Origin of the sequence: Rickettsia endosymbiont of Cardiosporidium cionae, from assembly GCF_015476335.1 — a bacterium.
Classification (GTDB): Bacteria; Pseudomonadota; Alphaproteobacteria; order Rickettsiales; family Rickettsiaceae; genus JADHZC01.
The window spans coordinates 57,672-173,014 of record NZ_JADAQY010000001.1; the positions used below are offsets into that span (position 1 = coordinate 57,672).

The window sequence follows — 115,343 nt, forward strand, 5'->3', positions numbered from 1 at the left end:
ACCATGTTGCAAATCTATATCATAATCTCTAGGTAAAGATATTTTTAATTTATTTATTAACTTATTGCCATAATATTTTTTATGACTTATTAATACATCATTTAATAGTAGAAAATAGTTATTCTCTGTCATCATTATTTCTGAAATATTCCCAATAATATTGCTAATAATTGTTCTATTGATTGGTTTTACGTTGGTTATTTTTGTTTTAATTTTAGCTGTAATATTTCCTAGTACAAATCCTAATAAGCACCCATTAATAAATACTATAAAAATACTTTCTTTATTTATCGTATAATATAAAGTCAATAATAATATTATTACTAGTATGCAAGAAGCTACTGTTATAGCTATCAACAATTTCTGTTGAATTGAAAAATGATATATTATACCAAAAAAGAAGGCTACGAAATACCAAATTGCTATTTGTTGATATTCTTCTGATAAAATCCTTTTAGAATTAAATATTAGTTGAGTCATCTAGAATGATTTTTGCAGCTTTTGCAGATGCGGTATTATTAGATTTAAATCCTAATTTTTTGAGTATTGCTTGAGAATGTGATATTTGTAACTTTGACTTCTGCTTATCACTTATTAATTCAATTATTGATTTTGATAAATTATTTGCAGTAAATTCATATTGAATATATTCTTTTATAATTTCTTTATTTGCAATTATATTAATTATAGTAATAAACTTGATTTTAATTAGGAATTTTATTATCAAGTAGGATATGAAATTGACTTTATATCCTACAACCATCGGTGTAAGCGATGCTGCTATTTCTAAAGTATTGCTACCAGATTTTGCTATAACAGCATCACTCATTGCAAAAATTTGTAATCTATTTAATGAAAATGAGTAGTCAAGATTTATATTTTTTAGAAATTTACCAATTAAACTAAAATATTTATCGTTGGGTTGTAGTATAAATATTTTGATTTTATACATATGTGATATTTCTTGTAAAGAATCAATTATTATTGGCATGTGTCGTATAATTTCACTTTTTCTTGCTCCAGGTGTTATTGTAATAATTTTAGTATCATCACAGATATTATATTTTTTCCTCAATATTGGTTTTGAAGATTTATCATAAAATTTTTGTTCAAATATAGGATGCCCTATACAGTAAGTTTTTAAGCCAAATTTCCTAAAATATTTTGGTTCAAAGTCAAACAAAGTTAAAAGTTGATCATAAATTTTTGAGTATTTAATAGCCCTATTTGGGTTATATGCCCAAACAGTAGGTGCTACAACATGTATCAGCCTAGTATTTGGTATTTTTTGTTTTATTTTTTGTGCTATTTTAAAAGAAAATCCTGGAGCATCTATAGTAATTAAAACATCTGGTTGGTATTGTATTATATCTTCTATTGTTTTATAGAATAGTTTTATTAATCTAAATATATTAGGTATTATTTCTGCAAAACCCATAATGTTAATTTGCTCAATATCAAATAATACATCTACCCCTGTTTGTTTTATCAGATTCCCTCCTATTGCTCTAATCGATAAGTTATTTTTTCTATTATGAAGTGCATTAATAATCTTAGCTCCTATAAAATCTCCTGAATTTTCTCCTGCTATAAGATATATTTTCATTATGAAATTATGTATTATATAATATTACATTCCTGCTATATACAGATAAATCACGTGTAGGCCCTGTAATGGAAATGAGTAGAGTAAAAAATTAAATTTAGGTAAAATGATATTGCTAATTACCCAAAACATGCATAAGGCAGAAAGTATTTTATTCATAAAAAATTGAGTATTTTTAATATGAAAGTGGTACAATCCATATACGCATACCGATACACTACATATTATCCACAAATATAATTGCGGATCCTTTAGCCAAGTATGATTTTCTAACTTACCAGAGATTATAGACGCTATGTTTTCAGTAGAAATATATTTATTAAAGCAGAATAAATAATAACTAGCAACAGCTCCTAAATAAAATAAAAATATTGAACTTAAAAAAAATATTAACCTATTTATAGTAAGTGCAAGAAATACAATAAATAGAACCACGTATATTAACAATATTTCTTTTGCTATATTAGTAGTTTTTAAAAAAAATGTATATTTTTGGTAATATTCAAATTTATTGATAATAACTGGAATATTAAACAATATAAAATATAATGCAGAGAATATATATGAGATTTTTATTAATTTTGTATCAAGATATTTATAGAGAAAATTTATCATGGTAAAAAGATGAATTTTATTTCTTTATTCAGATTTCTTATCTTATATCTAAGATAAGAGATCTATCTGAGAATTATTCGTTGAGATATTGCAGCATATTTTAAAAAAATTCAATTGAATTTTTTATTTCTTGAAATTTACTAAGTACATTTTTAGTTGTTTACTATTCATAAATTAATGAAATATTATTACAATGATCTCGGTAGATTTTACCGGCTAACTCTAATTCTAAGCAAATAGTAGCTACTTGTTGTATAGAAAGGTTTGTATATTCTGGTATTGATGAATATTTGATAGGTGTTGCTGATAATGAATCTATAACTATCTTTCTATCTTTATCAGTGATATTAATCATTTTCATATTATTAGCTCTATATTGAGTGCTGAGTATATTGTCATCAAATATTTGGTTTGATGATAATAGATTAATCACTGGTGATAAGTTATTTATTATATCTTGGCTAGATTCTATTAACATTCCTTCTCCATTTTTTATTAACTTATTACTGCCTGAATATCTTGGATCTAATGGGAACCCAGGTACTACAAACACTTCTCTATTTTGTTCTAATGCAAAATTAGCTGTTGATAGTGACCCAGAATTAGTTTTAGCTTCTATTACTAATGTTCCAAGGGAAATTCCTGATATTATTCTATTGCGTTGATGAAAATTTTTACTTAACGCTTTAGTTCCTATTGGTGATTCTGATATAATGAGTGAATTTTTTGATAATGTATGGAATAGTTCTGCATTTTTACTTGGATATATATTATCAATACCCCCAGCAATAATTGCTATAGTATTTTCTATACTTGATTGATGTACTTCGGTATCTATACCTATTGCTAATCCAGAAACAGTAACAAAACCTTCAGATACTAATTCACTAATTATCTTTCTAGTTAATATTCTGCCATTCATGGAACAATTTCTTGCTCCAACTACTGAAATAATTTTTTTTCTATTGGCTAATTGAATATTTCCATTATATGTTAATAGAGGAGGGTAACTATGTGTTTCTAATAATAATTTGGGATAATCAGGGTTTGTATATGTAATGAATTTGCTGTTATTATCATCGAGTTTTTTTATTTCTTTGAAAGCATCTTTTTCAGAATAAACCTTTATAGGGTTTGATCTCCCGCCTCTGAGAGAAAATTCTGCTATATTTTCTAATGCTATTTCAGCAGAATTAAACATTCTGATTAGGAGCGCGAATGTTCTAGGGCCAACATTTTCGCTCCTAATCAGTCTTAGGATGCTTATATCTTCTTTTGAGTAATATTTTTGTGTGCTATTTTGAAATAGATTTTTGAACATTAAACTTTATAAATTTGGATCAATTTATTTAATTGTATTTATCATAATTTTTTAGCGTTTGCATTAAGGTACTCGGCGATACCTTCTTGTGTAGGGTTAATGGCTTCTGTACCTTTTATCCAACCGGCAGGACAAACTTCTCCATAATCCAGATAATAATTTAAAGCATCCACCATCCGTAAGGATTCATTTATATTTCTACCAAGAGGAAAATCATTAACTACATAATGCCTGATAATAAACTCATCATCTATTAAAAAACTACCCCTGAGTGACATACCATCTTCATGTAACACATTATAGGCGGTAGATATCTCTTTTGTTAAGTCAGATACTAATGGAAATTGTACATTACCGATACCTCCTTTGTCATAAGCAGTATTTTTCCAGGCATAATGCGAATAATGTGAATCTATACTAACTGCAACTATTTTTGTGTATACTGCAGTAAACTCACTGAGTTTATTATTTAAAGCGATAATTTCTGAAGGACATACGAAGGTAAAATTAAGAGGATAAAAAAATACAATGCCTTTATGTCCATTTAAATATTCTTTCAAGTTAAAACTATGTTCTGTAGAATTATCTGGCATAATAGCTTTTGCAGTAAAATCAGGTGCTTTTTTTCCTATAAAATTTGTCATAGTATAATACCTATTAAATATTAATTAAATTATTAGTAAATACAGTTTAATATTTATTTTTGCAATTAAAAATTATCTCATTTAACAATATGAATAGATAATTTAATACCTATATATAACTTTTTTAGTCAAATATCAAATTAAATAATTATTCTGATAATTATAATTAGGTATTATTAAATAGACTAAAAATTGTACAAATAATCTATCATTTTTCTAATTAATAATAAATTAAGTATGAAACATCATTTTATCAATTCAATTTATCTATATTGTATTTCATTAATTATGATTTATTAAGTAATATGCTAATATTAGCAGTCAAGCATTTTAGTTGACATTTGGTATTCATGCTAATAATATTCTGTTCATGACGTTACTAGCAGTTTATAAAATTGCTTGATGCATGGATTTGTTTATTAATTTTTGGTATAATTAACTCTCATTGAATTGCTAATTTAAGCTTATTGATAAATTTTTTTGAGTTTAATTAGTGAACATTGATTTATAAAGATCATAATTAATAATCGGTCTATTCTAGTGTATATTTTAAGTGTATTTTTTGGATCAGTAACATATAATTTAGTCTTAGCGTTTCTGTGTATAATTTAGATAATCAACTAAAACTAGATCAAGTTGTTATGAATTTTTATTATAATTATATATATTGAATCATGACAAAGATCGGTATTACTAGCCGTTTTATACAAGCGTGTATTTTACAGTGTACAGTTATTTTGTTAGTTATATGCCAGAGTATTTTGGTGTTTGCTGAAAACAGTTTTGATACCAGAATCGATAAGATAGTGATTACTGGTAATCATAGTATAGAAACTTCTACAGTTCAAGAGTATCTAGGGATTAATGTTGGTAGTAATTACAGTTCACACGTTAAAGAGGATGCTATACAAAATCTTTATAAAACCGGTTTTTTTCAGAAGATTAAAATTGATTTTGTACAGAGCATTTTGACAGTAAGCTTATTAGAGAATCAATTTATTTCCAGTATCAGTATTGTAGGTAATCATAAGATACAATCTGCAGCAATCAATAAATATCTCAAGTTGGTGACAGGTGAGTATTTAAATGATTATAAATTGCGTAAAGATATTATGACAATTAAGTCTTTGTATATAAAGCGTGGGTTCTTAGATGTTAAAGTCGAAGCACAAATTGTAAATAAAAATTCTCAGTCTGGTATCGCATCTATAGTATTTAAAATTACTGAAGGCAATAAAGTAGGTTTATTTAATATCATTTTTATAGGAAATAAACATTATAAAGACATAGAACTAAAATCTTTAATTCGTTCTAGGGTGTATAATCCTATTAGAATATGGGAAGTTCATGATTTGTATGACTTGAGCAATATAGAACATGATAAAATGCTTTTAGAAGAATTTTATAATTCTGTAGGCTTTGCAGATTTTAAAATTAATTCTGTTACATCAATATTAGATCCTAAAAAAGGAATTACTGTTATATATTCTATTGATGAAGGAAGTAAGTATAATTTTGGCTCCACAAAATTGGTAAATGAGTTATCCAAAATTGATGATCAAGAGATTTTAAAACATTTTGATATCAAATATGGTACAGTATTCAATATATATTCTATTAAATATGCTATTCAAAAAGTTAAAGATTCCCTAGAAGAAATGGGATATAATGGGCTGGATATTGATTATGATATGGTGTTTGATCATTTTCATAAATTGGTAGATATTAATATTACAGTTAAGTATATGCCAAAAATCTTTATTGATAACATAATTATACGAGGTAATGTTAGAACTAAGGATCAAGTAATACGTAATAAGTTTGATTTTCATGAGGGTGATATATTAAATGGCGATAGTTTATTTCAAGCTAAGTATCGCCTAGAACAGTTGAATTATTTTAAATATGTTATGATCAAAACTTCTCCTACAAATTTTATAGATAAAAAAAATTTATTAGTTGAAGTAGATGAGAAAAGTACTGCTACTCTTGGGCTAAATGTTGCTTATAGTAGTCAAAACAAAGGGTTTTCAGGTGGTGTTAATTTATCAGAAAGTAATTTTGGAGGAAATGAGCAATTGCTAAATATTGCCGCTAATTTTGCTGGTAAAAATAATAATGCATTGGATATAGATTTTGTAACCCCAGGCATTTTCAATAAAAGATTTTCTTTTGGGATGGGTTTTTTTTTGCATGCTTCTGGACATGTAAAAGATAAGTTATTTGGAGCTACTGATTTACAGAATTTTGATAATAAAGCTGTTGGAGGCTCTTTGTCATTTTACTATCAAGTTAATAACTATATTTCCCAAGCATTGCATTACAACTTTAGCAGATTAAAAATGAATACCAATAGTCAATCAAGATTCGTTACTGATGATTCTGGTAAATTTACTGAATCGTCATTACATTATAATATAACACTCGATAAATTAGATAGTCCTATGTTGCCTAAAAATGGGTATATATTAAATGCTTCTGAAAGAATTGCTGGTCTTGGAGGTAATATAAAATATTTTAGACATGAAGTATCTTTGAAATTACTTAAATCATTTTTTGATAACAGGTGGACATTTAAGAATGCTTTAAATGCCGGTAAAATACATGCTTTTGGTTCGGATAAAAGGGTTTATGTTTTTAACAGATTTAATTTAGGAGATGAGTCATTAAAAGGTTTCGAATTTGGTGGTATAGGACCCAAAGAAAAATCTGATACACCTGAATCTTTAGGAGGTAACAACTATTACAGTTTTGCTACAGAGCTAGAGGTACCGTTACCGATATCTAGGTCTGTAGAACTTAGTGGAAGAGTGTTTATGAATTTAGGTTCAGTTTGGGGAGTTGATACTAAAGCTGATAATAATATAGATTTTTATAATGATAAATCTATTAGGATTGCAGCTGGCTTTGGATTTACTTTATTAACTCCATTGGCTCCAATACAAGTATCTTGGGCGTGGCCTATAAAAAAGAAAAAATATGACGTGCCTAAAAATTTTCATATAACATTCTCAACGAATTTTTAGTTAATTTAATAGTATTATAATCAATGTTAAGGTCTAAATTTTCAATTAAACAATTTTTATTAGAAAGTCTGATAGTGGTAATTTCTGTATTATCGATTAAGATATTTTTAATAGAATTATTTTTTGTTCCTACTGGCTCTATGAATAATACAATATTAAATAACGAATATATATTAGGTAGTAAATATTCATATGGATTTAGTAAATATTCTATTCCATTTTTTCCAAATATTTTTGAGGGTAGATTATTTAGTACTGAACCTGGTAGAGGTGATATTGTTATAATGAAAAATCCAAATTCTGACGTGAGATTTATTAAAAGATTAATTGGTATGCCAGGAGAAAAAGTAGAAATTATTAATGATGTGATTTATATAAATGATATACCTATTAAAAGGAGTTTTGTCTCATTAGTAAATAATGAAAATGGAAAACAATATATGAAATATCAGGAAACTTTATTTAATAATGTTTCTTATTTTTCCTATAAATTTATAAAAGCAGATAATAATTTATTAGACAGATACAATTTTGCTAATTTTGGTCCTTATGTTATACCACAAGGCCATTATTTTTTTCTAGGAGATAATAGGGATGAATCCAGTGATAGTAGATTTTCATTAGGTTTTGTTTCTTTTGAACATTTCATAGCTAAAGCACAATACATAGTATTTTCTACTAAATATCTATTAAAAGATGAAAATACAAGTTTTATAGAAGCTTTATCTAGAATTTGGTTATGGGTGAATTCTATTAGGTCAAATAGGTTATTTACTAATTTATATAGTTTATAATATGATAATTAATTGTCATTAAGCATTATGACACTTGATATTTGTGACTTCACTATTTTAGAAAATAAAATTGGCTATAGTTTTCTGGATAAGAAGCTTTTAGCAGAAGCTTTGTTCCATCCTTCTATTAAGCAAATCAGGAATTCTAATTCAGTAAAAAATTATGAGAGATTTGAGTTATTAGGAGATGCCATCCTTTCTTTTGTTATTTTAGAGTTGTTATTAGAAAAATTTCCTGATTATACTGAAGGGAATATTTCTAAAATTAAATCTTATTTAGTATCAAAAGATGTATTATATCAAGTGGGTGCAGAAATTGATATTAAGTCACATATTGTAATGAGTCCTGGAGAAGAAAATTCAGGTGGTAGGTACAATATTAATAATATAGCAAATGTAGTAGAGGCCTTAATAGCCGCTATCTACATGGATAATCATAGCATTTTGGATGTTTCATTATTTATAAAAAAATTATGGTATGAATTTTTAAACAATATTGATTTTAAAAAACTTGATCCTAAAACTAAACTTCAAGAATGGTCACAAGATAATAGATATGGATTACCGCATTATAATGTTATCAGAAAAGTAGGTCTAATGCACTCTCCAATTTTTACCATTGAAGTTACTGTAGGGCCTCATAAACAGACTGCATCTGGTCACTCCACAAAAATTGCTGAAAAAAATGCTGCTGATTTGTTGCTTATCAAATTAAACAATTTAGGCAGTTAAATTTAGAACATATATTTATTAGCGATATAATTTTAATTATGATTCAACAACAAAAAAGTAAGTTATTGTCTGTATCTATTGTTGGGGCTCCTAATGCTGGTAAATCTAGTTTATTTAATAAAATTCTTAAAACTAAATTATCTATCATCACTCCAAAGGTACAGACTACAAGATCTATTATTACTGGTGTATTCAATATAGATAATACTCAATTAATTTTATTTGATACTCCTGGTATTTTTGTTCCAAAGAAGCGATTAGAAAAATCTATGGTACGTTTTGCTTGGGCTAGTCTTGTATCAGCAGACTTAGTAGCAATTCTTATTGATAGCAAGTATGCTATTGATGATACTACTAAAGATATAATTAAAAAAATCTCTTTGATTGGAATAAATTTTGTTTTTTTATTGAATAAAATTGATGTTGCATCAAGTTATTTTGTGAATGAAAATGAAAAATTTTTGTCCATGAATTATTTAAATAGTAAAATTTTTAAGATTTCTGCTAAAACTAGTAAAAATATTGAGCATTTTATTAGTTTTTTACTATCTAAGGCTAAATTAGAACATTGGTTATTTGATAAAGATGATATTACCAATATGCCGCAAAAATTTTTCGCCTCTGAAATTACGAGAGAGCAGTTATTTTTGCAATTAGATCAAGAATTGCCTTATAATCTTTCTGTTAGAACTGAATCATGGAAAGAATTTAATAATTCAGTTGTTATACACCAATCCATTATTGTTGCTAAGGATTCTATAAAAAAGATTATCATTGGCACAGGAGGTAGTAAAATAAAATCTATAGGTATTAAATCAAGAATCAATATAGAAAAATTTCTTAATTGTAAAATAGAATTATTCTTATTTGTAAAAGTCAATTCTCAATATTGGGATTTGCAATCAGACTATCTTACCTAATAACATATACTAATAATAAATGTTATTATATACTAATTTAACTTAATAACATGGAGCAAAGAATTGCAAAATATATATCATCATCTGGGGTATGTTCTAGAAGAATGGCGGAGAAATTGATTCAGCAGGGTAGAGTTAAGCTGGATGAAGCTATAGTTACTACTCCAGCAATTAATGTGAATCCAGATCATAAGATATATGTTGATGATAAATTAGTTATACCAACTCTAAAAACTAGGGTTTGGATTTATTATAAACCTGTAGGTTTGATTACAACTCACCGTGATCCATTAAATAGACCTACAGTATTTTCATCATTAAAGTCACTTTTACCGAGAGTTATTTCAGTAGGGAGACTCGATATGTATAGCGAAGGTTTATTATTATTAACTAATAATGGAAGTTTTGCAAGAAATATGGAATTACCTAAAAATAAAGTAAAAAGGATATATAAAGTTAGAGCTTATGGTGACACTAATTTATTACTAAATGCTACTAGGAAAGAAATTTTTGAAAGTTTACATTATGATATTTCCTCGTTATATTTATTATCACCACAGCATGATTCGATAAATTGGTTTAAGATTACTTTAACTGAAGGTAAAAATAGAGAAATAAGAAATATTTTTCAATATTTCAGATTAACTGTTACTAAATTAATTAGAATTCAATATGGAAAATATCAACTATCTAATCTTTGTCCTACAGAATTTAAGGAAGTATCCATATAGCTTTAATATTAATTGCTTTTATTCTACACTATATATCGACTACTTTGAGTAATAATTTCTTTTTTGTATTTTTTATCTTGTTTATGAGATAAAATAAGATGAATTCAATAAATAGAAATTATAAAGTTTATCAATATTAAGCAATATGTGAGGTTTAAAAGTGGTATCAAATCAAAGTACTAGTGTAAATGATGCAGAGTCTGAATTAAATTCAGTTAAATATCCAAATATTGAGGTCATTTCTCAGTATATAAAAGATTTATCTTTTGAGGTATCCACTGCTCCATGGAAATTTTCTCCAAATTCAGATACACCAGAAGTCAAAAGTAATGTAGGATTACATTATGAACCTACAGATAGTGAAGATGTACTAGAAGTGTGTTTAGATATTAAAACAGAAGTTTCATGTGGTGATAAAACTTTATTTTTAATCGATATAGAATATAATTCAGTTTTTAAATTAATGGATGTATCTGAAGAAGATCGTGTACCTATTTTGATGATTTATTGTCCTAATTTGATATTTCCATTTGTTAGACAAATAATATGCAATGTTACACAAAATGGAGGGTTTCAGCCCTTGATTTTAAAACCTATTAATTTTCATGAAATGTATTACAATACTGCTAAGGATCTACAGTAATAGAGCTATACTAAAAATTACTGAAGATTACTTTTTTTGATATTTTAGTTTATAACATAATTCTAATAACTCATTTTTAAAATATTTAATCATTTTAACTTTACTTATACTAAGTTTTTTTATTTGGGTATCAGTTGTTGGTAAGTGTTTGTAGATGGTTAGTATATCTTGGTTTGTAGCACAGAATTTTCTAGGAATATTTAGTTTTTTTGCAGATTCTTCACGAAACATTAGTAGTTCTACAAGAAGTTTTTTTTTAAGAGTGATTTTACTGTTACATGAGAATTTTTGTAGGATATTATCCTTTGATGTACAATAACTTTCTTTATTAAATGACTCATTTAACTTATCATTATAAAGTTTTAGCAAGTTATTTTTTTTTAGTTTTTGGTGTAATCTTTGATAAAGTAATGGTAAATATTTTATATCATTTATAGCATACTCAATTAACTGTGGTTTCAATGGCCTTATTATCCAATCAGCGGTTTGGTATTTTTTATCAATTTCTACATCTAATAATTCTTTACATAAATTTGCGTATCCGACATATTGTGTAGTATTACCAATATTACACATTTTTGCTGCAATTTGTGTATCAAAAATGTTGATAGGTATAATATTAAATATATGTAAAAATATTTCAAAATCTTGTTTTGGATCATGTAGTACTTTTAAAATATTTTGGTTTAATAATATAGACTTAATTTTTATTAAATCTATATCTGATAACGCATCCACTATTAAAAATTCATCATTTTGCGTTGCAATTTGTATGAGGCTTAGTTTAGGGTAGTATGTTTTTTTTCTATCAAATTCTGTATCTATATATATGGTATTAGATCTCAATAATTTATAGTAATTTATATTAAAGGATTTTTGATCCTTAATTAGTACAATTTCTACCACATCTACACAGTTCAATAAATGTAAGATATAACCTTAGTTTCATTAAGTGTTGAGATATACTTAACGACTATAAATAATGTGAACATAATATCATATTAACCATATTACTACAATCGTAGTAATATTAATTTATTAGTTCAATATTGCACTCAATTTAGTATTGTTGTACAATTCATATCCCGTGTTCAAATAAAAACCATTGATTCCTTTAAAATTATGAAGTTTTTAAAAAAAATTTTATTGTTTTGTATAGTTTTAATAGCAAATTTTGTATTGATTAATGCTTTTGCTGAAGATCGTTTATGTTTTGAATTATTTATTAAAGATCATAAATTTACTCCTAAAATTTTAGAAGTGCCTGCTGGTAAAAAGTTAAAAATTACAGTATATAATCAGGATCCTACAGTTGAGGAATTTGAGAGTTTTGATTTAAAGAGGGAAAAAATTGTTCCGGCTTATGCTAAGATTAATATAATATTAGCACCTTTAAAAGTGGGTGATTACAGATTTTTTGGAGAATTTCATGAAGATACTGCTCAAGGAATATTAAGAGTTGTTAATTTGAGTGATTTTAGTCCTAGCTAAATGGGCTTCATTATTATGTAATAAACTTCTCATTTTTTTTATTTTTCATAGATATATTTTTTAATATATCATTTTATTTTCATTAATATTTAATATATATGTTTAAAATATTTATAATATTATTTCGTGAATCCTTAGAAATTGCAATTTTATTAGGGATTTTTTTTGCTATTGCTAGAAATATTAAAAATTTAAAATTTTATGTAATATTAGGGGTATCAATAGGCAGTATTTTATCTATTATTTTATCATTTATAATATATGGTATTCAGTTTGTTATAGATGATGAATATCTAAATTTGTTGGATGCAGTAATAATATTATGTACTTCTGGTTTTATTACTTGGACAGTAGTCTGGATTCAGGACTATTCAAAATTTATTCAAAATAATCTTATTTTATTATCTAGTAAAGCACATTTAAATTTTATTAATATGTTTATTTTTGTATTTATAGTAGCTTTCACTATATTTCGAGAAGGTGCTGAGATAGTGTTATTTGTTTATGGTACGATGACATCAGTACAAATAGCTTTGTATGATTGTATTTTAGGTATTATTTTAGGAGCGTTAGCGGGGGGAGTATTAGGAATTGCTATACAATATGGTTTACTTAAGATTTCTGTTAAATATGTATTTAGGGTGTCATCAACAATGTTGGTACTTATTGCTTCAGGTCTTTCTGCGGAAGCCGCTGGTATACTTACTTCATCAGGGATTGTTAATATTTTCACAAGTGAATTATGGAATTCTTCTTGGTTAATTGATCATAATAGTGTATTTGGTAAGATCTTTGCTGCAGTAACTGGATATGATGCAAAACCTAATGCCTTACAGTTAATTTTTTATTTTTGTAATATGATTATTACTATATTTATGATAAATATACGTAGTAGAAAAATATTAAAATAATCAAAATTATGTCTGTATTCCTAATTGATTTTTGTCCTTTTTTAGCATTTTTTATTGGTTACTATATTCATGCTAATTTGCTTTTTGCTGGTATATATGCATCTTGTATATCAATTCTTGCTGTTGCTGTATGTTACATTTATAAAAAATCTGTTACAAGAATTCAATTTTTTTCTTTATTTGTGCTATTATTTTCTACTTTTCTTACTCTGATGACTGGGAATACATTATTCATTAAAATTAAGCCTACAATAATCTATTGTACGATATCCAGTATCTTATTTATTAGCTTATTTTATGAAATCACAGCTTTAGAATATTTAATGGGAAAAAAGTTAGTATTCAAAGATAGGATATATTGGAAATATTTGACTATTAGATTTGCAATATTCTTCTTTTTGATGGCAATTTTAAATGAATTTGTTTGGAGATTTTTTGGTAATGATATCTGGGTAAAATTTAAAGTAGTATTTACTTTACCATTAGTTTTTGTATTTATAATTTTTCAGGTACCATTTATTATTAGGAATAAATTATGATAATTTTCAGTTTTCTATATTGCTAATCATTTAGATAGCGATTGTATGAATTCTACTGTAGTTTTATTACTGGTATAAAGCTATTCAAATTAACCCCCTACTTGTTTAATAATGTCTTCCAGTGAAGAAAGTAACGAACATTCTAAGACAGAAGAACCTTCTAAAAAAAAATTAGAAGAAGCCTTAAAAAAGGGTAATGTTCTAAATTCTAAAGAGTTAACAAATTTTTTTCTATTTTTATTTATAACCTTGTCTATTGTATTGTTTGCAGGATATGGGTTACACTCCATATTTAATAATTTAAAAATTTTTGTTGTCCATTCTGGGGAAATGATACTAGATCAATTATTACTACAAAATTTTTTAACTAATACTATAAAGATAGTTTTTCTTTATAGTATTCCATTTTTATCAATAGGTTATTTTGCTTCTTTAATTTCTTTTTATGTACAAAATGGCTGTTTTATATTGTCTGTAGATACAATTCATCCAAAATTATCAAGATTATCTATTATCAAGGGATTTAACAAGATATTTTCTCGTAAAAATTTTATTAATTTATTACAAAATATTTTAAAATTAATTTTATTATCTTCATTGATAATACTTATTCTTTTCATGAATATTAAACAAATCACTCAATATCAAGAGTTAAGTATATCTTCAATATTGTCTCAATTTCAATCTATTATAGATAAGATATTAATCTTTATAACAATATTTACATTATTTCTTGCAATTTTAGATTTTTCATTACAAAAATATTTCCGTCATAATGATTTAAAAATGAGTAAACAAGAGCTAAAAGAGGAATATAAACAGACCGAAGGTGATATAGGAATGAAAAATAAGCTTAAGTTCTTAAGAAGGTCACAAATTCAACAAAATTTACAAAAACTTATTCAGGAGGCGACCGTAGTTATAACTAATCCTGAGCACTATGCTGTAGTTCTTAAATATGATATCAAATTATTACAAGCTCCGGTCTGTATTGCTAAAGGAGTCGATTTTATCGCGCAATATATCAAAGATCTTGCTATAGAACACAAAGTAGTAATTGTAAGGAACCCTACATTAGCTAGATCACTGTATCAAGATTTAGTAATTAATCAAGAAATTCCAGAAAAATATTTTAAAGATATAGCAAAAATTATTTCATATGTTATGAATGTTAATCAACAACGCAAGGCTAATCAGTAGAATTTTAAATAATAAGAATTTCAATTATAAATATACATAATTAAATATGCCACCAAACTAACTAATTATTAATTAATTAGTTTTTAATTAATATTTTGTATTGACATATCATCTTCATGAACATTATACTTATTATTGAATTAGTAAAAAAATAAGAGGCATAATGTTATGAGGTGTTTTGATATAGGTTATAATTTAATTTTTCGTTTTATAGTATTTTTATTCCTGACTAATGCTATAATGTTTTCGTATTATGATGTTGTGTTTGCAGTTGGAACTGATGTAATAGGTGACACATTGTGTAATCTTATTTCAAATTTACAAGGTACCATAGGCAAGGCTATCGCGACTTTAGCTATCTTCGCTGTGGGTATAGGTTTATTTTTAGGAAAAGCAAGTTGGACTATTGCTGCTACTACAGCGGTAGGTGTAGGTATAGTGTTTGGTGCTGGTCAGATTGTAGATTGGTTAAATATAGGAACGGTGGCATCATGTACCACTACCACTACTCCATAACAGACCAAAAGCCCTGCTATACTAGCTGCAAGTGGCAGGGTTTTGATCTGTAGTAGCTGGATTATTTTTATCTAGATATTTACTTAGCATGACTTCTGCTTCTTTATCTGAGGTTGCAACTATTATTAATAATGTAGTTAACATTTCTGAGTATAAAGAGATCTTTACATTATGTATTCCTACATTTTTAATAGCCTTATCTAGTAATATATTTTTTGAGAATGATTTGTCTAATTCTAAACTTTCTGACAATTTCTTTGTGATATTCACAGAAGAGATAGATCCAAATAATTTCCCATCTGAGGAAGCTTTAACAATAAATTTTAGATGTATTTTTGATATTTTATCAAATAATTTTTTAGCATTATTTTCTATTTTAAATTGTTCCTGTTCAAGAGATTCTTTTTCTTCTAGAAATATTTTTTTGTTTTTCTCTGTTGAAAGAATAGCAAAATTTTGTGGTATTAAATAATTTATTGCGTATCCACGTTTTACGTTAACTACTGAACCCAATTGCCCTAATTTACGTAGATTCTTTTTTAAAATGATTTCCATATTCTTGATTCAATATTAGTTTAAATTAGTAGAACTAAATGATAAATTTATAAATTATAGATTTACCTATTATGCCTATAAATAATAGGTAATATCCTAAAATGATGTATTAAATGTATGTTTAGTTAAATCATTTAATATGACTTACATAATACTAACTACATTAATAATAAAAGAAACACCTTAGAAATAGTTGATTTATATAAAATTCACTTATTAATCACAAGATTCTATTCCTTTATTGCCCCAATATATAACATATAAATTGTGTTTATGCAAAAATTCTTTATCAGAATAATTATGTAATGGATTTATTTGTATACATAATATTTTGAATTTGATACAATCCGGTGCCTGATGCTTTAGTTAAAGATTTGTCCATAAAGATTCTAGGAATTTGTTAAAAGGTAATTTTTATAATAGTAGTTTCGGTAATTTCAGGATTTAGTTATGATATATTTGGATTATAATGCTACAGCTCTTGTTCATGATTCAGTGAAGTCAGTTGTAATTGAGTTATTGGGTCAACCTATTAACCCTTCTGCTATACACAGTTTTGGCAGAATAGGGGAAAATATTATGGATGATGCTAGACAAAATATATTTTCGATGCTCGGATTAGAGCAAAATTCAATGGATTATGAAATAACTTTTACCTCTTCTGGTACTGAATCAAATAATTTAATTATTTCTAATTATTTAGATGGTGAGGTGTTCATTTCCAATATAGAACATGAATCAATCTTTTTGTATAAGAATGTTAGTCCTAATGTTAAAGTGATTGCTGTAGATCGACATGGCATGCTAGATTTAGATGATTTAAGGCTCAAGTTATCCAATAGTTTTAGCAAAAAGATACTAGTTTCTGTCATGATGGCTAATAATGAAATTGGAGTAATACAGGATATTAAAGCGATATCCTCTATTGCACATAAATTTGGAGCTGCATTTCATAGTGATATGGCACAAGTTCCTGGCAAAATTGCCGTAGAGTTAAAAGATTTAGATGTAGATTTTATTTCTTTATCATCTCATAAATTCAGTGGTTTTTTAGGTAGTGGAGCATTAGTTAGTAAAAAAAAATATAAATTAACTCCTATGATGTTAGGCGGAGGACAGGAACAAAACTTGCGTTCTGGCACAGAAAATATTGTGTCGATTGCAGCTTTTGGTGAAGCTTCGAAATTAGTACTAAAAAACCAAAAAAAATGGTACAATCAGATGCTGATGCTTAGAGATAGATTAGAACAGAAATTATCTGAGATTTCTTCTTCTATTAGAGTTATATCACAGAATGTATTGAGGTTACCTAATACGAGTTTAATAATTAACCCTAATACTACATCTGATGCTCAGGTGATTTTTTTAGATTTAAATAATATAGCAGTAAGTGCAGGTTCTGCTTGTAAATCAAGAAAAAAAAATTCTATATCTCATGTCTTAGATGCAATTGGGTTATCAAAAGAGGATATATCTTCTGCTGTTAGGGTATCTTTTGGCCCAAATAATACTGAAGATGAAGTAGATCAGTTTATAAACATTTATTCCAATATTAAGTATTGATATATTAAATCAAATGTAATTTTAGTTATATGTTAGAGAATTTAAGAGCAAAGTTAGTTGAGCAAAAATGTGAATTTCCTATTTACTTGGATAATCAATCAACTACAGCAGTAGATCCAAGAGTGTTTGAGGCTATGATACCTTATTTTACTCAAAATTATGGAAATCCTCATTCTCGCAGCCATTCTTTTGGTTGGATAGCAGAAGAAGCTTGTGAAGATGCTAGAAGAAAAATTGCAACACTTATTGGAGCAGATTCTAGAGAAATTATTTTTACATCTGGAGCTACTGAATCTAATAATATGGCTATTAAAGGTACCGCTAATTTTTATAAGAATAAAAAAAGGCATATTATCACTGTAGTTACAGAACATAAATGTGTTCTAGATAGTTGTAGACATCTAGAACAGGATGGTTTTAATGTGACATATTTACCAGTGGAAAAAAATGGCATTATAAACCTAGATAATTTAAGGAATGTTATTACTAAAGATACTTTACTCGTTTCTGTAATGTGTGTTAATAACGAGATAGGTGTGGTACAGCCTATGAAGGATATAGGTAAAATTTGTAGAGATAGTGGGGTTCTTTTTCATTCTGATATAGCTCAAGCTTTCGGTAAAATACCTGTTGATGTTAATGAGATGAATATAGATTTAGCTAGTATTTCAGGCCATAAAATATATGCTCCTAAAGGTATAGGTGCATTGTATGTTAGGCGTAAACCTAGAGTAAGGCTTGCTCCGTTGATCAACGGAGGAGGGCAAGAAAGAGGGTTTAGATCTGGAACTTTGCCCACAGCTTTAGTAGTAGGGCTAGGTAAGGCATCAGAGATAGCTCTACTTGAAATGGATCAAGAATTAGCTAGAGTAAAAAAATTATTTAATAAATTTGTTAATACTATACAGAGTAGAGCGGCAGATGTATATCTTAATGGAGATAAAGAAAATCGTTATTATGGTAATATTAATTTGAGTTTTTCTTATATAGAAGGTGAATCTATGATACTATCTATAAAGGATTTAGCAGTATCTTCTGGTTCTGCTTGTACTTCTAATTCTTTGGAGCCTTCTTATGTATTAAGGGCACTTGCTATAGATGATACTATGGCTCATACTTCGATACGTTTTGGGGTAGGTAGATTCACCACTGAAGAACAATTAGATTACGCAGCGGAACTTGTTTTATCTAAGATAGAGGCATTGAGGGCCTTAAGCCCTCTTTGGGAAATGGTACAAGAAGGTATTGATATTACTAAAATTCAGTGGTCAACGCATTAATATAGTTAGAATTAAATATAATTTATAGGTAATATTATGGCATATAGTAAAGAAGTAATAGATCATTACCAAAATCCGCGAAATGTAGGATCATTCAGTAATGATCAAGAAAATATAGGCACAGGGTTAGTAGGCGCTCCAGCATGTGGAGATGTAATGAAGCTGCAAATAAAGGTTGATAATAATGTGATTACAGATGCAAAGTTCAAAACTTTTGGTTGTGGTTCTGCTATAGCTTCTAGTTCTTTAGCAACTGAATGGATAAAAGGACAAAATATTGATGATGCTTTTACAATTAAAAATACTGATATTGCAAAACATTTGTCATTACCACCTGTAAAGTTACATTGTTCACTTTTAGCAGAAGATGCTATAAAATCCGCAATCAAGGATTACAAAAACAAAAATGCAGCTAAAAACTTGGATTGAATATAATATAAAATTATTTGTTACTAAATGATATTCATATTATGACTAATAACCAGGTACTATTTGTTACAAAAGAGGCGGAGTTGCGTGTTCAATATTTGCTCAAACAGCGTAAATCTCCTCCTGCTGTTGGTATTAGAATTGGAGTTAAATCCGGTGGATGTTCTGGATTTAAGTATTTTATAGAATATGCAGATAAAATAGATAAATTTGATGAGGTAGTAAAAGGAGGAGATGTTACTATATTAATTGATCAAAAAGCTTTGTTTTTTTTGCTGGGTAGTAAGATGGATTATATTGAAGAGCAATTTAAATCTGGATTTGTGTTTATAAATCCAAATGAAAAATCTAAATGCGGATGTGGTAATTCCTTTTCTTTATAAGATAAATTGCACTATTATTCGATATCTAAATATATAATTGTTATTAATTAATTATTGTTGTGGTTTTATGTTTATGTTAAGAAGTTTATTCATAATTTTGTTAGCTTGTTGTTTTATATCTTGTGCTTTTGAAGGGGGTAGATCTAAATCTTCTAGTATTCAATATTCTAATATGATTCAAATAATTGAATCTGGAAATAGAGATTCTTTTGAATCCTCAGCTATTTTATTCGATAAAAAAAATATTTCTAAAACTCAACTAGCTGAACTTCTAATCCACGCTGTGAAGTATGATCGTACAGACATTGCAAAATTTCTTATAAGTCTTGGAGCAAATGTTAATCATTTCATTTCCCAAGAAAATATTACATATATTCCTACTTCAAAAGATGTTAAAACTAATAATTTATTATGGTTTGCTCCACAAGGTATTGCTTACAATCTTTTGTCCAAGGTTAACCATAATAGTAATGTAAGGGGGATGCCAAGTTATCTAGAACATAAAACTCCATTGAGTTATGCTGTAGAAAATAATAATTTTGAACTAGTTGAAATATTAATTAAAAATGGTGCAAAATTGGATAATAGTCAATGTGGTAAGAAAGCAAATAATTTTAAAAAACATGTTCACTTACCAATTGATGATACTACTCCATTGATGAAATCTTTAGAAACGCCTAATAGTATAAATATTAGTAGATTATTAATATCAAAAGGGGCTAAAATTAATAAAGCCAATGTTTTTAAAGAAACTGCTGTTATGTTTGCAGCAAAATCCAATAATATTGATATGTTAAAAGAGTTATTAGTTTTACATAAAGCAAAAATCGGAACTGTAACTAATGCAAACTGGAATGCATTATCATATGCGATTAGTAGTAATAGTTTTGATACAGCCAAATATCTTATAGAAAATCATTTTACTTTGAATAAGAATTCTAAGATCACTTCCCCGTTAGTATTGGCTAGTTTTTCCGGCAATGAAGAAATAGTAAAATTACTATTATCTAAATCTAATAAAGATATCAATACAAAAGCTACCATATATTCTATAGATAATTATGTTATGAAGCAAAGAGTTGCTCCGTTAATTAACTCTTATGGTTTATATGATTTATATTTATATGTTGAAAAACTATCTGAAAATAATACACTAGATAGTATATATACTTATTCTAATATGTCAGCACTTACTGCTTCTATAATTTCTGGCAATGTAAACATCACAAAGTTACTATTATCTAAGGACATCAAAGTAAATGATTATGATGATAGAGGATTTACCGCATTAATGTTTGCAATATCATTGAATAGGATAGATGCTATAGAATACTTAATAAAAAATTCTGCAGATATTAATTTCCAAAAAGTGAAATTTAATAAAAAAAATTCACAAACTGGTATAAATTATTTAACTCCACTTATGATGGCAATTCGTAATAATAATATTGAGGCATTTGACTTATTGCTAGAAGCAAAAGCAGACTTAAATTTACAAGATAATCTTGGTTATACCGCGCTAATGCACGCTGTTATTTCAGATAATATTGATTTTGTAAAATTATTAATAGATACTGGAGCAGATATTAATATAAAAGCTCGTGATGGAGCAAAAGTTTTAGATATTGCAACAACTCGAGGCAGTGATGATATAGTACAATTATTAAAAAATACTAATAATAATTAATCATATATTTAAAACAGCCTTTGTTGGATGACTTTTCAGGATCAATTAAATAAAATTTTGTATAAATATGAGCATTTATCAAAGTTATTGTCAGATGAAAATTTTAATCAAAATATTGTAAGGCATTCTAAGGAATATTCTGAGCTTCAACCTGTAGTAAAGAAAATTACTGAATATAGGGGGTTCATATCAGATATATCTGATATGAAGGAATTTTTGGCCGATAGTAAGCAAGATTTAGGTGATATAGATGAGTTGGGTTTAGAATTAAATAAATTATCTAATAAGGCTACTTCGCTTGAAAAAGAAATTAAAATATTATTATTGCCAAAAGATGAAGATGACGATAAAAACGCTATATTAGAAATCAGGTCTGGTACAGGAGGATTAGAGGCTGGTATATTTGCTGCTGATTTATTTACAATGTATGCAAAATATGCAGAAAAAAGAAATTGGAAATTTGAAATTTTATCTATATCTCATCTTGATATAGGGGGGTATAAGGAGGCTTCAGCATTAATTAAAGGTAAAGATGTATTTGCTAAGCTAAAATTTGAATCTGGAGTTCACAGAGTACAAAGGATACCTAAAACTGAAACTAGCGGGAGATTACATACTTCTGCTGCTACCGTAGCTGTCTTACCAGAGGTAGAGGATTTAGAAATTACGATTCAAGAAAAGGATTTGAAGATTGAAACATATAGAGCTTCAGGAGCCGGAGGGCAGCATGTAAATACCACCGATTCTGCAGTAAGAATTACACATATACCTACTGGTACCGTTGTGTGTCAACAAGATGAAAAATCTCAACATCAGAATAAAGCGAAAGCTTTTAAAATTCTAAAATCTAGGATATATGAATCAGAAAAGCATAAAAAAAATTTAGAAAGATCTAATATAAGAAGATCCCAAATAGGTTCTGGAGATAGATCAGAAAGAATTAGAACATATAATTTTCCTCAAGGGAGAGTAAGTGATCACAGAATAAATTTAACCCTATATAAAATTGATGAAATAGTAAAAAATGGCAATTTAGATGAAATAATAGACTGTTTAGCAACAGAAGATCAAATAAAGAAAATTTCCAGCTTAGATTTTTAAATAGTAATATATATTCATGTACCAGATAAACTAATAAATCATCAGCTGACGCTAGGTATGTTTTAAAATGGTAATTTTGATTAAATATATAAAATACATTTTAATTATTTTGATATCACTAGCTTCTTGTTCTTCTATGGATTTTTCTTATATAAAATTACCAAGTGCTAATTGGTTATCATTATCTCGTTCTATCAAATCTGGTAAGATTGACGAAGTATCTTCAGCTTTAGTTTCTATAGATTCAAAAGAAAAATTTTCTAAACATCTTGGTGAATTTTTAACAGAGGCAATTGAATTAGGTCATGATGATATAGCTGAACTACTTATAAAAAATGGCGCTGATGTTAATGTTCATTATGCTGATTATAATTCTCCTATTTTTAATGCTGTGCTACTTAGCAGCAAATTTTATTGTAAATCTCCTGCTCTGATGGCAGTAAGGCTAGGTAATACCAAAATTCTTAATATACTTTATAGTAATGGGCTACTCATAGAAGATCTTTATCTTATGCTTCATATGGCATCTAGAGGTATATACCGGAATTTGAGTTTAACATGTATACCTTGTTCATATTGTTTACATCTTTCAATGATTGGAGAGGCTATGAAATTTAAAAGATATGATATAATGGATTTTTTGCTATCTAAAGGATTAGGTTATCCCTACGGTATAGATGTATTTGGAAATACTCTGTTAATGCTCGCTATAGAAGAAGGAGATCAAAAAATAATACAAAAGTTATTACCATTTTATTACCCTTTGTATAATATAAATTTTATTAATAATACTGGATGGACCGCGTTATCAACTGCTATATATAAAGGTAATATTGAATTAGCAAAAACTATGCTCAACAATGTTGGTAGCTTAAAAGATCAGGATAAAGAGGTATTCCAGTTAGACTCAGATTCAGGACGTGTCTATCCTGTACAACCATTGATATTAGCTTCATTTTATGATAACACAGACTTGATTAATATGCTGATCAATAAAGATTTTGATCCCGATATTAAAGGTGATTTATCTCTAAATTTTGCTCTTGATACTGTGGTAAAAACTTTTACAAGCTTTAGGTTTTATAAAGTTGATTGGGTTGATTCTACAATAACATCTTATTATTCTGAGAAAAAACCTGAAATTGAAGATAGTGTAGTAGTTTTAAAGTCTATTACCCCATTAATTGCTGCATCAATTGCTGGTAATATAAATTCTATAAAATTATTGATTAAAGAAGGGGTTGATATTAATAGTTATGATTCTGAAGGGTATAATTCTTTGATGTTTGCAATAATGCAAAATAAAATTGATATAGTAAAATATTTGATTGACAATAATATTGATATTAATTTTCAGAAGATGAAATATAGAAGATTCAAGTTATTAAATAAAGATGCTATATATCCTACAGCGCTGATGATAGCAGTAAGATACTCTAACTTAGAGGCTGTTGATTTGTTATTATCAAAATCTGCTGATATTAATTTACAGGATAGCCTAGGACGTACCGCTTTAATATATGCAATAACTGAAGATAAATTAGAAGATGAGGTAGGTATAAAAATATTAAAGCTATTGCTAGACCATGGTGCCAATAAAAATATTAAAGATAGTAATAATCAAACAGCAATGGATCTTGCAAAAAAATTAAAACATGATAAAGCTATCAACATGTTACAATCAAAATAACTAATAATATAAGTATGAATAAAAGATATCTAAAAAATTTATTCAATATATTTATCTTTTTAATCTTGATTTCTTGTACTAATAGAGAATTTGTATATTTTAAACTACCTGAAACTGAATCAGTATTATTGTCTGAATCTGTAAATTCTGGAGATATTAATAAAGTTTCTTCAGCTTTAACCACTATAAAGCCAGGGAAAAGATTTGCTAAGCATTTAGGTAAATTTGTAACTGATGCAATTGCCTTAGGTTATGATGATATTGCTGAGTTGCTTATGGATAATGGTGCTGATGTTAATTCTTACTTCCCAGATTTTTCTAGACCTATTTTTAATAAGGTTCTAACATTTTCTAGATCTTCTAGGAGTAGTTTAGATAATAGTATGTATCCAATATCTAATTGTATAGTTAATCGTGTTAACAATGAAATGTTGCGTATATCCAAAAACAAATTTTATTGTAAATCTCCTGCTTCAATGGCTATAAGACATGGCAATATTAATATGCTAAAGAAATTATATGATCACGGATTATCTATTGAAGATCTGAGATTGTTAGGGTTTTATTATAATGGTATTAAATTCCATTATGTTGACTTAACTGACATACCATGTGTACATATCTCATTACTCCAGGAAGCAATACAAGCTAATATGCATGAAACTAATATGCATGATGTGATAGAGTTTTTATTATCTAAAAAATTATCTTATGTAGGTGGGTTAGATTTATTTGGAAATTCAATATTAGTAAAAGCTATTGAACAAAATGATCAAAAATTAATTGATAAACTTTTACAGAAAGAAGAATTTTCAACATTAGTAACAGTACCTTCTTATACTAAACCTTATAGCACAATGTACAGAATTCATTTTGCTAATAATTCTGGATTAACAGCTTTATCAACAGCTATTTACTTTGGTAATAATGAAGTAGCTAAAAAGATCATTAATCTTACTGAAGTTCCTGATGAAATTGAATATGGCGCTACTCACCATCCTAATACTGAAAATAGAAGTATCAAGTATGTACATCCTTTAGTAATAGCATCATTTTTAGGCAATGTTGAGATTATTAATTTATTATTGGATAAAAATATTAATCCTCATGTCGAAGGAAAATTATTTTTAAAAAATGGTCAAATATTACGAAATCCTCAATCATTTAGATTTAGTTCTGATAAACTTGAATATAGTATTACCTACTATGAGTACATCACAACAACAAGGGAATATTTACAATATAATAATCCAGTAGACTATAGTGTTAACTATACCCCAATAGAAGCTGCATTTAAAGCGAATAAACCAGATGTTGTGGAATTACTTTTAAATAGAATGAATGCAAATAATTTATCTGATGCCTTAATACTACTGATCAAAAATAGGTCGATTGTTGGTCTTGAATTTAGTATCTTGAACAAATTATTATCTAGAAATATAGATTTAAATTTTAGAGATCATAAAGGATATACAGCTTTGATGCATGCAGTAGACAAAAAAAGCTCAATAGAATTAGTGCAATTATTATTACAACATGGTGCTGATAAAAATATTAAAAATAACTCTAATCAGACTGCCTTGGATATTGCTAAGGAAAAAAGTAATAATTCATATTCTGAGTTTTGTAAAGCAGAATATGAAAAAGTAATAAATATTTTAGAAAATTAATAGATATAACCTAAGCAACTTGTATCCTCTACATTTTGTAGTATATGATAGATTTGATTATTAGTTCGGTCTGTATAATTACATTGATAAGCTATATCTTTTTATTTAACGCTATTAGATAGCACTCATTAGATTCTTTTCTACTGGATTTAGGCTTAAAATATTTTATTGTTTTAAAATTATTTTTTAGTAGTTCTATTAAAGAGTTCTCTGAACATCCCCTAAAGATTTTACATATAAAGTGCCCATTATCTTTTAACATTTCCAGGGCAAATACCAGTGCGTGCTCGCATAGATCAATAATTCTAATATGATCTGTTGTTTGATGTCCGGTAGTATTTTCTGCCATATCTGAAATTATAAGATCGATTTTTGAAAAATTAAAATGTTTTTTAATTAAATTTTGTGTATTAATTTCATAAAAATCTCCTTTTAAAAATGTGACTCCTTCTATGGGCTTCATATCCAATATATCGACCGCGCAAATATTATTGAATTCTGTTTTTGATGAGTGTGATCTGGTAATTTTTGCTAATACTTGAGACCAGCCTCCCGCAGCTGCTCCAAGATCTACTATCTTTATTTCTGGTTTTAATAATTGAAATTTATTATTAATTTCAATTAATTTATAAGCAGATCTAGATCTGTACCCATTAATTTTAGATTGTACTACATAGAAGTCATTTAATTGCCTAGATATCCATTGATTAGAAGATTTTTTTCTGATTTTAGGGTTATTTACTTTAGTAAAGAATCCTCTATATCCTGGACCAATGATCATAATATATATCTTTATATAGTAATTTTATTTAATAGTTTTAATATACTGATCTAAAATTGAATTAATAAATCCGACTTGTGCATCATCCATCATATCATTTGTAATATTTGTATATTCATTTATCAAAATTTTACCTGGAACAGAAAAAAAATTTATTTCTGATATGGCTAATAATAAAATCGTTTTTAATAAAATATCTGTATTAAATATCCTGTATTTTTTATTAATCTTATTATCTATAATATCATAAATAAAATTTAAATTTTTATAAGTAATTTCTAGTAACAATTGTAAATATGTTCTGCTTGGTTTTATTTTTATATTCTGATATTGCTTTCCTTTATTAGATATTTCAGTATTTAGATCTAAATTTTTACTACATCTATACATTTCTAATAGACAATCCAATATTTTTTCGATATTAGAATATTGATGATCTGTGTTAAACTCTTGAATAATAAAAAAATTATAAAACACCTGTATCGCAAGAATCCTGGATATAGTTTTATTTGTAAATATCACTTTCATATTTTTTGATATTACTAAAAATCAATATTTATTAATATAAAAATTCATTAAATGAAATTTATACTATGTTAGTATGGATGTATAGTTAATTATGTATTATAAACTTTAAAATTGCTTTAAATTGATACTGGGCAGTTGGCATTTTTTAAAAGCGCACTGTCTTATTCTTAAATAAGATAGAATGGTATGTAGTATTTGCATTTAAAAATTTTAAAACAAAAGTTTAGTTTAGTTTAGTTTAGTTATTTTATTTTCAAACCGATATGGAGAATATTTTTAATAATAGTAGATTAGTAAAAATATTGATTCCTAAAAATGGTTTATTTCCACTAGATTATCTATCAGTAAAAGAATTAGAGCTAAAGTTAGGAGATCTTGTAATAGTACCATTCCGTAACAGTAAATTATTAGCAGTAGTATGGGATATTATAAAAACTAGCAATCTTGAATATAATTTCAATTATGATAAAAATAAGCTTAAATTCATTCTAGAAAAGGCGAGCCATGTTGGCAACATTGATAAACAACAACTAGATTTTATTAACAAAGTTAGTGAATATTACCTAGCCCCTCTGGGAACAATATTAAAACTAGTTATACCAATAAATCTTTTAAAGACAAAGAGTCATAATACTGATGATAATATAAGTGAAAATTTTTCTTTAGCTAAATTATCTGATCTACAGAATACCGCGCTAATATCTATACAAGAGCAAAATAAACCCGTGATTTTAAGAGGCGATACAGGGTCTGGTAAAACTGAGGTATATTTTCATATTATAGCTAAAAAAATTCTTAAAAATGAGCAATCATTGATATTAATCCCAGAGATTGCTTTAACCAACTATTTTGTTGAAAGATTTATTAATAGATTTGGGTTTAAACCTCTTATATGGCATTCCAAAGTTAAGCTTTCAGATAAGCAAAAAGCTCTTTTATCTATCATATACGGTAAAGATTTAGTAATAATAGGCACCAGAAGCGCATTATTTTTACCATATAAAAATCTTAGGTTGATAATAGTTGATGAAGAGCATGATGCATCATATAAACAGGAAGTATCTGTAACTTATAATGCAAGAGATATGTCGATTTTGAAGTCTCATATGTCTGATGGTAAAACAAAAATTATATTAGCCTCAGCTACACCGTCTATGGAGACGATGTATAACGTACTACAAAAAAAATATAGCATAGTACAGTTAAATGCAAGATTTTATAATGTAATGTTACCTAGCATCAAAATAGTTGATATGCGTAATAGGCTACTACTGTATAATAGCTATCTTTCTAAAGAATTATTGCTGAATCTTAAAAAAAATCTTCATAATAATGAGCAAAGCTTAATATTTTTGAACCGTAGAGGGTATAAAAATTTATTAATTTGTAATTCATGTAACTATATTATTACTTGCGGTTTTTGTTCATCTAATATGGTTATGCATAAATATACAAAATCCCTTAAATGTCATCATTGTGGGTATATTATGGCTATAATTAATAAATGTCCTGAATGCCAAGATACAAATATTGTGAGCTATGGTTTTGGTATAGAAAAAATAGCAGAGGATATAGAGCAATATTTCCCTGATGCCAATGTTAGGGTTATTAGTACAGATGCTTCAATTAAAGAGATAAATGAAATATTAGTTTTAATGCAAGAGCATAAAATAGATATTTTAATAGCTACTCAAATTGTTAGTAAGGGTTACCATTTTTCTAACTTAACCTTAGTTTGTATAGTGGATAGTGATATAGGTAGTTTACATGAAGATTTACGTGTTAACGAAAGGATGTACCAGTTACTACATCAAGTAGCTGGTAGGGCAGGCAGAGAACTTAAAGAGGGTAGAGTAATCTTACAAAGTTATAATTCTAACAATCAAGTTTTAAAGTTATTAGTGAATCATGATACAAAAAAATTTATAAAATATGAGCTTGAAAATAGAAAATCATCAAATATGCCACCCTATACCAGAGCTGCCTGTATAATTTTTTCAAGTAAATATAAAGAAGAAATATTAAATATAGCAACAGATTTTGTTACTCAAGCTCCTAAATCAGACTTTGATATTAGTATATTGGGGCCAGTGGAATCTATAATATTTAAACTATCTGGTAAATATCGGTATAGAATACTAATAATATCAGATAAAAAATTCAATATACAGAAATATATTGGAATTTGGATAAAAAAAATCACTTTATCCTCAAGACATCATATGAAGATAGATATAGATCCGCAAAATTTCTTATAAGATCCAAAGTTAAAAAGTTATATATCAATAAATTATAATAAGAGAAAATTAATTGCATTATCATATTGATTGCAATAATATTTATTATCTCTATACCAGGTTGGTAATATTTCACTAATATTTACTACATGATTAGATTAATAAATTATATCCATTGCTAACAGATAGTCTAATATGATAAATAAACAGATATTAAACATTAAATTCTTCTTCATTTTTGTTGTGGCTTTGCTGGCATCATGCAGTACAGATAGTAATAATCTTTCTGAGATTGATAACAGAAAATATGCTCAAGAATTTATATCAAGCCTTTCTCCAAACGAGTATAATCAAGCCTTAATTAAGGCTGCTATATCCAATCATGTTGAAGTAGCAAGATTGCTAATAGAGAAAGGAGCAAAGATAGATTACGAAAATAAAGATGGTTATACAGCCTTAATCAATGCTGCTGCTTATAATAATGTTGAAGTAGCAAGATTATTAATAGAAAAGGAAGCAAAGATAGATTATGAAAATAAAACAGGGCATACTGCCTTAATCAATGCTGCTGCCGGTAATAGTGTTGAAGTAGCAGAATTATTAATAGAGAAAGGAGCAAAGATAGATTACGAAAATAAAGATGGTTATACAGCCTTAATCAATGCTGCTGCTTATAATAATGTTGAAGTAGCAAAATTGTTAATAGAGAAAGGAGCAAAGATAGATTACGAAAATAAAAATGGGAATACTGCCTTAATCAATGCTGCTGGATATAACAGTGTTGAAGTAGCAAGATTGCTAATAGAGAAAGGTGCAAAAATAGATTATGAGAATAAAAATGGTCATACTGCACTAATCGATGTTGCCTATTATAACAATATCAAAATAGCAAAATTACTAATAGTAAAGGGAGCAAAAATAGATTATGAGAGTAAAAATGGTTATACAGCCTTAATCAATGCTGCTGCTGCTAACAGTGTCGAAGTAGCAAAATTACTAATAGTAAAGGGAGCAAAAATAGATTATGAGAGTAAAAATGGTTATACAGCCTTAATCAATGCTGCTGCTGCTAACAGTGTCGAAGTAGCAAAATTACTAATAGAAAAGGGAGCAAAGATAGACTATGAAACTAAAGATGGTTTAACTACATTAATCAATGCTGCTGGATATAGCAGTGTTGAAGTAGCAAGATTGCTAATAGAGAAAGGTGCAAAAATAGATTATGAATCTCGAGATAGTAATACAGCATTAATCAATGCTGCTGCTAATGATAAAAGGCTAGCTGCAGCAAAATTACTAATAGAAAAGGGAGCAAAGGTAGACTATGAAACTAAAAATGGTTTAACTGCCTTAATCAATGCTGCAGGTCGTAACAGTGTTGAAGTAGCAAGATTATTAATAGAGAAAGGAGCAAAGATAGATTACGAAAATAAAAATGGTGTAACTGCCTTATTCATTGCTGTTTGCTGTAATAAACCTGAAATGGTAAAGTTACTTTTGAAATACAGTAGTACAAAGCATAAAGCTTTGGCTTTAAAGATAGCAAAAGCTCAAGGATTCACTGAAATAATAAATATTATGACAAAATAAAATACCTAATTCTCTATAAAACAGAGGCTTACAGAAAAAATACTCAATTTAATTAATAACAGATAATCTAATATGATAAATAAACAGATATTAAACATTAAATTCTTCTTCATTTTTGTTGTGGCTTTGCTGGCATCATGCAGTACAGATAGTAATAATCTTTCTGAGATTGATAACAGAAAATATGCTCAAGAATTTATATCAAGCCTTTTTCCAAATGAGTATAATCAAGCATTAATCAATGCTGCCGCTGGTAATAGTATTGAAGTAGCAAAATTACTAATAGAGAAAGGTGCAAATATAGATTATGAATCTCAAGATGGTTTAACTGCCTTAATCAATGCTGCTGCCGGTAATAGTGTTGAAGTAGCAGAATTATTAATAGAGAAAGGAGCAAAGATAGATTACGAAAATAAAGATGGTTATACAGCCTTAATCAATGCTGCTTATTATAACAGTGTTGAAGTAGCAAGATTATTAATAGAGAAGGGGGCAAAGATAGATTATGAAAGTAAAACAGGTGGAACAGCATTAATCTATGCTGCTGCTAATGATAAAAGTCTAGCTGTAGCAAGATTGCTAATAGAGAAAGGTGCAAATATAGATTACGAAAATAAAAATGCCAATACAGCCTTAATCAATGCTGCTTATTATAACAGTGTTGAAATAGCAAGATTGCTAATAGAGAAAGGAGCAAAGATAGATTATGAGAGTAAAAATGGGAATACTGCATTAATCGAGGCTGCTATATCCAATAATGTTGAAGTAGCAAGATTATTAATAGAAAAGGGAGCAAAGATAGATTACGAAAATAAAATAGGTGGAACTGCCTTAATCTATGCTGCTGCTAATGATAAAGGGCTAGCTGTAGCAAAATTACTAATAGAGAAAGGTGCAAATATAAATTACGAAAATAAAAATGGGAATACTGCATTAATCGAGGCTGCTATATCCAATAATGTTGAAGTAGCAAAATTACTAATAGAGAAAGGCGCCAAGATAGATTACGAAAATAAAAATGGTAATACTGCATTAATCAATGCTGCTGCTAATGATAAAAGGCTAGCTGTAGCAAAACTACTAATAGAGAAAGGAGCAAAAATAGATTATGAATCTCGAGATAGTAATACTGCCTTAATCAATGCCGCTGGGTGTAACAGTGTTGAAGTAGCAAAATTACTAATAGAAAAGGGAGCAAATATAGATTATGAAACTAAAGATGGTTTAACTGCCTTAATCAATGCTGCTATTAATGATAAAAGGCTAGCTGTAGTAAAATTACTAATAGAAAAGGGAGCAAAGATAGATTATGAATCTCAAGATGGTTATACTGCCTTAATCACTGCTGCTGGATATAACAGTGTTGAAGTAGCAAGATTGCTAATAGAGAAAGGCGCAAAGATAGATTACGAAAATAAAAATGGGAATACTGCCTTAATCAATGCTGCTGGATATAACAGTGTTGAAGTAGCAAAACTACTAATAGAGAAAGGAGCAAAAATAGATTATGAATCTCGAGATAGTAATACTGCCTTAATCAATGCTGCTGCTGCTAACAGTGTCGAAGTAGCAAAATTACTAATAGTAAAGGGAGCAAAAATAGATTATGAAACTAAAGATGGTTTAACTGCCTTAATCAATGCTGCTGCTAATGATAAAAGGCTAGCTGTAGCAAGATTATTAATAGAGAAAGGAGCAAAGATAGATTATGAATCTCGAGATAGTAATACTGCCTTAATCAATGCTGCTGCTTATAACAGTGTTGAAGTAGCAAAATTGCTAATAGAGAAAGGAGCAAATATAGATTATAAAAATAAAAATGGTTTGACAGCATTAATGAATGCGAAATTTTATAATACTACTAAAATATTAAAATTTCTAATAGAAAAGGGAGCGAAAATAGATTATAAAACTATGAAAGATTTATTAAAATAGTGAATAGCATCAAAAATTGATATGTCTATATTCCACGCTACTATTCTGAGTATTTTTCCTGAAATTTTCCCTGGTTCTTTAGGATTTTCATTATCAGGCAAAGCTTTAAAGGATAAGATATGGTCATTTAATGTTATAAATATCAGGGATTATGGTATAGGTAATTACCGAAGGATAGATGATACCATGTACGGAGGAGGGGATGGCCTTATAATGCGCCCTGATGTGTTAGGTAAGGCCCTAGATTATGCTTTATCTGGCTCTAATTCTCATGTACCAATATATTATCCATCTCCACGTGGTCAGTTATTTTCTCAAAATCTTGCTAACAAGATTCTAGAAAAGAAGAAGATAATACTACTTTGTGGGAGATTTGAAGGAATTGATCAAAGGATCATAGAAGAATATAATATAGAGGAGCTTAGTATAGGAGACTATATATTATCTGGAGGAGAGCTGGCTAGCATGGTGATTTTGGATTCAGTGATACGTCTAATACCAGGAGTGATACAGAACAGTAATGCATTATCAGAGGAGTCATTTACTTTTGAGTATAATGGATCTAAATTACTTGAGTATCCTCTATATACTAAACCTAATTTATGGAAAGGAAGGTCAATTCCTGAGGCTTTACTTTCTGGTGATCCTAAAAAAATTATAAAATGGAAACAGGAACAGGCATTTAATATCACTAAATCTACCAGACCAGATTTAATAAAAAAATAAGAATTTATACCCATATATCAGCTTTAATCAGTAAATAAATATCACTAGCAATATATTAAATAATATATGAATTGCATATATTTCGTGAGATATAATAATTGTTGCAAATTGTAGAAAATTATGCATAAATATGGGGTTAATTATGTATTTTAGTGTTTTAATTCTAATTTAATTTTTGATATTAATATATAGGGATGTGATGAATTTAGTGGAATATTTTAACAATGAAGAAATCAATAAGATAAATTCTTTGCGTGTTTTAACTAATTTTAGAGTTGGTGATACTATAGAAGTAAAAACTAAGATTGATAACAACACTCAAAGGCTCCAATCTTATACTGGTGTAGTGATCGCAAAAAGAAATAGATCTATTAATTCTTCTTTTATAGTAAGAAAAGTTAGCCATGGTGAAGGAGTAAATAAAAAATTTATGACTTATTCACCAAATATAGTTGAAGTAAAGATTTTAAAAGAAGGTATAGTAAGAAGGGCTAAGTTATTCTATTTAGAAAAATTAACTGGCAAGGCAGCAAGGATAAAAGAGAGAATTTATAACAAAAAAACACGCTAAACAATATTTATTATATTCTTTAGTAATTAAATATGTTAGTGCTGTTATATCTCAATCCAGCTAGATATGTTTATCCCGGATTTTTTGAGTTGTTGTAAGTGGGTATATCTCTGTATAAATAATCCTACTTCTACATTGAAACTGTTACCATTGTTTTTATTCTCATAAATTGTTTTTGAAATAGCAAATTTTGAATATAATGTTCCGTAATGTTTATAAAAAATATATTCAGTGTAACTGCCTATACAAAACCAATTTTTTATTTTTATTAATTGATTCGTGTATATTTTTATAGAGTCAAATTTATTAATATTTATATTATGAGTATAATATATTCCATAATCATGTATTCTATTTAGATTTTTTTTAGAAGATATTTTATTTTGCTTCCCTAGCATTAGGCCTATAGTAGCGTAGCTGTAGTTTTTGTTATTAGTTATGTATTTTTGGCTACATGATATAGCATAACTGATAAGAAATGATTTGTTATTAAATATCCTTTGTTTGTACATTAGCTCTATAGATCTGTTATGACTGGATAATATCTGCTGGGAGTTATTTCTATTTTCTATTAACCTATGTAATAACTGATAAGTAATGATAGCTACTAGATTTTTATCTTGAGCGAAACCGTATTCTATCATCAATTTTGCAAAAAACTTTTCCTGTACGAATGGAAGAATATTTTTTAGATAGCGCAGTTTTTTAATTTCACTATCTATTGTATCTATAGTTTTATTATTATTCAATTTTGGTGGTAATAATAAATTTTGTGATTCTTTATTATAGTATATATTTTTAATCTTTGTTAAGTCTATTATTTGATTTTCTATAACCTTATCATACTGATTCACTGTGTCATGTATGTAATTTAGAGATTGTTGGTTAGTAAAAGAAAAATTTTTATATATTTTATATTTTTGATCATCCACTAACCAAGCAGAGCAATAGCACTGAGTAATTTTGCATGTATAAAATACTATTATATTAGTAATAATTAAATTAACTTTAATATTCATTAATAATGATATTTTCTTGCATTACTAATTGCATCAGATTATATAAGATAATAAATATATATATATATATTATCTTGGCTGCATAGGTTGTATCCTATAACATTTATAATAGTCTTAGTATTTAGATTTATAACTTCTGAAGGCGATAAGTACCTATATTAATATATATTCTTAAAATATTAAAATTAATTTTTTGTCTTCAGAGTTTATAATACCATCAGCAGTACTCTATGCTACTTAAATTGTCTGTAATAAATATTATAATTTTTAATGACTGAGTATCAGTTATAGTTTTAGCGAAATAAAACACTATAATAACATTCATTGCTATTGAATTATAGTTGAATTATTGTTTCAACATAGATTTAGATATTAAAAAATTCAGAAATAATTCTAATCAATAAGTAAAGATTGATAAAATAAGTGCTAGATAATACATAAAAAAATATTGTAAAATTAGTATTTTATCGAATAAATAAACTAATAAAAAATGAAGTGAAGCAAAAAATATTTTTTATCATATATTGGATAGTATTAATAATATTGATTATATCTATTTATGTATTTAAACCAGAGTTACAATATGTGTATCATAGAATTAAATCAGCTATTTTGCCAGGATCTATTGCTGAAAATGCTCTGGATAGAAGTTTAAGGATTTATCGCAGTGCAGATTCTCATTTCTATATTTATGCTTTAGTCAATAGAAAAAAGATAAAATTTTTGGTTGATACCGGTGCTACTAATATTTTTCTTTCTAAAAAGGATGCAAGATTTTTAGGTATAGACTTGAATAAATTAATTTTTGATCAAAGATATTATACTGCTAATGGCATAGCATTAGGTGCGGTGTATAGATTGGATTTACTAGAAATAGGGCCTATCAGTATAAAGAATTTAGATATACATATTAGTAATAATGAAAATTCTGAGATTTCACTACTAGGGATGAGCGTTATCTCTATTTTAAAAAGTTTTTCCATTGACAATGATATATTAATCATTGAATATTAAGTATTATTTTCGTACAATCAGTGCTGTGTACCAATTAATGAGTTTAGTGAATTATGTCTTTATATTTTTATCAATTGATAGTGGTTAGAATAATGTTAATTGTTTTACTATTATTAAGTGGTTGTAGTAAACAGGATCATAAATTGAATAGTATTAATGATAGTGGTGTTAATAATGATTATAAGTCTGATTTAGAAAATGATCTATCAGATCCTCCTGCTTATTTTTGGAATTTAAATTTAGATTAGTGCTGTTATACGATTTATTTGGTTGCCGTGTAATAAAATTGAATAACTTAGTTTAGTAATTTGGTGTATGAGTATGAAAAAAGTTATCATTTCTGGTATGATAGGAAATGGTTTAGAATGGTATGATTATGCTTTATATGCACAATATTTCTATATTATTAGTAATAATTTTTTTCCAGATAATCATTTAAATTCTATATTTACATTTGCTGTTTTTGCTATAGGTTCTGCTGCTAGGCCTTTCGGTGGAGCATTATTGGGTTATATAGGTGATTTATTTGGAAGAAAGATATCGTTGGTTATTGGTATATTAATGATGTCAATACCTACTGCTATTATTGGTATATTACCTTCGTATAAATCTATAGGCTTACTTTCACCTATTATTTTAGTCATAATAAGATTATTACAAGGGTTAGCACTTGGTGGAGAATTTAGTGGTTGTATTTCTTATGTTGTTGAGTCTTCTACTCATTCTAAGAGGGGGTTAGCAGGTAGTACATCTTTTATCAGTATGTGTTTGGGGATTTTACTGGGAGTTGGAGTCACTGGATTACTATCCAAGATTTTGTCAGAAAATGATTTACTATCATGGGGTTGGCGTTTACCATTTATCGCTGGTCTTTTTATTGGTTTTATTGGTATATATATAAGAAAAAATTTATCTGAAACTCCAATATATAAAATTGCTAAATCTAAAGGTTATTTATCTCGCTCTCCGATACGTGATACTATACTTTATCATAAAGCTTCTATGCTTATTGCTACACTGATCTATATTAATGTGTGTGTTCCGTTTTATGCATTAACCGTCTTAATGAAGGATTATATGTTAAATTTAGGCTATTCCGCTTCACAGATTGATACGGTATATACTATAACTTTGATTAGTATGATTATTGGGATACCTATTTCAGCTCATATTTCGGATAAAATTGGTAGAAAACCTGTATTAGTTTTTTCAAGTATATGTTTAATAATTATTATATATCCGTTGTTTTCTGTTTTGAATAGTAGCAGCAAAGATTACAGTTTGTTAATAGTATTGGAAATACTATTTGCTTTAATAACAGGTTGTTATATGGGGCCTATACCAACTGCTCTAGTAGAGTTATTTCCTACCAAAATTAGGTTTACTGGAGTTGCCCTTTCTTATAATACGAGTGTAGCAATTTTTGGTAGTACTCTACCTATGATTGCAAGCATTTTTAGACAATATCTAGGAAATTATACTAATTTGACTGCATATTATATGTTATTACTTATAGTTTTTTGTTTTGTATTTCTATTGTTCTACTATAAAGAAAGCTATAAGAAAGATATATCTTTAGATATATCTTATGAAACCGGTGACAGTATCCATAATATACAAGTTAGCTAGTTATTATTTTTTATTATAGTTTTATAACTATTGATTAGTTTATCAATCTTTATGAATTTTAAAAAAAAATACAGACATTCGCTGGTATCTGTAGCTATCACTGGTAGTTTAGCTGTAGGTAAAAGTTATTTATTGAATATAATTGATGATGATTTTGGATGCCCTGTATTTTCCTCTGATCTATATGTAAAAAAATTGTACCAAGATGCTCGCATTCGAAATTCTGTATTAAAAATATTAAATATCACAAAATTTTCTGAGCAGGAGATAGCCAATATTATATATACTAATAGAATAAAAAGGATCAAATTAGAAGAATTTATACACCCTATGGTATTAAAGGCTATTTTTGATTTTAAGAATAATAATCATTCTAGAAATTTAGCATTTTTTGAGATACCATTATTATTTGAAGCTAAATTTCAAAAATATTTTGATTATAGTATACTGGTGTATTGTTCTGAAAAATCAAGAATCAGAAGAGCAGAAGAGAGAGGTTTTAATTTATTTATTTTTAATCAGCTAAAAAAAATACAATTTTCTCAATTAAAAAAAAAGCGATTAGCAGATTTTATGATCTGTAGCGATATTAATAGGGAAAATCAGAAGATCTTATTGGATAAAATAATCACTAAAATACAAAATAAATCTTTTAATAGGGATATATGAATTACATTAGAGAAATAGTGCTAGATACTGAAACTACAGGTTTGAGATATAGTGATGGGCATAAGATAATTGAAATTGGAGCAGTCGAGATGATAAATAAAGAAGTAACTGAAAATTACTTTCATTGTTATATTAATCCTAAACGAGAAGTGCCAAAAGAATCTTATAAAATTCACGGTATTTCTTATGAATTTTTAGCAGATAAGCCTATTTTTAAAGATATAGTAAATGATTTTTTAGGATTTATTAAAAATGATACCTTAGTTATACATAATGCAGATTTTGATATTGGTTTTTTGAATTATGAATTAAATTTATTAAAAATGCCTCCATTAGCTTGTAAAGTAGAGGATACATTAAAAATTGCAAGAAAGCGTTATCCTGGAAAAAGGGTGAATTTAGATGCTTTATGTAAAAAATTTCAAATTGATAATTCTCATAGACAACTTCATGGAGCGCTAAAGGATGCGTTGTTGCTTACAAAAGTTTACATAGAATTACTTGGTGGTAGACAATACAAACTAAATATTAATAGTAAAATATCCCATCAATCATCGATAAATGATAAACAATTAATACTAGAGAAAAAAATCAAGTTAAATAACTATCCTATTATTTTACCAAATTCAGAAGAATTAACACAATTTGAGGCATTTTCAAAAAAATTTATTAAATCATTTTAATTAATCTATGCAGATATTAGATATTCTAATACATGTTATAGCCTTTTAAAGTATGAGATCTGAGAGAGAATATGTTATATAAATTTTATCTGTGATTCTGTTGTCAGTAATACAATTCAACCATACTATTAAATATTATAGGATACTACTTCAAACTTAGTTTCTTTATTTATAGTCAATAAATTTTATTATATTAATAAATAATTTTTATAATTTGGCTAATTTTGCTTAGCTAACTAGTATTGTTGATATCACTATATATTGAAATTTTAAAAATATTGAATATATTATAATATATGGTATTATCTGTGGTAGAACTAGGTATTGTGGTTGTCGGTTCATTTTTGGCATTTGTTTTTCTAAATTATTTATAAATTAACAAGAATGTTTTCTTGAAACTTTTTGATCTTATAATATAACTTAAGATGATTATTATTCTTCAACAACTAATATACAGTAAGTAAATAAAAAATATGACAAATCAAGTTGAAAATATATCTAAAAAACATAATAAAAATATTAATATGGTTGATAGCAATATGCGTGATATATCCTCAGAAGAGGCTAATAAATCTGGTGGTGATTTAAAAGATAAAAATGTAAAAATATTTCCTGAATCAGAAGGTAACAAAGATCAATATGATACAGTAGCAGAAGATGAAATCATATTAGATGATAATAACTATGCAGAGTTATTAGAAAAAGAAATTTTGAATAGTAAGAAACTATCTCAAACTATCCAAGAGCTTAACGATAAAATAAAAGAGTTAGAGGATAAATTTTTGAGAAGTGTTGCAGAGTCTGAGAACATCAGATCTAGGTTTAGCAAATCATTAGAAGAAGAGAAAAGATACTCAATAAGAAATTTTAGTAAAGATCTAATACCAGTAATAGATAGCTTAAATATGGCAATTAGTCACGGTGGTGAAGCATCAACAGAAAATATAAAAGATATATTAGCAGGCATTACAATGACAAAACAAGAATTGGAGTCAGCGTTTAAAAAGCATAAAGTAGAAGCAATAGTGCCTTCAGTAGGAGATAAATTTGATTACCACAACCATAACGCTATATCACAAAAAGAAAATAATGATTACGAAGAGGGTACTATACTCAATGTTATGCAAGTTGGTTATAAGATCCAAGATAGATTAATCAGGCCAGCATCCGTTGTTGTATCAAAAAGATATGCAGACTAGATTGTTGTTATTAACTAATTTATCTACTTTGGCTATAGTAAATTTTAGATGCTGTGTTTGCTGTAAAAGATTGTTTGTACGGATTTTATTTTTATGTTCTATTTTAGGAAGTGTAAATATAGCATTTGCAGTAAATTCTATTGATTACATATTTATATCTGCAGAAGGTACCAATGCGATTGAAGCAAAAATTAGAGCACATGATCTAGGAAAGCGCAGAGCTTTATCATTAATTTTGAATCAAAAATCAATACAAAATATTGCAAATGTTGCTTATTCAGATTTACAGCATCTTTTTAATATAACAGTACATCAAGAATCTTCAACAATGTATAAATATACTGCTACCGTCACTTATTACTATGAAAAAAATAAACTAAATGATCTGATATTTAAGTATGCGACTGGAGAATTACTTGATAAATTCTATGAATATTTAATAATTAATGTTGATAAGCAAGGAACAATCCTAACGTTGTTAGATAATAGTAAAAATTTTAATGTTTGGAAAAAATTTGATTCAGTACTAAAGTATAATAAAATTTATCTAGCTCAAGGTCATTTCGAATCTTTAGCAGATTTAGTTAAAGATTCTAGCAAAAAAAATATTATGGAACTTAGATATCAAGATTTCATCAATATCTTTGGTGATGTATTTTTCAAAAATGTTCTGATTATTACTACAGAATTGTTTACTAACAAATCAGGGGTAAGTTATCTAGAAGTAAAACAATATATATTTTCACATAATTCGCCAGATAAAGTTAAAACTTTAGCAAAAAATTATACTATATCTAATATTTCTGCAATACCAAATGTTATAGAATTGATAATAAAAGGTTTAATTAATAATTATGGTAAACCAGATACTCTGAATCAGAAAAATACTATAGCTAACAATAGTATACAAAATCAAAATGAAACTAAAGTTGATGATTTATTAACTATTAATAATATTAATATGTATCTTGAAGTATATTCACAAGAAAAATTAAATCTTATCAAAGATAAATTGTCTAAAATTACTATTATTAAGAGTTATAAATTATTACCTCAGACTTCTAATTTATATAACATAATAATAAATACAGAAGCTACTGAGTGGGAACTAATGGAAGAATTTTATTTACATAATCTTAGTTATACCACATTGGATAATAAGCAGTATTTGATTAATTTAGAATCAGGTATATAATAATCATTCTATAATATAAAATCATAATTAAAATATTAATTTAATGAGTAAAAAGGCAGGTTTTTGGTTAGTATTAATAATATCAATCTTGTTAAGTGTTTACTATCTTGTAGATGTTCTAACACCATTTTTTATTGCATTTATATTAGCATATATTTTGGAGCCTGTTGTATCATATCTAGATAAAAAAGTTGCTTTTTTATCTAGAAATTTTTCAACGATAATAGTAACAGTGGTAGTATACACATTTTTGATATTCTTTTTGACTCTACTTATTCCTGTAATTTATCAACAATCATTAACATTAATTGGCAAAATCAAAAACCTTCAGCAAGAATTATATTTTGATCAATTAGATATAGTAAAAATAATATCTAATAAATTAGATATTAATATTGCAGAATCCTTCCAATTTTTATTTAAAACATTATTGGATAACTTTTTCATTATAATCAGTAACGTAGCAGATAACTTGTGGGACTACACAATAGCTACTATTAATCTTTTAACAATAATATTGCTTGTACCTATAATATTGTTTTATTTACTAAAAGAATGGAGCACTATGGGTAATACAATAAAATCTTTGCTGCCATTGACTGAAAAAACGTATCTAATAAAATTATTTCGATCTATTAATCAATCTTTATCAAACTATATTAAAGGACAAATAAATATTATTTTAATCACTATGCTTTACTATACTAGTTGTTTTATAATATTAAATATTGAGTTTGCTTTACTATTTGGTTTTATTGCTGGGGTCATGATCATTATTCCATTTTTAGGTAGTATTATCACATTTATATTACTAATAGTAAATTCATATATTGTATCAGGTGTATCTGCAGAATTGTTATATGTAATGGTAATTTTTATGGTTGGTTCTATAGTGGAAGGGTGGATTTTAACTCCCAAAATTATTGGTAAAACAATAGGGTTGCATCCTATTTGGATTTTATTTGCTATGTTAGTAGCAGGAAAATTATTTGGATTATTAGGTATGTTTTTGGCTTTACCTATATCTGCAATTTCAAAAATTATTATAGATCATATATTGAAGTATTATTTATCAAGCAAAATTTATAACGATAAATAAGATTCTTACCTCAGGAATATCAATTTCATATAATTATAATTTATCAGTACAGTATGATTTTACTTATTAACTTCTGTAATAATGTTAAATACAGCTTTAATAATATATATGGGAATAATTATTAAAAATATTTGCTTGTAGCCTTTAAGTATAAAAAACCTGTTACAAGAGTAAATATTACTGTTATCCACAATAAGGCATTAGCTATATTATCTAGTAATATTATGTTGCTTCCTTTGGATCCAATGATAAGCAATGTTAAAGATACCATCTGAATTATAGTTTTGATTTTTGAAAGACGACTCACAGGCATACTAACTTGTATTTGCCCTAAAAATTCTCTTAAGCCTGCAACAATAAATTCTCTTATTAATATTAATAAACAAGCAATCTCATTAGCTCTACCATTTTTAATTAGCATCACTACTACAGAAACAACAAGTATTTTATCAGCTATAGGATCAAACATTTTACCAAAATTTGATGTTAACCTAAGTTTCCGTGCAATGTATCCATCTATAAAATCTGTAATACTCGCAATTACAAAAACTATTCCCCCCAAACGGTGAGCAAATTTTGAATCTTCAAAATAAAAAGTCATTACTATTACTGGTATAAAACATACTCTCATTAAGGTAAGATAATTAGGAATATTATATAGCAGATTCATACTAATTTCATCAATGTTTTATTTTTACAATAACCTAATTCGGTATTTAATCTTCTTTAGCTTACTTTTGTTCTGCTATATTATACTGAAATATTTTTAATGCAAAGATATGTATTATAGTAAAGATATGGTCGAAAATTTCAGATTGCACTTCTTCATAAGTAACGAAATCTGTAAATTTAGAGAACACGTATATTTCTAGTGGCAATCCATAAGGTGTAGTTTCTTTTTGTCTAACCAAAAAAGTAAATCGACTTACATCATTATGAATATTTTGGTTATGTTTTAAATATTCTGTAATATATGACTTAAATATTAATAAATTACTTATATTATTCTTGGCATCAAACAAATAAGGTTTATTATCTAACAAATTTTTAAAATATTCAATGCCTTTGATTTTATCTAACAATTCTTGATCACAGAACTTTATTGTATTTATATCTATATAAAACGATCGTTTAATTCTTCTAGCTTTTGATTCTTCTATATATCTCCAATTTTTGATCTGATTATTAAGGAATGTAGTAGTAGGGATGGTGGTAACTGTATGATCAAAATTACGTATCTTGACTACAGTAATAGTGATTTCATCAACTACTCCATCGATTTGATAATCTGAGATCACTATTCTATCTCCTATTTTAACAATATCTTGGAAGGTAATTTGTAAACTTGTTACCAACCCTAGAACGGTATCTTTGAAAATAAAAGTTAGAAAAGCTGCAGCTGCACCTAAGCTAGCAAATAAATTCTTAAATGATATATTTAGAATAATAGACAATAAAATGATACCACTCAGTACATAAGTTACTATTTTTAGTATATGTATGTATAAACCTATTGCGGTATTTTTAGAGTTAGAACTTACCTTAGGTATCATAATAACATATATATTTAAGGCTGATACTACAGATAATGTAATAAATACAGTTACGTATAAATTCAATACTGTATTCTTAATATGTAATAACAATTTTGTCTGAAAAAATTCTACTTGATCCAAAATTTCATTCCAAAATAGCAGATATAATCCTATAAAGCTGAATGTTAGATATTTTATGATATTCTGTTCTTCAAATAAGTTGTAGTAGTGTTTACCTTTAATTTCTAACATTTTATTTATTAGTATTTTAAAGGTTTTTTTTGCTAGAAGCAGTGAAGGATAAAATGCAATCAAAATTACAGTAATAACACTGAATTTTTGCCAAAATATGGGTAACTCAAAAGAATTGATACCAAAATTACTCATCAAGACAACACAACTAATTCTATAATTATAATATAAGCAGTAATAGATTAGAATTGTAACATTTTTTTGAATATTTTAAAATACTAGTTTGCAGTTCATCGGATATTAAAAGATTTAACATGAAATAATACAAGTAATAATATTGAAAATATCGATAAAAATAAGAGTAAATTCGTATATATAGAAAGATCTTAGGCAAAAAAAATATAAATTTTATTGAATTTTAGAAATTGAATCATTATATATATTGGATCAACTGCTAAATTTAGTATAGTCTTTTTAGTATGTTATATACCATAGCGTTGTTTGTATGGTCGATAAATTGTAAGATTTTTAATTAATAAATTATATACAAGATGGAAATAGAAAAAAAGAAGTTTAACGCAGAAGTAGATAAAGTGCTACATCTAATGATTCATTCACTATATACCAATAAAGACATTGCTATAAGAGAGCTTTTATCTAACTCTGCAGATGCGTGTGATAAATTAAGATATTTATTACAAATTGATAACACATTACAAAATGAAGATAGTAATTTTCAGATAGAAATATCTATAGATAAGGATAAAAAATTACTAAAGATACGTGATAATGGAATAGGGATGAATAAGGAAGAATTAGAGAATAATTTAGGTACCATAGCTAAGTCTGGAACTCAAGATTTTCTTAAATCTTTATCTGGAGATACTAACAAAGACAGTCTATTAATAGGGCAGTTTGGTGTTGGGTTTTATTCTGCATTTATGATATCTGATCATATTGAAGTAGTTTCGAAGAAATCAGGTGAAGGGGATAGTTGTTATGCTTGGTCTTCTGATGGAACAGGAGAATATAGTATATCTCAATCTGAAAGTGATTTAGTTAGAGGTACAGAAATAACGCTTCATATAATTAAGGATCAAGAGAAATTTTTAGAATATTATCATTTGAAACATGTAGTAGAAAGCTATTCAGACCATATATTTGTACCTATTTTTTATAAAAATGAAAAAAATGAATTAACTAGAATTAATTCTTCTTCTGCATTATGGAGTAGATCTGCATCAGATATCTCAAATGCTCAATATAAAGAGTTTTATAATAAGCTATCTCATTCACAAGATGAACCATGGTTAATATTACATAATAAAAATGAGGGTGCGATATCATTCATCAATCTTTTATTTATACCCACAGATCAGCCATTTGATATGAGATCTTATACCGGCGAAGTCAAGTCTAGAATTAAACTGTATGTTAAAAGAGTATTTATTACAGAAGATAACATTGATATTATCCCTAACTATTTAAATTTTGTTAGAGGAATAATTGATTCAGAAGACTTGCCTCTAAATATTAGCAGGGAAACTTTACAGCATAATGCACAAATCACTAAGATTAAATATTCCATTACTAACAGAATATTATCTGAATTAAGAAAGATTAAAGAAAATGAACCGGATAAATATTTAAAATTTTGGAATGTTTTTGGTTCAGTATTAAAAATTGGCTTACGTGCTCCTCATATAGATACTACAGAAGTGAATAAGCTGTTGGAGATTTCTATGTTTAATAGTGCAATGAATAAGAAATTAATTAGTATTGATGATTATATAGAACATTGCAAGTCTTCAAACCCTGAACAAAAAAATATATATTATTTGATAGGAGATAATTTAGATGAGTTATATCATAGCCCTCAGATAGAAGGCTTTTTAAGTAAAAATATCGACGTGTTGTTGCTTACAGATCAAATTGATAATGAATGGGTACTTTATCCTCCTGAATATAAGGGGTTTACAGTAAAATCTGTTACTAGAAGCGATATAGATCTAGAATCATCAGGTGATGATAAAGAAGAAGATACAAAGGATGTGACAAATTCTTCTTATGATAATGTTATTAAGCATTTTAAAAAAATCTTAGATAAATCTGTACAAGATGTAGTAATATCTAAAAAATTATTGAATAGCCCTGCATGCATTTCTGCAATAGGGCCTTATGATATTAAACTAGAATCATTGTTAATTAGCCAAGGGGCTATTAAAAAAGCCGCACCTAAAATACTAGAAATTAATCCAAACCATGCTATCATTAAAAAAATATCTTGCTATATTGATGAAAACAAAAATCTTGAGTCTGCCGAAAAATTGATTTATATAATATATGATCAAGCATGTATTGTTGCTGGATCTCCTTTACAAAATCCTGCAGATTTTGCAAAAAGATTGAATAATATCTTAGAGGCATTTTGATTGTAATCAGTGAAATAAATAGTGTGATGTGTAATAATTTATTAATTTTTTGATGATTCAGTATGGTAAAAAAATACTTGGGATTGAATCTAGCTGTGATGACAGTGCTGCAGCTATAATTGATTCTAATTTTGGGATTTTGTCTAATATAGTGATATCGCAAAATGCAGCACATCAACCATTTGATGGCGTAGTACCTGAAATTGCTTCAAGATATCATGTAGATAATTTAGAATTAGCCATTAAAACCGCATGTACTGAAGCAAATATTACTTTGAAGGATATAGATGCTATATCTGTTACCGCTGGCCCTGGGCTAATAGGGGGGGTAATAGTAGGATCTATGTTTGCTAAGGGTTTAGCTTCAGTATTAAAAAAGCCTATAATAGCTATTAACCATTTAGAAGGACATGCTTTAACTGTGAGGCTTTCTGACAATACTGAGTATCCTTATCTACTTTTATTAATTAGTGGAGGGCATTGTCAATTTATTTCTGTTAATAGGCTGTCTGATTACCGTATAATAGGTCAGACCTTAGATGATGCTTTAGGTGAGGCATTTGATAAAGTTGCAAAAATGTTAAGATTACCGTTCCCAGGAGGCCCTCAAATAGAGGAATATGCTAAGTTAGGAGATGAAAATAGATTTACGTTTCCAAAACCTATGATAAAAATTAAAAATGCTGATATGTCTTTTTCTGGTTTAAAAACAGCAGTACATGTTACAATTAAAAAAATCCAAAATTTATCATTACAAGATAGTTATGATATTGCGGCTAGTTTTCAAAAAATAGCCACTGATGTTTTATTATCTAAGACATTTATTGCTATGAAATTTTTTGAACAACAAAAAAAAGTCAATAACTCACTTGATAAGCAATTTGTTATCTCAGGTGGAGTAGCTGCAAATTCGTACATACGTAGTAAATTATGTAATTTAGCTTCTGATTTAAAGTATAAATTTATAGCTCCCCCTATTAAATTATGCACTGATAATGCTGCGATGATAGCACAAGCGGGTCTAGAAAGGCTAAAGTCAGGTCTTGTGAGTAACATTAATTTTCGGCCTAAATCCCGTTGGAGTATAGAAGAATGCTAGATATATTGAATAAATTTCAACTAATGAAATTTTTTTGCTGAGTTTTAGTTATAAATTAGTGATGTATTATGTTATTTCCAGATATTGATCCAGTATTATTTAGGTTAGGTCCTTTAAATATTTATTGGTACTCTATAGCATATATCGTGGGAATATTATTTGGAGAATTTTATGCTAAAAAAATTGTTACTGTTTATAGATTAGGTATTACAGAACAACATATAGGAAACTTTGTATTTTTTTCTGTTCTCAGTATTATCCTAGGAGGAAGATTAGGCTATGTAATATTCTATGGATTTAAATATTATTTTGATCATCCTGTTGAAATATTTAAGATTTATGATGGGAATACCATAATAGGTATTAGCGGTATGTCTTTTCATGGAGCTTTAATTCTATTTGTTTTTACTGCTTATATTTTTGCAAAAATTAATAAAATAAATTTTTTTTCTTTAATTGATATATCATCATTAGTATCTCCTTTAGGGATAATGCTAGGTAGAATTGGTAATTTTATAAACGGAGAGCTCTACGGTAGAACTACATCTGTGCCTTGGGGGATGATATTCCCCAGTGCTGATAATCAATTAAGACACCCAAGCCAATTATACGAAGCTGCACTTGAAGGCTTAGTATTATTCATCATATTATCTTACCTGAATATTAAGTATAAACTAATAAATTATCCTAAAATACTAACTGGCTTGTTTTTTATAACATATTCAATATTCAGGATTATAACAGAATTTTTTCGTGAACCAGATATATCTATAGGTTTTGTTGCAAATATATTTACATTGGGGCAAATCCTATCTGTACCAATGTTATTACTAGGATTATATCTATTAATTACCGCATTTTATAATAAAAAGTTATTAGGTAACTCACTTATCAAGTAGATTTGATATATTTTTTTATAATATCTAAATAGTTATCAAATGTTTGTTTTTTATTTTCTAATATAGATTCAGCATTAAATAGTAATTTTTGATATTTAGTATCATCTTTGTTCTGAATAAATTTAATAATTTTTTGCTGTAATTCTTCTCTATTCTTTATTGATATTACCGCATTTTTTTTTATCATTTCATCTGTTATTTCCTGGAAATTATACATTTTTGGACCAACAAAAATTATTTTTCTAAAATTCATTGCCTCTATTATATTATGTCCTCCATCTTTAAATGAACCTCCAATAAATATTAAATCTGCTAGGGAATAAAAATTACCTAATTGATAAAAACTATCTGCTATATATAGATCTTGAGATATGTTGGGCAAATGATTTTTGGATTGCATAGTAAATATTAAACCTAATTTATTGGATAAATTTATTATCGTTTTTTTCTGATCTGGATGCCTAGGAACAATTATAAGAAATATTTCTTTTTTTATATTATATAACATATGTAATAATTCCACTTCATCTGCAGTATGGGTACTAGCAGCAACTAAAATAACTTTATTTTTACTTATATTTTTTTTTATTTGAGTAATATAACTGAGATTTACAGGCAGTTTTTTATTACAAAATTTCAAACTATCTAAATATTTATAATTTTTACCCCCTAATTCTTCGAAGCGTTTTAGATCAATTTTACTTTGTACCAACTTTTCTTTAAAATTGTTCATCATATATCGAAATATAGATTTAGCGTATCTCCATTTTTTAAATGACTTATCGGAAATTTTAGCATTGATTAATAACAAATCACATTTATCTGAAGCTTCATGTATTAAAGATGGCCATAATTCTGATTCAATAAAAATCCCTAAATTTGGTTTATAGTGATTTAAGAATTTCTTTATAACAAATATCAAATCTACTGGTAAAAGTTGGTGTAATGTATTTTTTGGTAATATATTTTTTATATTTTGATTTGTTTCAATAGTTGAAGTGGTGATCAAAAACTTTATATTAGGATAATCGATACTAATTTTTTCTATTAAATTGATAGCTATTTTTGATTCTCCTATGCTTGCAGCGTTAAACCAAATTAATTTTTCTTGTTTGGTTGTGGGATTATTGTTTGTCTTAATCATCATACGAAATAGAACAGATCTATATGTATCTGATTTTTGTAATAATCTTATCAAAATTATACTAGGCAACAACATTGTATAAATGATGTTGTATATAACCAAACATATCTTAAGACTAATTTTGGTATCACGTGGGTTAGGTAATATCATAACATTTATCAGATAAATTATAGTAATTAGTTTAATATTAAAGGGAAATAATTAATTTATGTTTACTTTATGCTATGATGACTATCAAGTTTTATCCTTTTTAGAAATCATATCATTACTAAATTTTCTATTACTGTATACAGCATCATTACTAAATTTTCTATTACTGTATACAGCATCATTGCTACTCTTTTTACTTTGATAAATTTTGTCATTACTGTGTTTTTTTATAGGATTATTTTTATTGGACTTTCTCTGCATTTTTGGTCTATATCTTCTAAACTTCACCAAAGGCAAAGACATTGATAGATTTGCTACATAGTTTGGTAATTCTTCTGCTGCATTAAATAACACATACAGTACTGTCATAGATGCTATCATAGAAGATATTATTTGAACAAAACTAATATTAATGCCAGTATTATTTTGCACCATAGTTATAATATTCATTATACCTTGGGCAGGAGAAGATAGCATTTTTAATATATATCCTATACTAGTTTGGCATTTTATCATATTATTCGGATTAGATTTATAATAACTATCTTCAAAATCTATATCTAAAGATGGTATCTTCACTACTCTGCCATCATTGACTTCTATATTGTTTGTTTTATATTTGCATGAACCATAAAATGCATAATCATTTATACTAAAAAATAATACTGATATAATTGTTACAATCATTGGCTGTAACATTAGTGAAAAAAGATTTTTAATCCAGTTATTAAAATATTTTTCTGTAGTTTTGAAAAGTGACATAGGTATAAATATAGGGGCTGTAATAGCTAACATAGTAATAGATAACATAGATCTAACAGTTATTTCTAGTATAAGTAGCCCCAATGATATAATAAAGATTGGATACGCAAGTACTATCAAAACCCATGACCATTGCTGAGCTATAACTAGTATTAATACTAAATATATATAAGGTGGAATATCGATTGTGTGAGCAGATGTAAGATTTATTATCATATCCAGGCCCAGGTAATGTGCTATATGGCAATCGATATAATCCCATATTGCTAAATATCTATATGCTGCATCATATTCGCTTGGTAACATATTACAAAGACTAGAAGTATTGGTATCTATTAACCAAGTTGATAATTGATTAATTCCTCCAATAAAAAATGGCATTATCCAAGATGTGATGCCACTTAAAATTTGAGTTTTATCATCTGCATGAGAAGCGATACCTATAGAAAAATAGCTAACCAATATTATTTTTAAAACAGCTATAATTAATTCTGTTTTATTAGTTTCAGCTTGTAATAATATCTTAAATCCTAAAAATATTATATATATCGTGAGGAGTGACTTAACTGTTAAACGCATTTTATCCTGAAATTGGAATAATACACTTTTATCTCGATTATCTTTATCTATAATATAACTGCTATTGCCAGTAACCCTACACAGATCTACCGTATATAACAATTTGTTGATCAATTGATTAATGCATGTAATTACAACCCCTGTCATAGGTATGTATGCTTTAGAGTGTTTTGTAGCATAATAACTACAAGCTCTGGTACCCGTACACTCTGTTACAAAATCATCATTATAAATAGAGTTTTTAAAAGGTTCTTCAATAGATTTGCAACCTACTGGATACCATGTGCCATATATATTAGTATATATACATATTACATCTAAGTCTTGCTTGACTTTTAGAGAATAATTTATGGGAATGAAACCTAAAATTTTAGCTCCAGCTATATTAGGTAATTCGGCGTCTATAGATATATTATTATACTCAGTACACTCAGTTTCATTATTGCATATCAAAAAATTAATTTTAGCATCTTTGCATTTTCCCAGATGCCATTTATTGCAATGAGCTCTATTTATTCTCAAACATTCCGTTGTATTAGTTTGTGATTGGGGATTCTTTTTCATAAATATCTTATTCATCACATCATAATACATCCCAAAACTAATGAGATTAATACCAAATGGTACAAATGCATTATAATGAGTAGGAGTACATGTATTCATCTGATCAGCTGTTTTAGCGTATACCAAGTTCAAGTTTGAGTAGGATATTATAAAACTAAAACATATAATATAATATTTTACTTTAAATAAATTGATGATATCATAAGCCCTATAGTACATATTTATTTTTTTATAGATGCTAGTTTTTTATAGAATATCTTTAACCAGTTTTTAGGGGATTCTCCGTGTTTTTTCATAATTTTATATAGTAAAGCTATGGTATCTGCGCGGCTTGATAATATATTAATAATATTGTTTAATCCTTCTAGATTAATTTTTGCAATTACAGATTTTAATGATTGTTTTACTAAAAAATATCTCGATGCTGGATCTATAGTTTTTATCAAGTAAAATTCTCTATTTGATAACATAAAAGCTTCTTTATATACTTCTGTAGCTTTTAAATTAGGTAAAAATATTTGTGTAGCAGTTTGCTGAACTAAGGTATCACTAATTCGACTTTTAGTAGCATCTTCGACGCTTTGAGTTGCAAAAATCACTAAAGTATTAAGCTTTCTCAACACTTTCAACCAATCTTTTATTTTAGGAGCAAAAATTGGATTATCTATTAACGCCCAGGCTTCATCTAATACAATCATTGTTTTAGTACCATCGAGTGAAAGGTTGATTCTATGAAAAATATATAATAATACCGGTTCTAGACTGATTTTATCAGATAGCAAATTAGCCATTTCGAAACCAAATATTTTAGATTTATTAAAGTCAATTTGATCTATATCGTTATCAAAAATTTTTGCATGTGAACCCTGGCCATGCCACATAGCAATTCTACTATTAATAGTACCATCTCCACCCAATCCAAGAAATGGTACTATATTACTTAATTTTCTATCTGCTTTATCTAATCTATAATTTCCTTCTATTGCTTCATGTAATAGTGTGATTTCGTCAGATGTAATTTGTTGTCCATGTCTTGTAACTAGTGTAATTAGCCACTCTAATAAAAAAGATCTATTTTCTCCTGTATCTTCTAGTTGTAAGGGATTGAAGCCGCAATGATTCCCAGGATCAATTACTGTATAAATTCCTTTAACAGATCTAATAAAGATTTCAGCACCTCTATCTTTATCAAAAAAAAACATTTTTGGTTGCAATGTACAAGCCTGAGCACATAAAAAATTCATTAATACTGTTTTTCCGGCACCTGTTGGCCCTATAATCAGAGTATGTCCTACATCATTGACATGAAAACTAAAATAAAATGGAGTATTAGAAGTTGTCTCTAATATTGTTATGTATCTACCCCAATGATTATCAAATTCCTTACCTATTGGGTAATTGTGAGTTGAAACGAAACTAGCAAGATTTAATGTATTTATTATAGAATTTCTTACTATATAATTTTTATTTCCTGGTAATTGTCCCCAATAAACGGGTTCCATATTGATTGTTTCTCGGACTGCCTGTATACCAGAATTTGAAAACTCTGTAATAGCTAGTGATAAAATATTTTCAATTGAGTTAACATCATATCCTATACATAACATTGACATGTGATGTTCGCCAAAAGCTATCGATCCACTAGTTGCCATATCTAGCGCTTCAGATATTTCTTCTATTTGTGAAACGGCATTATCTTTAGCTTGGATCATTCTATTTTGCTGCAATTGCAATTTGTGTATTGCTACTGTTTTATTAATAAATGAAAAACTTTGTGTAATAATAAATTCAAATGGTACTTGTAATAATTTATCAAAAATTCCTGCGAATGTAGTAGAAGAGTATTCACGAATGGATAACATCCCAGCATATTTAGTAGTTCTTTTATTAGTAGATTCAATTAATTTAGAACCAAAGAATAGCCTATTCATAGGCAAATATTTATCTATAGAAGACTTTGGTACCCTAATTTTTTGACAATCTCCACAATTAACAAGTTGAGATAAAAATTCTAATATTTGGCAATAGCTCCCATCCTGATTTTTAGATATCCTTAATACTGATGGTTCATAATTTCTAAAAGCATGTAAAATTCTAGAATTTACTTCGGATATATAATCATAAATTTCCTTTTTTTTATTTTCCCAACTTGCTTTATTTGACTTAATTTCAAACTGTTCTAATAGATATTTTATTATAGATACCCCAGATTTATCTGGTTTATATTCTATTGTAATATAAAAATCATTTATATATGCTTCTGTATCTATATATTTTTTTTCACATTCTGATTTTAGATATCTTAAAAAATCATTTTTATTATTTGTATTTGCCAGTGCCTCATTCCTCCTTAATACAGGAGTTTTTTTTCTAATAGTATGAAAATACAGTATGACTGTATCTAAAGACATATTTTTGAACAACATATTGCGCAGATTTTTATTAATATCTAACTCTATATCGTCTGTGGTTTCAAAAGGTAAGCCTTTTAATTTTATAACTTGTAGTAAATTATTATCTTTAGTGATTAACGTATTGCTATTCCAATACATTTTATAAGGAATAAAATTGCTTGCCAATTTTTCTTTTTTAGCTATTGATTCTCTAGACTGGCTATGAGGGAATAGAGTAAACATATCTAGTGTAGTATTACAATATTAATCTAAACTGCATAAGAATTAGCACCATAATATGACTTGTTAGGACATTGGTTACATTTATTGGCATAATTTATGTATAATTCTATGAATCTTGGTTCTGTAAAACATAGGATATACCCTACTAAATGGGCTATTGCAGCAATTATTAAAACATACAAACTAGGGCCTTGTATGTATATTGTAATAGAAAGCATTAAGTTAACCATTGCATACTGCATACTGACTCCAAATATCATTGTTGGCCTTGTGAGCCCTAAAAACACAAGATCAGATGACAACTTATTATCCATATTAACATACTTATTTTTATATACTTATTAAAAATATGTTAATGGATTTACTAAATTTTGTCAAGTAAGTAACTTATATAATATAATCTTATGTATTTATTTATAGTAAAAATACATACTATTTATTAATTCAATAATAAATTAATTTATGCATAGGCTTCAATATTCTCAATCAATGTTTATATTACAACTTCAATCAATACTGAACCTACTACTGCTGCTTGAGAATTTTCTATACTATCTGTTATATCAGAAGTGTTAGAATCTATACAACTAACAAAACTGCTACTAGAAATGGATTTAGGCAATGAATCTTTTGTATCTGTTGTTTCTGTCAAATCACTATTAGATACAACCTTGCTAGCAATCTCGGTTATTTCATCCTTGGGTAAGTTGTGACTTGCTGCGTATGATATTAAAAAATTTATACAAGAATCTGTAATATTGGATTCAAATTCTAAATTGGATGTATTATTATGACAATTTTGTTCTAAACTACTGAGTAGTAATATATTTGAATTCTCGGTATTCTTAATTATAATATCTCCACATGAAATTTCTAAACTTTTATCAAGTAAATTAAGAAATGATGTTATACCATGCTCAGTTATAGTACTCCAAAAGAAATTTATATACGATATTATATTATTATTAATAAATTTCATTAGCACATTATTAGAACTAATATTCATAATCAGTTCTTGAGGATTTTGTATGTGAAGCGCTGGCATTACTGATTCATGCAAGCAATTTATGAAATTTTTATTCTGTTGCTGTATTGCATGATATTTTATAGATTGAATAATATCATTGTATTCTTCAGTATTATGACATAACTTCTGTAATATTTTTTTACTACCAGGATTTTCGAATGTAATACTATAAATAGATAGATTATTAATTTTTCTATTTATATCTGCTGCTTGTAAATCTGATATTACTGCTCCTAGAGAGTGTCCAGTAAAAATAAAATTATAGTCTGGATATTTTTCTACTATAGGCATTAATATTTCTCGATTTAATTTTTGTGCTAAATAAAATTTTATTGGTATAAAGTTGAAAAAAAGTTGTATGTCATTGAATAAATCATTTATTATGTGCTTAATTGAGAAGCTTCCATTTTTATCATATATTACACTACCAGGATTAGCGATAATTGCATTTTTCTTTTCATGATTAATAAATATATCTGCTTGATATCCCTGGTACTCAGATGATGTATCATCAAAAAATTCTGTAGAAAATACGTGTTTATACCCAAGTTTTTTCATCCACTGCTCAGATAACATTTGTTTAGATTCTCTATTAGCGATGTAACTAATGAAGTTTGCTACTATTGTATCAATGAATAATTGTAAAAATATCATAGATATACTGTATAATTATATTGTATTAAGAACTTACTAAGATACTAGATAAAATTAATTCTTTTTCAATATTTATACATATTAGATAATATATATTACTGCGATTATGTATTATAAAAGTCAGATAATTTAACTAAAGATTTTTAGATTCTTTAAAATCAACTCTATAAGTATAAAATTATCCTTTTATTATTTTTTATTAAGATAATTTTCTAAAAGTGAATAATTAATTTGTCCTATATGATTTACCTCTAATTCATTTAATTTAAGTATTATAATCCGTTTTAATAAAGATTCATCGTATATTTTAAATTGATGCAATATATCAAGTAGTTTTGTATTAGAAATAGTATCATTAGTGAATATAAAAAAAACAGATTTTATACATAAAATGATATGTGTACCTAAAAATTTATTACGAAATATATGTTCTAACAATTCTCCTATATACAGATTTTCTGTATTTTGTGTAATATATGATGTTTCTGAAGTAATAAAATCATTGCCTATGAATATTAATTCTTCAGTATCCTGATAATCCAGAGTGGTTTCAATTAAAATTTCATTTTTTATATTCTGTATATAGTGTTCAGTATTATGAATAAATTCAATATAACTACTACTATTACTGGGAGATTTAATTTGCAAATAGCCTAATTTTAAATTGGTTTTACATGGTTTTAGATAATACTGAATTTTAGGCAATATTTTACCCATGGAATCTCCTTTATATTGTGTCAATGTATTTAGCGATATCATTAAAGATGATTCATGAAAATAACATTCATAGATATTAGTTTTGCATTTTTCTATTAATATTTTTTTACTAGATAAATGTAGATGGTCTAATGATAAAATCATAGATTTAATTGATCGCAAATCATAGCTATCAGCATATATAGCATAATAATGGCTTAAAATTGGTGTAGAAAATACTATAGTAATATTTCTTGAGTAAATAATTTCAGGTATCGACGAATAATTTGATAAATACGGGTATAAAAAATTTTTTGCACCAGTCAGCAATGATAAATATGATGTAATCAAACTATATCCATGATATAAATTTATTGAACTAAAGACTATATCCTGAGGAGATATTTCCATATTAGAAGTGATTTGTAAAATATTTGATCTAATATTTAAATCTGAAAACATTAATAATTTAATGTTATTTTTTTTACTGCTGCTTTGTAATATTAATGAAGCAGAATTTAATTTTTTCTGATTATTAGAAATTTTCTTATAGTAAAATTCAGGAACAAAACTACTCAAGTAGCACATAGTTCTATCTATAATACTAGTGTTTATTAATATATCTTCTATATATAAAGTAGCTATCTTAATTTTTTCTATTGAGATAATTAAGCCTTCTAGTGCTAAATCTTTAATAATTTTTTTTGATGTAATCAACAATTGAGCATTTGAAGCTTGCAGTACATTAAAAATTAATGATTGAGATTGATTATAATTTACTACAAATGCTATTTTTTGTAAACTATGGATAGCAAACAAGCTTACAATATACTCAATACTATTTGGTAACACTATTGCTACTGAGTTTGAATATTTAGATTGATAGTGCATACCATCTTGGTTAGAGTCAATTTTTGTATTATTTACTATATATTTTCTGTATAAAAACGCTCTAGATATTATTTTTCTATATGTTATTACATTAGATATATCTTCTAGAATTTTCTTATTCATGCCATAAATATATCCCGCATCGATTAAGGATTTAAATAATCCTGTATTCATATCATATCTAGAAGCTCTAGCATCGCTCATTATGCCATATAACTGTTCTGTTAGTATTTTTTTTATATTAATTTTTGAATCAGAATTATTATTAATATCTAAAACTACAGCTGGCAATATTTTTACTGTAAGTTTTTTACGAAACTTTATTTTAGTACAAAATAATTTTTTAATTTTAGAAAACGCAGTAAATTCTGTACCATTAATCATTATGGGTAAAATTTTAGCATTTGTTTTATATGCTATCAATGCAGGTCCTGCATATATTTTCATCATAGATCCTGTAGTACTAGTACGACCTTCAGGAAAAATAGCAATTTTTTCCCCTAATTTCACTTTTTTTATTAGAGTTTTTATAGCCATAGCATTAGTTGTATCTAAAGAATATGTTTCTACTATTTTTAGAAATGGCTTGATCCACCATATTTTGGCTATTTTGCTATTAATAGCAAAAACTATTTTATATGGTAAAAATAATGATATTAATGCTGGATCTATATATGAAACATGATTAGCAATGATAACTGTTTTTTCATTTTTTACTGCATACAGATTATCTATTCCTTTTATTTCTATTTTATATATTATTGATAGTAATATTTTTAGAAATTTTCTATAGAAATTGTACATGACTCCATTCCGTAGTAACATATAATTTATAATTATTTAGATAATACAGCAAATGTTATTGACAGAGATTAGTTTTTTTTGACATCATTAATATGAATGGAATTAATGTTAGAAATATAGTAAAAAATATTAAATTAATTTTTGCAATATATAAAAAACCTTGTTGATATACCATAATAGAATCCAAAGGCATTAGTGAATCTATACTATTGGTTTGGATTGAAAATGTCTTAGCGAATATAAAACCAGAGAAATTTGCTATTCCTATTGCTAACATGCTCATTCCCATAAATATACCCTTAAATTTTATAGGAGCAATCAAGCTAGATTGAGCTTGCACAAATGGTGTAACTATCACTTCTCCTATCGCTATGAAAAACAAAGCTAATAGAACATACATAGGATTCACATACCCGTTATTTGAAACAAGACATCCATAATATAGTGTTGCAAAGCATATACTAACAGATAATATACCAAAAGAAAATTTAAATAACTTGGTTCTAAAGCCTGTTTTACTTTCTCTACTTAATAAAAATGCAAATACTACCATTACAAAAGAATTAAATCCAGTAGCTATTACAGGGCTTGGTATGCTGAATCCAAATAGCTTTGTATTTACATTTCTTTCAATAAACAAACAAATTAATGATCCTAATTGCATCTCAAACGCAAAAAATATCATCATAAATATAAAAAATATAAATAATGTTAATGCATTTTTTTTATCTTGTATGTCCTTTATTAAATATAGCAAATAACTAATTGCTATTAATATGAGAATAGGTATAACAATAGCAAAATTGGTATAATTAACGAGTTTATAGCTATTTTTGAGTAAGATTGTAAGTAGAAATATTAGTATTATTGTACTAATAAAAAAAATGTTATTTACATTTTTTTTCTTCAAGATTGTTGCTTGATTTTTAAAAATATTACTGTGCTTATACAAGGTATACAATCCTATTAGCATACCTACTCCTGCGATAGAAAGCCCATAGTGTAATCCAAATATTTTACCTATATAACTGCAAGCAAAAGTAGATAACACAGCTCCTATATTAATTCCAGCATAAAATAGATTGAATCCATTAAAACGATCTTGATCACTATACTGATCGTTACTATAACATATACCTAATAAGTTGTTAATATTACCTTTAAAAAAACCACACCCAATAGCCACTGTAGCTAATCCTAGATATAAAAACTGCGCATGTAATTTTGTACAAAATATCAGCATATGCCCTAAACTTAGAACAATACCTCCTACAGTTACCATTTTGAGATATCCAAAATAATTGTCAGCGATCCATCCCCCTAGCACAGGCCCTATGAAAGAAATTGCTGAAAATAATGAATAGGTAGAAATTGCTTCTTTGTCTGATAGATTTAATTCAGAGATTAAAAATAATACCAAAATTGATCTAATACCATAATAGCTAAACCTTTCCCACACCTCTACACTAAATAATACTAACAAAAAATTAGGATAGCTTTTTTTCATATTAATGTAGTTATTGAAATTCTCTGTATCCTAATTTAGTTAGTCTGATTATTTTTTAATAAATACTTTAATACAGGTATTAGTAATAGGAATAATATAAAAATCACTGTATTAAACTGAAACATCTGTAAAAATCCCTGTTTATATACTTCTAAAGATTCTACAGGATTAAATATATTATCAGAAGAAGTTACCTTTGCAATATCAAAAATAGGAGTCCATGTTAAACCCAGCAAATTTGCAAATGACAATGATAACATGATCATACCCATGATCAGCCCTTTAAACCCTTGAGGAGACAATAAAGTAGCTTGTCCTTGTAAAAAAGGAGATATAAACACTTCCCCTATACTCATGATCAACAATCCTAATAATACCGGAATATAATTTACATAACCTTCATCATTAGCATAAACACACCCATAATATAATATTATAAATAATATGCTTACAGATAATATACCAAAAGCAAATCTTAACATATTGGATTTAGAATTTCGTTTTGCTATCAAAGTAAGCAATGTACCAAATATTACTATAGACAATGGATTAATAGCAGATGATGCAGCATTTGCTGATAAAAAATATTTTCCAAATATAAATTTATCTACATTTCTATGGATAAAAGTACAAAATATACTACCTAATTGCATTTCAAACATAAAAAATATCATAAAGAAAAATGTAAATATTATCAACGCTATTAAGTTTTTCCTTTCTTGAGCATTTTTTATTTTATATAACATCCATGTTATAATTGCGATAACCAGTACAAGTGACAAAATTTTAATAATATTTGATAAATACTGTATTTGTTGTATTACAGCGTAATACTTTAATAAATAAACAGAAAAGATAGTAAAAACTACAGCCAGGACATAAACTAAGTTATTTACTGAAGCTTTAGATATTGTTTGATATTTAACATCTTTAGTTATTGGAAGCACGTGGTGGTATTTTATAAATGTTATTAAACCTAATACCATTCCTAATCCTGCTAATCCGAAAGCATAATGATTGCCGAATTGATTGCCTATATAACTACAGATTATACCGGAAGTAACCCCTCCTAAATTTACCCCAACATAAAACAAAGTAAATCCATTGCTTCTATTTAAAGAATGTTCTTTATCATAACATGATCCAAGTAGATTGGTGATATTACCTTTAAAAAAGCCTGCACCTACGGCTATTAGTGCTAACCCTAGATATAAAAAATTATCATATATAGGGATTAGTGTCATAAACAAATGTCCTATACTAATTATGATTCCTCCAACTAAAACCATACGGGAGAACCCAAGCCATTTATCAGCAATCCATCCTCCAACAATAGGCCCTGCATAACTAAGTGCTGCATATATTGAATATATAGCATAGGAAGATTTATCTGATAATTGAAAATGTGATATTAAAAATAGTGTTAGAATTGCTCTCATACCATAATAAGCAAATCTTTCCCAAAATTCTACTAAAAATAGAATTATTAAAAATTTAGGAAATAACCGAGTATTTTCTTTAATTTGCATAATTTATATACCTTTTAATTTGAATGTTTAGTGATATTTGGTATAGTTTTACATTTAGTACTGGCAACATACTTAATTAAATAGGTTAATGCTGCAAATGTTATCCAACTTATTATAATTTTACCAGCCAATGTTAACACTCTGTTGCTATCAATAATTTGTTTATATAGTAAATATACTGAAATCAACATAGCTATTGGAGATAGTAAGAATAACATAGGAGATTTAAATATTCTGTGTTGATTAGGGTACTTAAAACGAAGGAACATTACAGATAATGTAATGACAATATTATTAGTTAATGTTCCCATACTTGATAAGCTGCTTAATAATTTATAAGAAGAGAATCCTGCAACAAGTGCTATCAACAAAGTAAATATTAGTATTATTTTATAAGGACTGTTATGTTTTGGGTGTAACTTAGACATAGTGGTTGGTAATAAATTATCTCGTGATACTACAAAAAAAATTCTAGTTATAGCATACATATTCAGCAGTATTGTTGATATCATGCCTAAGATTGCTCCTAAAGTCACAATTTTGCATCCAATACTGCTGTTGCACTCCTGCAGAGCCAGTATTAATGCACTACTGGTATTCAATTTTTTATAATATATCACACCAGTTAACACTGCTCCTACCAACATATATATTATGGTTGCTATTACAATAGAAACTATAATACCAATACCTAAATTATATTTAGGATTTTTACATTCTTCTGCTGTAGTTGCCAGCACCCCATACCCATTAAATGCAAAAAATAATATTGATGAACCTACTAATATTCCATTTTTACCAAAAGGCATAAAATCATTCCAATTATTTGGATTAACATTTTTATAAGATAAAATAATAAACACAGATATCGAACTCAGTTTTACTAATACTAGTATACGATTTACCATTTTACTTTCTTTAGTACCCAAATATAACAATATGCCCAGCAAAACCACTATAAAAACTGCCAATATATCAACATAGCCATTTTCTATTGATCCAGAGGCAATATATTTTGGTAACTCAATTCCTAAAGAATTGATAATGTTATTTAAGTAAGCTGACCAAGCTATTGCTACTGTTGCTGCTGCTCCCCCTAATTCTAATATTAAAATGGAAGCAGTTACCCAAGCAAATATCTCCCCAAAAGATAAATAACAATAACTATATACACCTCCTGATGTAGGTTGCATAGTTATAAGTTCTGTGTAATTTAGTGCCATAAGTATACACACTGTACCAGATATTAAATATGAAATTATAATTGCAGGACCTGTATAAATAGATGCGACGACCCCAGTCAAAATAAACACTCCAGAGCCTACTATAGAACCTATACCAAAAAATATTATATCCCAAGTGCCAAAAGATTTTATTAGTTTTTTAGTTTTGGTACTATCAATTGATAATATAGTCATGATAGACTTTTTATAAAAAATACTCATAATAGATCATACATCTTGATATAATTTAGTTAGAGATTTTTCCTTTACACACGGATCCAGAACAGATTCAGAATATTTTCGAATTCCTGAGAATCAGCACTAAAACCTCCATGTTAAAAAGTAAATATCCCTGATGGATATAAATTAAGAAGTCATTTTATGTTGTGTATATACACAACATAAACCAGCCTGAACAAGCAACAAATTTGGTCGTAACATTCGGCAACATTGATAAATGTTACAAAAAAAACCCATGGTAGTTCCTATAAAAAATACTTCTAACAAAATACTCAAATAACTCAAAGAACAGATTCTATTGAATAACTCCTCAGATAGGAGTCTTAATCTTAATCTTAACATTATATACCATAACAAGTATTCAACAACAAGAACCGAACCCAGGATACAATAACTTTGTTTTTATTGCAATAATTTAATTACTAATTACCCAATTTTCTTTGTGATCCACCCTCCACCAAGGATCTCTGTACCTTGGTATATAACACATGCCTGCCCTGGAGTAATGGCTTTAGCCTTATTGTACAATGTCACCTTAATTTCATCATCAGACTCTACAGATATTAATGCTGGCATCTCCTCTGTATTATGTCTAATTTTAACAGAAACTTTTATTTCTGTTTTACTAGGTAATTTTTTTATTAAATTTATTTTATTTATCAAAAAACTATTTTTTAATAGTGCTGACTCTGGCCCTACATAAATTCTATTTAATTTAGAATCTATTTTTATAACATATAGTGGATAAGGGAAAGCAATAGATATACCTCTTCTTTGACCTATTGTATAATTTGCTATACCATTATGTTGGCCTAATTCATATCCATCAATATGTAGAATCTTACCCTTATTTACAGTGTTTTTTTGTACTTTATATAACAATTCACGATAATTGCCTCCAGGGATAAAGCATATATCCTGGCTTTCAGCCTTATCGGCTACTGATAAACCGTATTTCAGTGCTAAATTTCTAGTTTGTTCTTTTGTAATATTACCAAGTGGAAACTCTAAATATTCCAATTGTTTTTGTGTGATATTAAATAAGAAATAACTTTGATCTTTTTTATTATCAACAGCTTTATGTAGTTCTAAAAGATTATTATTCTTAATTTTTCGTACATAATGCCCTGTAGCTAATGCGGTAGCTCCTAACTTTTGTGCAAATGTTAATAAATCTTTAAATTTAATATTTTGATTACACTGAATACAAGGTATAGGAGTCATACCATTATTATAAGTATCTATAAAATCATCTATTACAGTTTTTTTAAAATTATTTTCATAATTTAATACATAATGCGCTATTCCTATCTTTGATGCTACAGATTTTGCATCATATACATCTTGCCCTGCACAGCAACCAGATTTTCTATTAGATGAAGAAGTAGAGTGATCATATAATTGTAGTGTAATACCAACTACATGATGCCCTAATTCATGTAACATAGCTGCAACTGTAGAACTATCCACGCCTCCTGACATTGCTACTACTATCATAGTTTTTGTTATTTACTATTTGAGTTAAAAATTATTAGATATCTAGTGAATCTCATTACAGAATATTTGATTATAAAATATAAGTATAAATTCACACAACAACCTGCGCGGTACATCATAATATCAATTATAACTCTTGTCAAATATACTGTTCTATATTTACTTTAGAGCTAGATCTCTATCTTTGCAGTGAAGGTGTTTTCCAATTTTAAAAAAATATTTATTTTACTATCTTTAGAAATCAAAGATTTTTGGTATTTTAATTTATTGATTGATTCAAGTAATTCAGATTCATTATTAAAATAATATTTTATATTAAAATCAAAATTTGCTATGTAATCATCTAATAAAATAAATTTTTTTGCAATAACTCTAGTTTGGTTACTGCTATTCATCATATTACAATATATAACAACGGGGGATTTAACTTTAATTAGGTGAGCGTTTTCTTTCATGATATTTTCATTAAATATTGTAATTTCTAGTATTGAACTCAAATTAGATACTAATATTGTAATGAACCTACCATTTTTAGACATACGTGAATTTTTTTTTATTATAATTCCCACTATATTTATATGCTCTTGTTGTTTATTCAGAAGTTGATTTTCTGATAGATATGGGTCTAGATCTGAGTGAATAAGTATATCTTTTACAGTATTGAGAGGGTGATATTGTATAAACAGACCTACGATATCAAACTCGTTATATGCTAATTTATCTTCGGTAAACTCCTCTTGTTTTGATTTTTCTATTTTAGTTAATATATCTCTATTACTTGATGCTAATGTTAATAACTGCATTTGATTAGATAGAAGCTGCCTGTGATAAGTAATAGAATAGTTTATTAATTGTTCAACAAATTCTAGCAATATTCTTTGATTTTGATGTAATTCATAAAATACTCCTGCTTTTATAAGATTCTCTAATATACGTTTATTTATCAATTTTGGATTAATTTGTTCAATGAATTCTACTATATTTTTAAAATCTCCAATTTTTGATCTAATATCAACTATATGATTGCCTAGTGATAATGGAATATTTTTAAGAGCGGCAAAAGCAAATATTATAACTCTTTCTTCAATATCATTGTTATCTTTTACCTTTTGTGAAGTTGTTATAATATCAAACAAGTTGTTAGATTTGTTAATATTAGGAGGTAAAAATTTAATGCCAAATTTACTAGCTTCATATAGTAATGCATTTATTCTTTCACTATTATGTATTTCTAAATTTAATGCATTAACAAAAAATTCTATTGGGAAATTTGCTTTTAAATATGCCGTTTGATAAGAAATTATTCCATATGCAGAAGCATGAGACTTATTAAAACCATAACTTGCAAATTTTACTACTTGATCAAAAACATGTTGAGCAATATCAGTGGATATATTATTTTTTGCCACCCCTTGTAAAAATTTTTCCTTTTGAGATTCCATTTCTTTTTTAATTTTTTTACCCATTGCTCTTCTTAGTAAATCTGCTTCACCTAAGGTGTATCCTGCAAATTGTTGAGCAATTTCCATCACTTGTTCTTGATATACTATTACTCCATAAGTAGGTTCTAGTATATTCTTCAAGCTATCATGCATATAGTTGATATTTTGTTTACCATGTTTACAGTCAATGAATGTTTTGATATTATCCATAGGGCCTGGTCTATAAAGTGCCCCTAGTGCTATTATATCATCTATAGTATCTGGTTTTAGTAATTTTAGAATATTTTTAATCCCTGTGCTTTCAAATTGAAATACTCCAGTACTTAAACCAGATGATAGCATCTTATAAGTTTTATTATCATCATACGGTATTGTATCTATATCAATAGATATTCCTTGTTCAACGAGTCTATTAATAATTTTTGTTATTAAAGTTAATGTTTGTAATCCTAAAAAATCGAATTTTATTAGACCAGATAATTCACAGTATTTCATAGAATACTGAACTACCAAAATTGATGAATTAATGTCTTTATATATAGGTACAGTATCTATTAATTTTTCATTTGAAATAACTATACCAGCAGCATGTGTTGAAATATTTCTATTAAGCCCTTCCAGAGTTAACCCAATATCTAACACTTGTTTCATTACTGATATTTCTTCTTGAAAATTAGAAATAGCCTTACCTTTGTGTACATCTTGGAGTTCTGCAACTGTATTAATAGCTTGCTTTAATGTAACAGGTGATACAGCGTTAAAAGGAATAAGTTCACTTAGATAATCAGCAATTTCATACCTTACTCCTAATACCCTTGATACATCCTTTATCACAGATTTTGCTTGCATTTTACCGAATGTAATAATTTGAGCTACTTTATCATAACCATATTTTCTAGATACATACGTTACAACTTCTTCTCTTTTTTCCTGACAAAAATCTATATCAAAGTCTGGCATAGATATACGCTCGGGATTTAAAAATCTTTCAAAAAGTAACCTAAATTTTATTGGATCCAAATTTGTAATATCCAAGCTCCAAGCGGTTACAGACCCAGCTCCAGAACCTCTACCTGGCCCTACTGTAATGTTATTCTGTTTACTCCATTTTACAAAATCTGATACTATTAAAAAATATCCAGCAAAATTCATATTACAGATAATCTCCAACTCATAATTTAATCTTTGAAAATATTTATCTTTGATATCTTGTTGTTTAGCTACATCATGAATATTTTCATGTTGGATTTTTGTTTTCAGTTTTTTTTCTAATCCAGCTTTTGCTTCTTGTTTTATTAAATTATCTTGTGAAGATTCCTCCATAAAAATCGGAGGAATTACTTTTTTAGGTTCTGGTACAAAATAACATCTTTTTACTAGATGCGCTGTATTAGTAATTGCCTCTGGTAAATCTACAAATAATTCTTTCATTTCTTTAGAGGTTTTTAGATAACACTGATTACTTACCTTAGTTCTTTCTTGATCTTCCATCACAGTAGATTCAGATATACATAAAAGTACATCATGTTCTTTATGTTGATTAGGGTATAAAAATAATACTTTATTAGTAGCAATTAGAGCTATTTGAAGTTCAGAAGCAATATTTAGATATTCTCGCTCTATCTTTTTTTCATTTTCTAGATTGTGACGCATAATTTCAAAATAAAATCTATTACCAAAAACTGATTTTATTTCCTTACTAAACTTTATTGCCTCTAGATAATTCGATTTTATAAGTAATTGACCGATTATACCATCAGTATACCCTGATAATAATATTAAACCTTGATTATGTTTATATAAATCTTCACAAGTAATATGATTACAGACTTTTCTATCATTTTTTGTAAATGTTATAGCAATTAAATTTAATAGATTTTTATACCCTTCAGAATCTTTAACTAATAAAAGTAATTCTGCATAATATGGAATATCCTGACTATAATATAGTATATTAAGTATACACCCTTGTATTGGGTATATATTATGTACTTTTGCTGCTATAGTAAATTCTAATGCTGCAAATAAATTACCTTGATCTGCAATACATACAGAATTCATATTGCAATCTTTGACCAATTTACATAAATCTTCTATCAATATTGTACTTTTTAGTATTGAATAAGAAGTCTGCACCCGAAAATGTACAAAATGTTCTTCCTTGTGTTTCACTTTATCACCTAAAAATAGCAAAATTTAAAATCAGTTTATAAGTCTTAGCTGTAAATTATTAGCCGTATAAATTTCATATTAATATATTTAAAAAATACATCAATATCAATATCGATATCAGAATGCTATTGACTGAAATAAATATTCATTTTTCGAGAATTTTATTTCAATTAATATATGTTCGTATAGCTATATTACTATATATGGCATTTAGAATAATTCTATTATTATTTTATTAACTGTGATATGGTATTGGCAGCGGCAATCTAGGATTGTTAATGAGTTTAATTTTATTATAAAAACTGGGTATAAGTTATGTATGGAGACATTACTATAGCATATGGGGACGGGATAGGCCCTGAAATTATGAAGTCTGTTGTTAAAATTTTAAAAAAAGTTGATAAAAAGCTAGAGTTTAAAGAAATTAAAATAGGGGAGCATATGTATAATAGGTCATATTCTTCAGGAATTTCTGAACATGATCTAGATGCAATTAAAAGCTCAGAAGCCTTCTTAAAGGCACCTATCACAACGCCTCAGGGAGGAGGCTATAAAAGCTTAAATGTTACAATAAGAAAATTGTTTGGGCTTTATGCTAATATCAGGCCAGCAATATCCTATCATCCTTTTATTAAGACATTATATCCAAATCTGGATGTAATAGTAATAAGAGAAAATGAAGAGGATCTATATTCCGGGATAGAATATAGAAGCAGCCATGACCTAAGAGAAGCAATAAAAATTACCACAATAACAGGATGTAAAAAAATTATACGTTATGCTTTTGAATATGCAGTTAAGAATAAACGTAAAAAAGTTACATGCTTAACAAAAGATAATATTATGAAATTTTCAGAGGGAATATTTCATAAAATATTTGATGAAATCGCTCAAAATTATCCAGACATTATCGCTGAACACTATATAGTGGATATAGGAACAGCAAAGATAGTAAGTGATCCTGCTAGATTCGATGTTATTGTTACTTCAAACTTATTTGGGGATATAATATCTGATGTCACAGCTGAAATGTCTGGTTCAGTAGGGTTATCCGGCTCAGCTAATATAGGAGATGATTTTGCTATGTTTGAAGCAATACACGGTTCTGCCCCTAGGCTCGCAGGACAAAATATTGCAAATCCTTCAGGGCTACTTAATGCCGCAATTATGATGCTAAGACACATAGGAAAAATAAAATCAGCCGCTCTGATAGCAAATGCTTGGAGAAAAACTATAGAAGATGGAATACATACAGCAGACATATATAATGAAGCTTATTCTACAAAAAAAGTAACCACAACAGATTTTACTCAGGCTATTATCGATAGGTTAGGGCAGAATCCCGACAAATTAGCTACGGTAAAATTTAGTGACGGTAACAAGTCCCAACAATTGCTAGAACCCATAAAATATGTAATTGACACTCAAGAGACAAAAGTTTTAGTTGGATTTGATTTATATATGAATATTCAAATAGATTCTATTAGTAGATTAGTAGATAAAATAAACTCTTTGCTAGGTAAAAATTCTGATATTTTTATCAATAATATTTCTACTAAAGGATTAAAAATATGGCCAAATTCTTCAGTAAAAAAGATTGTATCTGACCATTATTGTTTTAGATTTTTATCTAAAACACCAAAACAAGTTGAGCGTTCTAATATCACATCGCTCCTGAGTAAATTAGATGAATCAGAAATGGATTATACGAAAGTTATATGTTTATACAGATTCGGCAATGAAATCGGATATTCTTTATTGCAAGCTGAATAATACGAGTAACTATAATTTAGTTACTCCTATATATTAGCAACATTTGGCACGTATTATACTAAACGTTAATAAAGAATGATTTACTGTCTATAGTGCTTTTTTGTTTAGATAATTCATTTAAGTATTCAGTATTTTGTCTTATATATATATCCTGTGCTTGGATTTCGTCAGATTCTGATAATAAAACGCTTCTATGTATTATATTTTCTAATTCTCTGACATTTCCTGGCCAAGAATAGTTATTTATTTTTTCTATTGCTCCTTTAGAAAGTATTTTTTTATTTAAATTGTTATAACTAGTATATTTATTAATAAAATACTTAGCGAGAGGTATTATATCATCTTTTCTGTGTTGTAATACAGGAATTGGAATATTAATTATGTTGAGTCTAAAATAAAGATCTGCTCTAAAGTTATTATTTAAAATTTCTTGCTCTAAATTTTTATTTGAAGTAGCAATAATTCTTAAATCAATTTTTGTAGGAATATTAGAACCTATTCTGTTTATTTCTTTTTCTTGTATTGCCCTCAGTAGCTTGGATTGTAATCTAACATCCATTTCACTAATTTCATCTAGCAATAACGTTCCACCAGAAGATTTTTCAAATTTACCTATTCTTTTTATCAATGCTCCAGTGAATGATCCTTTTTCGTAACCAAATAGTTCAGATTCAATTAAATTTTCAGGAATTGCCGCACAATTAACTGCAACAAACGGCATATTTTTTCTATTACTATTTTCATGAATATATTGTGCTATGACTTCCTTTCCTGTACCAGATTCTCCTGTGATTAAAACATTTGCATTGGATTTAGATATTTTATTAGCAATTTTCAATATTTCTTGCATTACAAGGGATTCTACAATTAATCTCGAAGTTTTATGGATAGTATTTTTGTCTACAGATTTTATTAATGTATCTATTAAGGATTTTGTATCAGAAGGTAGTAGGAAAAATTTTTCAGCTCCTTTATTGATGCTATCTACTGATTTCTGTATAGAGCAACCTATACCATAGGACATTATACAAGATATCAACTTTCTAGCATTGATCATTTTGATGAATGAAGTGATATCAATTTCTACATCTATTAGTAGCCATTTTGTTAATTTATCTAAATAGATTGATGAATCTTCAATAGTATTAACAAATATTACCTCTATATCATGAGCCTTTAAAACTTTTATTACCTCAAAGATTTCATCATGAATTTTGCCTATAATTAGTAATTTATTCACAATAATCGCTTACTTCCAAAATTTCTTTAAGATACCTAAGAAACTATTCTAGACTAAAATTATAATTTTCATTACAGATAAAGTTGTACCAGTATTCATTTATTATACCAGTGTGGTATAATTATGTTGAACTCATTATTTTCTATGGTAAGTTTTTTAGATGGTATTTGTGAATAATCTTCGTTATTTAATAGTACCAATGCTTGATTTTGATAAATAGAACAGAAAATACCTATTTTTTTATTATTAAACCAAATGCGTGTTTTCTCTTTTTCGTGGTCTATATTATGTTCGGATATTAGTTGATATACGTTTTTTCTTACGACTCCTTGATATTTAGTTCTAGAAATTAATTCTTGTCCGATGTAACAACCTTTGCTGTAACTGATCCCTGATAACTCATCTGCCCCGTATTCTATAGGAATAGATTTTTTAGCTATTAAATCTATGTATCCATCAATAATACCGTATTTATACTTATCTATTATATACAGATCATTTATCTTATTTAATTTGCTAGTTTGATATACAATATCTTTTCTATAAAATATTGATCGGTAACCAAGATTTTCATATCTAGGATCTCTAAAAGACATAATAGCAATATTTGATAAATCATTATTTGAATATGTTATATAATATTCATCTGATACATCAGTTATTTCAATATTTTCATTGAGTTTATATATAACAAGATAATCAATTAATGATTGTTTTTGATTGATATTAATTTCAATAAGGAGTTCCGTATCTGAATTTTGATATACAAAACAATCAAATAAGTATCTAGCCTGATTATTTAATATATAATTGTATGAATATTTTTTATTTAATACGTCATTTGTAGTGATTTTTTGTAAAAAATTCCTGGAATTATTTCCAACTACAGATACTACAGAGTAATTAGATAATATTTCATACATAACTTAAAACTGTATTTTTTTATTAATATAACTAACATTATTTGATAATGAATATTATTTGATAATTTTAAAAAATATATCATCCAGGTTAGGATTAATCACTTGTATATCTTTGATTTTAATATTTAAAGACAATATTATATTTAATATATCGTTTATATCATCTTCTGTTGATATATTAAATCGAATTTTATTATCCTCTACCAAGCTGTATTTGGCATTATTATGTTGACCTTGTATATTATGTGATATTTTTTGTGTAAACTCTACATCTATATATTTCGAACCAAATTTTTTGAGTAATTTTTCTTTTGTATCTCGATATAAAATTTGACCATGATTTATAAATGCAATTTCGTCACATAATTCTTCTGCTTCTGCTAGATAATGAGTAGTAATTATTATTGTATGTCCTTTTTGATTGAGTGTTTTGATATATTTCCACAGATTTGAACGTAATTCTACATCTACTCCTGCGGTGGGTTCATCTAATATTAAAATTTTAGGAGAATGTACAATAGCTTTTGCTACTAAAAACCTACGTTTCATCCCTCCAGATAATTCTTTAGGTAATTTATCTTTTTTTTCATATAGATCTAGTATTTTCAATATTTTATCTGATTGCCTATCTTTAGGTTTTATCCCGTAGTAACCAGCTGCAAACTCCAATGATTCTCTTATAGTAAAAAAACTATCTACTACTATCTCTTGAGGCACTATACCTATCAATGAACGTGCTAACTTAGGTTGTTTATCTATATCTACTGAATCTATTTTAACTACACCAGAAGTTTTATTTGTAGTACCAGCTAATATATTTATAATACTAGATTTACCTGCACCATTTGGCCCTAATAATCCAAAAATTTTACCTTTCTGTATAGTTAAACTTATTTCATCTAATGCAGTTTTTTGTTTTTCTAGATCTGTACTTGGATAAAATTTTGTTAATTTTTCTATAATAATTGCTTGCTTACACATAAAAATTTCTTCTATTTTCCTATTGTATTATAATAAATATGAATTATTTGATTTAATAATTTATCGATTTTTTTTGTTATCTTCACTAACAATAGTTTTAAAATTTCTTATCTGTATTGAACATGTATATGCTACTGCTAGTGCGTCTGTTTCATCTATTGAGATATCTTTAGGTGTATTATTTATTATTAAAGGTATCATATATTGCATTTGTTTTTTATTAGCATGGCCCGTACCGGATGTTGTTTTTTTTATGTGGTTAGGCTTATATTCATAAAATTCTATATTATATTGCCCTATTAATGACATCAAAGCCCCCCTTACATAACCTAACTTTAAAGACGACAATGCATTAGAACTTATAAATGTTTCTTCCATTGCTATTATTTGCGGATTATATAACAAAATAACATTTTGCATCATTTCATTGATATAAAATAGCTTTTTATGAATCTTATCTACTTTGCTGCCTTTTACTGTACCACTATCAATGAAGCTGATTTTATTCTCTATTACTTGAATTACAGCCCAGCCGAGCTGAGATATAGCAGGGTCTATACCTAATAAATACATTTATCAATTTTTATTTGTATTAAATCACAGTATCGATATTAGAATTAATACCATTACTTCAAATCATTATTTATTTTTCAGGCTATAGTATAACATGGGGATAATAATTAAACTACATATAGTTCCTATACTCATCCCTCCTGTAATAACCAATCCTATAGAATTTCTAGCAGCAGCACCTGAACCAGAAGACATAGCCAATGGAATTGCTCCTAATATTGTAGCTATAGTAGTCATTAATATTGGTCTTAGCCTCAATTTTGCTGACTCTATTATAGATTCTAATATAGGTTTTCCTAGATCATTCAATTGATTAGCAAATTCTACTATCATTACTGAGTTTTTAGCTATCAACCCTATCAATGTAATTAAACCAATATTACTATACATATTTAAACTATTATTAAAAATATATAGTGATACTACACCTCCGGCCATAGAGAATGGTACTGCAAATAACACAATTAATGGATCTAGAAAATTATTGAACTGAATTGAAAGTATCAGATATATAAAAACTATTGCTAATGGAAATAGGAATAAAAAATCTGAGCCTGAATCATTCAACTGTTTTATTTCTCCTCCATACTCAATAGTGATATTGTTAGTTTCTATAATTGGAGTCAAAATTTTATTTAAAGCATTAATAGCTATTCCTATATTAAAATTCTTATTTATATTTGCTGTAACTTTAATAGATCTTAAGTTATTATAATGCGAATATTGATTTTGTATTCCATGTTCTCTTTTTTTGATTAACGATCCTACAGGAATTAATTGATTTTGATTATTCTTCACCAATATTGAATCTAGGATATTAATAGTATTTTTATTCTTTTTATTATAATGCAAAACTACATCATAAATATTATTACCCATTATAAAGTCACTAATATTGTTATCAGATATAGTATATCTCAGTTCATTTGCTATATCTAATACTGAAATTCCATATTGGTGCGCTTTATTCTTTTCTATTACTACATCTATTCCTGGAGTGGATGTATCAAAATCTGATGAGATATTAGTAAAAATTTTACTATCATGCATTTCATTCATGATTTGTTCAGATATTTTTTCTATTTTAGAATATTCTCCGCTAGATTGTACATAAAATGCTATTACATCAGCTCCGCTGTTACCAAGAGATCTAGGATTTTTAGCAAAGATAGACATATATGAGCTAATAGAACTAAAAGATAAGTTTAATTCATTCACTATTTGTTGCTGAGATTTTTTTCTTTTATTCCAATCTTTTAAAATAATGAAAGCCAATGCAGTATTTTCTCCTTGATATCCTGAAACTTGCAAATATGATTCAATATCAGGGTGATTATTCAAAATTTGTTGTGATTCAAGAACTACTGAATCAGTTTTATTTAAAGTAGAACCTTCAGGGCCTTCGTAAGACAAGATAATAAAACCTTGATCTTCTTCAGGTACAAAAACCGTATTTATAACTTTTAAAGTGAATATAATCACTATAATGGATAAAGCAATACTGACAAAAGCTATTTTTTTATTATTTAATGATTTTTTTAATAAAATAATATATTGATTCTGTAGTTTTAATAGATATTTATCAAAAATTTTTAATAATGTTATTTTTGTTTGTGTTGTAGTATTTACAAGTCTACTTGACATCAATGGTGTAAGTGTAAGAGCTACCATCCCAGAGAATAATATACAAAATGCTAATGTCCAAGCGAACTCAATAAATAATTTACCTATCATTCCTTCAAGAAATCCTATGGGTAAAAATACGGCGGCTAAGGTTATTGTCATAGCAATCACTGCAAATCCTACTTCTTGGGAACCTTCTAATGCAGCTTTTATAGGAGATTTTTTAAGTTCTACAAAATGTCTTGTAATATTTTCTAACACTACAACAGCATCATCTATAACCAGACCTATTGCAAGCATCATAGCAAGCAAAGTAAAAATATTTAGTGTAAATCCTAGTAATTGAATTATGATACATGTAGCAATTAAAGATATAGGAATAGTCATAAGAGGTATTAATGTAGTAACTACTGAACCTAAAAATAGATATATGACTAGTGTAACTAATATAATTGCTTCAAATATAGTATATAGTAACCCGTCAATAGATTCCTTGACTGGGATTGATTGATCATATGCAATATTAATTTTTACAGAATCAGGTAATATCTTATTCAATTCGGATATTGCTTTGTTTGTTTGATCAGCTAAATCAATAACATTGGCTCCTGATTTCAATACCAACCCTAACCCTAACGAATTTATACCATTATATTTCAGTAAAACTTTTACATCTAACGCATCAAGTTTTATATCAGCAACATCTTTAAGCTTTATAATTGCACCATTTTTATAAGTTTTTACTATAATTTTTTCAAAATCTTCTACCTGATTCATTTCAGAATTTAGTTTTACAATAAAATTTTTATTTCTGGTTTCAATAGTACCGATAGGGAAATTTTGGTTCTGTGATTTTATAGAATTTACAATTTCTTGATTTGATAATGTATGGCTATACATATCTACTATTCTTGGTTCTATGATCATTGCATATTTTTGTCTTCCAAATGTCTGAATTTCTCCTACAGTAGGTAACCTTTCTAAAACTGTTTCTACTTGATTTTCTACTATTCTAGTTAGTTCCAATAAATTATGTTTATTGCTATTAATACTTATCCAAATACTTGGGAAATTGCCTTGCTCTACTTTGGATATGATAGGAGAATCCATATTTTTTGGCAAATCAGATAATATTTTTGATACCTTATCTCTTACATCATTTAATGCTATTTCTATATCAGTATCCAATTTAAATATGATATTTACTATACTTGAAGAGTAACCACTACTAGATGATACGAAATCTACATTTTTTAGTGTTTTTATGGATTCTTCTATTCTATTGGTGACTTGACTTTCCATATATGCAGAATCTGCTCCTTGATATATAGAATTGATACTGACTACAGGCTGATCTATGTTGGGTGTGCTTCTTATTTGTAATTTAGCATAAGAAATAATACCTAAAATTACTAATATCAGATTTATGACTATACCAAATACAGGTTTTTTTATAGAGATGTCTGAAATTAACATTATTTACAATTAAAATTTAATTCATTAATATAATATTATGACTCTGATCTAATTCAAACAATATTTGGTATATCTGTAAATAACTTCAAATTAGTTGTACATTACTTTTGTTCCTGCAGAGATTTGTTGTAACCCCTCTACTACGACCTGAGTGCCAACTGATAATTTCTCATTCGCTGCAAATTCTACCATATTATCTGTACGGGTAAGTACTATGATAGGTACTAACTCCACTATATTATCTTCAGAAACTTTATATACGAATTGCCCTGCTGTATTTTCTAATACAGCATCTTCAGGAATTGCTAATCCTTCATGCCTATTATATATTAAGGTACTAGATACGAAGCTATTATGAGCTATCATCACTTCTTCTGGAATGGTAGCTTTAATAGATATTGTTGATTGATTAGAGAGATAATTAGAAACAGCCTCTATTGGCAATTGTATCTTTTGGTGATTATAATCATTTATTTCTATAAATGATTGATTATTAATTTTTCTATAAAGGTTACTTGATACTTCTGCGAATAATATTTTTTTACTATCTTTTATGATAGTAAATAGATAGTCTCCTACATTCACTTTATCTCCTACAGCATGTCTTATTGCTCCTATTTCTCCATCGAACTTTGCTGTTATAATCATTTCTCTATATTTTTTTAACTCACGATGCAGATTAAGTTTTGCTTTTTGCATTTTATCTCTTGATCCATCTAAAACTTCTTGACTGATAATTGACTTTTGAAACAGATTTAAATCTCTTGCATAATTTTTTGCTTGGCTATCAAATTCAGATTCAGCGTAAGCTTTAATTGATTCCGCTATGTCTTTATCAATGATAAACAATAGATCTTGATATTTTACTCTTGTATTAAAATCGCCAGCTGTGACGAAATCTACACTTCCACCGACTGTAGAGTAATAATCTTTGCTATCTTTATACTGACACTTACCTATAAAACTATAACTTTTGTAGAAATTATATTGAGTAATTTTGAATGTTTTAACTGGAATATTAGCTAGTACAATATTATTCATTAACAAAAAGAATATATACAATAAAGAATATTGCAACCTACACTTACATAGACGCACGATATACCAACAAAAACTTATGTAATTTTCACTTTAAATTAAATATGAATGGCAGGTAGCCACACGACTACAGTATGACATGTTTTAAAATCTAGAGCAATATAACAAATTTATTTAATACCATTATTCAATTGCAATAGTGGTATATATGTATTATTAGCAATGAATATAAACTTAATTTTTAAATAATTAAATCTACTAATTAAATTAACACTTGATTTACTAATCAACTTAAATCATCAATTTTATCTTAGTTGATTTGCTATGTATCTGAATATATATTTATTCAAAAAATGAACATATCAACATTAAATGTTATTGTACTTAAACAATTTTCGTTACCTATAGAAGCTTTTCTTTACTTTCATTGTACCATTCTTCAAATCTTTCTTTACTCACTACATAAAGCTGTATAGGCATAAATCCATGATTTATACCACATAATTCCGAACATTGCCCATAATATACTCCTTCTTTTTCTACTTTAGTCCATGTTTGATTGATTCTACCAGGCACTGCATCTGTTTTTAATCCTAGTGCAGGTATAGCGAAACTATGTATAACATCATTTGAAGTAATAATAAATTTTACAACAGTATCCCTTGGTATAACTATAGGATTATCCACTTCTAAGAGCCTTTTTTGACCATACTTTAAATCACTATCTTGAATCATATAACTATCGAAGGTGAAATCCCCATGATCTGGATAGTTATATGTCCAAAACCATTGAGATGCCGCTACTTTTATTGTCATTTCTGCATGTGGGATAGTCTCAGATATTTTTAATACTCTAAAAGATGGGATGGCAATTATTATTAATATAATTACTGGTATCACTGTCCATGTAATTTCAAGAGCTATATTATCTGAAAATACGCTTGGTACAGGATTACTTTTTTTATTAAATTTGTATACGACATATAAAAGCAAAAAAAATATGAATAATACTATAGATGTTATGATAATAAGCAAAATATTATAAAAAGAATATAATTCAACCATAATAGGGCTAGATGGTTCTTGTAGCCCCATTTGCCAAGGTATAGGCTCCCCAGAAGCATAACACATACAAGGCTTTAATAGAGTAATCATTAATAATATTAAATAATTCATATTAACTAGATACATTGAATGAATTAAAAAATTAGACTTATTGTACTACTTGAATCACTGCAGAAAACACACAGCGCTGTTACTACAAATCACCTCCAATAATTTTATCATAAATATTCAATTTATTAGTAAATTTTTATAATAACAACCCATATTGGCACAAAAATTGCTTTGTTTATGTATAATTACATAAAAATTGATAATAAATCAATATATTAACTATGAAATTTGATTATCTTATTTTAAATTATTAAGTTATTAGCTCATTTATGACTATTCCACATTCTATAGCATATAGTAATCAACATTATCCAGCACGCAATCAAACTAATTTTAATATTCCTTCCAACACGAATCAATTTAATTCTTTTCTATCGAATGTTAGTACACCAAATGGTGAATCAAAAGATTTAACAACAAATGCTGATTCTAAAAATATCGAATCAATAGTTTCAGGACAAATTGATAAACAAACAAATGATAACAATTTTAGATATAATGCTAAGATTACTGCATTATCAAACGATAATTATAATTATAACCAGTTTGAGAATAATATTAATGCATTAAACAATAATATAAATGAATTAAAATCATTATTAGATTTTTTTGCAAATAGTAAAAATTTCAACTCATATATTCCTGAAATTGCTACTAAAGATCAAGGCAATGCTCAGGATTATGCCACCTTATTTACAAATAATAATCAAATCATTGATAATGATGTAAAGGTTAATTTTTGTATATTATCATTATCAAGTAAGGCTACTCTAACTATAGGATCAGCTGCAGGAAGTACTATACCTAAATCTCCGAACTTATTAGGTAATATTGACTTAACTTTGAATAATCAAAATATATCTATTACTGTAACTAAATTCGATGATATTGTTAAGATTAAAAAAAAAATTGATAATTATATAAAGAGTAATAATTTTGCAAATGATTTTTCTGTAAAATTGGTAGCATTTGGACAAAATTTTTCCTTGCAGATCTCTGAAAATACTCCAAGTAATTTTGAGAATCCAATAAAATTTAATTTTACACCCAGAGCAGGTTCACTCAATGCTATTAAAGTCATAGACGATATCAAGCAAAGTAAGGCAACAATTGTTGTTGATAACAAATTTTTATTCACATCCAATAACAATACATTCAGCAATATAAATGGTATAGATATTGAAGTTAAAAAAATCAATTCCGATAAAACATCTCAAACTCAATCCTCTGTCAATAATTTTAAAAGGCTAGTATTACAATTAGGAATTAACAATAATCCACTTGAAACATTGTACCGCAGTTCTCTAAGAGGTGTTACATCAGATATTCACCAAAATTTTGTAGATGTAATAGATAGCTTTTCTGCTTCTTTTAATATTCTAAAGGGCGCCTTTTCAAATCCTACAGTGAGTTTAAATGACATACAAGATAAACTACAAGATAACAGCTTTAGTGGTATTTCTGACTTAATGAAAACCACACTAAGTATATTGATTAAATATTACTCAGATAATCTAGACAATAATATTTATACAACCAAATATAGCAAAAATGATATAATCGATTGTATAAGAGATACTACAAATAATTGGTGGAATGATTTAAAGCAAAAAAATATTTCTGATTTAATTTCTGCTATTGGCACGCATCAAACTGATGCTAATCAATTAATATTACCAATTTTTTTTGAAATACAAGGTTTAGCAGATAATGCTGGATTAAACATGCAAAACTATATCAACCGAATTGATTTATTTAGTACAAGTTATAATTTATCAAAACCCAGCTATAATTTTTCTAGCTTTATTTCAGAGTTAACTAATTTGTACACACATACTACTCCTGGCACAGGAACGATATCACTAGGTAATGATAATTCATGGCAAAAATTTAATTATCTTAGGGGCAATCGTGAATTTTCTGTAGATGATCTGAAACAATTTGTAAGCGACATACTTAATAATATATCAAAGTATTTTTTTACAGACTTCACAGCTCCTACACTAACCCCTATTTCTGGTACAGCTCCTACACTAACCCCTATTTCTGGTACAGCTTCTACATCAAGTACTACTTTTACTCCTACATCAATCTCTACTTCCGCTAGAGCTCGTATACCAAGCACTATATTAAACCAGGAATTAAGTACACTAAAATATATATTATTTATCACTAAGAATCCTATATTATCAAATAGGAATTATTACGATCCTGACGGAACATTGAATTCAAATATTTTAGATGAATTTAAACAAATCTATGATCGGATAGAAGAATTAGAGATTTTTTTAACTGGAGTAAACTCTACTCGATATAGTTTTGATGATGTTTTATCTATCTTTAATTCTCATTCAAGATCTATTACTTCAAACAATTTATTACAGGATTCTACCTTAGCTCCTAAAATAAAAGAAACTTTTGATTCAATGAGTTCTATATTAACGTATTACCATTTGAATGCTATTGAATATAAAGCATTAGAATATACTGAAGCTATAATTTCTACTATAAAATATTCGATAAGATCTGCTAGAACTACTGTTGATCTAAAACTAGATTTTAACATAGCGCATGACAAAGCATCAACAACTCTTCCAGAAAATTTTCTATCAAGTATTACTAATGACTTACATTACCAAACTATTGAAATTAAGTATGATATTAATAAAATTAAAGGTGAGATATCCAAATTAGTAGATTCTTATAATGCTTTACAACAAATGATTAATCAAATTGAAATAAATCTAAATAAGATCAAAATTAATACTAATAATAGTATAAAAAGTGAAATGCAGGCAATTATAAACAAAATCAATGCATGGTATTGTCTGATTGTGGAAGAAGTTTTGAAAACACAATCACAAGGTATTTCAAGTCTTTTCCCTATTGATGTTTACCAGAGAGGTGAGATAGATCAGATAGATCAGATTCCATTTAATTCAGACGATAACATAATTAGGAATATTCTGTTAAATAATCATACAACAATACTTAAATACCTAATGCACAATATAGAAATAATATCTCCTCAAACCCAGAGCAGTATTTTAGACTATAATGATGAAATTTATAAACATGATTTGATTCAGAATATGATTTCTGATCAAAATAAAGATTATATAGAAATTCGAGTGAGTATAGATTTTGGTAACAACTCTGTAACAGCAGAAGACGTTGATGGAAGCTACATTGGTAATGGTACATATATCCCTAATTCTGGCAGAATATTATTCCCTAATAATGGGTCATTTAGCATTAGTATGATAAATATTCTTGGGTTGTGTATTGTGAATTATCCTGTAACTACAACAAATACTGAAACTTTTCAAATTAAAATCACCAAAGGTTTAACAGCAAGAGCAACAAATACTATGAAAGCAATTTTAGAATCATTGAATATGGTATCAGACAATATATCATCCAGTATTTTGGAAAATGAGAAAAAAATAAATCAAAATAACGCTGAAATCAAAAAAAATCTCGATAAAGCAGAAGAATCTCAATCAAAAATTACTATCGGGAATATTCAACAGCAAGCTGTGAGTGATTATACCAAAAATTTATTCACAAACAATTAATTTTTATAAATTTAAAATTCAAACAAAATATGAAACTAAATAAAAAAACTACAACTGAAGAATTAAATAAAAATGATAATGAAGTACTAATATTTATCTTAGGAGATATCATAAATATGATGTATGTATTGTATAATTCTAAAAAACCTGAAGAATTCTATAAAAGAATACAGATTATTAAAAAAATTCTTTGTATGTTTAATATATTAGAATATAGCCTGGATAAGTGTATAGAAAAAGATATGATACTGATCACTGATAATTTTTATCAAAACACTCTATATGCTATAAATAATATTTATTATACATCTGAACAATATCAAAAAATAATTGAAATTATTAAATCTTTAACCGATATAAAGGAAGTTCTTAAAAAAAAAGAAATTAAACAAAAATTGAATATTAATTCAAGATCATAATGGATATATTATAAAAATTTTCTTCTAATTATATTGAAATGAAAAAAATTTCTATATTATTTGTCGTTGCATTTATTATATACGTTTTATTTAAGCAATATTTTACTGAAAATAAAACAACCACGGATCTTAATATAGCAAAAGAACAACTCAAAAACATCAATGATTTATTTAAAGAAGAATATTCTTATAAAAAATTTTTAGGTAGTTTTATTGAAAAAAAAATTTCTGTTATAGCAAGTAATGTATTAAAAACAGAGCAGGGACAAAAATATTTAGATAAAATATTTTCTAATATAACACTTAACGATTCTGAAAATCTTTTACGCTATCATAATAAAGTAAATAAATTAAATATTGCTCAATCTTTATTCAACATTCAAACATATGGTAAAGGGAGCATTGGTCCTGTGATTTGCGGACAAAAAGTAACATTTAATTATAAAATTTCAAAATTAGATGAGAAAATTATATTTAGTGGTAAAAAAACTATAAATCTCGGCAATAGGGAGTTTTTTCCTGAATTAGATGTTATATTAGTAGGTATGAATGTAGGAGAAACTAGAGAATCCATCATAGAAAATGATACTAATATTTATTCAACACTAGGCACATCAAATGAAAAATACCATTTTGTTCAATCTAATAATCCTACACAGGGTAGCGAAGTCAATTTACAAAATTTAAAAAATATTAAAATTTCAGTGACTTTAGAAGATATTAGCCCAATAATATCAATCGATGACAAGAAAATAAAAATTTTTAATGATAAAACATCTTATGGAATTCCGGTATTATGTGGAGAGAAGATTAATTTTAATATGAATATTACAGAACTTGAATCTAGCAAAATCTTTGACGAGTTTAATACACATAAAAAAATTCATATGCGCATCGGAGATACAGAATTACCAATGATTTTTTCTTATGTAATCAATGAAAAACTGACAAATAATAATTTAATGTTCATTTGTAAAGGAGATCTATTACAAAATATTGAGCAAAGCAACATAAATTTCCTAGAAAAATATAAGATCATAGATGATAAGCATTACATGATAGAAATTTCATCTTTATCTATTGATTAAATTCTCTTTCATAGAATATTTTTTTTAATTCTGTAAGATTTGTCAAACTAATTATATCTTTCTTATTTGTTAAATCACTATCTTTAACCTGGCAGTATATCTGCTTGAACCCGAGTTTTTTACATTCTTTTATTCTTGCATCAGATTGAGATACCTTTTTAATTATACCTGATAAACCTATTTCTCCAAAAAAAACTACTTTCTGAGGAATGGCTACATCTTTATACGCAGATATTAAAGCAGCAGCTACAGCTAAATCAGCCGCAGGCTCAGTAATTTTGATACCTCCTGCTACATTAAGATATATTTCATAAAATGATAAATTAATCTTCAGTCTAATATTTAATACAGCAATAATCATTGCTAAACGGTTGTAATCCCATCCTACAACTGATCTACGTGGAGTCGCCATATTAGTAGAAGAAATTAATGCTTGTATTTCTATTAATAACGGTCTAGAACCTTCTACAGCAGCAAAAATAGCGTTACCACTAATATTATGATTTTGCTCAGTTAAAAATAATTCGGAAGGGTTAGGTACCTCTATAAGCCCTTGGGATGTCATTTCGAATACTCCAATTTCACTTATATTACCAAATCTATTTTTTATAGAACGCAAGATCCTATAATGATTATGATGATCTCCTTCAAAATAAAGCACAGTATCTACCATATGCTCCAGTATTTTAGGTCCAGCGAATTGCCCCTCTTTATTTATATGACAAGAAATAATTAACGCAATATTATTTAATTTAATATAATTAATTAATATATTCGTGATAAATTTAATTTGTGATATTGTTCCTGCTGCTGCAGGGATTTTATTACTTACAATTGTTTGTATAGAATCTATAATAAATAGTTTAAAATGACTTTTATGATACTCTATGGTTGATACTATATTTTCAAGATTAGTTTCATTAATAATTGCTGTTTGATCATTAGAAATTTTTAATCTTTGTGATCTGGATACGACCTGTTCTAACGATTCTTCTCCTGTAATATATAAAGATTTTACTCCTAATGTAGAAAGATTAGTTGCCACCTGGAGCAATAATGTAGATTTGCCTATCCCAGGGTCACCCCCTATTAAAATCACAGAACTATTAACTATACCCCCACCTATGACTCTATTGAATTCTGTAATAGAAGTTTGTATTTTTATATCAGATTTTATATCACATTTGTTGAGATAAGATATATCTTTAACATCACCTAGTTTTTTAAATTCATTTTTATTATTAAGTATTTCTTCTGCAATACTTCCCCATACTCCACATTCAATACATTGTCCGGACCATTTTAATACTACGTTACCACAATTAGAGCAAATATATTGTTTTTTCATTAAAATAATTATGTTTTATTTCTAATAGAATTGAAGATTTTGGATTTAATAATAAATATTATAGTTGCAATTACTGCAAATATATACCACATAATAGCGTATAGCATATGATCGTTTTTTTTATTAATGATATTATCTATATTTAATTTTTTTATATAACTTGGTAGCATTTTGCTATCTACGGCTACAAACAGATATTTATTTATATCTAAGTTAAACACGCTAGATATTTGCTCTAGATCTAATGCAAACCATATATTATTCTTTAAGTCATTTTTCGGTAAAAATACAGAAGATTTTTCTCCATCAAAAGCAAAGACAACAATCTCATCATTATAGGATAAAGCATTTAAATCAATTGATTTTTTTATATTGTATGGGATCCAACCTCGTAACACAGCAAATGTCTTATTAATATCAGTTTTAAACTCAGATAATAAATAATAACCATGCTTTTCTCTATAAATTGACCTTTGTCCATAAACGAATATATTGTTATTTGTAAAAAATCCTTTTAACTTGATTTTGCTATATTTTTCAATTTTATTGAAGTTCTCAATAGAATTGACATCTATAGGATATAGCCCAACTTTATTTTGCAGTGCATTGATGTAAGATGTTTTACGATAAAATTTATCTTGTTGTATAAAACCAATCAATATCATCAGTGTAATAGACAACATATAAGATAGGTATAAAAAGATATTCTTTATATGTTTCATTATTATTTAATAATTTTATTTGTATTAAATTCCATAGTCATGGATATCTGATATAATGCAAAGAAACAAAATATATAAAGCAATATAGATTAATTAAACAATGAGTGCAATTTATTATATTAACAATGGATATCTAAACTTTGGTAATAAATCAGTATTTGAGGATATATCATTTTATATATATCCCAATGATAAAATATGTCTAGTAGGCAGAAATGGATCTGGTAAATCTAGTATACTTAAAACTATCGCTGGAATATACGAAATTGATGAGGGTAGGGTATTTAAAAATTCTCAAGTTAAAGTAGAATATTTAAGGCAAGATATAATGATAGATTATAATATCATTGCTATAGACTATATTTTAAATCAGCTGGATAACCCTGATGAATATCTATATGAAATAAATATGATTTTTGATAAACTAAAGATACCTAAAGAATTAGATCTTTCTAAAAGTTCTGGTGGACAAGTAAAAAAACTTCTTTTAGCATCATGCCTCATAAAAAAACCTGATTTATTACTGTTAGATGAACCCACCAATCATCTTGATATTGATGCAATAGAGTGGCTAGAAAATTATATTAATAATTACTCTGGAGCAGTAATATGTATAAGTCATGATAAAAAATTTCAAGAAAATATCAGTAATATAACGTGGTGGATTGACCGTGGTATCTTAAGAAAATCTGATTTAGGTTTTAAACATTACGAACAATGGCAACATAAAATTATATTAGAAGAAGAAAAAACTATAAAAAAAATACATCAGAAATTACTTACAGAAAAACATTGGCTAAATGGTGGTATAAGTGCAAGACGTAAACGTAATCAAAAGAGATTAAGGGATCTACAAAAACTTCGTACTTCTCTTATATCTAAACAAAATATGTTAAAGAACGCAAAATTGAAATTAAATCTATCTATTAAAGATCACGAGTTTAAATCAAAACTTTTAATAGAGATGTTAAATGCCTCATATTCATATGGCAATAAAGAAATTATAAAAAATTTCTCATTAAATATTATTAAGGGGGATAAAATCGGAATTATAGGGCCTAACGGTTCAGGAAAATCAAGCTTATTAAAATTGTTGATTCAAGAAATTCCTCCATTTTCCGGATCAATAAATTGCTATACTAATTTAGTGATAAGCTATTGTGATCAGTATAGATCTAATATAAATATGAATAAAACTGTATCAGAAAATTTATGCTCTACAGGCAATAATTATTTATTAATTAACGGAAAAGAAATACATGTTATATCTTATATTAAAAAATTTATGTTTAGCCCAAGCATATTGCATAGTAAAGCTTCAATTTTATCAGGAGGAGAATTAAATAGATTAGCATTAGCAAAAACATTAATTAATCCTGGTAATTTATTAATTCTTGATGAACCTACAAATGATCTGGATATAGACACTCTAGAAATATTGCTAGAAATTTTATCAGATTATAAAGGTAGTTTAATTATAGTAACACATGATAGAGACTTTCTTGATAGGTTAGTAACTAAAACTTTAGTGTTCCAACAAGATCATATAGTAGAAGTAATAGGAGGATACCAAGAATATATTAAATACTATACACAAAACTTTGGTAATATCTTAACTACAAAACAACAATCTAAAAACAACACCCAGAATATTAAAAATGTTAATAATCAAAAAAAATCTAACTTTAAACTTAGTTATAAATATCAAAGATTAATTAAAATTTTACCTGAAGAAATCAATAAATTAGAGATTTTTATTAGTGAATTAGAAAATCAGTTAGATGATCAAAATTTATACCTAGATAATGGTGCAAAATTCTATGATATTGTCAATAAACTTGAAAATAGTAAACAAGAATTAGAAGAGAAATTATCTGAATTGATCAAAATAGAATCATTAATTACATAAATAATACAAATAGGTATTTTTATAAAACTACAGTTCTTTGACATCTTGACATTTTTGTGAATTAAATTAAAATCAATCTGTGTGTATGTTAAAGTAATGGTTGTGTTATATTATTTATATTAGTTCTCAAGGCTCTGGTGTTGTTCTTTGCTCTCAATCCTTTGTATTGCTGTAATGAGTTTACAGTTTTATAATATAGAGATATCTGTTGAAGAAAAAAGATGGCGTGATTATTCTTCTCAAGTTAACAAAAAAACCTTTAGGTCTGTGTTATCTAGCGTTGCTTCTAGGTTAGAGCCTCTTGGCCTTATTAAAGAACTAGAGTTATCAGTGTTACTGAGCCATGATAAAAGATTATTAAAATTAAATAGTGAGTTTCGTAATAAGAATTCTATTACTAATGTCCTATCATTTCCAGATTCAGATATCAATTATAAAGGATTATCCAACTCGCTGTTAAATCAAAATTATTTATATCTTGGTGATATTGCTTTTAGTTATGAGTGCATAATGAAAGAATCACAAGATTATAATTTAAAATTTATTGAACATTTTTTACACTTATTGGTTCATGGTATTTTGCATTTAATAGGATATGACCATAATTCTATATCTGATGCAAAAGCTATGCAATCTTTAGAAACAAGTATACTTAAGGACTTCTCTATTATTTCGCCATATTGTTAAAATTATATAAGTAAATAATAATGGATCTAAATAAAAATAAAACTGCTATCTATAAGTATTGTTCTTTAACAATTACAAAAATGATAAGCTTTTTCTATAATTTTATATGGTTAAAGATATTTCGTTTATTTAACCGTAAATCTCTTCAAAATTTGTCGCACTATAATCATAAAATATTATCTACAGAGAGCAGCATTACATTGAAGGATTTTTATACTAAACAAGTGAAGGATGTAATGCTACCCAGAGCTGATATAATCGCTGTAAAACACGATGTAGATATAAATGAATTGGCTAACGTAATAGTACAAACTCACCATAGTAGAATACTAGTATACAGAGATAATTTGGATAATATTATAGGTTTTGTACATATTAAAGATATCTTTAAGCTATTAGCTTGTAATAACAAAAAATATGATATTAATAATCTAATAAGAGAGTATATAGTTTCAACTCACCTAGTATATTTAAATGAATTGTTAGCAGAAATGCAATTAAAACATATATATATTGCAGTTGTAGTAGATGAGTACGGGGGCATAGATGGTATTATCACCGTAGGTGACATACTAAAAACTATTTTAGGAAGGGTAAATGATGAATTCACTCCAAATGATATGGAATGTCAAATATTAAGAAAGGGCATAGCAATAGTGAGTGGTAGAGCACAAATAAAAGACTTAGAAAAATCTCTTGGAATTACCTTAGATAAAAAAACTGGGGTTGATACTATAGGAGGTCTAATAATATCTCATGCAGGTATTGTACCTACTAATAGATCTATAATTAAGCTCACTCCTAATATAAATGTAGAAATTTTAGAATCTAACCCTAGAAGTTTAAAAAAACTCAAAATTATGTATAAATAGATTTTTTGTACTATTTTTAATATAGATATCTTCTTGCTACATGCGAATAATTATCATATTTTAGTATATTTGGTGTTATAGGATAACGTTTTTCTGTATAATAATAAGTTATCAAATTTCTTAACCCTTCTTTATGTAATAATAATTTTTGATATGAAATTGGTATATTGATTTCAGTCAAATAAGGTTTTGAACTATTAATCTTAATATACACCAAAGATTTAACAGAATTAATATTAAACTGGAACCCTTTTTCTAGCATAATTAGAGCCTCAATGATTAATTGATTAGAAAGACCTGAGTTTATATCTTTTTTTGTTGGTATACTACCTGTTTTATAATCTATGATGGTTGCATTATTATCTCCATCTATTTCTATTCTGTCTGCTATGGATTTTATATTTATTAAAACATCCATAATCTTCAACTGCATAACACCTGGTAGCTCTGTTAAAATAACTTTATTATTCTTCCTTCTATTATAATCAAATATTACTATTTCTTCAGATATGGCATTAATTTTTAACTTAAATATTTCTGTTTGAGTTTGTGATAAATTCATAGAATGAATTACTTTATAACTAATAAATTTAAAATTCTCTATTTGTTTATTTAAATCAGCATTGATATAGGATCTATTATATTTATCTAATATTTTATGGAATATATTACCAAATATATTAAATTTATTTTTGTTAGTAAAATTTTCTTGGGGTTGAATTCTCAATATTTTTTTCATATAAAAATTATATGGAGATCTCATTAACATCTCTATATCAGTTGCAGATATAGTATGAGGAAAATCAATTTGAGATATTACATATGAGTCATTATAAAAATTGCAAAGCTGATATTTATCTTTAATAAAAACGGCAGGCTGACTGATGGCATTGATTTTTATCAAAGAATCTTGAAATTCTTTTTGAAGCATCAGCAATAAAGGAGAAGGATTGACTATTGTACCTTTAATATATTTTTTAGATCTAGTTAATATAACCTCTTTATTATATAAATTTAAATAAAAATTATTGAGACTATTGCCTATTTTTGCTTCCCAATTATAAATAGATAGTTTTTCTTGTATTTTACTATTGAGCCAACAATTACTATCTGAGGTCAACGGATAACTAATATCATGTAAATCTGGTATTATCATTAAATCAAAATTTATCAATGATACATCCTCTAACTTACATAATATGATGTTGCAGTGTTTTGTATCACTATTGAATACACGATATTCTTCTAATATATTCTTAAATATTTGTATAAAAAAGTGTAGATCATCTATATATAATATTTCTTTTGAGTATAAAATTTCTGAAATTACCTCTGACAAATTACAATTATGATGATATTCCCAAAAATCATTATAGAGTGTCTCAGCAATATGCATAACATACTTAAGTATGGATTTAAATTCCTTAGAATGAACCTTATTTTTAAATAAATTAAATATTTTATTGAGCCATGAGATTAAAAATTCTTTTTCTACATCTGAATATTGAAATATACTAAAGTCGCTTTTTTGTAATTCATCTAACAATAGCTCTTCTAATTTTTGTAAATTGTCTACAAATTGATAGTGATTTTTATTTAAAATATTAAAAATCACTTTTGTATAGTCTGATACTATAAATGGGTGTGTTAATAAATTTAAAAATTTTCTTAAATCAAAATCTGTAAATAACAATTCTGAGATAATAATAAATAAAGATCCTGCTTGTGACTTTAATAGTGCGGTACCTATTAAGTCATGATATTGTAGAAAATATTTTGTTAAAAACATTGTATAAAAATCTTTAGTATCACTATTATGAATGATAATAGCAATTTTCATTTGAGGATTTTGTTTTAATCTAGAGAAACAACTATTGGCTATATATTCTGATTCTATAAATAAGTCACTAAATTCTATATAATTAATACTATTAGGTAACATATTCGATGAATTTTTTCTAATATCACTTATTTGTAAATTATCGACTATAGGGATAGATTTAAATGTTATATTCAGATATGTTAATAAATTACCTAAACTAAAAACAGCTTCTTTAGGTGATAAATTAAGGCTATAGTTATCTAATTTTTCTTGGTTATATGTAGGAGATAAAATTATGAGAGCATTCTTAAGTGGTAATAAATTTCTAATAAATTCATATAATAGTTGATTATTATTATTTGATACAATAATAATCAATTGATATTCAGAATTGTTTTTTAAATTATTAATTTCTGATTGAAAAACACTTGTTTGATACTCAGCTTTACTGAATTTATTATCAAATTCTAGATAATTTTTCCACTTAAGGTACGCAAAAGATAAAAAGTCACATATTGATTTCCAATGCGTAGATTGCTCAAGATTTTGTGCATACTTTATTTCTTGAATATTGATATTATTTGATTCTAATATGTAAAATAAATTATATAAATCTTTACTACAACTTGTAGCTTGCACTGCATTATAATCAAATTTTTTATAAGATTTAATTATTTTTGCTAATAATAGTTTTTCATCAAATATGTTCATCATACTAGATTTTTTTTCATATACCTGCTTATCATAGATTTGCATTTCATTTATTGAGATGATCTCTGGTAATAGTGCTTTGCCTAATTTAGTGATTAATGATTCTTGTAAAACTCTACATAATGTTCCATTAGGTACTAATAATTTACATCTTTGTATGCTTCGACGATTATATATCTCAATAATATACTGTACGATATGTTCTAGAAATAAATATTTGTTACTGATTCGAAATATTGGCATATCATTTTATATATTAAATTATGCCAATACTAAATATTGGCATTAGCGAAAATAATGGAAGCATATATGTATATATTAAACAATAAATTAAGGGATATTAGTAATATAATTTGGTTATTTTTATATAAAAATTTTGAAAAGAAAATGACGAATTTTCCAATATTTCCAATATTACTCAATACAATCATTATTATCAGCCCTATCCAACTCCTAAAACAATCTGTTTTACTATGATCCATATTTTTTTTATATAGCAATAATATATAATATAAGAACCAACCTATTGCAAAGTTAATAACAGATATTAAACAATATGAAATTGATGCAATAAAAAGCACTAGAAATGGATTTTTTATTCCAAAACTTTGCATAGTGCACAATATAGTTTCTTCATTAAAAGAAAAGATAAAATTACTAAAAACTATATCCTGAAAAAGCAAATAATATGTATTGAATTGGTTCATGTAATGAATAACATTAATTTGAGTAATTTTCAGATGTAAATTTACATCCATTTATGTAATGAATCTTAGTGAAATAACAGAATCAAGATTTCTGGTATTTAATTAATTTGACATAACATAAAATACTACGTATTATATCAGCTGAACCCGGGTAATGGTAAAGTTATTTTCGGTAGTTAACTATCTAGAAATAAATAGAAGTACTTTTGGTGTCTTTTTCAGACATTTTTATCTAGGATGTAATCATTTTATACTGGTAATAGTTTCTAAAAGGCTAGAGTTACCTGTTATTTTGTTATTGTAAAAATTGACTCATGCTAGCGGGTTGCTGTGAAATTCTTGCTGTTGCTGTGACTATAAATTAGAAATTTATAAAAAATATTCTACGATATATTGCTTATCATATTTTATGATCAATTTTTTATTTTAGTAGGGTTTATTACAAAAAAAAAGAGGTTTATAATGTTAAATATTTCTTTTCAATCAATAGAAGCTAAAGATTCTAAACATATAGTTTTGTTGGTTAATGAGCAACTAAAAATTGATAATGATGCAATTACTCTCGATAACGATTTCGGAGGAATAATTTCTAAAAAATTGCAAGATACAGAAAGTTTCAAAGGCAATTTTAAAGAATATTCAGTTTTAACAGCTACAAGCGATGAAAGCATTAAATATATCATCCTGTTGGGTATTGGTAATGAAAGTGATATTACATTAGCAAATATTGAAGAATTAGGAGCTAAAATAGGTGAAATAGCCAATAAAATTAAAGCTGAAACTATCTCTATTAAAATAAATAGTAAAATTGGACATTTCAGTGAAGAGCAAGTTTGCTCTAATTTGGGAGGTGGTGCATTATTATCTGCGTATAAGTTTAACAAATATATTACTAACAATAGTAAAGATGAGTCAGTTAATTCATCTACTTTCAAAAATATCGATATTATTACGGACAATGTAGAAAAAACTGTAGAATTACACCAAAATACAGAATCCGTTGTGCAAGGCATTTATCTTGCTAGAGATTGTATAAACGAGCCTCCTAACATATTAAACCCAGCTTATTACTCTACACTGATTGTCAATGAGTTGGAAATGCTCGGTGTGGATGTACAAATTATGGGAGAAATAGATATGAGAAGATTCGGTATGGGGGCAATGTTAGGTGTAGGTAATGGTTCCGCCAGCGAATCCAAAATAGTAATTATGCAATATAACGGTAGTGTTGTTAAAGAACAGAATCCATTATGTTTAGTAGGGAAGGGTGTTACCTTTGATACTGGTGGTATATCTTTAAAACCAGCTTTGAATATGGATAGTATGAAATCTGATATGGGGGGGGCTGCTGCTATTGTAGGTCTAATAAAAACATTGGCGTTAAGAAAGGCTAACGTTAATGTAGTAGGAGTAGTAGGGTTAGTTGAAAATATGCCAGGAGGTAATGCGCAAAGGCCAAGTGATATCGTTACCTCTATGTCTGGCCAAACTATAGAAGTTCTAAATACTGATGCAGAAGGAAGATTGGTACTTTGTGATTGTATTGCTTATGTACAAGAAATGTTTAAACCAGATTGTATAATAGATCTTGCTACTCTCACTGGAGCAATATTGATAGCTTTAGGGAATACCTATGCTGGGTGTTTTTCTAATGATGACACTTTAGCTGAACAACTAATTGAAGCCTCTAATAAAACAGGAGAAAAATTGTGGAGAATGCCATTACATAAGGATTTTGATAAAATGCTTAACTCCGATGTAGCAGATATTGCAAATATAAGCCGCGAAGGGGGAGGGTTAGCCGGTAGCTCTGTCGCAGCGCATTTTATACAAAGATTCATACAAAGTAATATAAAATGGTGTCACCTGGATATAGCTGGAGTAGCATGGAATAAAAAATCATCTAAATTATTGCATCCTAGAGGGGGTATCGGCTTTGGAGTGAAATTGCTTAATCAATTCATATATGATAATTATGAACTATAAAATTATTTTTTTATTTTGAATAAAACCTAAAAAAATAATAGCGTTGTCTGTACTATTGTTATAAAATTTCATTTGGTAGTATTTCTACTGTAGTTTAATTAATTATCTTATTATTAATTAATGAATCAAAGGCACAATATAGATAATAATCAAAACTGTAGTGTATTAGTTGTCGGTAATGAAAAAGGTGGAGTAGGCAAAACTACTTATGCGATGCATATACTACTCAGTCTGATGTATATGGGGTACAAAGTTATAAGTATTGATATCGATTCTAGGCAGTCTTCATTAACTAGATATATCAAGCATCGTGCTGACTCTTTAGCATTAGACAATGATTTATTAATGCCAAAACATTTCTTGATCAATGATCATAGCAGTGATTTAAATGAACGAGATATTAAAAATCAATCTAGTGTTGAAAAAATTTTAGATACAGCTAAAAATATGGTAGACTATGTTGTAATTGATACTCCTGGTTATTACAATAATTTATCTGCTCTAGTCCATTCATATGCAGATAAAATCATTACTCCAGTAAATGATAGCTTTGTAGATTTAGATGTTATAGCAACATTTAAAAATAATAATATACAAAATTATACGCCTTCTATATATAGCCAAATGATTTGGGAGCAAAAAATCCAAAAATTGGAAAGAGAAAAAAAGTCTATTCAATGGATTGTAACTCGTAATAGGCTAACTAACCTTGATGCAAAAAATAAAAGAAATATACACGAAGCTCTGCTTAAGTTATCTAGTAAATTAGCATTTAAATTATCTCCTGGTTTTACAGAAAGAGTGATATTTAAAGAACTATTCTTACAAGGGCTTACGTTATTAGATTTGGATAAAAATAATACTAAAACTAAATTAAGCTTCTCACAACTTGCTGCAAAACAAGAGCTTCGTAATTTTATGGATTATATACTATAAATTGGATTATATAATTATTCACACAGATAATCCAATTTATAGTAATCTTTTATTTTCGTTTACATAATTTATCAATATATTTTGATACTTTTTGCTCAAACTTTTTAGGAGTTTGATATCTAGAGTAATTTGCATTTATATTAATTAATTTTTTAGTAAGCTTTCTTATATAACAATGTTGCATATTAGATAAGTTACAAATTTTTATAAAATCATTATTATCTTTAAATATCCAATTTTTTGCTGCAATTTCTAATTTTTTAAGACATTTATTATTAGATACATTAGTAGAATCGATTATTGCTTGCAGCAAGATTGCTTTATATAGCCTAACATCTGGAGAAATAACATATTGCTTCAATCTTTCAAACGGAGCTTGAAATTTGATCACATGATATTTATTATTCATTCTTACTTCATTGATTAATATTAATATTAAATTAATTAATATAATATGATAAACATATTAATATAATATATTCATAGCATTATTTATAGCCCCACTAAGCAAAATATTGAAGAAATAGTAAATTTATTAATAAATTTACATATCACTTTTTCATTTACTTACTAGCTTATATTAATGATACATTTTTATTAGGCTATTGATTCTTGAGAAAACTCAGTAACATTCGAAGAATCACCTCCTGTCAATTCTGTACTTAATTCAGTATTTTCAGGTAGAATTGCTACGCTCTTCAACTCTTTAGCATTATCCATATTATTACTAATATTGTTATCTTGTGTAGTATTAATCGGATCATTATTAAGTTCGATATTGAAAGATACTTTATTACTATTATTTACCACTACTGATGGTTGATTAAGTGTATCTATTATTTCATTCACACCACTAAAACAGATTGGAATAATTTTAGCAATAATTTTCAGTGAAAATTGCTTTATTATTTTCCATATACTTCTATGATGAGTAACAGTAGTATTATTTGTGATATTTTCTTCATAGTTCATGTTGACCTCTAGTATTAGTTAAACGTTAATAGAGTAATTATTAATAAATTAACTCTATTTTTATTATTAATTATTTTCTCATTAAAGTAAAGAAATATTTAATAAATTTTTAAGTAGCAAAATTACATTTTTACTCTAAACCAGCTTAGAAGCAGAATATTCAAACAATAAAAAGATAATAAAATAGACTAATAGAGTTACTAATATAAAAACTTTAAAATTTAAGTTGAATGTAATTATTTAAAATAACAAAATACACTTATATAATGCTATAATGACCAAAATATATTGAATTAAATACGGGATAAATCATGAATAAAAAGGAGTCTATTAATTGGTATGGTACCTATACATTATCATTGAGAGAAATTAAAAGATTTCTTAAAGTATACCACCAAACTGTTATCGGCCCTGTAATTTCAGCTTTAATTTTTTTAATAATATTCAGATCTATTATTAGTTCAAAGGCATCCAAGATTAATGGAATAGATATTAACGATTTTATAGGATATGGAATCATCATGATGAGCATAATACAAAATGCTTTTTCTAATAGTTCATCATCTTTTACTATGAGCAAGGTACTTGGTTATATTTATGATATACTAACTCCTCCAATTTCAGGCACAGAAATAGTAATAGCACTGCTTATAGGGGCTATTACTAGAGGAATATTTGTAGGGATAGCAGTATCTTTAGCAGTATTTTATTTTATAAATTTTCAGCTATTACACCCATTATTACTAATAATAAATATATTACTATCTTGTTCACTTTTAGGTCAATTAGGTATTATGTCTGGATTATTTGCTAAAAGTTTTGATCAAAATTTTGCTGTCACAAGCTATATTGTCAACCCGCTATCATTTTTATCAGGAACATTTTACTCTGTACAGAATCTACCATATTTATTAAAAAAAATCAGTTATATTAATCCATTTTTCTACATGATAGATTCATTCAGATATTCATTAACAGGCCAAAAAGAAAGTAATATATTAATAGGTGTTTTATACCTATTAATACTAAACATACTCATGTTTTATTTATTAACTGCACTGATAAATAAAGGCTGGAATGTCAAATCATAAAATTATTCAGATGGTTTAGTCTCTCTAGATAATTCTATTATTTCACGCTCTAAATCTTTATACTGAAAAATACTATGCTTATTACGTACCCCAATTACATTAGAATAGTTCATTTCAGCACGTTTATAGCAAATCAAAGCTCTTCCTATATCTCCCTGAGATTTCAATATATCTCCCTTTACTACCAATGCCTCTGCTAAGAATCTATCTGAGGCCTTTTTCCACCAAGAATCCTTATCCCTATAATTAGGATGCCTAATCTTATCTGTAAGTAATATATGAATTGCTTTATTTATGTTCTGAAGCGCTTCATTTGGTTTAGACATATTCAACTCAGATCTAGCAAGGGATGTATGAATCCAACCAAAAGTCACATTATTTTTGGCAGTTTTCACATGCATTTCTTCCTGTACAAATTTAGTTATATCATAAGCCTCTTTTGCTCTATTAAGCTTATTTAATAAAAACGCTTTGAGAAGATAAGGATTAGTATTGAGTAGATCATTCTTAGTGATTTTGATTAGATTAGTTCTAATATCCAGGCTCTGTTCTAAATATTGCAATGCCCCTTCATAATTACCTATTATAAATTCTTTTATAGCCTTGGTATAAAGCAATTTTGAAAATACAGCTTTGTTTTTATCGTGATATCTTGTGCCTATTGCTTTTTCCACCAATCCTATGTAGTAATCGCCTCCATAAACACGCACCTTACCAGAATTTGTCATATACGAGTCAAAAATCCCTTTATAAAACTTCAATTCTGCTTGATGCAAGGTATCTACAAGCTTAACATTATTATACCCAGATAATTTTTCTAAAATTTTCTGAGCTTTATCATAGTAAACTATTCCCAAATCAAGATCACCTATTAACCTCTGATAATGCCTACCTATAGTATCTAGATATCTCGCGTGATGATATTTATCCTTATCGGTAATAAATAGCCCTCTAAAGTTTCCAGCTTTTTCGTGACGCATAAACCAGTTAACCATTTCTGTAGACTTCACAATATCTTGGGAAGTAATGATACTACCAAATAATACTCTTCTTAACGCTAAAACTTTGTATAAATTTGCCCCGTGTACTGATGCATTTAATAAAACTATTTTAATATTTTCTTGCATAGTAGGAGCATTTCTAAACTTATGCGATAAATAATCATCATTAGATCTTAATGCCAAATAGTAATTCGTGATTGCTTCTGCAATATCTCCTACCTTATGTCTTGCATCAAGCTTAGTAGATTTAATATCTTCTGTTATCACGTCATGCATATCGTATATTGGATTATCTGGATTAGACTTATCCTTACATGATATGACATCAAAATTTAATAATTCTTTTATAGCTTTATCAAGATCCTTTGCAAAAATAACTTTTAGAAAATCTAAAGAAAACCCTTGATTATCAATAAATGCAATTTTGCTCATTAATTCACTTGCTTCATCTGATAAATGCTTTCTTAGCATCACCATAGCAAGTTTTATTGCACTAGAACCATTTTCTATAATTGACTTATACTTTACTATACCTACACCATGCTTTTGGTTAATAGCTTGAGATAACAATACTATTGATATCGGGTGAGCAGAATATTTAGTTGCAATTAATTCAGCAAACATCTGCTTATCCTGATTCAAAGTAATTTTTGCCAAGGCCAGAGATTGATCAAAATCAAGCATAATTGAGGATACAATATTAGGTAGTGATTCATGATCCTGAGATGCAAAAATTATATTGCCTTTATTATTCCAATTTACAAATTCTAACACTTTTGAATTAGTACCTATCTTCAAGTTATCAAAAACAAGAAGCCAATTTTTCTTATCAGTAAGATATGCAATAATCTCTTGCTTAGAACCTAATGAATCTTCTACAAACACTACCTTTTTTTCTACTCCATTAATATATTTAGCAAGTTTTACAAATTCTTCATCTATATCTAAGTTACAATCAATAAACCAAACTAAATCATACTTATCTTGATTTTGATAACTGTACATTTTTGCTATCTGAGTTTTGCCAGTTCCACTAAATCCAACAAGACTAGCCTTGCCATATTCACTTAACAAAAAGCTTAATGAATTTATAGGGTTATTATGTTCAATAAAATACTCCACAGGCTTTGTATTATTCAAAATTTTTTCACTGAACAATAGTTTATCAACAGAAGCCTCTGATAAACTAATCATTAGTAAAAAATTAACCAACACACTACATACGATACTAAAGCGGAATGTTTTCATTTTATAATTCATACTCACCTTTACTAGATAAATTATTAAACAAACATAAACAGTATTTATTCTAGCAAGAAATATTTACAATAACAATATCTTAAATATGTATTTATTATATAACTATACCTTATAGTTGTATATATTGAGTAGTTTTAACAATTTCAAGGATATTAAATTACTACTTAGTTGAATAATTTTAATTAATCATTAACTATTTACAGCTTTCACTGATTTAATTTCAGGGATAAAATGCTTTAACATGGACTCTATACCATTTTTTAAAGTAATCTCAGAACTAGGACATCCAGAGCAAGCACCATGTAGTTCTAAATAGACTACACCTTCTACAAAGTTATGGTATATTATATCTCCCCCATCCATTGCTACTGCAGGTCTAATTCTATTATTAATTATTTCGACTATTTTTTTTTCTATATCAGACAAATCTAATTCAGAATAATTCACTAATTGAGCCTCTGATACTTGCTCTATTATAGGTAATTCTGCTAATATATGATCCATAATGACCATCAATATTTCTGGCTTTAAAATATCCCATAGTATTTTTTCAGACTTAGTAACAGTAATAAAATCATATCCAAAAAATACTGATACGACGTATTCAATTTTAAATAACTTAAATGCTAATAAACTTCTATTTTGTGTTTCCTCAATATTACGAAAAAATACTGTTTCATCCTGACTAACAATAATACCAGGTATAAATTTCATTGCATTTAAATTTGGAGTGTCTTCTGTTTGGATAAACATATGTAGAATTAAATATTATTTGAATTAACTAAATATAACCAGGTACATAAACTATATATAAGGCATATTAAAAGTAATGCTATAACAATGAATAATTTTTTACAATCTAAAAATATCTAATCAAATTATATAGCTATAAATGGCTTAGTGCAAAAATATCACATGTAATTTTTTTTTAAACCAGAGATTCATCGAGCGCAATAATTTTAAATATTTTCTTTTATCCAGCAATATACAGACTTGAACATGTTATCACTATTGTTAGTATAATCAATATAGTTTTTATTATATTGATTACGATAATATTTTAACATTCCCATTATACAAGAATATACTTGTGGATTAAAATTTAATTCTTGATTATCTATATCAGCCAAATTAGGAGAAGCGATTCTTACTTGTTTATTAAATACATCTGCGACAAGATTTTTTACTTTTTGTAAACATGCTCCTCCACCAGTCAATACTATTTTACGGGCAATCAAATTATCAATATCAATTTGGTTGTATTGTGTTTGTATTTTCTGTAGAATGCTGTGCATTTTATTATGTATAACTTTTGCCAAATCAGTTGAAGTAATTGATATGTTACTGGTATATGCATTATTATTATCAAAATCATCAAGCCTAATTACGTGGTCTTTATACAAGTTATTGACTATGGATTGCCCATATAATATTTTAATTTTTTCTGCTGCATTAATATTAATTGCAAATTGTCTAGCTATATCTTCAGTAATGTGCCAACCTCCTATAGGTACGTGATTAAAATATACAGCATTATTATTGAAAAATACTGATAAGCAAGTAACATGACTCCCTATATCTATCAGAATTGCTCCCAATTTTTTTTCCTCATCATCAAGGCAAGAAAGGGCAGACGCATAGCTAGAAACAATAAATTTGTTTATTTCAATATGACATTTAGCAAAACACTGGATAAAATTCATTAATATTGTCGAGTCAGCAACTACTAAATGTAATTTACAAGATATTTCTTTTCCATACATACCTATGGGTGATTCAATTAAATTATTATCTAATATAAATTCTAATGGAAAATAATGTATTATTTCCTTTCCTTGAAGTTGAAATTTATTTAATGCCTTATTAATAAGTTTTTTTATATCTTGTTTTGTCATTGCTGAGCTACCTAATTTCATATTATGCGATACATAATATGACTTAGTTAATGCAGATGATAATGAGATGGTTACTTCTTTAATATTTCTATTAGATTCCTTTTCTAAAGAATATATTATTTTTATAATACTGGATTCTGCAAATTCCATATTAATAATCCTACCCAACCTGAACCCCTTAGATGCATGCAGTATATTGCTAGTCACTTTATAAGTATCATTTTTATTTATATACGCAGAAATAGCAGCAATTTTGCTGCTACCTATATCTAGCATAACTAAATGTTTTGCTTTTAATTTCATATCTTCTTAATTTAATAAAAAATTTAAAATATTTTTATTTAAATTGATAAAACAAATACAATAATTTTGTTTACAATCTTTTTCTTATATTTTTATTATAATCATTAGTAATATCAATATCTTTAACCAAACATAACAGAATATTATAAAATATTAACATTTTTTTAAATAATTACAAAAATCAATGTTATAATTGATTAACAGTGAAATGCTTTTAGTGCTATTTTACTAATATTCATTAAAGTAATTGAATCAACTAATAATTATGCATTTGGATGTATTATTGAGCAATTGGTCAAAATATTTAAAATTGAATAAAAACTTCTCTTACAATACAATTGTATCTTATCAAAATGATCTAAATCAATATATAAATTTTTTAAATCGATATACAAATACTGCAATTAATGATGTATCAATATCTGATGTAGATATTAGATTACTGAGAAGTTGGCTATCTGATAGAATAAGATCAGACTATAGCCATAATTCAAATGCTAGAGCAGTTTCAGCTTTAAAAAATTTTTATAAATATTTAAATAAAAACACTGATATCAATTGTGAGTCAATTTTTATACTAAAAAATCCTAAAGTAAAAAAGTCTATTCCAAGAGCTTTAGATGTTAATGAAATATACAAAACTATCAACAGTATTGAAAGCATCCACAAAGATACTAAATGGATAAATCTTAGAAATAAGTCAATTTTATTATTACTTTATTCATCAGGCCTCAGAATATCTGAAGCATTATCATTAACAGCCAACCATTTATGTAATGGTGAATTTATTAAAATAATTGGTAAGGGGAATAAAGAAAGAATCGTACCATTGATACAATCAGTCAAAGATTGTATCTTTCAATATCTTGAGCATTTACCTTACAAGATCAGTAATGATGAACCATTATTCAGAGGTAAAAAGGGGAGGGTAGTACAAGCATCAGTAATAAACTTGATACTAATCAAACTAAGAAGGAGTTTAGCTCTACCAGAACATCTTACAGCTCACAGTTTCAGACATAGCTTTGCAACACATTTACTTGAAAACGGAGCAGATCTGCGATCAATTCAAGAATTATTAGGTCATAAAACACTATCCAGCACTCAGCGCTACACAAAGATAAATACTCACCATCTGAAATCCACGTATAAATCTGCGCATCCTATGGAAAAAAAACAATAACTAAACTCTAGCAATATAACGCTATACTGCTTAAATAAGCTAACTTAACAAATAATAAAAAGAAAAAAAATGCAGCTGCTCGCACAATAACAAAAAAATACTAAACTAAGGTAACGAAAAAGGTCTAATCATAAAAAAAAATCTTCCAGCAGCATTTCGTATTCATAATCCCAGTAAAAAGGGGAGAGAGAAGAGATAAATCATACAAACCACGTAGAAAAGAAGATATGCAAGTAATCCATTACAACCAATATAATAATAATATTCTACCCTATATTTGGTTGCTACTAATACATACCTAGCTTTTCCTTACTTTACCTTCTGTTACCAATAAAACGTAACAAATGTAGAAAAAGATTAATAAAATCTAAATACAAAGTCAATGCTCCAAGTATATGCAAATTACCGGATAACACGCCAGAAGAATTACTAGAGTAATGACTATAATACATAGACTTTAACTTTTGTGTATCCCATGCTGTAAGCCCTATAAAAACAGCAACTCCAATAAGAGAAACTGCAAAATCTAGCGCGCTGCTTTTCGCGAAAAAATTTATAATAGAAACTACTATAATTCCTATTAAACCCATAATAAAAAATGATCCAACATTTGTCAAATCTCTATTTGTAGAGTAACCATATATACTTGTAGCCCCAAACACTGAAGCAGCGATGAAAAAAGTTTTCACAATAGAATAACTATCATAAATCAATATCAGATTGGAACAAAAGATACCAATAGAACCTGCATATACCAAAAATAAAATATAGGCAGCTCTTGAAGACATAGAGCTAATACTGCTACCGAAAAAGATAGCTATTATTAGTGGTACTATAAAAAACATACTACCAAATACAGTTCTACCTACTATATCACCGCTAGAGCTAACAACATACAACATTGATCTCAAGGGTTCAACATTAACTGACAAAAAGGCCACTACAGCTGTTAGAACTAACGCCCCAGCCATATAGTTATATATCTTCAGCATATAATGCCTCAAGCCTAAATCATAGGCCTTTTTATCCTGAGTAAGTGTTTTTGTGTAATCTATCATATAATAACAAAATAAAATTAATTTTTACAAACTTAACAACCGAACTATATACGAGATCATACCAAAATGCAAAACACTTTAGCTGCTCTACGTATTACTATGTCTTTACGACAAATTGTCTCTGAATTATAACCTTAACTATTAGTAAATTCAAGATCAATTTAATAAATATTGTATTATTTATTAACTATAGAGGTAAATTTATATTATTTAAATATTATACTTACTATAAATGTCACACTTATTAATAATCTGTACAGACTGAATAAACTAATAGATGATCTATTAGTCTCAAAGCTATTAAATTTTAATTAGGATATTTTATATCTATAACTTTCACCAGTTTTTAAAATATTAAAGGCATTATTTTTGATATTATATTTAATTAGAGCTTTTGCCAAGTCTATTTCTGGTTCGAGATAATTTACAGAACTTAAAGGAAATGTATCATGATGCATTGCAAAAGATTGCTTAGATTTTAGATCTAAATGCGCTCTAACAGCATCATAGGGGTTCATATGCATATATTCGAACCAAAATGGTTTATAATCTCCTATTGGTAACAATGCTAGATCTATATCAAATATTTTACCTATGGATTTAAAATGCTCTGCATATCCTGTATCTCCTGCGTGAAACAGATTAATAGTTTTATGACATATCATGAAACTTCCCCAAAGAGTTTTGTTATGATCTAAAACACCTCTGCCTGAATGGTGCTGAGCTGGTAAGAAATATATCTTCAGACCATAAATTTTTATACATTGCCCCCAATCCATTTCTATAATATCATTAAAATTCAACTTATTCAGCCAATTTTTATTACCGAGTGGTACTATAATTTTTGGTGCAAATTTTCTAGTTATTATCCGCAGTGATTTAATATCAAGATGGTCATAATGATTATGAGTAATTAATATTAAATCTATTTTTGGCAATTCGTATATTGATAACCCAGGAGGCCTTTTGCGCTTAACACCTAATAAATTTTTTGGTCCTACAATGTTTGAAAATACAGGATCAATTAAAATTTTTTCATTATCTATTTCTATTAGAAAAGTCGAATGATTTATAAAAGTAATAACTGGAGTCAACTCATCAAGTTTCTTTAAAATTGGTGTTTTTGTATTAATAATATTCGGCCATTTAGGTTTTTTTTCCTTTAATAGAAATTTAATAATTTTAGAAAAATTAGATTTATTGCTCGAATCATTCTTTTCTATTGCAGAAATATTATAAAATCTTCTGTTAATATATCGACTAGCAAATTCTTGTTTGTTCATGATGAAGTGAAATCAAATATTAATTTTGATCTATTTTTATACAAATTACATATAATATATTAAGCATACTCACAAAGTATGATTAATTTTGCATTAAATATTTATCTGATTCATTAAAAATACAAAGTATTTTATCTCCAGATCTCAGACTAATTTTTTTATATATTTGTTCTATGATAATAAGACAATCATTTTCTGGATCTGTTTTAAAATTCACCATAGATTCTCTCAAATTTTCATCTACAGAAAAAATAGCAGGAATATTATTATTTAATTTACGAAATTGTAAATAAGTAAACTCTCCATCATCAAATATTTTTATAGGAGCTATTTCTCTATCGCCACTAATAAAATAAAGAAAATTTAAATTTTCAGGATTATCAGATTTTTTGATTATATTTTCGTGATGATGAAAATTCTGAATATTGTCATTCTCGGTACCTGGATATAGAAATTTTACACTAAATACCATATTAGGATCCCTAATCCCTATTGCATCTTCAGCATATAACTCAAAATAATATGTACGTTTATTGGTAATCAGAGTCATATTGGTAGTGGCATCTCTTTCTATAGGCTTAATAAATATCAAATTACCACTTGGTACAATTTGCCAAGCTGTAGTATCCCCCATAGATATATTAACTATAGATTCCTCTTTAGATAATTCTATATTTGCTTGATAATTGTAATATCCAACAAATTTAAATACATCATTAGGGTGATATACCAGTACCCTAATTCTATTATCATTAGTGGTAGGTCTAGATTCTTGTACAGCAGCTGTATTAACTACAGAAAAACAAAATATTAAAAATAATATAATATTGTAAATATTACTCATTATTATTAACTTTTATTAATTTTACTAAATATTTATTTACTACAAAACTGATATTATTTTTTATATCCTTAACCGCAGGATACTGATTTAATGTTATTTTATCGATGCTATAGTTTATTACAGCTTGCCAAGTGAAATATTCAATCATTTGGTTAGAATCATCTATTACCTTGGAATTAAAAATAACTACAGCATTATGTTCATCTTGATGAGATATAGATAAGACTTCAATTTTTTTATTCAGTGATTTATATCTTATACGAGGAGAAGAATTAGGATTAGAACTGCTAATATAGTTATAAAAATCTTCAAATACTTTTTTTGAAGAGCTGTTTTTGATTAATAACAACTGTTGATTTAACTGTGTATAATCGTAACTTTCTCTAGTGATTACATAATTTTTTATTATAAATTCTGTAATTTTAGTTATAATATCCTGACTACTAGCATTAATCTTATGAATTGTAGCGTTTTTCGCATTATAATGACTATCTATATTTACTGCGTATCTTTTTTGCGTTGTTAACTTAGGCATCATACCAATACTAATCACAATAGATAAATTGAAGATAAACAATATCAAAGCAACCACTACTAAAAACGCTTTGTGTTGTTTAATCACAAGATATCGGTTGATATAATATTTGTATATGTTACTAAAATACTCCCCAGATTCTATATTCTTTAAACTAATTTTCGACATCAAACAAGTGAGTTTTTACTTTACTATAAGTAAAATTATATCCTTGATTAGAATTATTTATAATTAATTTTTAAATATTTAGAATAAAAAATTTACTAAAATGATATATAAACAAGATCTTGTATAAATAAGCCAATTTAGCATGTATTAGAAATTAATAGAGAGTAATTCCTAATACACATGTTTCATGATCTAAGATAAAAAAACAAACTCTGTATAACAGAAAAGATGAAGAAAATAGAAAAAATCAATTAGAGCTAAACTACACAGAACGTAACACAGGCCAAGGCCACGTATAATCCATCAGCTGCCTGTATCAGGCTATACCAGCTAATTCTCTAAGTAAATAATCAAAAATCTTAATTACAATCTCTTACTATACTAGTTACAGCTCTACGATTATACATCCATGATGCTTCATCATTCCCTATAACTGCAGGTCTTTCTTTTCCATAAGAAACAGTATTAATTGTTATATTACTTAATCCATTATTAATTAAAAATACTTTAACAGCTTCTGCTCTTTTTTCACCTAACGCTATATTATATTCTCTAGTTCCTCTTTCATCGCAGTGCCCAGCTATAGAGATATTGTTAACGTTATTTTCTAATATCCACTTTATCTGTGATAATAATATCTTTTGCGCATCTTGACTTATATCAGAACTGTCAAAAGTAAAAAACACCCTATCTTCTACTTCCAGTGCAAAATCACCAAGACGAGATTTCTCTTCAACATATTCTTTATTACTATCTGAATTAATATCATAAGAATAACTTTCTAAACCAGTATTATTTTTATCTTCAATATTACCATTTTTGCAAGAAGCTAAAACAATAAACACGATAAATAAAAGAAATTTTTGAAACATAACACCCCACAAATAATTTAGTTATAAAATAATCAAAATCCATAATAACATCAGAAGCACCATAATACAAAGCAGAAGAAAGATATAAATTACCAATCAACAAGAAGCTGGCGCCAAATTTAGTTACTATTAATCACACCCCCACAAGTTTAACATAATAAGCTAAGTATAGTAAACATAATGTTCTACAAAATACTTTATAAAATTTAATAATTGTTATTCACAAACTTTATTACTACTGAAATAACAAATCCTGGTCTGTAAACAGATAAAATTCTGAACTACAACAAGACTTAATATACCTATTGATCTTTTTAGGAATGATACTCACGTGTGGAACAGTTTTTAATCCATGATTTTTATCATAGAAAAATTTATACAACTTTCCTGATGAAGATAAAATATTTACTGAAATATCACCATTAACATCTTTCCCAATAAAAGGCTTCAATAATTGAGCATCATCATTTTTTGTAGTTAATTTACCTATCCAAGTAATTTTACCAGTATCAGAATTCAAGGCTAGCAGTTTTTTCTCATTATCTAACAATAAAAATATAGTATTTTCACATAAACACATTGCACTGATTGCAGATATTTTTTTTTCCCATATAGCTTTACCAGTAATCAAATCAATCTTTAATACATGATGAGTACTAGTGGCTAAATAAGCATAACCCCCGTATAAAATAGGCTCAACCACTAATACTTTAGGTATATAATCAAATATTGCATTATCATCAAGTAATTTATTTATATGATAAATCCATTTTACTTCGCCATTATTCTGATCTAAATATAATATTTTACCAGAAGTTGTACTAGCCATGATATATCCATTTTTCACGACTGGTGCTACTATATTTTTGGTAAATAAATTTGTAATATAAGAATCTCTGTACGACCATTTTTCTTTCATATTCAACAAATCATATACTAAAATTTGATTATTTACCGTCTGTACTAACACTGAGTCTTTATCTAAAACAATAATTTTATGAAAAATAATATCCGGAAATTCAATTCTAATTATTTCATCACCAGTTTTTGCGTCAATGATTATCATATATCTTGATCCATTATTAACATATAATTTTCCATTATTATAAGTTAACTCACCTCTAATACAGAAGGGATCTATATAATTACCTGAAATTTTATATTGCCATATTTTATGCTTATCCTTTGCAGAATAAGCCATAATATAATTTTTATTATCCAACACGTAGATAACAGACTTTGCAATTATAGGGGTGGATACAATTTTATTACTTGATAATTTAATTTTATTAGATGTTTTAAAAATTGGTAGATCGGACTGGATATCACTAATTTTTAAGATAGCATCATCTTCGATATAAAATTGGTCCATAACAGTCAATTTATCTTTCACATTACTTTTACAAGATATAACGAAAAATAAACCAATACACCAAAGTAAAAAATTTCTCATCAACATAATAGACTAATTTAATTTATTTCTAAGTAATAAACTGATATTCAAGTTGGTAGTGATATAAATCTCTTACCATACAAAATTTGCAACTAAAGCATTGTATAATCAACATACAAAAGCTGCAAGATATTTAATATCTAACTTTCATTTTAATTTATTTAATTAAGAATTATGTAATTTAATTTACATTAGCTGTGCATATTAGTACAATTAAATAATTTGATCAATGTAGAAAATGCAGAGACTGTGATATAAATTGCTATTTATTTGATTAGCTATAATAATATTGGTTATCTAATATTTTCTTTATTTTGTTTGTAGCTAATTTTTGCCTATTAAACATAGAACAATTTTTGACTAAATATGTAATCAAAATATATAGTGAAATAATATTCATTTAAAATACATTATATAAAAATTTAATTTCAAGACAATCAATGATTAAACTAAAAATTGATTCTAAAGAATTATCTGTAGATGAAAATCTTACTATTATGCAGTTATGTATTAAACTAGGGATAGAAATACCACATTTTTGTTTTTATCCTAAACTTAACATAGCAGGCAATTGCAGAATGTGTTTAGTAGAGGTGAGTAATTCTCCTAAATTACTTCCTTCTTGTGCCACTCGAGTGATGCCAGGTACAGAAATATATACTAACACTGCAAGAGTACAAAAGGCACGCGAATCTATAATGGAATTTTTATTAATTAATCATCCTCTAGATTGCCCAATATGTGATCAAGGTGGCGAATGTGATTTACAAGATCAAGCATTTAAATATGGAAAAAGAGTTAGTCAATTCTACGAAAATAAAAGATCCGTTCAAGAAAAAGATCTTGGCCCACTAATCAGTACAAATATGACTAGATGTATACATTGTACAAGGTGTGTAAGATTTTTCAGAGAAATAGCTGGTATAGATGAAATAGGTATGATAAATCGTGGGGAACATGCTGAAATAGTTAATTATTTAGAAAAATCTTTGACATCAGAATTATCTGGCAATGTAATAGATCTTTGTCCGGTAGGTGCTTTAACATCAAAACCTTATGCTTATAAAGCAAGAAGTTGGGAATTAAAAAAAACTGAATCAATTGATGTTATGGATGCCTTAGGTTCAAATATCAGAATTGATTCAATAGGTAATGAAGTAATGCGTATTTTACCTAAAAAAAATGATGATATAAATGAAGATTGGATATCAGATAAAGCAAGATTTTCTTACGATGGATTAAAAATTCAAAGATTAGATACTCCATATATAAAACAACAAGGTAAATTATCTGCAGTGAGCTGGCCAGAGCTCTATAAATTTCTTACAAATAAGATGCTCAATCTAAAAACTAACGAAATTGCAGCAATAGCTGGTACTACAGTTTCTGTAGAAGCAATGTATCTACTTAAAAAATTGCTCAAATTACTCAATAGCTCTATGTATGATGCTAACCAATTTGGGTATAAATTAGACTCTACTAATAGAACAAATTATCTATTCAATACAAAAATTGTTAATATCGAAAAGGCTGATTTATGCATATTAATAGGCGCAAATCCAAGACATATCGCTCCTGTATTGAACGCACGTATAGGTAAAATGGTAAGAAATAATAAATTAAAGGTTGCTAGGATTGGTGAAAAAGATAATCAAACATACCCTATAATAGAATTAGGAAATAAAGTTACTATTTTGCATGAAATTTTATTGAAGAAACATAATTTTACTAAACAGATAGAAAGCGCGAAAAATGTCATGATTATTGTTGGTGATGCAGTATTAGTAAGAGATGATGGATTTGCTATCTTATCCATTATCCATGAAATAATTGAATCATTTAATATTGTATGTGATAATTGGAACGGGTTCAATATATTAAACAATCACGCATCTACAGTCGGAGCTCTAGATATAGGATTTCACTATGGTGATTTAGGTAATGGTAGTAAAAAAATAATAGAAAAAGCTAACAATGGAGAAATAAAAATATTATATTTATTAGCAGCAGATGAAATAGATTTAAGTAAACTATCTGATAGTACGCTAGTTGTTTATCAAGGACATCATGGAGATAAAGGGGCCTCTCATGCTGATGTAATATTACCATCTGCAGCTTATACAGAAGAAGATGGAATATTTGTCAATATAGAGGGAAGAGCACAATTTAGCTATACCGCTGTATTGCCTCCTAGAAATGCATTGCCAAACTGGTATATTCTAAATTCTCTAATAACAAAAATAAATCCAAATTTTCATATGGATAATAATTTACAAAAAATAAGAGAAGAGATAAAAAAAGATAATATGTTATTTGATCGCATGGATGAAGTTATTGATTCAAAATTTCAATTATTTAAATCTGAAGATATTTTAATAAATGAGGATATCAAAAAAATTGATTTGAATTATTATATGACTAACGTTATTAGCAAATTGTCTATGACGATGTCTAAATCTTCAAGAGCTGTAAATTCGAATTAGCAAATTAAAATATCTAAAAATATGTTGAAATTGATAGTACAAGATTATGCAGTTCCATTAATTTTAATATTGGGTAAGATTTTTTTAATAATCATACCTCTTTTATTAGTAGTAGCCTACCTTACATATGCAGAACGTAGAATTATAGGTCTGATGCAATTAAGAAAAGGACCAAATGTAGTTGGGCCTTTTGGATTATTACAACCTATAGCTGACGCTATAAAATTATTTACTAAAGAAACTATAATACCTAATAAATCTGATAAAATATTATTTATATTAGCTCCTATCATTACATTTGTTCTAAGTATTATAGGTTGGGCTGTTATACCATTTAGTGACAACTTTGTACTATCAAATATTAATGTAGGTATATTATATATATTTGCAGTATCCTCACTGGGAGTGTATGGTATAATTATTGCTGGATGGGCTAGTAATTCTAAATATGCATTTTTGGGTGCTATTAGATCTTCCGCTCAAATGATATCTTATGAGCTATCAATAGGTCTGATACTGGTTTCAGTTTTACTCACAGCTGGCACGTTGAATATTTCAGAAATTGTAGAGGTACAAAAGAATAGACCCATGTGGATAGACTTATTAATGATGCCGTTGGGTGTAGTGTTTTATATATCTATGTTAGCTGAGACTAATAGATTACCTTTTGATCTACCAGAAGCTGAAGCTGAATTAGTAGCTGGCTATAATGTAGAATATTCTTCAATGACATTTGCTTTATTCTTTTTAGGAGAATATGCTAATATGCTATTGGCTAGTGCTATAACATCTATATTATTTATGGGGGGCTACTTGCCGCCATTCGGGATAGAGTGTTTATATTTTATTCCTGGACCATTTTGGCTAATATTAAAAATTTCATTTCTATTGTTTATATTTTTATGGATTAGGGCATCGCTACCTAGATATAGATATGATCAGCTAATGAGAATAGGGTGGAAGAGCTTTTTACCATTCTCATTATTTTGGATGATATTAATAGCATCTTTGTTATTTTTTACTGATAATTTACCAAATTGATTAGTCATCACTGTTGGTGTATAAAATAAATACAGGGTTATTATGCAAAATAATCCTATAAATTAAATATGTAGGTGTATTTTGATAAAATATTTAAAATCTTTTTTTCTTATAGATATATTGACTGGGCTATGGCTGACTTTAAGATATTTATTTAAAAAGAAAGTTACGATTGATTATCCGCGTGAAAAAACTAAGGTTAGCCATAGATTTAAAGGAGAACACGCACTTAGGCGCTACCCTAATGGAGAAGAAAGATGTATAGCATGTAAATTATGTGAAGCAATTTGCCCGGCTCAAGCAATTATAATTGAGTCTGGCACATCCCCAGATGGGATTCGTCGTACCACTAGATATGATATAGATATGACTAAATGCATATACTGTGGTTTATGTCAGGAAGCCTGCCCTGTTGATGCAATAGTTGAAGGTCCTAATTTTGAATTTACAAAGGAAACTCATAAAGAGCTAATTTATGATAAAGAAAAACTCCTAAAAAATGGGGATATATGGGAAAAAGATATAGAACAAAGAATAAAATTTAACTATTAATAATAACTCTATGGACTATTCAATTTTACCTATAATATTTTTTTATATTTTTGCATTTTTAGTTATAAGTAGCAGTATTATGGTAGTAATAAGCGATAATTCTGTATATTCTATATTTTGGCTAATATTTACTTTCTGTAATGCTGCGGTATTACTAATATTAATAGGGGCTGAGTTTATAGCATTGATATTAATAATTGTTTATGTTGGAGCTATAGCTATATTGTTTTTATTTGTTGTAATGATGATGGATATAAAATTCACTAAAATTAAAAACAATGTTTTTGATAGTGATTATATGATATCCCTAGTTGTTTTGCTGTTTTTATTTATAGATTTACTGCTAATACTCAAACTAGGCTACCAATCAATTACTATTAAACAAGATTCAATATTCAGTATTGATACAAATCATAGCAATATATTCAATATCGCTAAATTTTTATACACAAATTTTCTTTTAGAATTTCAAACTATTGGTATAATACTTTTAGTTGCAATGATTTCTGTTATATATTTAACATATATCTCTAAATCATCCAGAGTACAAAATGTAAAGAATCAATTGTCAAGGACAAAAGAAAGTTCTATACAATATATTAACCCTAAACAATCTAGAGGAATCGATGATATTAAATATGATTAAACAAGAAATTACTCTTTATCATTATTTAATAATTGCAGCTATCATATTTGTAATAGGCATATCAGGATTGTTCTTTAACAGAAAAAATTTAATATCTGTTTTAGTATCGATAGAATTAATGTTGTTAGCTATAAATATAAATTTTGTTTCCTTTTCCATATATTTAGGCAATATTGTTGGGCAAATAGTTGCAATGGCGGTATTGGCTTTGGCTGCTGCAGAAATATCAGTTGGTCTTGCTATTATTGTAGTATATTTCCGTAATCGTCATTCTATAGATTTGAGAGATATTGATGAACTTCATGGATAATGTTAATTAAATATAGTATAAATAATTCTCTATGACTTTACCGTTGTTTATATTGTTTTCACCATTGCTATCAGCGATTATAAACGGATTCTTATATAGAAAATTACAAAGAGCTTATATATACACGATATCAGCTTTAGGAGTTGCTATCCCTGCCTTAGGGAGTATTATATTATTTATTGAGAATGGGATATACAAAAAAATCACCC

96 protein-coding genes and 1 pseudogene (2 of these 97 cut by a window edge) are annotated in these 115,343 nt (G+C 27.1%); 52 read left to right on the forward strand and 45 right to left on the reverse strand.

Features of this window, described 5'->3' with window-relative positions:
- From IHI24_RS00220 to IHI24_RS00240, 5 genes are all read right to left on the reverse strand, one after another.
- Positions 1 to 480, reverse strand: partial view of a ComEC/Rec2 family competence protein gene (locus IHI24_RS00220; protein ID WP_194966059.1) — the 5' end (the start) only. The gene continues 1,548 nt to the left of window position 1, outside the view; only the first 480 of its 2,028 coding nucleotides appear in the window; it begins with the start codon at positions 478 to 480; the stop codon falls past the left edge of the window.
- A complete protein-coding gene (lpxB, locus tag IHI24_RS00225; protein ID WP_228777131.1) occupies positions 461 to 1,606 on the reverse strand; it encodes a lipid-A-disaccharide synthase in 1,146 nt (381 codons plus the stop codon). The genes IHI24_RS00220 and lpxB overlap by 20 nt, the downstream gene beginning before the upstream one ends.
- A gap of 24 nt (positions 1,607 to 1,630) precedes the next feature.
- The gene (locus tag IHI24_RS00230) at positions 1,631 to 2,221 is read right to left on the reverse strand and encodes a hypothetical protein (RefSeq protein WP_194966060.1); all 591 of its coding nucleotides are present in this window, start codon (positions 2,219 to 2,221) and stop codon (positions 1,631 to 1,633) included.
- A gap of 163 nt (positions 2,222 to 2,384) precedes the next feature.
- Positions 2,385 to 3,542 carry a DNA-processing protein DprA gene (gene dprA / locus IHI24_RS00235; RefSeq protein WP_194966061.1) on the reverse strand — a complete coding sequence of 386 codons (1,158 nt, stop codon included), beginning with the start codon at positions 3,540 to 3,542 and terminating at the stop codon, positions 2,385 to 2,387.
- A gap of 41 nt (positions 3,543 to 3,583) precedes the next feature.
- Entirely contained in the window at positions 3,584 to 4,186 is a 603-nt protein-coding gene (locus tag IHI24_RS00240; RefSeq protein ID WP_194966062.1) for a peroxiredoxin, read from the reverse strand.
- A 674-nt stretch (positions 4,187 to 4,860) separates the two neighbouring features.
- Here IHI24_RS00240 and bamA point away from each other — a divergent pair.
- From bamA to secB, 6 genes are all read left to right on the forward strand, one after another.
- Entirely contained in the window at positions 4,861 to 7,212 is a 2,352-nt protein-coding gene (gene bamA / locus IHI24_RS00245; RefSeq protein ID WP_194966063.1) for an outer membrane protein assembly factor BamA, read from the forward strand.
- Between the two features lie 23 nt (positions 7,213 to 7,235).
- On the forward strand, positions 7,236 to 8,006 hold the full coding sequence (gene lepB / locus IHI24_RS00250; protein ID WP_194966064.1) for a signal peptidase I: 771 nt from the start codon (positions 7,236 to 7,238) through the stop codon (positions 8,004 to 8,006).
- A 27-nt stretch (positions 8,007 to 8,033) separates the two neighbouring features.
- Entirely contained in the window at positions 8,034 to 8,738 is a 705-nt protein-coding gene (gene rnc / locus IHI24_RS00255; protein ID WP_194966065.1) for a ribonuclease III, read from the forward strand.
- A gap of 41 nt (positions 8,739 to 8,779) precedes the next feature.
- On the forward strand, positions 8,780 to 9,658 hold the full coding sequence (gene era, locus IHI24_RS00260; RefSeq protein ID WP_407690718.1) for a GTPase Era: 879 nt from the start codon (positions 8,780 to 8,782) through the stop codon (positions 9,656 to 9,658).
- 50 nt (positions 9,659 to 9,708) lie between these two features.
- On the forward strand, positions 9,709 to 10,389 hold the full coding sequence (locus tag IHI24_RS00265; RefSeq protein ID WP_194966067.1) for a pseudouridine synthase: 681 nt from the start codon (positions 9,709 to 9,711) through the stop codon (positions 10,387 to 10,389).
- Between the two features lie 160 nt (positions 10,390 to 10,549).
- A complete protein-coding gene (secB, locus tag IHI24_RS00270) occupies positions 10,550 to 11,032 on the forward strand; it encodes a protein-export chaperone SecB (protein WP_194966068.1) in 483 nt (160 codons plus the stop codon).
- Positions 11,033 to 11,059: 27 nt separating this feature from the next.
- Here the strand turns inward: secB and IHI24_RS00275 are convergent, their stop codons facing one another.
- Positions 11,060 to 11,938, reverse strand: a complete 879-nt coding sequence (locus IHI24_RS00275; RefSeq protein WP_194966069.1) for an HRDC domain-containing protein — start codon at positions 11,936 to 11,938, stop codon at positions 11,060 to 11,062.
- 216 nt (positions 11,939 to 12,154) lie between these two features.
- On the opposite strand from IHI24_RS00275, the gene IHI24_RS00280 reads away from it, so the two are divergent.
- The 5 genes from IHI24_RS00280 to IHI24_RS00300 all read left to right on the forward strand — a co-directional run bounded on the left by IHI24_RS00280 (position 12,155) and on the right by IHI24_RS00300 (position 15,689).
- Complete coding sequence (locus IHI24_RS00280) at positions 12,155 to 12,523, forward strand: cupredoxin domain-containing protein (protein WP_194966070.1); 369 nt, start codon at positions 12,155 to 12,157, stop codon at positions 12,521 to 12,523.
- Positions 12,524 to 12,621: 98 nt separating this feature from the next.
- The gene (locus IHI24_RS00285) at positions 12,622 to 13,434 is read left to right on the forward strand and encodes an FTR1 family iron permease (RefSeq protein WP_194966071.1); all 813 of its coding nucleotides are present in this window, start codon (positions 12,622 to 12,624) and stop codon (positions 13,432 to 13,434) included.
- A gap of 8 nt (positions 13,435 to 13,442) precedes the next feature.
- Positions 13,443 to 13,973 carry an inner membrane-spanning protein YciB gene (locus IHI24_RS00290; protein ID WP_194966072.1) on the forward strand — a complete coding sequence of 177 codons (531 nt, stop codon included), beginning with the start codon at positions 13,443 to 13,445 and terminating at the stop codon, positions 13,971 to 13,973.
- A gap of 111 nt (positions 13,974 to 14,084) precedes the next feature.
- The gene (locus tag IHI24_RS00295; RefSeq protein WP_194966073.1) at positions 14,085 to 15,173 is read left to right on the forward strand and encodes an EscU/YscU/HrcU family type III secretion system export apparatus switch protein; all 1,089 of its coding nucleotides are present in this window, start codon (positions 14,085 to 14,087) and stop codon (positions 15,171 to 15,173) included.
- Between the two features lie 168 nt (positions 15,174 to 15,341).
- A complete protein-coding gene (locus IHI24_RS00300) occupies positions 15,342 to 15,689 on the forward strand; it encodes a TrbC/VirB2 family protein (protein WP_194966074.1) in 348 nt (115 codons plus the stop codon).
- A 21-nt stretch (positions 15,690 to 15,710) separates the two neighbouring features.
- Here the strand turns inward: IHI24_RS00300 and rplI are convergent, their stop codons facing one another.
- Positions 15,711 to 16,244, reverse strand: a complete 534-nt coding sequence (gene rplI, locus IHI24_RS00305) for a 50S ribosomal protein L9 (protein ID WP_194966075.1) — start codon at positions 16,242 to 16,244, stop codon at positions 15,711 to 15,713.
- A 450-nt stretch (positions 16,245 to 16,694) separates the two neighbouring features.
- Between rplI and IHI24_RS00310 the strand changes: the two genes are divergently transcribed.
- From IHI24_RS00310 to IHI24_RS00345, 8 genes are all read left to right on the forward strand, one after another.
- Positions 16,695 to 17,807 carry a cysteine desulfurase family protein gene (locus tag IHI24_RS00310; RefSeq protein ID WP_194966076.1) on the forward strand — a complete coding sequence of 371 codons (1,113 nt, stop codon included), beginning with the start codon at positions 16,695 to 16,697 and terminating at the stop codon, positions 17,805 to 17,807.
- Between the two features lie 29 nt (positions 17,808 to 17,836).
- On the forward strand, positions 17,837 to 19,087 hold the full coding sequence (locus IHI24_RS00315) for an IscS subfamily cysteine desulfurase (protein ID WP_194966077.1): 1,251 nt from the start codon (positions 17,837 to 17,839) through the stop codon (positions 19,085 to 19,087).
- Between the two features lie 36 nt (positions 19,088 to 19,123).
- Positions 19,124 to 19,516: a Fe-S cluster assembly scaffold IscU gene (gene iscU / locus IHI24_RS00320; RefSeq protein WP_194966078.1), complete on the forward strand. Its 393-nt coding sequence runs from the start codon at positions 19,124 to 19,126 to the stop codon at positions 19,514 to 19,516.
- A gap of 41 nt (positions 19,517 to 19,557) precedes the next feature.
- Positions 19,558 to 19,899: a HesB/IscA family protein gene (locus tag IHI24_RS00325; protein ID WP_194966079.1), complete on the forward strand. Its 342-nt coding sequence runs from the start codon at positions 19,558 to 19,560 to the stop codon at positions 19,897 to 19,899.
- Positions 19,900 to 19,972: 73 nt separating this feature from the next.
- Complete coding sequence (locus IHI24_RS00330; RefSeq protein ID WP_194966080.1) at positions 19,973 to 21,586, forward strand: ankyrin repeat domain-containing protein; 1,614 nt, start codon at positions 19,973 to 19,975, stop codon at positions 21,584 to 21,586.
- A gap of 27 nt (positions 21,587 to 21,613) precedes the next feature.
- Positions 21,614 to 22,687 carry a peptide chain release factor 1 gene (prfA, locus tag IHI24_RS00335; RefSeq protein ID WP_194966081.1) on the forward strand — a complete coding sequence of 358 codons (1,074 nt, stop codon included), beginning with the start codon at positions 21,614 to 21,616 and terminating at the stop codon, positions 22,685 to 22,687.
- A 67-nt stretch (positions 22,688 to 22,754) separates the two neighbouring features.
- Positions 22,755 to 24,377, forward strand: coding sequence for an ankyrin repeat domain-containing protein (locus IHI24_RS00340; RefSeq protein ID WP_194966082.1), 1,623 nt, complete (start codon positions 22,755 to 22,757; stop codon positions 24,375 to 24,377).
- Between the two features lie 14 nt (positions 24,378 to 24,391).
- Positions 24,392 to 26,047 (forward strand): ankyrin repeat domain-containing protein, encoded by a 1,656-nt coding sequence (locus IHI24_RS00345; protein WP_194966083.1) that lies wholly within the window; start codon positions 24,392 to 24,394, stop codon positions 26,045 to 26,047.
- Between the two features lie 91 nt (positions 26,048 to 26,138).
- On the opposite strand, the gene IHI24_RS00350 is transcribed toward IHI24_RS00345, so the two are convergent.
- Positions 26,139 to 26,828: an RlmE family RNA methyltransferase gene (locus IHI24_RS00350; RefSeq protein WP_194966084.1), complete on the reverse strand. Its 690-nt coding sequence runs from the start codon at positions 26,826 to 26,828 to the stop codon at positions 26,139 to 26,141.
- Positions 26,829 to 26,852: 24 nt separating this feature from the next.
- A complete protein-coding gene (locus tag IHI24_RS00355; RefSeq protein WP_194966085.1) occupies positions 26,853 to 27,356 on the reverse strand; it encodes a transcription antitermination factor NusB in 504 nt (167 codons plus the stop codon).
- Between the two features lie 263 nt (positions 27,357 to 27,619).
- Here IHI24_RS00355 and priA point away from each other — a divergent pair, with 263 nt between their 5' ends.
- The 5 genes from priA (at position 27,620) to rplS (ending at position 34,415) form a co-directional block, all read left to right on the forward strand.
- A complete protein-coding gene (priA, locus tag IHI24_RS00360; RefSeq protein WP_194966086.1) occupies positions 27,620 to 29,614 on the forward strand; it encodes a replication restart helicase PriA in 1,995 nt (664 codons plus the stop codon).
- Between the two features lie 174 nt (positions 29,615 to 29,788).
- Entirely contained in the window at positions 29,789 to 31,183 is a 1,395-nt protein-coding gene (locus IHI24_RS00365; RefSeq protein ID WP_194966087.1) for an ankyrin repeat domain-containing protein, read from the forward strand.
- Positions 31,184 to 31,255: 72 nt separating this feature from the next.
- On the forward strand, positions 31,256 to 33,118 hold the full coding sequence (locus IHI24_RS00370) for an ankyrin repeat domain-containing protein (protein ID WP_194966088.1): 1,863 nt from the start codon (positions 31,256 to 31,258) through the stop codon (positions 33,116 to 33,118).
- Between the two features lie 21 nt (positions 33,119 to 33,139).
- Positions 33,140 to 33,844, forward strand: a complete 705-nt coding sequence (gene trmD / locus IHI24_RS00375) for a tRNA (guanosine(37)-N1)-methyltransferase TrmD (RefSeq protein WP_194966089.1) — start codon at positions 33,140 to 33,142, stop codon at positions 33,842 to 33,844.
- A gap of 199 nt (positions 33,845 to 34,043) precedes the next feature.
- Positions 34,044 to 34,415: a 50S ribosomal protein L19 gene (gene rplS, locus IHI24_RS00380; protein WP_194966090.1), complete on the forward strand. Its 372-nt coding sequence runs from the start codon at positions 34,044 to 34,046 to the stop codon at positions 34,413 to 34,415.
- Positions 34,416 to 34,459: 44 nt separating this feature from the next.
- Here rplS and IHI24_RS00385 read toward each other — a convergent pair whose 3' ends face one another.
- Entirely contained in the window at positions 34,460 to 35,434 is a 975-nt protein-coding gene (locus IHI24_RS00385; protein ID WP_194966091.1) for a hypothetical protein, read from the reverse strand.
- A 495-nt stretch (positions 35,435 to 35,929) separates the two neighbouring features.
- On the opposite strand from IHI24_RS00385, the gene IHI24_RS00390 reads away from it, so the two are divergent.
- The 8 genes from IHI24_RS00390 to IHI24_RS00425 all read left to right on the forward strand — a co-directional run bounded on the left by IHI24_RS00390 (position 35,930) and on the right by IHI24_RS00425 (position 42,922).
- A complete protein-coding gene (locus IHI24_RS00390; protein ID WP_194966092.1) occupies positions 35,930 to 36,448 on the forward strand; it encodes a retropepsin-like aspartic protease family protein in 519 nt (172 codons plus the stop codon).
- 92 nt (positions 36,449 to 36,540) lie between these two features.
- Positions 36,541 to 36,696, forward strand: coding sequence for a hypothetical protein (locus IHI24_RS00395; RefSeq protein ID WP_194966093.1), 156 nt, complete (start codon positions 36,541 to 36,543; stop codon positions 36,694 to 36,696).
- Positions 36,697 to 36,769: 73 nt separating this feature from the next.
- The gene (locus tag IHI24_RS00400; RefSeq protein ID WP_194966094.1) at positions 36,770 to 38,077 is read left to right on the forward strand and encodes an MFS transporter; all 1,308 of its coding nucleotides are present in this window, start codon (positions 36,770 to 36,772) and stop codon (positions 38,075 to 38,077) included.
- A gap of 51 nt (positions 38,078 to 38,128) precedes the next feature.
- A complete protein-coding gene (gene coaE / locus IHI24_RS00405; RefSeq protein WP_194966095.1) occupies positions 38,129 to 38,746 on the forward strand; it encodes a dephospho-CoA kinase in 618 nt (205 codons plus the stop codon).
- Entirely contained in the window at positions 38,743 to 39,429 is a 687-nt protein-coding gene (gene dnaQ, locus IHI24_RS00410) for a DNA polymerase III subunit epsilon (RefSeq protein ID WP_194966096.1), read from the forward strand. The genes coaE and dnaQ overlap by 4 nt, the downstream gene beginning before the upstream one ends.
- A gap of 473 nt (positions 39,430 to 39,902) precedes the next feature.
- Entirely contained in the window at positions 39,903 to 40,628 is a 726-nt protein-coding gene (gene grpE, locus IHI24_RS00415) for a nucleotide exchange factor GrpE (protein ID WP_194966097.1), read from the forward strand.
- Positions 40,618 to 41,823, forward strand: coding sequence for a hypothetical protein (locus IHI24_RS00420; RefSeq protein WP_194966098.1), 1,206 nt, complete (start codon positions 40,618 to 40,620; stop codon positions 41,821 to 41,823). Before grpE ends, IHI24_RS00420 begins: the two co-directional genes overlap by 11 nt.
- A gap of 43 nt (positions 41,824 to 41,866) precedes the next feature.
- Entirely contained in the window at positions 41,867 to 42,922 is a 1,056-nt protein-coding gene (locus IHI24_RS00425; protein WP_194966099.1) for an AI-2E family transporter, read from the forward strand.
- A gap of 121 nt (positions 42,923 to 43,043) precedes the next feature.
- Here the strand turns inward: IHI24_RS00425 and pgsA are convergent, their stop codons facing one another.
- Positions 43,044 to 43,592 carry a CDP-diacylglycerol--glycerol-3-phosphate 3-phosphatidyltransferase gene (pgsA, locus tag IHI24_RS00430; protein WP_194966100.1) on the reverse strand — a complete coding sequence of 183 codons (549 nt, stop codon included), beginning with the start codon at positions 43,590 to 43,592 and terminating at the stop codon, positions 43,044 to 43,046.
- Between the two features lie 61 nt (positions 43,593 to 43,653).
- Positions 43,654 to 44,844, reverse strand: coding sequence for a mechanosensitive ion channel family protein (locus IHI24_RS00435; protein ID WP_194966101.1), 1,191 nt, complete (start codon positions 44,842 to 44,844; stop codon positions 43,654 to 43,656).
- 356 nt (positions 44,845 to 45,200) lie between these two features.
- On the opposite strand from IHI24_RS00435, the gene htpG reads away from it, so the two are divergent.
- The 3 genes from htpG to lgt all read left to right on the forward strand — a co-directional run bounded on the left by htpG (position 45,201) and on the right by lgt (position 49,079).
- Positions 45,201 to 47,081, forward strand: a complete 1,881-nt coding sequence (gene htpG, locus IHI24_RS00440; protein ID WP_194966102.1) for a molecular chaperone HtpG — start codon at positions 45,201 to 45,203, stop codon at positions 47,079 to 47,081.
- Between the two features lie 52 nt (positions 47,082 to 47,133).
- Positions 47,134 to 48,180 (forward strand): tRNA (adenosine(37)-N6)-threonylcarbamoyltransferase complex transferase subunit TsaD, encoded by a 1,047-nt coding sequence (gene tsaD / locus IHI24_RS00445; RefSeq protein WP_194966103.1) that lies wholly within the window; start codon positions 47,134 to 47,136, stop codon positions 48,178 to 48,180.
- A gap of 68 nt (positions 48,181 to 48,248) precedes the next feature.
- Complete coding sequence (gene lgt / locus IHI24_RS00450; protein ID WP_194966104.1) at positions 48,249 to 49,079, forward strand: prolipoprotein diacylglyceryl transferase; 831 nt, start codon at positions 48,249 to 48,251, stop codon at positions 49,077 to 49,079.
- Here lgt and IHI24_RS00455 read toward each other — a convergent pair.
- The 11 genes and pseudogenes from IHI24_RS00455 to dnaE all read right to left on the reverse strand — a co-directional run.
- The gene (locus IHI24_RS00455; protein ID WP_194966105.1) at positions 49,072 to 50,373 is read right to left on the reverse strand and encodes a glycosyltransferase N-terminal domain-containing protein; all 1,302 of its coding nucleotides are present in this window, start codon (positions 50,371 to 50,373) and stop codon (positions 49,072 to 49,074) included. The genes lgt and IHI24_RS00455 overlap by 8 nt on opposite strands.
- An 84-nt stretch (positions 50,374 to 50,457) precedes the next feature.
- Positions 50,458 to 52,497, reverse strand: a complete 2,040-nt coding sequence (locus tag IHI24_RS00460; RefSeq protein ID WP_194966106.1) for a TrbL/VirB6 family protein — start codon at positions 52,495 to 52,497, stop codon at positions 50,458 to 50,460.
- A gap of 2 nt (positions 52,498 to 52,499) precedes the next feature.
- Positions 52,500 to 54,914 (reverse strand): VirB4 family type IV secretion/conjugal transfer ATPase, encoded by a 2,415-nt coding sequence (locus IHI24_RS00465; protein WP_194966107.1) that lies wholly within the window; start codon positions 54,912 to 54,914, stop codon positions 52,500 to 52,502.
- Positions 54,915 to 54,940: 26 nt separating this feature from the next.
- On the reverse strand, positions 54,941 to 55,228 hold the full coding sequence (locus IHI24_RS00470) for a VirB3 family type IV secretion system protein (RefSeq protein WP_194966108.1): 288 nt from the start codon (positions 55,226 to 55,228) through the stop codon (positions 54,941 to 54,943).
- A 179-nt stretch (positions 55,229 to 55,407) separates the two neighbouring features.
- Positions 55,408 to 56,595: a lipase family protein gene (locus tag IHI24_RS00475; protein WP_194966109.1), complete on the reverse strand. Its 1,188-nt coding sequence runs from the start codon at positions 56,593 to 56,595 to the stop codon at positions 55,408 to 55,410.
- Positions 56,596 to 56,784: 189 nt separating this feature from the next.
- Positions 56,785 to 58,986: a 1-acyl-sn-glycerol-3-phosphate acyltransferase gene (locus IHI24_RS00480; protein ID WP_194966110.1), complete on the reverse strand. Its 2,202-nt coding sequence runs from the start codon at positions 58,984 to 58,986 to the stop codon at positions 56,785 to 56,787.
- 55 nt (positions 58,987 to 59,041) lie between these two features.
- Positions 59,042 to 60,493: a peptide MFS transporter gene (locus IHI24_RS00485; RefSeq protein ID WP_194966111.1), complete on the reverse strand. Its 1,452-nt coding sequence runs from the start codon at positions 60,491 to 60,493 to the stop codon at positions 59,042 to 59,044.
- 35 nt (positions 60,494 to 60,528) lie between these two features.
- The gene (locus IHI24_RS00490) at positions 60,529 to 62,022 is read right to left on the reverse strand and encodes a peptide MFS transporter (protein WP_194966112.1); all 1,494 of its coding nucleotides are present in this window, start codon (positions 62,020 to 62,022) and stop codon (positions 60,529 to 60,531) included.
- A 14-nt stretch (positions 62,023 to 62,036) separates the two neighbouring features.
- Positions 62,037 to 63,467 carry an amino acid permease gene (locus IHI24_RS00495; RefSeq protein ID WP_194966113.1) on the reverse strand — a complete coding sequence of 477 codons (1,431 nt, stop codon included), beginning with the start codon at positions 63,465 to 63,467 and terminating at the stop codon, positions 62,037 to 62,039.
- Positions 63,468 to 63,911: 444 nt separating this feature from the next.
- Positions 63,912 to 64,982: a tRNA 2-thiouridine(34) synthase MnmA gene (gene mnmA, locus IHI24_RS00500; RefSeq protein ID WP_194966114.1), complete on the reverse strand. Its 1,071-nt coding sequence runs from the start codon at positions 64,980 to 64,982 to the stop codon at positions 63,912 to 63,914.
- A 221-nt stretch (positions 64,983 to 65,203) separates the two neighbouring features.
- Positions 65,204 to 68,596, reverse strand: a pseudogene (gene dnaE / locus IHI24_RS00505) (DNA polymerase III subunit alpha); the annotation flags it as partial.
- 315 nt (positions 68,597 to 68,911) lie between these two features.
- Here dnaE and IHI24_RS00510 point away from each other — a divergent pair.
- Positions 68,912 to 70,369 carry an NADP-dependent isocitrate dehydrogenase gene (locus tag IHI24_RS00510; protein ID WP_194966116.1) on the forward strand — a complete coding sequence of 486 codons (1,458 nt, stop codon included), beginning with the start codon at positions 68,912 to 68,914 and terminating at the stop codon, positions 70,367 to 70,369.
- Positions 70,370 to 70,427: 58 nt separating this feature from the next.
- Here IHI24_RS00510 and IHI24_RS00515 read toward each other — a convergent pair whose 3' ends face one another.
- From IHI24_RS00515 to coxB, 7 genes are all read right to left on the reverse strand, one after another.
- On the reverse strand, positions 70,428 to 71,609 hold the full coding sequence (locus IHI24_RS00515; protein ID WP_194966117.1) for a sigma-54 interaction domain-containing protein: 1,182 nt from the start codon (positions 71,607 to 71,609) through the stop codon (positions 70,428 to 70,430).
- Between the two features lie 95 nt (positions 71,610 to 71,704).
- Positions 71,705 to 72,532: a CAF17-like 4Fe-4S cluster assembly/insertion protein YgfZ gene (gene ygfZ, locus IHI24_RS00520; RefSeq protein ID WP_194966118.1), complete on the reverse strand. Its 828-nt coding sequence runs from the start codon at positions 72,530 to 72,532 to the stop codon at positions 71,705 to 71,707.
- A 54-nt stretch (positions 72,533 to 72,586) separates the two neighbouring features.
- Complete coding sequence (locus IHI24_RS00525; RefSeq protein WP_194966119.1) at positions 72,587 to 73,513, reverse strand: ABC transporter ATP-binding protein; 927 nt, start codon at positions 73,511 to 73,513, stop codon at positions 72,587 to 72,589.
- A 60-nt stretch (positions 73,514 to 73,573) separates the two neighbouring features.
- Positions 73,574 to 74,086, reverse strand: coding sequence for a crossover junction endodeoxyribonuclease RuvC (ruvC, locus tag IHI24_RS00530; protein WP_194966120.1), 513 nt, complete (start codon positions 74,084 to 74,086; stop codon positions 73,574 to 73,576).
- Positions 74,087 to 74,152: 66 nt separating this feature from the next.
- Positions 74,153 to 77,185 carry an efflux RND transporter permease subunit gene (locus IHI24_RS00535; protein WP_194966121.1) on the reverse strand — a complete coding sequence of 1,011 codons (3,033 nt, stop codon included), beginning with the start codon at positions 77,183 to 77,185 and terminating at the stop codon, positions 74,153 to 74,155.
- Positions 77,186 to 77,275: 90 nt separating this feature from the next.
- Positions 77,276 to 78,226 (reverse strand): efflux RND transporter periplasmic adaptor subunit, encoded by a 951-nt coding sequence (locus tag IHI24_RS00540; RefSeq protein ID WP_194966122.1) that lies wholly within the window; start codon positions 78,224 to 78,226, stop codon positions 77,276 to 77,278.
- A gap of 399 nt (positions 78,227 to 78,625) precedes the next feature.
- Positions 78,626 to 79,414 (reverse strand): cytochrome c oxidase subunit II, encoded by a 789-nt coding sequence (coxB, locus tag IHI24_RS00545; protein ID WP_194966123.1) that lies wholly within the window; start codon positions 79,412 to 79,414, stop codon positions 78,626 to 78,628.
- A gap of 254 nt (positions 79,415 to 79,668) precedes the next feature.
- Here coxB and IHI24_RS00550 point away from each other — a divergent pair, with 254 nt between their 5' ends.
- Genes IHI24_RS00550 through IHI24_RS00560 form a run of 3 tightly spaced genes read left to right on the forward strand, consistent with a single transcriptional unit; the run spans position 79,669 to position 84,484 of the window.
- Positions 79,669 to 82,977, forward strand: a complete 3,309-nt coding sequence (locus tag IHI24_RS00550; RefSeq protein ID WP_194966124.1) for a hypothetical protein — start codon at positions 79,669 to 79,671, stop codon at positions 82,975 to 82,977.
- 29 nt (positions 82,978 to 83,006) lie between these two features.
- Positions 83,007 to 83,396, forward strand: a complete 390-nt coding sequence (locus tag IHI24_RS00555) for a hypothetical protein (RefSeq protein ID WP_194966125.1) — start codon at positions 83,007 to 83,009, stop codon at positions 83,394 to 83,396.
- Between the two features lie 38 nt (positions 83,397 to 83,434).
- Positions 83,435 to 84,484, forward strand: a complete 1,050-nt coding sequence (locus IHI24_RS00560; RefSeq protein ID WP_194966126.1) for an FKBP-type peptidyl-prolyl cis-trans isomerase — start codon at positions 83,435 to 83,437, stop codon at positions 84,482 to 84,484.
- Here the strand turns inward: IHI24_RS00560 and radA are convergent.
- Together radA and IHI24_RS00570 are read right to left on the reverse strand one after the other, a co-directional pair.
- Positions 84,474 to 85,832, reverse strand: a complete 1,359-nt coding sequence (gene radA, locus IHI24_RS00565) for a DNA repair protein RadA (protein WP_407690717.1) — start codon at positions 85,830 to 85,832, stop codon at positions 84,474 to 84,476. The two genes, IHI24_RS00560 and radA, sit on opposite strands and share 11 nt — an antisense overlap.
- A gap of 8 nt (positions 85,833 to 85,840) precedes the next feature.
- Positions 85,841 to 86,554 carry an SURF1 family cytochrome oxidase biogenesis protein gene (locus IHI24_RS00570; protein WP_194966127.1) on the reverse strand — a complete coding sequence of 238 codons (714 nt, stop codon included), beginning with the start codon at positions 86,552 to 86,554 and terminating at the stop codon, positions 85,841 to 85,843.
- 100 nt (positions 86,555 to 86,654) lie between these two features.
- Here IHI24_RS00570 and IHI24_RS00575 point away from each other — a divergent pair, with 100 nt between their 5' ends.
- The 3 genes from IHI24_RS00575 to IHI24_RS00585 all read left to right on the forward strand — a co-directional run bounded on the left by IHI24_RS00575 (position 86,655) and on the right by IHI24_RS00585 (position 90,022).
- The gene (locus IHI24_RS00575; RefSeq protein ID WP_194966128.1) at positions 86,655 to 88,463 is read left to right on the forward strand and encodes an ABC-F family ATP-binding cassette domain-containing protein; all 1,809 of its coding nucleotides are present in this window, start codon (positions 86,655 to 86,657) and stop codon (positions 88,461 to 88,463) included.
- A 174-nt stretch (positions 88,464 to 88,637) separates the two neighbouring features.
- Positions 88,638 to 89,150 carry an rRNA maturation RNase YbeY gene (ybeY, locus tag IHI24_RS00580; RefSeq protein WP_194966129.1) on the forward strand — a complete coding sequence of 171 codons (513 nt, stop codon included), beginning with the start codon at positions 88,638 to 88,640 and terminating at the stop codon, positions 89,148 to 89,150.
- Positions 89,151 to 89,170: 20 nt separating this feature from the next.
- A complete protein-coding gene (locus IHI24_RS00585; protein ID WP_194966130.1) occupies positions 89,171 to 90,022 on the forward strand; it encodes a CBS domain-containing protein in 852 nt (283 codons plus the stop codon).
- Between the two features lie 16 nt (positions 90,023 to 90,038).
- On the opposite strand, the gene IHI24_RS00590 is transcribed toward IHI24_RS00585, so the two are convergent.
- Entirely contained in the window at positions 90,039 to 92,798 is a 2,760-nt protein-coding gene (locus tag IHI24_RS00590) for a PD-(D/E)XK nuclease family protein (protein WP_194966131.1), read from the reverse strand.
- Between the two features lie 29 nt (positions 92,799 to 92,827).
- The gene (locus IHI24_RS00595; RefSeq protein WP_194966132.1) at positions 92,828 to 93,313 is read right to left on the reverse strand and encodes a hypothetical protein; all 486 of its coding nucleotides are present in this window, start codon (positions 93,311 to 93,313) and stop codon (positions 92,828 to 92,830) included.
- A gap of 411 nt (positions 93,314 to 93,724) precedes the next feature.
- On the opposite strand from IHI24_RS00595, the gene IHI24_RS00600 reads away from it, so the two are divergent.
- Positions 93,725 to 95,248, forward strand: coding sequence for a leucyl aminopeptidase (locus IHI24_RS00600; protein ID WP_194966133.1), 1,524 nt, complete (start codon positions 93,725 to 93,727; stop codon positions 95,246 to 95,248).
- Positions 95,249 to 95,368: 120 nt separating this feature from the next.
- Complete coding sequence (locus IHI24_RS00605) at positions 95,369 to 96,184, forward strand: division plane positioning ATPase MipZ (RefSeq protein ID WP_194966134.1); 816 nt, start codon at positions 95,369 to 95,371, stop codon at positions 96,182 to 96,184.
- 49 nt (positions 96,185 to 96,233) lie between these two features.
- On the opposite strand, the gene IHI24_RS00610 is transcribed toward IHI24_RS00605, so the two are convergent.
- Together IHI24_RS00610 and IHI24_RS00615 are read right to left on the reverse strand one after the other, a co-directional pair.
- Positions 96,234 to 96,593 carry a hypothetical protein gene (locus IHI24_RS00610; protein ID WP_194966135.1) on the reverse strand — a complete coding sequence of 120 codons (360 nt, stop codon included), beginning with the start codon at positions 96,591 to 96,593 and terminating at the stop codon, positions 96,234 to 96,236.
- 188 nt (positions 96,594 to 96,781) lie between these two features.
- Positions 96,782 to 97,156: a hypothetical protein gene (locus IHI24_RS00615; RefSeq protein ID WP_194966136.1), complete on the reverse strand. Its 375-nt coding sequence runs from the start codon at positions 97,154 to 97,156 to the stop codon at positions 96,782 to 96,784.
- A 311-nt stretch (positions 97,157 to 97,467) separates the two neighbouring features.
- Here IHI24_RS00615 and IHI24_RS00620 point away from each other — a divergent pair, with 311 nt between their 5' ends.
- Positions 97,468 to 98,247, forward strand: coding sequence for an ABC transporter permease (locus IHI24_RS00620; protein ID WP_194966137.1), 780 nt, complete (start codon positions 97,468 to 97,470; stop codon positions 98,245 to 98,247).
- Between the two features lie 2 nt (positions 98,248 to 98,249).
- On the opposite strand, the gene IHI24_RS00625 is transcribed toward IHI24_RS00620, so the two are convergent.
- From IHI24_RS00625 to ftsA, 3 genes are all read right to left on the reverse strand, one after another.
- Positions 98,250 to 100,496: a hypothetical protein gene (locus IHI24_RS00625; protein ID WP_194966138.1), complete on the reverse strand. Its 2,247-nt coding sequence runs from the start codon at positions 100,494 to 100,496 to the stop codon at positions 98,250 to 98,252.
- A 201-nt stretch (positions 100,497 to 100,697) separates the two neighbouring features.
- Positions 100,698 to 101,261, reverse strand: a complete 564-nt coding sequence (locus IHI24_RS00630) for a NifU family protein (RefSeq protein ID WP_194966139.1) — start codon at positions 101,259 to 101,261, stop codon at positions 100,698 to 100,700.
- Positions 101,262 to 101,467: 206 nt separating this feature from the next.
- Positions 101,468 to 102,706, reverse strand: coding sequence for a cell division protein FtsA (gene ftsA, locus IHI24_RS00635; RefSeq protein ID WP_194966140.1), 1,239 nt, complete (start codon positions 102,704 to 102,706; stop codon positions 101,468 to 101,470).
- Positions 102,707 to 102,971: 265 nt separating this feature from the next.
- Between ftsA and IHI24_RS00640 the strand changes: the two genes are divergently transcribed.
- Positions 102,972 to 103,889: a tyrosine recombinase XerC gene (locus IHI24_RS00640; protein ID WP_194966141.1), complete on the forward strand. Its 918-nt coding sequence runs from the start codon at positions 102,972 to 102,974 to the stop codon at positions 103,887 to 103,889.
- 314 nt (positions 103,890 to 104,203) lie between these two features.
- On the opposite strand, the gene IHI24_RS00645 is transcribed toward IHI24_RS00640, so the two are convergent.
- The 6 genes from IHI24_RS00645 to IHI24_RS00670 all read right to left on the reverse strand — a co-directional run bounded on the left by IHI24_RS00645 (position 104,204) and on the right by IHI24_RS00670 (position 110,102).
- Entirely contained in the window at positions 104,204 to 104,947 is a 744-nt protein-coding gene (locus IHI24_RS00645; RefSeq protein WP_194966142.1) for a Bax inhibitor-1/YccA family protein, read from the reverse strand.
- Positions 104,948 to 105,258: 311 nt separating this feature from the next.
- A complete protein-coding gene (locus IHI24_RS00650) occupies positions 105,259 to 106,230 on the reverse strand; it encodes an MBL fold metallo-hydrolase (protein WP_194966143.1) in 972 nt (323 codons plus the stop codon).
- A gap of 82 nt (positions 106,231 to 106,312) precedes the next feature.
- On the reverse strand, positions 106,313 to 107,065 hold the full coding sequence (virB9, locus tag IHI24_RS00655) for a P-type conjugative transfer protein VirB9 (RefSeq protein ID WP_407690719.1): 753 nt from the start codon (positions 107,063 to 107,065) through the stop codon (positions 106,313 to 106,315).
- 1 nt (position 107,066) lies between these two features.
- Positions 107,067 to 107,777, reverse strand: coding sequence for a VirB8 family type IV secretion system protein (locus tag IHI24_RS00660; protein ID WP_194966145.1), 711 nt, complete (start codon positions 107,775 to 107,777; stop codon positions 107,067 to 107,069).
- A 359-nt stretch (positions 107,778 to 108,136) separates the two neighbouring features.
- Positions 108,137 to 108,649 carry a peptidoglycan-associated lipoprotein Pal gene (gene pal / locus IHI24_RS00665; RefSeq protein ID WP_194966146.1) on the reverse strand — a complete coding sequence of 171 codons (513 nt, stop codon included), beginning with the start codon at positions 108,647 to 108,649 and terminating at the stop codon, positions 108,137 to 108,139.
- A gap of 235 nt (positions 108,650 to 108,884) precedes the next feature.
- Positions 108,885 to 110,102 carry an outer membrane protein assembly factor BamB family protein gene (locus IHI24_RS00670; RefSeq protein ID WP_194966147.1) on the reverse strand — a complete coding sequence of 406 codons (1,218 nt, stop codon included), beginning with the start codon at positions 110,100 to 110,102 and terminating at the stop codon, positions 108,885 to 108,887.
- Positions 110,103 to 110,542: 440 nt separating this feature from the next.
- Between IHI24_RS00670 and nuoG the strand changes: the two genes are divergently transcribed.
- The 6 genes from nuoG to nuoL all read left to right on the forward strand — a co-directional run.
- The gene (nuoG, locus tag IHI24_RS00675; RefSeq protein WP_194966148.1) at positions 110,543 to 112,585 is read left to right on the forward strand and encodes an NADH-quinone oxidoreductase subunit NuoG; all 2,043 of its coding nucleotides are present in this window, start codon (positions 110,543 to 110,545) and stop codon (positions 112,583 to 112,585) included.
- Between the two features lie 21 nt (positions 112,586 to 112,606).
- Complete coding sequence (gene nuoH, locus IHI24_RS00680; protein ID WP_194966149.1) at positions 112,607 to 113,626, forward strand: NADH-quinone oxidoreductase subunit NuoH; 1,020 nt, start codon at positions 112,607 to 112,609, stop codon at positions 113,624 to 113,626.
- A gap of 81 nt (positions 113,627 to 113,707) precedes the next feature.
- Positions 113,708 to 114,178, forward strand: coding sequence for an NADH-quinone oxidoreductase subunit NuoI (gene nuoI / locus IHI24_RS00685; protein WP_194966150.1), 471 nt, complete (start codon positions 113,708 to 113,710; stop codon positions 114,176 to 114,178).
- A 79-nt stretch (positions 114,179 to 114,257) separates the two neighbouring features.
- Positions 114,258 to 114,824 carry an NADH-quinone oxidoreductase subunit J gene (locus tag IHI24_RS00690; protein ID WP_228777132.1) on the forward strand — a complete coding sequence of 189 codons (567 nt, stop codon included), beginning with the start codon at positions 114,258 to 114,260 and terminating at the stop codon, positions 114,822 to 114,824.
- Positions 114,805 to 115,134, forward strand: a complete 330-nt coding sequence (gene nuoK / locus IHI24_RS00695) for an NADH-quinone oxidoreductase subunit NuoK (RefSeq protein WP_228777133.1) — start codon at positions 114,805 to 114,807, stop codon at positions 115,132 to 115,134. The genes IHI24_RS00690 and nuoK overlap by 20 nt, the downstream gene beginning before the upstream one ends.
- A 31-nt stretch (positions 115,135 to 115,165) precedes the next feature.
- Positions 115,166 to 115,343: the beginning of an NADH-quinone oxidoreductase subunit L gene (gene nuoL, locus IHI24_RS00700; RefSeq protein WP_194966152.1), read on the forward strand. 1,754 nt of this gene lie beyond the right edge of the window; only the first 178 of its 1,932 coding nucleotides appear in the window; the start codon lies at positions 115,166 to 115,168; the stop codon falls past the right edge of the window.

What these genes read in the sequence shown, in the direction of transcription:
- IHI24_RS00265 (WP_194966067.1), top strand. Translation starts at nt 9,709, where the DNA reads ATGGAGCAAAGAATTGCAAAATATATATCATCATCTGGGGTATGTTCT.
- IHI24_RS00550 (WP_194966124.1), top strand. Translation starts at nt 79,669, where the DNA reads ATGACTATTCCACATTCTATAGCATATAGTAATCAACATTATCCAGCA.
- dnaQ (WP_194966096.1), top strand. Translation starts at nt 38,743, where the DNA reads ATGAATTACATTAGAGAAATAGTGCTAGATACTGAAACTACAGGTTTG.
- IHI24_RS00615 (WP_194966136.1), bottom strand. Translation starts at nt 97,156, where the DNA reads ATGAACTATGAAGAAAATATCACAAATAATACTACTGTTACTCATCAT.
- IHI24_RS00285 (WP_194966071.1), top strand. Translation starts at nt 12,622, where the DNA reads ATGTTTAAAATATTTATAATATTATTTCGTGAATCCTTAGAAATTGCA.
- IHI24_RS00560 (WP_194966126.1), top strand. Translation starts at nt 83,435, where the DNA reads ATGAAAAAAATTTCTATATTATTTGTCGTTGCATTTATTATATACGTT.
- IHI24_RS00295 (WP_194966073.1), top strand. Translation starts at nt 14,085, where the DNA reads ATGTCTTCCAGTGAAGAAAGTAACGAACATTCTAAGACAGAAGAACCT.
- IHI24_RS00650 (WP_194966143.1), bottom strand. Translation starts at nt 106,230, where the DNA reads ATGAACAAACAAGAATTTGCTAGTCGATATATTAACAGAAGATTTTAT.
- ygfZ (WP_194966118.1), bottom strand. Translation starts at nt 72,532, where the DNA reads ATGTATGAAATATTATCTAATTACTCTGTAGTATCTGTAGTTGGAAAT.
- trmD (WP_194966089.1), top strand. Translation starts at nt 33,140, where the DNA reads ATGTCTATATTCCACGCTACTATTCTGAGTATTTTTCCTGAAATTTTC.
- ftsA (WP_194966140.1), bottom strand. Translation starts at nt 102,706, where the DNA reads ATGAAATTAAAAGCAAAACATTTAGTTATGCTAGATATAGGTAGCAGC.
- ruvC (WP_194966120.1), bottom strand. Translation starts at nt 74,086, where the DNA reads ATGTATTTATTAGGTATAGACCCTGCTATATCTCAGCTCGGCTGGGCT.
- bamA (WP_194966063.1), top strand. Translation starts at nt 4,861, where the DNA reads ATGACAAAGATCGGTATTACTAGCCGTTTTATACAAGCGTGTATTTTA.
- IHI24_RS00370 (WP_194966088.1), top strand. Translation starts at nt 31,256, where the DNA reads ATGATAAATAAACAGATATTAAACATTAAATTCTTCTTCATTTTTGTT.
- IHI24_RS00555 (WP_194966125.1), top strand. Translation starts at nt 83,007, where the DNA reads ATGAAACTAAATAAAAAAACTACAACTGAAGAATTAAATAAAAATGAT.
- IHI24_RS00435 (WP_194966101.1), bottom strand. Translation starts at nt 44,844, where the DNA reads ATGAGTAATTTTGGTATCAATTCTTTTGAGTTACCCATATTTTGGCAA.
- IHI24_RS00470 (WP_194966108.1), bottom strand. Translation starts at nt 55,228, where the DNA reads ATGGATAATAAGTTGTCATCTGATCTTGTGTTTTTAGGGCTCACAAGG.
- IHI24_RS00340 (WP_194966082.1), top strand. Translation starts at nt 22,755, where the DNA reads ATGGTAATTTTGATTAAATATATAAAATACATTTTAATTATTTTGATA.
- IHI24_RS00690 (WP_228777132.1), top strand. Translation starts at nt 114,258, where the DNA reads ATGGTAGTAATAAGCGATAATTCTGTATATTCTATATTTTGGCTAATA.
- IHI24_RS00660 (WP_194966145.1), bottom strand. Translation starts at nt 107,777, where the DNA reads ATGTCGAAAATTAGTTTAAAGAATATAGAATCTGGGGAGTATTTTAGT.
- IHI24_RS00325 (WP_194966079.1), top strand. Translation starts at nt 19,558, where the DNA reads ATGACTAATAACCAGGTACTATTTGTTACAAAAGAGGCGGAGTTGCGT.
- IHI24_RS00240 (WP_194966062.1), bottom strand. Translation starts at nt 4,186, where the DNA reads ATGACAAATTTTATAGGAAAAAAAGCACCTGATTTTACTGCAAAAGCT.
- IHI24_RS00315 (WP_194966077.1), top strand. Translation starts at nt 17,837, where the DNA reads ATGTTAGAGAATTTAAGAGCAAAGTTAGTTGAGCAAAAATGTGAATTT.
- radA (WP_407690717.1), bottom strand. Translation starts at nt 85,832, where the DNA reads ATGAAAAAACAATATATTTGCTCTAATTGTGGTAACGTAGTATTAAAA.
- IHI24_RS00345 (WP_194966083.1), top strand. Translation starts at nt 24,392, where the DNA reads ATGAATAAAAGATATCTAAAAAATTTATTCAATATATTTATCTTTTTA.
- IHI24_RS00455 (WP_194966105.1), bottom strand. Translation starts at nt 50,373, where the DNA reads ATGATATTACCTAACCCACGTGATACCAAAATTAGTCTTAAGATATGT.
- lpxB (WP_228777131.1), bottom strand. Translation starts at nt 1,606, where the DNA reads ATGAAAATATATCTTATAGCAGGAGAAAATTCAGGAGATTTTATAGGA.
- coxB (WP_194966123.1), bottom strand. Translation starts at nt 79,414, where the DNA reads ATGTATCTAGTTAATATGAATTATTTAATATTATTAATGATTACTCTA.
- rnc (WP_194966065.1), top strand. Translation starts at nt 8,034, where the DNA reads ATGACACTTGATATTTGTGACTTCACTATTTTAGAAAATAAAATTGGC.
- IHI24_RS00480 (WP_194966110.1), bottom strand. Translation starts at nt 58,986, where the DNA reads ATGTACAATTTCTATAGAAAATTTCTAAAAATATTACTATCAATAATA.
- IHI24_RS00460 (WP_194966106.1), bottom strand. Translation starts at nt 52,497, where the DNA reads ATGTACTATAGGGCTTATGATATCATCAATTTATTTAAAGTAAAATAT.
- IHI24_RS00495 (WP_194966113.1), bottom strand. Translation starts at nt 63,467, where the DNA reads ATGAGTATTTTTTATAAAAAGTCTATCATGACTATATTATCAATTGAT.
- IHI24_RS00475 (WP_194966109.1), bottom strand. Translation starts at nt 56,595, where the DNA reads ATGATATTTTTACAATTATTCATTGATACAATAGTAGCAAACTTCATT.
- lepB (WP_194966064.1), top strand. Translation starts at nt 7,236, where the DNA reads ATGTTAAGGTCTAAATTTTCAATTAAACAATTTTTATTAGAAAGTCTG.
- IHI24_RS00585 (WP_194966130.1), top strand. Translation starts at nt 89,171, where the DNA reads ATGGATCTAAATAAAAATAAAACTGCTATCTATAAGTATTGTTCTTTA.
- IHI24_RS00310 (WP_194966076.1), top strand. Translation starts at nt 16,695, where the DNA reads ATGATATATTTGGATTATAATGCTACAGCTCTTGTTCATGATTCAGTG.
- IHI24_RS00400 (WP_194966094.1), top strand. Translation starts at nt 36,770, where the DNA reads ATGAAAAAAGTTATCATTTCTGGTATGATAGGAAATGGTTTAGAATGG.
- lgt (WP_194966104.1), top strand. Translation starts at nt 48,249, where the DNA reads ATGTTATTTCCAGATATTGATCCAGTATTATTTAGGTTAGGTCCTTTA.
- IHI24_RS00485 (WP_194966111.1), bottom strand. Translation starts at nt 60,493, where the DNA reads ATGAAAAAAAGCTATCCTAATTTTTTGTTAGTATTATTTAGTGTAGAG.
- IHI24_RS00385 (WP_194966091.1), bottom strand. Translation starts at nt 35,434, where the DNA reads ATGAATATTAAAGTTAATTTAATTATTACTAATATAATAGTATTTTAT.
- IHI24_RS00465 (WP_194966107.1), bottom strand. Translation starts at nt 54,914, where the DNA reads ATGTTTACTCTATTCCCTCATAGCCAGTCTAGAGAATCAATAGCTAAA.
- tsaD (WP_194966103.1), top strand. Translation starts at nt 47,134, where the DNA reads ATGATTCAGTATGGTAAAAAAATACTTGGGATTGAATCTAGCTGTGAT.
- IHI24_RS00620 (WP_194966137.1), top strand. Translation starts at nt 97,468, where the DNA reads ATGAATAAAAAGGAGTCTATTAATTGGTATGGTACCTATACATTATCA.
- IHI24_RS00365 (WP_194966087.1), top strand. Translation starts at nt 29,789, where the DNA reads ATGATAAATAAACAGATATTAAACATTAAATTCTTCTTCATTTTTGTT.
- IHI24_RS00570 (WP_194966127.1), bottom strand. Translation starts at nt 86,554, where the DNA reads ATGAAACATATAAAGAATATCTTTTTATACCTATCTTATATGTTGTCT.
- nuoH (WP_194966149.1), top strand. Translation starts at nt 112,607, where the DNA reads ATGTTGAAATTGATAGTACAAGATTATGCAGTTCCATTAATTTTAATA.
- mnmA (WP_194966114.1), bottom strand. Translation starts at nt 64,982, where the DNA reads ATGATAGTAGTAGCAATGTCAGGAGGCGTGGATAGTTCTACAGTTGCA.
- pal (WP_194966146.1), bottom strand. Translation starts at nt 108,649, where the DNA reads ATGTTTCAAAAATTTCTTTTATTTATCGTGTTTATTGTTTTAGCTTCT.
- IHI24_RS00595 (WP_194966132.1), bottom strand. Translation starts at nt 93,313, where the DNA reads ATGGATGTAAATTTACATCTGAAAATTACTCAAATTAATGTTATTCAT.
- rplI (WP_194966075.1), bottom strand. Translation starts at nt 16,244, where the DNA reads ATGGAAATCATTTTAAAAAAGAATCTACGTAAATTAGGGCAATTGGGT.
- IHI24_RS00610 (WP_194966135.1), bottom strand. Translation starts at nt 96,593, where the DNA reads ATGAATAATAAATATCATGTGATCAAATTTCAAGCTCCGTTTGAAAGA.
- IHI24_RS00605 (WP_194966134.1), top strand. Translation starts at nt 95,369, where the DNA reads ATGAATCAAAGGCACAATATAGATAATAATCAAAACTGTAGTGTATTA.
- pgsA (WP_194966100.1), bottom strand. Translation starts at nt 43,592, where the DNA reads ATGAATCTGCTATATAATATTCCTAATTATCTTACCTTAATGAGAGTA.
- grpE (WP_194966097.1), top strand. Translation starts at nt 39,903, where the DNA reads ATGACAAATCAAGTTGAAAATATATCTAAAAAACATAATAAAAATATT.
- htpG (WP_194966102.1), top strand. Translation starts at nt 45,201, where the DNA reads ATGGAAATAGAAAAAAAGAAGTTTAACGCAGAAGTAGATAAAGTGCTA.
- nuoK (WP_228777133.1), top strand. Translation starts at nt 114,805, where the DNA reads ATGATATTAAATATGATTAAACAAGAAATTACTCTTTATCATTATTTA.
- IHI24_RS00645 (WP_194966142.1), bottom strand. Translation starts at nt 104,947, where the DNA reads ATGATAGATTACACAAAAACACTTACTCAGGATAAAAAGGCCTATGAT.
- IHI24_RS00330 (WP_194966080.1), top strand. Translation starts at nt 19,973, where the DNA reads ATGTTAAGAAGTTTATTCATAATTTTGTTAGCTTGTTGTTTTATATCT.
- ybeY (WP_194966129.1), top strand. Translation starts at nt 88,638, where the DNA reads ATGAGTTTACAGTTTTATAATATAGAGATATCTGTTGAAGAAAAAAGA.
- IHI24_RS00290 (WP_194966072.1), top strand. Translation starts at nt 13,443, where the DNA reads ATGTCTGTATTCCTAATTGATTTTTGTCCTTTTTTAGCATTTTTTATT.
- IHI24_RS00540 (WP_194966122.1), bottom strand. Translation starts at nt 78,226, where the DNA reads ATGAATAATATTGTACTAGCTAATATTCCAGTTAAAACATTCAAAATT.
- IHI24_RS00230 (WP_194966060.1), bottom strand. Translation starts at nt 2,221, where the DNA reads ATGATAAATTTTCTCTATAAATATCTTGATACAAAATTAATAAAAATC.
- iscU (WP_194966078.1), top strand. Translation starts at nt 19,124, where the DNA reads ATGGCATATAGTAAAGAAGTAATAGATCATTACCAAAATCCGCGAAAT.
- prfA (WP_194966081.1), top strand. Translation starts at nt 21,614, where the DNA reads ATGACTTTTCAGGATCAATTAAATAAAATTTTGTATAAATATGAGCAT.
- IHI24_RS00300 (WP_194966074.1), top strand. Translation starts at nt 15,342, where the DNA reads ATGAGGTGTTTTGATATAGGTTATAATTTAATTTTTCGTTTTATAGTA.
- IHI24_RS00490 (WP_194966112.1), bottom strand. Translation starts at nt 62,022, where the DNA reads ATGCAAATTAAAGAAAATACTCGGTTATTTCCTAAATTTTTAATAATT.
- IHI24_RS00355 (WP_194966085.1), bottom strand. Translation starts at nt 27,356, where the DNA reads ATGAAAGTGATATTTACAAATAAAACTATATCCAGGATTCTTGCGATA.
- IHI24_RS00590 (WP_194966131.1), bottom strand. Translation starts at nt 92,798, where the DNA reads ATGCCAATATTTCGAATCAGTAACAAATATTTATTTCTAGAACATATC.
- IHI24_RS00420 (WP_194966098.1), top strand. Translation starts at nt 40,618, where the DNA reads ATGCAGACTAGATTGTTGTTATTAACTAATTTATCTACTTTGGCTATA.
- IHI24_RS00600 (WP_194966133.1), top strand. Translation starts at nt 93,725, where the DNA reads ATGTTAAATATTTCTTTTCAATCAATAGAAGCTAAAGATTCTAAACAT.
- dprA (WP_194966061.1), bottom strand. Translation starts at nt 3,542, where the DNA reads ATGTTCAAAAATCTATTTCAAAATAGCACACAAAAATATTACTCAAAA.
- IHI24_RS00670 (WP_194966147.1), bottom strand. Translation starts at nt 110,102, where the DNA reads ATGAGAAATTTTTTACTTTGGTGTATTGGTTTATTTTTCGTTATATCT.
- IHI24_RS00575 (WP_194966128.1), top strand. Translation starts at nt 86,655, where the DNA reads ATGAGTGCAATTTATTATATTAACAATGGATATCTAAACTTTGGTAAT.
- IHI24_RS00640 (WP_194966141.1), top strand. Translation starts at nt 102,972, where the DNA reads ATGCATTTGGATGTATTATTGAGCAATTGGTCAAAATATTTAAAATTG.
- IHI24_RS00425 (WP_194966099.1), top strand. Translation starts at nt 41,867, where the DNA reads ATGAGTAAAAAGGCAGGTTTTTGGTTAGTATTAATAATATCAATCTTG.
- nuoG (WP_194966148.1), top strand. Translation starts at nt 110,543, where the DNA reads ATGATTAAACTAAAAATTGATTCTAAAGAATTATCTGTAGATGAAAAT.
- coaE (WP_194966095.1), top strand. Translation starts at nt 38,129, where the DNA reads ATGAATTTTAAAAAAAAATACAGACATTCGCTGGTATCTGTAGCTATC.
- IHI24_RS00395 (WP_194966093.1), top strand. Translation starts at nt 36,541, where the DNA reads ATGTTAATTGTTTTACTATTATTAAGTGGTTGTAGTAAACAGGATCAT.
- priA (WP_194966086.1), top strand. Translation starts at nt 27,620, where the DNA reads ATGGAGAATATTTTTAATAATAGTAGATTAGTAAAAATATTGATTCCT.
- IHI24_RS00350 (WP_194966084.1), bottom strand. Translation starts at nt 26,828, where the DNA reads ATGATCATTGGTCCAGGATATAGAGGATTCTTTACTAAAGTAAATAAC.
- IHI24_RS00630 (WP_194966139.1), bottom strand. Translation starts at nt 101,261, where the DNA reads ATGTTTATCCAAACAGAAGACACTCCAAATTTAAATGCAATGAAATTT.
- IHI24_RS00625 (WP_194966138.1), bottom strand. Translation starts at nt 100,496, where the DNA reads ATGAAAACATTCCGCTTTAGTATCGTATGTAGTGTGTTGGTTAATTTT.
- IHI24_RS00280 (WP_194966070.1), top strand. Translation starts at nt 12,155, where the DNA reads ATGAAGTTTTTAAAAAAAATTTTATTGTTTTGTATAGTTTTAATAGCA.
- IHI24_RS00510 (WP_194966116.1), top strand. Translation starts at nt 68,912, where the DNA reads ATGTATGGAGACATTACTATAGCATATGGGGACGGGATAGGCCCTGAA.
- rplS (WP_194966090.1), top strand. Translation starts at nt 34,044, where the DNA reads ATGAATTTAGTGGAATATTTTAACAATGAAGAAATCAATAAGATAAAT.
- IHI24_RS00535 (WP_194966121.1), bottom strand. Translation starts at nt 77,185, where the DNA reads ATGTTAATTTCAGACATCTCTATAAAAAAACCTGTATTTGGTATAGTC.
- IHI24_RS00525 (WP_194966119.1), bottom strand. Translation starts at nt 73,513, where the DNA reads ATGTGTAAGCAAGCAATTATTATAGAAAAATTAACAAAATTTTATCCA.